The following is a 115,343-nucleotide window of genomic DNA, read 5'->3' as shown; positions in this document are numbered from 1 at the left end:
CCATTTCATTGCGCTTGGAGCCGAGGGATTTGCGCATTTTGCCGCACAGGTTCACGCCATTAATCAGCTGTACCTTACCCTTGCGTTCAGCGGCTTTTTTGTTCGACAGCACCCACACATAAGTGGAAATGCCGGTGTTGTAGAACATGTCGGTGGGCAGCGCGACTATGGCTTCGAGCAAATCGGCTTCGAGAATGTAGCGGCGGATCTCCGACTCGCCAGAACCAGCCCCGCCAGTAAACAACGGCGAGCCATTGAGGATGATGCCAATCCGCCCGCCTCCCTGGGAGCCGTCGCGCAGCTTGCTAATCAGGTGCAGCAGGAACAATAAGGAGCCATCGCTAACCCGTGGCAACCCCGCGCCGAAACGGCCGTTGAAGCCTTTTTCAGTGTGTTCGGTGATGATCTCTTGCTCGATCTTCTTCCAGTCCACGCCAAACGGCGGGTTGGAGAGCATGTAGTCAAACTCGGTGGCGTACAGCTGGTCGTTGGACAGGGTGTTGCCGAGCTTGATATTGCTGACGTCCTGACCCTTGATCAGCATGTCGGCTTTGCAGATGGCGAAACTCTCGGGGTTGAGCTCCTGACCATAGGCGCGCATCACGGCCTGCGGGTTGAGCTCGTGCACGTATTCCATGCCCGAGGAGAGAAAGCCACCGGTGCCGGCCGTGGGGTCGTAAATGGTGCGGATGATGCCGGGTTTGGTCAGGGCATCATCGTCTTCCATAAACACCAGGGAGGTGGTGAGCCGCACAATGTCACGCGGGGTGAAGTGCTCGCCGGCGGTTTCATTCGAGCCTTCAGCAAAGCGACGAATCAACTCTTCAAACACCAGACCCATGTCGTGGTTGGACACTGCGGCAGGGCTTAGGTCGGTCTGCCGCACTCGCTGCACAAACTTGTAGAGCAGGTTGGCATCGTTGAGTTGGCCGAGGAATTCGGTGAACTTGAAGTGCTCGAAAATCTCCCGCGCATCCTTGGAGAAACTCTGTAAATAGGACTCCAGGTTGGCCTTGATGCCGGCCTCACCGAGCTTGGACATGTCCATTTTCGAGGTATTGAAAAACGACAAGCCCTCAGCTTGGCCGGGCAGTTTGGTGGCGCGCAGCAGCAGTTTCTCTTGGGCCTCCTCAGACACGCCAAGCTGCTGGATTTTGTCGTACTCAGCCAACACCGCCGCCTTGCTGGCCTCTAACACGCACTCCAAGCGCCGCAACAGGGTAAACGGCAAAATGATCCGCCCGTATTGGCTCTGCTTAAAATCACCACGCAGAAGATCGGCCAAAGACCAGATATAGGCGGCCAGGTTGTTGGAAGTTTGCGACATGAGTGGAAATCCCTTTGGTGCGGGGTGCTGATATTGGCACCCGCACGCTGATGAAAAAACTTGGATGCATTATGCGGCAATGGTGAAGGGCTACCATGGCTGAACACACGATTTCTTACACCCCAATTATCCAACGTCACGCAGAACCGACTGAGCGGAGTTTCGGCTGCAAGTCGTTACATCCTTGTCAATGCAGTAAAAAATAGCTCTAACAACAGATAGTGCGAAATTGCGCTCCACTTGACCACCCGTTTGCATTCGACCTGACCGGTCACTTGCATTCGTTCTGACCAGCGATTGCATCGGATTTGACCAACACGCGTTGTAACCTTGATCGGCAGAGAACGGCCAAGAGCTCACGCTTCAAGGTATATGAAGCACATAGGCCGCCAAAAAAGGGGCCTCTCAAATATTCGCGAGTAAAAATCCATGACTACACCTGTAACCCTGTATCCAATCGAAAAACACAAACACCTCTATGCTAAGTGGTGCGCCGCCGCCGCGTATGGCCGCGGCCTGGCCGGCGGGGGTAATTCCTTGGCTTTCCAGCTGATAGAGGCAAGCGGCCTAGGCCAGGTAACCGGGCCAGAGCAAATTGGCCAGAACGTCGATAAATGGCAGATGAGCTTTATGAAGAAGATCGAAGCCGAGGCTGCACGCGAGGGTGTGACCGATTTCTCCTTCGGCCGTGCCCAGAAGCTAGTCAACATTTACTTGAAAACGGTGCTCGTCTGCGGTGGCCACCACCAACACCCGAGCGTTGCCTTGCTCCATCCGCCGCTGGACTCTGAACTGTTCAAAGGGTTGCGCAGTTTTCTATCGAAGAACCGTGCCGCGATGGGTAAGGCGCGCTCAGCATTCATCGCCGCGCAAAAGCGTAATCCGCGATGGACTAAGTTCTCTGAGGCTGATTACGTGGCGCACATAGATGTCATCAAGTTGCTGATGGTCGGCAAGCCGCTCTACCAGGTCGAGGAGCATTGGATGCTCTGAGCAGGTAAGGGGCTGTAGCGAGTTATAGCCAACTTGGAACGGCAGCTGTGGGTCGATTTTTCCTGTCGCCACCGGCAGCAATAAGTCGGTTGGAGCCCTTCGCGACTGTCCGCTTTGGGTCGATTCTGTTGAAAAAGTCGCTCATCCAAAACTGCCTCATGATTAACCGGTGAAAACGTCTTTTTTGCACGCTGCTGCGTGAAATCTGTGTCTGGAAAACCTCAGCCGAAAGTAAAGATTTCAATCTCCGACGCGTACTTTTCAGCGGCGGAAACCATGGCCGACTTTTTCAACAGAATCGGTCGGTTGCAGTCCTTGAGTGCTTGGCTGACACACTCGCGCTGAGTGGCACCCGCTGACACCCGTCAACTGCAAACGGCTGGTCAGCGCGAATGCAAATGACTGGTCAGTGGCAATGCAATTAGGTGGTCAAGTGAGATGCAATTACGCAGAGCCCATGCGAGTGGGAATGCGGAGCCTTCCCGCCCGCATGGACTTAGTCGAAAAGGCCCCAAGAGCAAGGCTTGCAACGGCGACAGTCGCCACTTCTGTCGCCATGTTGCAGGCCAGGTATTACGCGAGTTGTCGCCGGTGTCGCCGCTGTCGCCAAATCAACCATCACTCCATCTGGGGAGTCATTTTCCGTCACCGGCGGCGTCCGGTGAGCGCTCACCGTATCGGCACGACGTTGTGGTCCCTGGTTTGATTGATCGCAGATGCCGAAAGGTTGCCAGTGGCCGCTTTTTGGATGTGCTGACTCCACCAAGCCATCATCGGACGCCGGCGTTCGATGTAATCCGCCCGGTTGTAGGCGCTCCGAACTTCGTCTTTATCGACATGCGCCAGCGCGACTTCGATCAGCTCCGGATCCCACCCATGCTCGTTCAGGATGGTGCTGGCCATAGAGCGCATGCCGTGGCTGACCAAGCGGTTCTGGAAGCCCATGCGTTTCAACGCCATGTTGGCAGTCTGGCTGTTGGCGTGGGTGCGCGGATTTCTATCTGCCGGGAACACGTATTCCCTGTGGCCGCTGTGGGGCTTGAGCGTCTCCAGTAACGCGAGTGCCTGTTCGGTCAGCGGGATGGTGTGCGGACGACGCTTTTTCATGCGCTCCGGCGGGATGGTCCAGATGCGTTTGTCGAAGTCGATGTCTGCCCATCGGGTGGTGGCCGCTTCGGCAGGACGGGTCATGGTGTGCAGTTGCCATTCGATCAGGCAGCGGGTGATCCGCTTGATGCTGGCGTTCGCGATTTCGATCATGAGCTCGGAAAGCTCATCGGGTCGTAGCGCGGCCATGTTCTCTTTCTTGGGCTTCTTGAAGACCGCCCGAATGCCACTGAGAGGGTTAGAGAAAATCAGCCCGGAGTTTACCCCGTAGGTCATGATCTCGTTGAGCCGTTGGCTCAGTCGCTTCACCGTCTCGAGGCTGCCTTTGGCCTCGATTGGGCGAAGCAGTTCGATGACCATCGGTGCGGTAATTTTCGAGAGCGGCGTTGTTTTCAGGTCTGGAAATACATGCAGCGTGAGCGATCGCCAGATGTCTTCGGCGTACGCGGGTGTGACCGAATCTTTCTTCAATTCGAACCAGGCGGTGGCGACGTTCTCGAACGTGTGTTCGGTCTCCGCTCGTTTGGCTTCGTTCTGAGTGTTGCGTTGCACCTTGGGATCAATGCCTTGTGCAAGTAGCTCCCGTGCCTCAACGACTTTCTTTCGGGCGTTCGCCAGTGAGAGCTCTGGGTACGTGCCCAGCCCCATATTGATACGGTTTTTGGTTACCGGCTCGCGGTAGTTGAAGTTCCACAGCATCGAGCCGTTGCTCCTGACTCGGAGCTGAAGGCCGTCACCATCGCTGAGGACGTAATCCTTGTCTTTTGCCTTGACTGCCTTGAGCTGGCGGTCGGAAAGGCGAAGGGCTGGAGCAGGCATGAGAGCTTCCTCTGACACCGTTTTGGTATTCCAAAAAATAGCACTGGATGGCCTGGAATACCATTTGGAATACCCAAACGGCTGGAACTCAAAAAACCTCTGCGGAGCCAGGTAGCCCTTAAACCCTTGATTTCACTGGATTTCAGGCACAAAAAAAGACGTCCGTGGACGTCTTTAGATGATGAAATGGTGGAGCCGGGGGGATTTGAACCCCCGTCCGCCAGTACTCCGCTGTCGGTACTACATGCGTAGCCGTGTCTATTAAGTTAACCCTCAGCGACCCGACGGGCAGGGTGCTTTGGGCGAGTTGTGTAAGTTTTAGCCGCTTCGTCCACAACGTACTGCACGGCGATTCTGTTCTATATGACAATCACTTTGGGTTTACAGACATCCCCTGATGATTGCTGGACCCGAAGGTACCAGGAGGGAAGGGCTAAGGCTGCTTACGCAGCGAGAGCGTATTCCCCGTAGGTTTCGTCATTGGCAACTATAGAAAGTTGCAACAGTGGATTTACGAGTTCTGTTACCAACTCGGCATGCACCTAAAGTTTCGCAACCGGCGTCGAATCCTAAACGGCCCCGAGCCTGTTGCTCTGTGAATCAAAGTGAGCAACAAGCCTGCGCAGTGTACGCCAACACACGTCAGAAGGCCAACCCGAAGGTGGCCGCGAGTGATCATGGGTTGGGTTCGTTGCTCAGTGTGTTAGCGCCAATGCCTGGATGGCCTCGGTGGCGCATTTCTTGTCGTCCCCGGAGGCTTTTGAAGTTTTGGCGCTGGCCAGCAGTCTTTTGATCTCCGGTGCGTTGGTGGAGGTCGCTGGTAACGAATTCACTTTGGCCTCGAGCTCCTGCAGTTTGCTCGTACAAAGGTCGTTGTCCGCTGCAAACACGGGAGAGGCCAACATTGCAGCAGACATGAACAAACCAGCGAGTGCGGTACGTTTCATGGATATCTCCTAGTACTGATGGTCTCGGTGCTGCCGTATGAGCGGGCGGTTCGGCCGAGTCGAAAAACAAGCCACGATGGATGAGGCCTACTCAAAAGACCACGGCGCTGCGCAGGAATTCGGTTTTTGGGGAGCAATTTCACCAGCAACGCATACGGATCGCGTTATGGCTTAAATGTGCAGCTCCAAGCGCACGCCAACAAGGCCAACCCGAAGGTTGGCCTTGAGCCGGGTTACTTCCCGCCTTTGTTAGCGTTCTTGATTTGCTGGATGGTTTGTTCGGTCTCGGCGATGCAGTCGTCAGTCCCTTCCTTGGTGCCTTTTGCCTGATCTGCCTTGGCTTTCGTGACGCTTTCCATGACCTGATCAGCCATCTCCGGAGGAGTCTGTGCCTTGGCATTTTCGATGGTTTTCAAGTTGACCGCACAGAGGTCTTCAGCGGCAAACGAGGTGGACGCCATCAGTGAGGCAGTAACGAACAGACCTAACAGTACAGAACGTTTCATATGTAACTCCTTGAACTGAGGGTCCAGGCATCGCTGGCCGTCAGGACGGGCTGCCGAGTATGGGTAAAGCCCGGTAACGTCCGGGCTTATTCTGTGGACTATGGCAGCGCATCAGGGTTCTATTTTTCTTGCATGACCCTCGCCTGCGTTACCCGATCCACCAAATAGACTAGCCCGTGGTAATCAATTCCACCGTGTTGCGTCAGACCTATCTCACACGTGCGGCTGGTCGAAATCCCCTCGCTGCACTGCTGAACCGCATCCTTGAGCGTGCGCAGCGAATGTGCGTTCAGTTCCGGCGTAGTAAAACCCTTATCCCCCGCAAAACCGCAGCAGTGAATGCCTTCGGGAATAACCACGTTTTTGCTGCATTTACGCGCCAGATCAATCAAAGCCTGGCTTTCACCAAGGTGCTGCGTGCTGCAAGTGACGTGCACGGCAATCGACGCTTCCTGCGGCGTGAAATCCAGACGATCCATCAAATGCGTACGAATGAAACGCACCGGGTCGTACAGGTCCAGGCGCACATCGCCCAGGTCCTGAACCAGCCGTAACGTACACGGACTGGTGTCGCAGTAGATCGGGTCGAGCCCGCCGCGGCTGGCGTGCAGCAAGGCGCCGATCAGTTCCTGGCGTTTGTGTTCGGCCTGTTCGGCGTAGCCCTTGGAAGCGAACGGTTGCCCGCAACAGAGATTGTCCAGATTGTCCGGGAAGACTACTTGATAACCGGCCTTTTCCAGCAGTCCTCGGGTTTTGTCGTACAGCGACATTTGCTCTTTATCACCCGCCGCCGGGCCCATTGCCCGCGACACGCAGGCCGCGAGGTACACCACTCGAGGGCGTTCGTCCGACACGGTCGGGCTGAAGCGAATGGCTTTTTCCGGTTGCGGCATGGCGTTGGTCCACTGTGGGACCTGACCTTTGGACAGGCGCGTCAACGTCGCAGACAGTTTTGCCAATCGTGGCGCCCCCAGCAGCATTCGCGCACCGTTGGCCACGTGCAGGGTGAAACGAGCACCTTGCAGCGCAGTGGCGAAATTGCTTTCCAGCCAATTGGCGGTTTTTGTATGAGTTGCCTTCCGGCTGCGGAGCTTTTTCACAAGCTCGCCGGTATTGATTCCTACAGGGCAACGTTGTGCGCAGAGGCCGGTGGCAGCGCAGGTGTCGATGCCTTGGTATTCGTAAGCGGCTTCGAGTTCGGTGGTGTCCACGCCAGCGCGTTTCTTTGCCTGAATGTCACGCCAGATCACGATGCGCTGGCGCGGGCTCAGGGTCAGGCCTTTCGACGGGCAGACCGGTTCACAGAAACCGCACTCGATGCACTTGTCCACAATCTCATCGGCGGCCGGCAACGGCTTCAGGTGCTTGAGGTGGATCTGCGGATCCTCGCTGAGCACCACGTCCGGGTTGAGGATGCCGTTGGGATCGAGCAGGCGTTTAAGCTGCCACATCAACTGGTAGGCATCGCTGCCCCATTCCAGTTCGACAAAGGGCGCCATGTTGCGTCCGGTGCCGTGTTCCGCTTTCAGCGAGCCGCCGAACTCCACCGCTACCAGTTGCGCCACGTCGTCCATGAACGCCTGATAGCGTGCGACTTCTTCCGGGTTGTTGAAGCCTTGGGTGAAGACGAAGTGCAGATTGCCTTCCAGCGCGTGTCCGAAAAGGATCGCTTCGTCGTAGTGATGTTTGTCGAACAGCTCGATCAGGCGGTTTACGCCGATGGCCAGTTGTTCAACCGGGAAGGTCACGTCTTCGATGATCACCGTGGTGCCGGTTTTGCGCACGGCGCCTACGGCAGGGAAGGTGTCTTTGCGGATCGCCCAAAGCCGGGCGTTTTCCACCGGGTCTTCGGTGAAGTCGACCTGTTTTTCTACCGGGAACGAGGACAACGACGCCATGATGTGCGCCAGTTGTTCCTGTAGCAAAGTGGACGATGCGGCGCGGGATTCGATCAGCAGCGCGCAGGCATTGTTCGACAGCTGTTGTACGAAAGCGGGCATGCCGGGTTTGTCTTGCACTGAACGCAGACTGCGCCGGTCCAGCAGTTCGACGGCCGACACCGGCTGGCTTTTCAGCACCGTCACGGCATTGCAGCAGGTTTCCACATCCGGGAACACGATCAGTGCCGAGGCCTTGTTCGGGTGGTCGATCACTGTGTCGTAAGTCACCGCGCTGATGAAACCGAGGGTGCCTTCGGAGCCCACCAACAAGTGGCTCAAGATATCCACAGGCTCGTCGAAATCCACCAACGCATTGAGTGACAGCCCGGTGGTATTTTTCAGACGGTATTTGTGGCGAATTCTCGCCGCCAGTTCAGCATTGGCGCGGGTCTCGCGGCCCAACGTTGCCAGGCGTTCAAGCAGCGAAGCGTGGCTCTCCCGAAACGCCGCAACACTCGCCGCATCTTCAGTATCGAGACGGCTGCCGTCCGCCAGTACCAGACGAATGCCAGCCAACGTGTGATAGGTGTTTTGCGCCGTGCCGCAACACATGCCACTGGCATTGTTGGCGACGATGCCGCCGATTTTGCAGGCATTGATCGACGCTGGATCCGGACCGATCTTGCGCCCGAACGGCGCCAGCCACGCGTTGGCCTGCGCGCCGATCACGCCCGGTTGCAAACGGATTTGCGTACCTTGCCCACGGATCTCGCGACCATTCCAGTTATCCCCCAGCACGATCAACACCGAGTCGCTGATGGCTTGGCCGGACAAGCTGGTGCCGGCGGCGCGGAAGGTCACCGGGACCAGATCCCTTTGCGCGAGTTTGAGCAGCGCCACGACCTCATCTTCAGACTCGACACGAATCACCAGTTTCGGAATCAGCCGGTAGAAACTGGCGTCAGTGCCAAAGGCCAACGTCGACAGCGGGTCGTCGAAACGTCGCTCCTGAGGAATCAGTTGCTGCGCATCTCGCAGGAAAGCCGCGGGTAGATTCATTGGTCCTCCAGGATCATGACCACGAGGTCTTTCGGACCGTGAGCTCCGTAAGCCAGAACTTGCTCGATGTCAGCGGTTTTCGACGGGCCGGACACCAGCAGGGCGTTGGTCGGCATGCCTTGGGCCCAATCGAATTCCTGCTGCACTTGATAGAAGTTGTTGCGGATTTCACTGGCCTTGAGCAGGGCGAAATGCACGGGCGGCACCAGGCTCATCAGGCGCGGTTCTTCCCGCGTCGGCCAGAGAATCAGACTACCTGTGGCGGCGATTGCGCCGAGGGTGCCGGTCAGGCTGGCCGGCGTGTCGTTGAACAACTCGGCTTTCCATTCTTCAACCGGACGGTCGTAGGATTTGAGCGTTGGCAGATCAGGATTTTTCGCCCAGTGCTGAGTGACGCGTTGCCCGTGAGGCGTAGTCGGTGCAATCAACAAACTCGGCAACTGACGGTCCAGCAACAACTGAGCAAGCAACGAAGGCCAGCCTTCGCCTGACGTCAGATGGATTTCGGTGTGCACCGCTTCCATCTGTTTGCGCAGCTGTGGGATGCGTTGCTCGGCGGTGTAGGTGTAGGGCGCTGTCACCAGTTCGACGTCAAAATCGTCAGGCACTGGTGTGGTGCCCGTCAGACTGTTCCGCAACTTGGCGAGGATATTTTGCTTGGCGCTCATCAGCGATCTCCCTGTTTGGCCAGATGTTCGCGGGCCATGTCATGCAGTGAGCGGGCAGCGGGTTTCGGTGCGCTGTGGTTTTGCGTCCAGGGGCCGACGTTTTTCGGTGCCAGCGTGCGCAAGCGAGTGGCGAAGAAGCCGAACAGTCGATAAAGCGTGGGAGAACTGTTGAGCTTCGCCCAGGCATTCCAGATAAACCGTTCTTTACGCGAGTACTTGCTGCCCTGGCCGCGCATCACTTGATGAGGGCTGTCCGGGGCTTTGACGTTCTCTTCCCGCAGACGACGCAGCAGCGCCGGAATCGGAATTTTTACCGGGCAGACTTCACCGCAGGCGCCACACAACGACGAGGCACTCGGGTGGTCCGGGACTTTCGCCAGGCCGACCATGTGCGGAGTGATGATTTTTCCGATAGGCCCAGGGTAAACCTCCCCATAGGCGTGACCGCCGATTCGGGTGTAGACCGGGCAATGATTCATACAGGCGCCGCAGCGGATGCAGTTCAGGGTCTGGCGCAGTTCGCTGTCGGCGAAGGCCTGGCTTCGACCGTTGTCGAGCAATACCAGGTGCACTTCCTGGGGGCCGTCGAGTTCATGTTGCTTGCGCGGGCCGGAGATCATGTTGACGTAGGTGGTGATCGGCTGGCCGAGGGCTGAACGGGTCAGCAGTGACAGCAGCGGCACCACATCGCGCAGGTTTTCCACGACTTTTTCGATGCCAGTGACGGCGATGTGAACCGGCGGCACGGTGGTGGTCATGCGCCCGTTGCCTTCGTTTTCCACCAGCAGCAAGGTGCCGGTTTCGGCCACGGCGAAGTTGACGCCGGAGACGCCGATGTCCGCTTCGAAGAATTTCTGCCGCAAGACCTTGCGACCGATCTGAATGAGTTGGTCAACGTCCTTGGTGTATTCCACGCCAAGTTTGTCGTGGAACAAGGACGCGACCTGACCGGCGTTCTTGTGGATCGCCGGCATAATAATGTGTGAAGGCTTCTCGTGGTCGAGCTGGACGATGTACTCGCCCATGTCCGATTCCAGGCATTCAATGCCCTGTTCAGCGAGGAAGTGATTCATTTCCATCTCTTCGCTGACCATCGATTTGCCCTTGATCACTTGCCGCCCCTCGTGAGCGCGGATGATCGAGAGGACGATGCCATTGGCCTCGTCCACCGTTTCCGCCCAGTGCACTGTCACACCGTTGCGGGTCAGGTTCTGTTCAAGTTGCTCGAGCAGGTCGGGCAACTTGGATAACGCGCGGGCGCGGACAGCATTGCCCAGCGCTCGCAAATGTTCTCTTTCGTGGGCATCGCTGAAGGACGCTGCCCGTTTTGTCATCAGCGAATCCATCGCCGTGCGAAAGTTGTTTCGCAGTTGCTTGTCATCCAGCGCCTTGTGAGCCCGGATGCGAAAATCTTCTTCCACGGCAACCGTAGGAATAATCGCGGAAGCGTTCATAGAACACCTCCGGTTCGCTGCCAAAGGAAGCTGGCCAGGTGTTGGCCGCGCAATGCTTCCTGCTGTTTCTCCAGCGAGCCGTTGATGTTCATCAGACAACCGCAGTCGGCACTGAGTACCTGGTGCGCGCCGGATTCCTTCAACGAGCGGGTCTTGTCAGCCACCATCGCGCCGGAAATGTCTGGCATACGGACGCTGAAAGTCCCACCGAAGCCACAGCATTCACTTTCATGGCTGTGGTCGACTCGCTCCACGTTACGCAGCTGCGCCAACAACTCGCGGCCATGCAAGTGGGTGTTCATCTCACGGCGTGCCGAGCACGACGTGTGCAACGCTACTTTGACGGGCTCGCCACTGTCCTTGAGCTGCACCTTGCAGACGAACAACAGAAACTCGGCCAGTTCATAAGTCCGGGCCGCCAGCGCCTGAACCTGTTTCAGCATGTCCGGCTCGTCCTTGAACAAGTCGGCGTAGTGTTCGCGCAACATCCCGGCACACGACCCCGACGGCACCACCACCGGATAGTCCCCGGCAAACAGCGCCAGTTGCGAGCGTGCCACGGTCCGCGCCTGCTCGGTGTAACCCGAGGTGTAGGCCGGTTGTCCGCAGCAACTTTGCCCCTGCGGATACTCGACACGAATGCCTTCGCGTTCCAGCAAGTGAATCGCGTCCATCCCGGCTTCGGGGTAGAACAAATCCACCACGCAGGTTCCGAACAGGTAGACCCGTGACGGTTTCTCGCTGGGGTATTGCCGAGGCTGGGGCAGTGGCGGGGCGACGCGGGTCGCGTTCGGCACAGCGTTGTAAAAAAGCTCGCTCATCAGGCGTGTCTCCGGGTGGTCCCGGTTATCCGTCTGTCGAGGCTGCTGAAATATAAAGAGGCAAGCTTTCAGCAGCCTTACAGACCGGGTTGTGAATAGCTGACGCCGGAATCGTGGTCCGGCGTCGGTTTTTGCTTTTTATCGTGTAGTACTTAGTGCACCAGCATGCCGGTCAACCAGTAGGCCTGGATGTAGGTAATCAAGCCCACGATCGTTGCAAAGAACAGGCTGTGCTTGAGGGTGAAACGGAACAGATCTGATTCCTTGCCCACCAGACCGGTCGCGGCGCAGGCCACGGCGATCGATTGTGGCGAGATCATCTTGCCGGTCACGCCACCGCTGGTGTTCGCCGCTACCAGCAACACGTCGCTGACGCCGATCTGGTGCGCAGTGGTCGCTTGCAGCGAACTGAACAGGGCGTTGGACGAGGTATCGGAACCGGTCAGGAACACACCCAGCCAGCCGAGGAACGGTGAGAAGAACGGGAATGCTGCGCCAGTGCCTGCCAGAACCAGCGCCATGGTCGAGGACATGCCCGAGTAGTTAGTGACGAAGGCAAAGGCGAGCACCATACCGATGGACAGAATCGGCCAGCGCAGCTCGTAGAAGGTCTCTTTCAAAGTGGTCAGACCAGTTTTGACATTGATCTTCAGCACCAGCATCGAGATCAGCGCGGAGAAGAAAATCGCCGTGCCGGTCGCGGAAATCGGGTCGAGTTTGAACACTGCCGGGATAGCGGTCGGGGCGGTCACGATCGGCGCAACCTTGATCACCAATTGATCGAGGTGCGGGATGGCGATGTTAAATACCCAGCTGTACATCGAACCGCCAGCAGCGAACATCGCCTTGAACGGTTTCAGTGTCCAGATGGTGACCAGTACGGTGAGGATCAGGAACGGTGACCAGGCTTTGAGAATTTCACCAAAGCTGTAGGGCGAAGCCACAGTGCTGCGCGGCAGGCCGAAACCGCCAGCGCTGGCACCCACCACGGAAGCCGAGACGGCACCGACGATGTGTTGCCCTGCGGCGCGTTTCGGCTGCCAGACTTTCAGGAACAGCGTCAGGGAAACCAGGCTGGCCAGGGCCGAGGTGATGTCCGGCAGTTCCGGGCCGATGAAGTTCGACGTGAAATATTGGGTGATGGCAAAGCTCAAGCCGGCTACCAGTGCTGCCGGCCAGGTTTCGCGAACGCCGCGCAGGCCGTCCATCATGAACACCAGCCAGAACGGCACGAACAGCGACAGCAGCGGCAGTTGGCGGCCTGTCATGGCGCCAATCTTGAAGGCGTCGATACCGGTGACCTGCCCGGCAACGATGATCGGAATCCCCAGGGCGCCGAAGGCCACCGGTGCGGTGTTGGCGATCAGGCACAGGCCGGCGGCGTACAACGGGTTGAAGCCCAGTCCGACCAACAGTGCGGCGGTAATCGCGACCGGTGCACCGAAACCGGCGGCACCTTCCAGGAAGGCGCCGAAGCAGAAACCGATCAGCAGCACTTGCAGGCGCTGGTCGTCGGTGATCGATAGCACCGAGCTGCGGATCACTTCGAACTGACCACTCTTGACCGTCAGTTTGTAGAGGAATACCGCCGCCACGATGATCCAGGCAATCGGCCACAGGCCATAGGCGAAACCATAGCCGGCGGCGGCGAAAGCCATGTCGACCGGCATCTGGAAGGCGAAGATCGCAACGGCAATGGACAAGGCCAGCGTGATGCTGCCGGCCACGTGTCCTTTGAGTCGGAACACGGCCAATGCCAGGAAGAAAAACACGATGGGGATAACGGCCGCGAGCGCGGACACGCCGAGACTGCCGAGCGGAGAATAGAGCTGTTGCCAGGTTTGCATATGGGGTGGCCCCTAATTGTTGTTGGTCAGGCACTGGTCAGCGTTCTTGGATAATTGGTAATACCAATTTACAATCGCTGTTGGCTAGGGTAAAAGCGTTGTAGGCGGCGTGTCAATTTGCCGCTCTAAAACTTTTGTCGAATACGCGGTGCGCAAGCCATCTGGTCCGCTCGACCAAATGCTGTCTGGCAGGTGCTGAAGCAGCCCTGATAGGCCAGAATAGACACCCCGGCGAGCCGTCGGGATCGTGGAGAATTGAGTTATGGGGTTTGATCAAATTCGTCAGCGCCGTTTGTCTGACGATATTGTCGAGCAGCTCGAGGGGATGATTCTCGAGGGCACGCTGAAGGCGGGTGAGCGTTTGCCGGCCGAGCGTGCGCTGGCCGAGCAGTTCGGCGTGTCACGCCCTTCGTTGCGCGAAGCGATTCAGAAACTGGCGGCCAAAGGCTTGCTGGTCAGTCGCCAGGGCGGTGGCAATTATGTGGTGGAGTCGCTGGGGACAACGTTCAGCGATCCGCTGCTGCATCTGCTGGAAAGCAACCCTGAGGCGCAGCGCGATCTGCTGGAATTTCGTCACACGCTGGAAGCCTCCTGTGCCTATTACGCAGCCATGCGTGCTACGGACGTTGATCGCGAGCGATTGACCGCGGCTTTCAATGAATTGCAGGACTGCTATACGCGTCACGACGAGGTAAGTCGGGCGGAAGAGGGCGCGGCGGATGCGAAATTCCACCTGGCTATTGCTGAGGCCAGTCACAACGCGGTGTTGCTGCACACCATTCGCGGATTGTTCGATCTGCTCAAACGTAACGTGGTGACCAACATCGGCGGGATGTACAAGCAACGCACGGAAACCCGCGACATGCTGATCACCCAGCACCGGGAGTTGTACCTGGCAATTATTGAAGGAAGGGCCGAGCAGGCGCGGGAAGTCTCCAGCCGACACATTTTGTATGTGCAGGAAGTGCTGGAAGAAGTGCGTCAGGAAGTACAGCGCATGGCTCGAGCGGAGCGGCGCAAGGGGATGTAGTGATAAGGGGATGATTGTGGCGAGGGAGCTTGCACCCGCTCGACTGCGCAGCAGTTGCCGGCAGTCGTCAAGCGAGGGCTGCTTCGCACCCCAGCGGGAGCAAGCTCCCTCGCCACAGGGCAGGAAGATTAATCTTCCTTGCCCTTGTTGCGCACCGCGCGCTGCAACTCGCGACCGGCGTCGCGCTCGCGTTCGGTATCACGCTTGTCGTATTCCTTCTTGCCCTTGCCCAGAGCGATCTCGCACTTGACCATGTGCTTGCTCCAGTACCAGGACAGGCATACGCAGGCGTAACCTTTTTGCTGCACGGCCGTGGCCAGTTTTTCCAGCTCGCGCCGGTTGAGCAGCAATTTGCGGGTGCGGGTCGGATCAGCGATGACGTGGGTGCTGGCGGTCATCAGTGGCGTAATGTGGCTGCCGAGCAGCCAGGCTTCGCCATCCTTGAGCAATACGTAACTGTCAACCAGTTGCAGCTTGCTTGCCCGCAGACTTTTTACTTCCCAGCCGGCCAGGACCAGACCAGCCTCGAACTTATGCTCGATGAAGTAATCGTGTCGCGCCTTTTTATTTTGCGCGATGGTCCCTGTTGGGTGTTTCTTCTGTTTAGCCATAGGGGCGGCATTATAGGGAGTTGCACGCGAGTCGGCTACGGTATCGCTACGTGCTTGAGCAGGTTGATTGAATCCCGGACAATGCGGCCTCTTTTTTGAACGCTTGGGCGTGATAACGATGTCGACAGACAAGGTTTCTGTCCACGGCAGTTGGGCTAGCCGCTGGGTCTTCATACTCGCCGCGACCGGTTCGGCCGTGGGCCTGGGTAGTATCTGGAAATTCCCGTACATGGTCGGTGTCTATGGCGGCGGCGCCTTCGTGCTGATGTTCCTGGCCTGTATCGCGCTGATCGGTGTGCCGGTCATGCTGGCCGAAACCCTGATCGGCCGTCGTGCACGTCAAAGCCCGGCCAACGCCTTGAAGGTATTGGCGCTGGAAGCCGGGCATTCGGGCAAATGGTCCTGGGGCGCATTCGCCGGGATGATCACGGCGTTGCTGATCCTGTCTTTCTATAGTGTGGTGGGCGGCTGGTCGCTGGATTACATCATCGACATGGGCCGTGGCGACTTCCAGGGTGCAACACCTGATGAGGTCGGCGCTTATTTCGGCAATGTGATCGCTGATCCGTGGCGCCTGACACTTTGGCACACGATTTTCATGCTGCTATCGGCCGTAGTGATCGCCAAAGGCGTGGTCGCGGGGCTGGAACGCAGCTTGCGAATCATGATGCCGCTGCTGTTTGTGATGGTGCTTGTTCTGCTGGGCTACAGCATGACTACCGGGCATTTCATGGAAGGCGTGCATTTCATGTTCGACTTCCACCCGGAAAAAGTACTCGACGGTTTGCTGCCAGCCATGGGGCACGCGTTCTTTTCACTGAGCGTGGGCGTCGGTTCGATCATGATCTACGGCGCGTATATGCCAAAGAATTCATCGATTTCCGGCACCATTGTCGGCGTGGCACTGCTCGATACCTTCGTTTCCCTGGTGGCCGGTCTGGCGTTGTTTCCGATTGTGTTCGCTGGCGGCCTGAACCCAAGCGAAGGTCCTGGCTTGATGTTCGTCAGCCTGCCCTTTGCGTTTGGTAACGTAGCGTTCGGCCAGTTGATGGGCGTAGTGTTCTTCGTGCTCGTAGCGATTGCAGCCTGGAGCTCCGCAATTTCCCTGCTTGAGCCGATGGTGGCTTACCTGGTTGAGCGCACGAAAGTCAGCCGCGCATGGGTTACTTTTTGGCTGGCCTTCATTTGTTGGTTTGTCGGTCTGGGCACGGTGTTTTCCTTCAATATCTGGAAGGAAGCCAAGTTTTTCGTGAACGAAGGCGGGATGTTCCACCTCTATCAATGGGGCGCGGCCGGTGGCCTGGACTTCTTTGGTGTGATCGATTTCTTCACCTCGCGAATCATGTTGCCACTCGGTGGTTTGTGTTTCGTGGTGTTTGCAGGCTGGGTGATGGGCCGTGAAGCGGTACGCGACGAATTGTCGATCCGCAACCCTGCGCTGTTCGCCCTGTCCCTGTTCTTGATGCGCTATGTGGCGCCCATCGGCATTCTCGTAGTATTTGCCGCCCAGCTGTGGAAGTGACGCTGACATGACGACACACATTCAACGTTCGGCCCTGCTGCCGTATCCGGCGCAAGCGCTGTATGACCTGGTCAACGACGTGGCGCGTTACCCGGAATTTCTGCCGTGGTGCTCATCGGCCGAAGTCCTGGAGAGTTCTCCCGAGCATATGCGCGCTAGCGTCGGCGTGGCCAAGGGTGGTCTCAGCCAGCATTTCGTAACGCGCAACACGCTGGTGCCTGGGCATTCGATCGAGATGAACCTCGAGGAAGGGCCGTTCAATCAATTGCATGGCGTCTGGGTGTTCAAGCCCTTGGGCGAGAAAGCCTGCAAGATCAGCCTGGACCTGTCGTTCGATTACGCCGGGCCGATTGTGCGCGCGACCTTGGGGCCGTTGTTCAATCAGGCGGCCAATACGCTGGTGGATGCTTTCTGCCAGCGCGCCAAACAGATGCATGGTTGAGTCGATGATTGAGGTTGAAGTGGTGTATGCCGCCGTTGATCGTCAAGTGCTCATGTCGGTAACTGTGCCGGCAGGAACGACTGTGCGGGCGGCTTTGCTCAAGTCAGGCATCGGCGAGGCGTTTTCCGAGCTGGATCTGGCCAGCTGTCCGGTGGGGATCTTCGGTAAAGTCATTGCTGATCCGGACAAACATCTTGTCCAGGCTGGAGATCGCATCGAAATATACCGGCCATTGCAGGCTGATCCGAAAGAAGTTCGTCGGTTGCGCGCAGCCAAAGCTGCTGAGGCCAAAACCCGGAATCAATGATTCGCTTAAATGCTGGACAATAAAAAACCCGGACATGCCGGGTTTTTTATTGCGTCGCAAATTATTGCGGCGAGGTTTCCAGAGGTTCTGGAGTCGGGACTGGAACGGTTTCTACACCGTCGACATCCTTCTGGATCTGGTCCAGCAACGAACCTGGCTTGACCGGTTTCTCCGGTTTCGGCGTCTCGACGTTTTCTGCTGGTGCAGCAACTGTAGTGCCGCTGTCCTTGCCGAGAATGGCTTCGTCGCGGCTCACGCCTGGCATGAAATCGCCAGAGAGGCTGACAAGTTGGTCATTTGGGTTGAAGATAACGCTAATGCGTTCCTGTTGGCGTTCACCGCCACCCGGTTGCAGGCTGTACAGATAATCCCAGCGATCGGCATGGAACGTGTCGGTCAACAGAGGGTTGCCCATGATAAACCGTACTTGCTTGCGGGTCATTCCCGGGCGTAACTGGTCTATCATGTCCTGCGTGACGACATTGCCCTGCTGGATGTCGATTTTGTAAACCCCGGGGAATGAACAACCGGCGAGTGCGAGCAGTCCCACAAAGGTGAAACTGGTTAGCAAGAGCTTGGTGTTTTGCATCGGTGGGCGACTTCCACTATCTTGGCTGGGACAACGTAAACGCCGATCATACCCGCATTAAGAGAAGCTGCGAAGCAGCATCGCGAGAAAGCTGACCATGGTTGAAAATAGCGAACTACGCAAAGCCGGCCTCAAAGTGACCCTTCCACGGGTCAAAATTCTGCAAATGCTCGATTCCGCCGAGCAACGCCACATGAGTGCCGAGGACGTCTACAAGGCGCTGATGGAGGCTGGTGAGGACGTCGGTCTGGCCACGGTTTACCGTGTCCTGACCCAGTTCGAGGCAGCTGGCCTTGTGGTGCGACACAACTTCGACGGGGGCCATGCGGTCTTCGAGCTGGACGACGGCAAGCATCACGACCATATGGTCAACGTCGAGACCAGTGAAGTGATCGAATTCTTCGACGAAGAAATCGAGCGACTGCAGAAAGCAATCGTCGACAAGTATGGCTTCGAGATGGTGGATCACAATCTCGTACTGTACGTACGCAAGAAAAAGTAAGCATGTCGCGCGAACTTAAGGTTCGCGAAACGAGCGAAGGCGACCCCAGGGTCGCCTTCGTGCTTTCTATCGATCTTAAATTTTTGCGGTGACGACCATTTTCCTGGCGTGAGCCAGAGATTCCTTTGTAAGGTCGATGCCTCCCAGCATTCGCGCGACTTCTTCGACACGATCGTTCTTGCTCAACTTGGCGACGGCTGTGTGAGTGGCATCTTCGCCGCGCACTTTGTGTACGAATAGATGTTGATGTCCCTGTGCAGCTACTTGCGGTAAGTGAGTGACTGTCAATACCTGCCCGCGCTCCCCAAGTCGACGCAACAACTGGCCTACGATTTCGGCGGTTGGACCGCCGATGCCCACGTCTACTTCATCGAACACCAGGGTCGGTACCCGGGAGGTTTGCGCGGTGATCACTTGAATTGCCAGGCTGATCCGTGACAGTTCGCCGCCGGATGCCACTTTTGCCAGCGCTTTCAAAGGTTGGCCCGGGTTAGCGCTCACCAGCAGCTCTACCTGCTCAAGACCATTGGGTAGCAGTTCATCGCTACTGTTGGGGCGCAGCTCGATAGTGAAGCGCCCACCAGGCATGCCCAGTCGCTGGATTTCATGCTCCACGGCGCTGGCAAGGCTGCTTGAGGCCTGATGACGCAAATCGCTGAGCTCGCGAGCCTTTTCCTGATAATGACGGGCATAGGAGGCCAGTTCATCGCTCAGTCGCTCGATGGATTCGTCATTGGCGTTCAGGGTTTCGATTTCATCCAGCAAGCGCTGCTGCATCTCGGCCACTTCGGTCGGCCGGATGCGGTGTTTGCGTGCCATGGTATAGATCGCATCAAGGCGTTCCTCCAGGTACTGAAGACGCGCTGGATCGGCATCGAAGTTATCAAGGAAGCGGTTCAGTTCTCCCACGGCTTCTTCGACCTGGATCTGTGCGCTGGTCAGCAGGCTGCTGGCTTCGCCCAGGGCGCCAATCGAATTATTGACGCTCGAAAGGCGATTGAGGCTGGCAGTAAGGGCGTTCAGCACATTCCCGGAGTCACTTTCGCTGCATTGTTCGACCACTTGCCGACAAATGCCCAGCAGGGTTTCGGCGTTAGTCAGGTTCTTGTGTTCCTGTTCCAGCTGCTCCAGCTCATTTTCGCCGAGGCCGAGGTTTTCCAGTTCCTCGAGTTGATAGCTGAGCAATTGATGGCGGGCGCGCTGCTCATCGCCGGAATTGGAAAGACGTTCCAGCTCCTGGCGGGTCTGGCGCCAGCGTTGGGCGGCCAGATGTACCTGACGGGCAAGGTCTGTTGCACTCGCGTATTCATCGAGCAGGCGGCGGTGCGTGTCGGTCTTGAGCAGGGATTGATGTTCATGCTGGCTGTGGATATCAATCAGCAGTTCACCCAGGGCCTTGAGGTCGCCGAGGGGGCAAGGCGTGCCGTTGATATAGCCGCGTGAGCGTCCTTCGGCGGTGATCACCCGGCGCAGAATGCACGGGCCGTCGCTCTCCAGGTCGCGCTCGGCCAGCCAGGCACTCGCTTCTGGAATATCGACCAGATCGAAGGTTGCCAGGATATCGGCCTTGTCGGCACCGGGACGGACCACGCCGCTGTCGGCCCGATCGCCCAGGGTCAGGCCGAGGGCGTCGAGCATGATCGACTTACCGGCGCCGGTTTCCCCAGTGATCACGCTCATCCCGCGATCAAGTTCGAGATCGAGATGTTCAACGATGGCGTAGTTATGTACGGAAAGGTGCACCAGCATGAAGGCCGCTCCCAGGGTTTAGGTCTGGTTATTTATACAGTGTTTTGTTTCTGGCTGACAATGCCCTCCCTTAGCTCGATTTGCTTGGCCCGACGAAATCCTTAGTGCACCCAGGAATGACAATGCAGCTGTTTTTTGTAGGGTTAATAAATAAGCGCCCCTTGAAGCTGGATTTTGCGGCCCCATATAGCTGGGCAGAAGCGTGAGTTGAGCTCGCGGACGATATTGAAAGGAGAAATCTATGGCTGACGAACAGACAGTGGATACGCAAAATCTAGACGCAGATCAGGCTGCCCAGGATTCGGGTGATGAGCTGGCGGCTCGTATTCAAGTGCTCGAAGAGCAATTGGCTGGTGCTCATGATCAGGCTTTGCGTGTAGCGGCTGATCTGCAGAACGTCCGCCGTCGCGCCGAGCAGGATGTGGAAAAGGCTCACAAGTTCGCCCTGGAGAAATTCGCCGGTGACTTGTTGCCGATCATCGACAGCCTGGAGCGTGGTCTGGAATTGTCCAGCCCGGACGACGAAAGCATTCGTCCAATGCGCGAAGGCATCGAGCTGACCCTGAAAATGTTCCAGGACACCCTGAAGCGTTATCAGCTGGAAGCGATCGATCCGCATGGCGAACCGTTCAACGCCGTTCAGCATCAGGCAATGGCCATGCAGGAAAGCGCCGACGTCGAGCCGAACAGCGTGCTCAAGGTGTTCCAGAAGGGCTATCAGCTCAACGGTCGCCTGTTGCGCCCGGCCATGGTCGTGGTCAGCAAGGCGCCGGCACCGGTTTCGCCTTCGATTGACGAGCAGGCTTGAAATTAGCCGCAAGGCCCCCATTTAGAAGTCAAGCGTTTAAGTGCTACCGCAGTTAGCCACCACTGCTGCGGCAACCAAATCCAAAGTTTCGGGAGAGTTAACATGGGCAAAATTATCGGTATCGACCTGGGGACTACCAACTCCTGCGTCTCCGTGCTTGAAAACGGCGTAGCCAAAGTTATTGAAAACGCTGAAGGCACGCGTACCACGCCGTCGATCATCGCTTATGCCAACGATGGTGAAATCCTCGTTGGTCAATCGGCCAAGCGTCAGGCTGTGACCAATCCGCACAACACCCTGTATGCGGTGAAGCGTCTGATCGGTCGTAAGTTCGACGAAGAAGTCGTACAGAAAGACATCAAGATGGTCCCGTACAAAATCGCCAAGGCTGATAACGGCGATGCGTGGGTTGAAGTGAACGGCCAGAAAATGTCGCCGCCACAAATCTCGGCTGAAATTCTGAAGAAAATGAAGAAGACCGCCGAAGATTACCTCGGCGAGCCAGTGACCGAAGCGGTAATCACCGTTCCGGCCTACTTCAACGACAGCCAGCGTCAAGCCACCAAAGACGCCGGCCGCATCGCGGGCCTGGACGTAAAACGTATCATCAACGAACCAACCGCAGCTGCTCTGGCTTACGGTATGGACAAGGCGAAGGGCGATCACACCGTGATCGTTTACGACTTGGGCGGCGGTACTTTCGACGTTTCCGTGATCGAAATCGCTGAAGTCGATGGCGAGCACCAGTTCGAAGTTCTGGCCACCAACGGTGACACGTTCCTGGGCGGTGAAGACTTTGACATTCGCCTGATCGACTACCTCGTTGACGAATTCAAGAAAGAAAGCGGCATGAACCTTAAAGGTGACCCGCTGGCCATGCAGCGCCTGAAAGAAGCCGCTGAAAAAGCCAAGATCGAGCTGTCTTCGAGCAATTCGACCGACGTGAACCTGCCGTACATCACTGCAGACGCCACCGGTCCTAAGCACTTGAACGTGAAAATCTCCCGCGCCAAGCTCGAAGCGCTGGTAGAAGACCTGGTTCAACGCACCATCGACCCTTGCCGCATCGCTCTGAAAGACTCCGGCATCGACATTGGCGCCATCAACGACGTGATCCTGGTCGGCGGTCAGACCCGTATGCCACTGGTTCAGAAGCTGGTGACCGAGTTCTTCGGTAAAGAAGCGCGTAAAGATGTGAACCCGGACGAAGCCGTTGCCATGGGTGCTGCTATCCAGGGCGCAGTATTGGCCGGTGACGTGAAAGACGTTCTGCTGCTGGACGTTAGCCCGCTGACCCTGGGTATCGAAACCATGGGTGGCGTGATGACCGCGCTGATCGAGAAAAACACCACGATTCCTACCAAGAAATCGCAAGTGTTCTCGACTGCCGACGACAACCAGGGCGCTGTGACCATTCACGTGCTGCAAGGTGAGCGTAAGCAAGCCGCACAGAACAAGTCCTTGGGCAAGTTCGACCTGGCCGAGATTCCACCAGCACCACGTGGCGTGCCACAAATTGAAGTGACCTTCGACATCGACGCCAACGGCATTCTGCACGTAGGCGCCAAAGACAAGGCTACCGGCAAGACTCAGTCGATCGTGATCAAGGCCAACTCCGGTCTGTCCGAGGAAGAGATTCAGCAGATGATTCGCGATGCTGAAGCCAACGTCGACGCAGATCGCCAGTTCGAAGAGCTGGCAACCGCTCGCAACCAGGGCGATGCGCTGGTTCACTCGACGCGCAAAATGGTTGCAGACGCTGGCGATAAAGTGACTGCTGAAGAGAAGACTGCAATCGAAGCCGCTGTGGTTGCGCTGGAAGCCGCTGTCAAAGGCGACGACAAGGCCGCGATCGAAGCCAAGGTTGAAGAGTTGTCGAAAGTCTCCGCTCCAGTAGCGCAGAAGATGTACGCCGAGCAGGCTCAACCTGCTGAAGGTGCTGCACCGCAAGGCGAATCGGCCGAGAAGGCTGACGACGTCGTCGACGCTGAGTTCGAAGAAGTCAAAGACCACAAGTAAGTTGTTGGTCGGCCGGTTGACTGCCTTTAGGCGGTGACTGGTAGGATGTCGCCGCGCGGGGGCTTGCTCCCGCGTTGGCGTGTCTGGAGTTAGCGAATTTTTACAGCGTGCGACAAGGCTCGTGTGTTGGCGGTATGGCCGGAAATGCTCCTGCTTTTCGAGCCGAAAGTACCGCAATGAATCAAAGACCAGGATCGTTGAATTGACGTGAGTTGGGTCCGGGCCTGTATTGGGGCTCAACGAGTTTGGCAAGGCTCAGGAGGGGTTTGCCGAACGTCCTTAAGAGTGCAAAGACTTATGGCAAAGCGTGACTATTACGAAGTGTTGGGTGTTGAGCGTGGCTCTAGCGAAGCAGACCTGAAAAAGGCCTACCGTCGCCTGGCGATGAAGCACCACCCGGACCGTAATCCTGATGACAAAGCGTCGGAAGATATGTTCAAGGAGGCCAACGAGGCCTACGAAGTCCTGTCCGATTCCAGCAAGCGCGCGGCGTACGACCAGTACGGTCATGCCGGTGTCGACCCAAGCATGGGTGGCGGCGGTGCCGGGTTTGGCGGTCAGAACTTCTCCGACATCTTTGGTGATGTCTTTAGCGACTTCTTTGGTGGCGGTCGCGGCGGTTCTCGTGGCGGCGCTCAGCGCGGTAGCGACCTGCGTTACACCCTGGAACTGAATCTGGAAGAAGCGGTGCGCGGTACAACCGTGAATATCCGTGTTCCGACATTGGTCAACTGCAAGCCGTGCGACGGTTCGGGTGCCAAGAAAGGCTCCTCGCCGATCACTTGCCCGACCTGTGGCGGTATCGGTCAAGTCCGTATGCAGCAGGGCTTTTTCTCGGTGCAGCAGACATGCCCGCGCTGCCATGGCCAGGGCAAGATCATTTCCGATCCGTGCGACTCGTGCGACGGTCAAGGTCGTGTCGAAGAGTACAAAACCCTCTCGGTGAAAGTGCCGGCCGGCGTCGATACCGGTGACCGCATTCGTCTGTCCGGCGAAGGCGAGGCGGGGGCTCAGGGTGGTCCGACTGGCGACCTGTACGTGGTGATCAACGTGCGTGAGCACGCGATCTTCCAGCGCGACGGCAAGCACCTGTTCTGCGAAGTGCCTATCAGCTTTGTCGATGCTGCGCTGGGTGGTGAGCTGGAGATTCCGACCCTTGATGGTCGAGTCAAACTGAAAATCCCTGAAGGGACTCAGACCGGCAAGCAGTTCCGTGTTCGCGGCAAGGGCGTTGCGCCAGTGCGCGGCGGCGGTGCTGGTGACTTGATGTGTCGTGTGGCGGTCGAAACCCCGGTCAACCTGGGTCGTCGTCAGCGCGAGTTGCTGGAAGAGTTCCGCAGTTCGCTGGCGGAAAACAACAGCCATTCGCCTAAAACCACGGGTTGGTTCGAAGGTGTGAAGCGCTTCTTCGGCGATTTGTAAGGAGTCGGCATGCGACGTATAGCTGTGATGGGCGCTGCCGGGCGCATGGGCAAGATTCTGGTCGAGGCGGTGCAGCAACGCGCGCCGCTGACCGGGCTGACGGCAGCCATCGTTCGCCCCGGCAGTACGCTGATTGGCGTGGACGCCGGTGAACTGGCCTCGCTGGGGCGTATCGGTGTTCCGTTGTCCGGCAATCTGGACGCGGTGGCTGATGAGTTCGACGTGCTGATCGACTTCACCCTTCCGGAAGTCATGCTGAAAAACCTCGCGTTCTGCCGTAAGGCGGGCAAGGCCATGGTGATCGGCACGACAGGGCTGGACGTCGCGCAGAAGCAGCTGCTGGCCGAGGCCGGCAAGGATATCCCGATCGTGTTCGCAGCCAATTTCAGTGTCGGTGTAAACCTGTCACTGAAGCTGCTCGACATGGCTGCTCGTGTGCTGGGTGATGACGCGGATATCGAGATCATCGAGGCTCATCATCGGCACAAGATCGATGCGCCTTCAGGTACTGCTCTGCGTATGGGTGAAGTCATCGCAAGTGCCCTGGATCGTGATCTGCAGAAGGTTGCGGTGTATGGCCGTGAAGGTCATACCGGTGTTCGCGAACGTGAAACGATTGGCTTTGCCACTGTTCGCGGTGGTGATGTGGTCGGCGACCATACGGTGCTGTTCGCCTGTGAGGGTGAAAGGCTGGAGATCACGCATAAAGCGTCCAGTCGCATGACCTTCGCCAAGGGCGCGGTACGTGCCGCGTTGTGGTTGGACGGTCGTGAGCCAGGTCTTTATGACATGCAAGACGTCCTCGATCTGCGTTAAGATGCGCCCCGAAATCGGGTTCAAAGAGAGTGTTTGAGCCCGGTTTTACTCCGCCAAGCGACGTCCTGTCGCATTCCTCGGCCTTTAAGGCTCATTGGCGGTAGACCAAAAAAGCCTTTTTCTGTAAGCTACAGCTTTAGTGTGTCCACTAAAAGCGCGCAGAATAATTCGGTGAAGAAGCGGGGTGACGTGTCCATACGTCACTCCGCTTTTTTACAACCTGCGATCGCCCTTTCAGGCTTTATTTACGGGAGGTCTTCTTGACTAAGCCAGCCATACTCGCCCTTGCTGATGGCAGCATTTTTCGCGGCGAAGCCATTGGAGCCGACGGTCAAACCGTTGGTGAGGTGGTGTTCAACACCGCCATGACCGGCTATCAGGAAATCCTTACCGATCCTTCCTACGCCCAACAGATCGTTACCCTGACTTACCCGCACATCGGCAACACCGGCACCACGCCGGAAGACGCCGAGTCCGACCGCGTCTGGTCCGCGGGCCTGGTTATCCGTGACCTGCCACTGGTTGCGAGTAACTGGCGTAACACGATGTCTCTGTCTGACTACCTGAAAGCCAACAACGTTGTGGCAATCGCCGGTATCGACACTCGCCGCCTGACGCGCATCCTGCGTGAAAAAGGCGCGCAGAACGGCTGCATCATGGCCGGTGACAACATTTCAGAAGAGGCCGCCATCGCCGCCGCCCAGGGTTTCCCTGGCCTCAAAGGCATGGACCTGGCGAAAGTCGTCAGCACCAAAGAGAAGTACGAGTGGCGCTCGACTGTCTGGGATTTGAAAACCGACAGCCACGCGACCATCGAAGCCTCCGAGCTGCCGTACCACGTGGTGGCCTACGACTACGGCGTCAAGCTGAACATCCTGCGCATGCTGGTCGAGCGCGGTTGCCGCGTGACCGTAGTGCCTGCACAGACGCCGGCTGCTGAAGCGCTGGCCTTGAAGCCGGACGGCGTGTTCCTGTCCAACGGCCCTGGTGACCCGGAACCTTGCGACTACGCGATCCAGGCGATCAAGGATGTGCTGGAAACCGAAATTCCGGTCTTCGGTATCTGCCTTGGTCACCAACTGCTGGCCCTGGCCTCCGGTGCCAAGACCCTGAAAATGGGGCACGGCCACCACGGTGCCAACCACCCGGTCCAGGACCTGGATACCGGTGTGGTGATGATCACCAGCCAAAACCACGGTTTTGCGGTAGATGAAACGACCTTGCCAGCCAACGTTCGCGCGATCCACAAATCGCTGTTCGACGGCACCCTGCAAGGCATCGAGCGTACCGACAAGAGCGCCTTCAGCTTCCAGGGTCACCCTGAAGCCAGCCCTGGCCCGAACGACGTAGCACCCCTGTTCGATCGCTTCATCAATGAAATGGCCAAGCGACGCTAATCGCTTGCCGTGATGTAGCAAAGCTTGAGGGCGGTCCCGACACCGGTGGCCCCCTCAAGACTTCAAAGATTGAACAAGACGGCTTGCCGACTGACCTGCGGATTTGAGTGACAAACCCATGCCAAAACGTACAGACATTAAAAGCATCCTGATTCTCGGCGCTGGCCCGATCGTGATCGGCCAGGCCTGCGAATTCGACTACTCCGGCGCCCAGGCCTGTAAAGCCCTGCGCGAGGAGGGTTACCGCGTCATCCTGGTGAACTCCAACCCAGCGACCATCATGACCGACCCGGACATGGCCGACGCGACCTACATCGAGCCGATCAAGTGGCAGACCGTTGCCAAGATCATCGAGAAAGAGCGTCCGGACGCGCTGCTGCCAACCATGGGTGGCCAGACCGCTCTGAACTGCGCACTGGATCTGGAGCGCGAAGGCGTTCTGGAGAAGTTCGGCGTAGAGATGATCGGCGCAAACGCTGACACCATCGACAAGGCCGAAGACCGTTCGCGCTTCGACAAGGCGATGAAATCCATCGGCCTGGACTGCCCGCGTTCGGGTATCGCCCACAGCATGGAAGAGGCCAACGCGGTCCTCGAGAAGCTCGGCTTCCCGTGCATCATCCGTCCGTCCTTCACCATGGGCGGCACCGGTGGCGGTATCGCTTACAACCGTGAAGAGTTCGAAGAAATCTGCGCCCGTGGTCTGGATCTGTCGCCGACCAAAGAGCTGCTGATCGACGAATCCCTGATCGGCTGGAAAGAATACGAAATGGAGGTTGTCCGCGATAAGAAGGACAACTGCATCATCGTTTGCTCGATCGAAAACTTTGACCCGATGGGCGTGCACACCGGTGACTCGATCACCGTTGCTCCGGCACAGACCCTGACGGACAAGGAATACCAGATCATGCGTAACGCCTCGTTGGCGGTACTGCGTGAGATCGGCGTGGAAACCGGCGGCTCCAACGTCCAGTTCGGCATCTGCCCGGACACTGGTCGTATGGTCGTGATCGAGATGAACCCGCGTGTATCCCGCTCCTCGGCACTGGCCTCGAAAGCCACTGGTTTCCCGATTGCGCGCATCGCCGCCAAGCTGGCGATCGGCTACACCCTGGACGAGCTGCAGAACGAAATCACCGGCGGCGCTACTCCTGCATCCTTCGAGCCGTCCATCGACTACGTCGTGACCAAGCTGCCACGCTTCGCCTTCGAAAAATTCCCGAAAGCCGACGCACGCCTGACCACTCAAATGAAGTCGGTCGGTGAAGTCATGGCCATCGGCCGGACCTTCCAGGAATCCCTGCAGAAAGCCCTGCGCGGCCTGGAAGTGGGCGTTTGCGGCCTGGACGAGAAGCTCGACCTGAGCAACCCGGAAAGCATGAGCATCCTCAAGCGCGAACTGACCGTGCCGGGTGCCGAGCGTATCTGGTACGTGGCTGATGCCTTCCGCGCCGGCCTGTCGGTCGAAGACATCTTCGGCATGAACATGATCGACCCGTGGTTCCTGGTGCAGATCGAAGATCTGATCAAGGAAGAAGAGAAGGTCAAGACCCTTGGTCTGGCCAGCATCGACCGCGACTTGATGTTCCGCCTAAAGCGCAAAGGCTTCTCCGACATGCGTCTGGCCAAGCTGCTGGGCGTGACCGAGAAGGCGCTGCGTCGCCACCGTCACAAGCTGGAGATCTTCCCGGTCTACAAGCGCGTTGACACCTGCGCGGCCGAGTTCGCCACCGACACCGCCTACATGTACTCGACTTACGAGGAAGAGTGCGAAGCTGTACCGTCGGGCCGCGACAAGATCATGATCCTCGGCGGCGGTCCAAACCGTATTGGCCAGGGCATCGAGTTCGACTACTGCTGCGTACACGCGGCACTGGCCCTGCGCGAAGACGGTTACGAGACCATCATGGTCAACTGCAACCCGGAAACCGTTTCCACCGACTACGACACCTCTGATCGCCTGTACTTCGAGCCAGTGACCCTGGAAGACGTGCTGGAAATCTGCCGCGTCGAGAAGCCGAAGGGCGTGATCGTCCAGTACGGCGGCCAAACCCCGCTGAAACTGGCTCGCGCCCTGGAAGAAGCTGGCGTACCGATCATCGGCACCAGCCCTGATGCTATCGACCGTGCCGAAGACCGTGAGCGCTTCCAGCAAATGGTTGAGCGCCTGAACCTGCGTCAGCCGCCAAACGCCACCGTGCGCAGCGAAGACGAAGCAATTCGTGCCGCTGCCAAGATCGGTTACCCGCTGGTGGTTCGCCCGTCCTACGTACTGGGCGGCCGTGCGATGGAAATCGTCTACGAAGAAGAAGAGCTCAAGCGCTACCTGCGCGATGCGGTGAAAGTGTCCAACGACAGCCCGGTGCTGCTCGACCACTTCCTCAATTGCGCCATCGAAATGGACGTGGATGCGGTCTGCGACGGCACCGACGTGGTGATCGGCGCGATCATGCAGCACATCGAGCAGGCTGGCGTTCACTCCGGTGACTCCGCATGCTCCCTGCCGCCGTACTCGCTGCCTGCACACATCCAGGACGAGATGCGCGAACAGGTCAAGAAAATGGCCCTGGAACTGGGTGTTGTCGGCCTGATGAACGTTCAGTTGGCGCTGCAAGGCGAAGACATCTACGTCATCGAAGTCAACCCGCGCGCCTCCCGTACCGTACCGTTCGTGTCCAAGTGCATCGGTGTTTCCCTGGCAATGATCGCGGCTCGCGTGATGGCCGGTAAAACCCTGAAGGAAATCGGCTTCACCAAAGAAATCATTCCGAACTTCTACAGCGTGAAAGAGGCGGTGTTCCCATTCGCCAAATTCCCTGGCGTGGACCCGATCCTGGGCCCAGAGATGAAGTCCACCGGTGAAGTGATGGGCGTGGGCGACACCTTCGGCGAAGCGTTCGCCAAGGCCCAGATGGGTGCCAGCGAAGTGCTGCCGACCGGCGGAACTGCGTTCATCAGCGTGCGTGATGACGACAAGCCACTGGTTGCAGGCGTGGCGCGTGATCTGATCAACTTGGGTTTCGAAGTGGTCGCCACTGCCGGTACTGCCAAGCTGATCGAAGCCGCAGGCCTGAAAGTGCGTCGTGTGAACAAGGTGACCGAGGGTCGTCCGCACGTGGTCGACATGATCAAGAACGACGAAGTCACTCTGATCATCAACACCACCGAAGGCCGTCAGTCGATCGCTGACTCCTATTCCATTCGTCGTAATGCCTTGCAGCACAAGATTTACTGCACCACAACTATTGCTGCTGGCGAAGCTATCTGCGAAGCGCTGAAGTTCGGTCCCGAGAAGACCGTGCGCCGCTTGCAGGATCTACACGCAGGATTGAAGGCATGATCAAGTATCCAATGACCGTCAAGGGCGCGAAGGCCCTGGAAGAAGAACACGCTCACCTGACCAAGGTCGTCCGTCCGAAGCTCAGCCAGGACATCGGTACGGCCCGCGAGTTGGGTGACTTGAAAGAAAACGCCGAATACCACGCTGCTCGCGAGCAGCAAGGTATGGTTGAGGCGCGGATTCGTGACATTGAAGGCCGGATTCAGAATCAGGTCATCATTGATGTCACGACCATTCCTCACACCGGGAAAGTGATTTTCGGCACCACCGTTGAAATCGCCAATGTCGAGACTGACGAGCGCGTCACTTACCACATCGTGGGTGAGGATGAGGCTGACTTCAAACTCGGCAAGATTTCGGTCGGCTCGCCACTGGCTCGCGCCTTGATTGCCAAGGAAGAGGGTGATGTGGTTGCCGTGAAAACGCCTGGCGGCGTTATCGAGTACGAGATTGTCGAAGTTCGCCACATCTAAACGCAGGCGCCCGCTACGTGCGGGCGCCATGCTTTGGCAGCTCGCTCAGATGTTGTGGGTGGGTGGTCTGTGGCTGTTGCATATCGGTCTGCTGCCGGTGCTGGGCAAAATTGGCCTGGCGCCGCTGCTGATCGACGAAATTGCAGGCATGTTTGATGCGCTGATGGTGGGGTTCGCCGCAGCGTGTGTGATCTTTCAGGCTTTGGTGCTGGTTCAGGCCGAGGGCCTTGCCAGTCTATGGCGGGATATTCGCGGGCAACTGCTGCTGATGGCGCTGTATGCGTGTGCGATGTATGTCGCGGTGCGTATTGGCTGGCCGGATGCCGTGCGTTGGCAGGTGTTCAGCTATCTTGTCCTGGGTTTTTCCGGACTGGTGCTGGTGTTGCAGCCGGTGCCAGGGTGGGGTGCCAGGGTGCGCGAAGCACACCCTTGACCCTTGTCATCACTTGAAGCGATGAACGTTCGACAGCTGCTTGTTGACGCTGAAGTTCTTGCGGTAAATCAGTGCCATCTTGCCGATGACCTGAACCAGGTCCGCTTTGCCGACCTTGCACAGTTCTGCAATGTTCGCCAGGCGCGACTCGCGATCGAGGATGTTGAGCTTGATTTTAATCAGCTCGTGATCCGCCAACGCGCGTTCAAGTTCGGCTAACACACCTTCAGTCAAGCCGTTGTCAGCCACAGTCAAAACTGGTTTCAGATGGTGGCCAATGGATTTGTACTGTTTCTTCTGCTCTTGAGTGAGCGGCATAATCTGACCCCTGCGTCTGATCTTGTAAAAAGCGGCGGCCAGTTTACCCGAGCGAGTCCGGGACCGCCCAATTAATCACGACCCGTTTTATTTTCGAGGTGGCCTGTGGCCCGTTCCAAGACAAGCCTTAAGTGGCTGCAAAGACATGTCAATGATCCCTATGTGAAGCAGGCGCAGAAGGATGGTTACCGCTCGCGTGCGAGTTACAAGCTTCTGGAGGTCCAGGAGAAATACAAGCTGATCCGTCCGGGTATGAGCGTTGTCGACCTGGGTGCGGCGCCCGGCGGCTGGTCGCAGGTCACTAGTCGGCTGATCGGTGGTCAGGGGCGTCTGATCGCCTCGGACATCCTGGAAATGGACAGCATTCCGGACGTGACTTTCATCCAGGGTGACTTCACCCAGGACGAAGTGCTCGCTCAGATCCTTGAAGCCGTGGGTAATTCGCAGGTGGACCTTGTGATTTCCGATATGGCCCCCAATATGAGTGGTACGCCTGAGGTGGACATGCCAAAAGCCATGTTTCTATGTGAGCTGGCTCTTGATCTGGCGGCTCGGATACTCAAGCCGGGTGGTAATTTCGTGATCAAGGTGTTTCAGGGCGAAGGGTTTGATGCTTACGTGAAGGACGCTCGTCAGAAATTCGACAAGGTTCAGATGATCAAGCCGGACTCTTCCCGTGGCAGTTCCCGCGAGCAATACATGCTGGCTTGGGGCTATCGCGGCCGTAGTGAGTAAATCGAGGTTTTTTTGCGGGTCGATAGGTTTTTCGTATTTCGCCCCGTGAGCATTAGCGAATACTGTGTAGAAAGTGTTTCACAAAGGGTTACAGACGGCGCCTGCCAGAGCCGTAGGTAATGTAGTAAGTTAGGCCGGTGAATATCATGCGAAGCGCGCGCCATTAGCGGAGCTTGCTTCAGAGGGTAGTTAATTGAACGATATGGCAAAGAATCTGATCCTGTGGTTGATCATCGCGGCTGTCCTGGTGACAGTGATGAACAACTTCTCCAGCCCTAACGAGCCGCAGACCCTCAACTATTCCGATTTCATCCAGCAGGTCAAGGATGGAAAGGTCGAGCGCGTAGCGGTTGATGGCTACGTGATTACCGGCAAACGCAACGATGGCGACAGCTTCAAGACGATTCGTCCGGCAATCCAGGACAACGGTCTGATTGGCGACCTCGTGGACAACCATGTCGTAGTCGAAGGCAAGCAGCCTGAACAGCAAAGCATCTGGACTCAACTCCTGGTCGCTAGCTTCCCGATCCTGGTGATCATCGCCGTGTTCATGTTCTTCATGCGGCAGATGCAGGGCGGCGCCGGTGGCAAGGGCGGGCCAATGAGCTTCGGCAAGAGCAAGGCACGCCTGCTCTCCGAAGATCAGGTGAAAACCACCTTGGGCGACGTTGCCGGTTGTGACGAAGCCAAGGAAGAGGTTGGTGAGCTGGTCGAGTTCCTGCGTGATCCGGGCAAATTCCAGCGTCTGGGCGGTCGCATTCCTCGCGGTGTGCTGATGGTGGGTCCTCCTGGTACCGGTAAAACCTTGCTCGCCAAGGCGATTGCCGGCGAAGCCAAAGTGCCGTTCTTCACCATTTCCGGTTCCGACTTCGTTGAAATGTTCGTCGGTGTCGGCGCGAGCCGTGTTCGAGACATGTTTGAACAGGCCAAGAAACACGCGCCATGCATCATCTTCATCGATGAAATCGACGCCGTCGGTCGCCACCGTGGCGCCGGCATGGGTGGCGGTCACGACGAGCGCGAGCAGACTCTCAACCAGTTGCTGGTAGAGATGGACGGCTTTGAAATGAATGACGGCATTATCGTCATCGCTGCAACCAACCGTCCGGACGTACTGGACCCTGCGCTGCTGCGTCCGGGCCGTTTCGACCGTCAGGTCGTCGTCGGTCTGCCGGATATCCGTGGTCGCGAGCAGATTCTCAAGGTTCACATGCGCAAAGTGCCAATGGGTGACGACGTCGCTCCGGCTGTGATCGCTCGTGGTACCCCAGGTTTCTCTGGTGCTGACCTGGCTAACCTGGTGAACGAGGCGTCGTTGTTCGCGGCCCGGGCTGGCAAGCGCATCGTCGAAATGAAAGAGTTCGAATTGGCCAAGGACAAGATCATGATGGGCGCCGAGCGCAAATCCATGGTTATGTCCGAGAAAGAGAAGCAGAACACCGCTTACCACGAGGCTGGCCACGCAATTGTTGGTCGTGTCGTGCCTGAGCATGATCCGGTCTACAAGGTGTCGATCATCCCGCGCGGACGTGCGCTGGGTGTGACCATGTTCCTGCCGGAAGAAGATCGCTACAGCCTGTCCAAGCGTGCATTGATCAGTCAGATCTGCTCGTTGTACGGCGGCCGTATTGCTGAAGAAATGACCTTGGGCTTCGACGGCGTCACCACCGGTGCGTCCAACGACATCATGCGTGCCAGCCAGATTGCACGGAACATGGTCACCAAGTGGGGCTTGTCGGAAAAACTCGGCCCGTTGATGTACGCAGAAGAAGAGGGCGAGGTTTTTCTCGGTCGCGGCGGTGGCGGTCAGGGTGCAAGCTTCTCCGGTGAGACAGCCAAGTTGATCGACTCCGAAGTACGCAGCATCATTGATCAGTGCTACGGCACGGCCAAGCAGATCCTCACCGATAACCGTGACAAGCTCGATGCCATGGCTGATGCCTTGATGAAGTACGAAACGATCGACGCTGATCAGATCGACGACATCATGGCGGGTCGTACGCCTCGTGAGCCTCGCGACTGGTCAGGCGGCGGCGCCGGTAGCTCCGGAACGCCTCCGGTGGCACAGGATCCGCGTCCGGAAACACCGATCGGCGGTCCGGCTGCTGACGTTTAAGGTTTGAAATGACTTCTGTTCAGTCCTCGACCCGGTTGCCTTGCGGCAATCGGGTTCTTGATTTAGCCCTGACGCATGTCATGGGTATTCTCAATGTCACTCCCGATTCCTTCTCTGATGGCGGCCAATATAGCCAGCTCGATGCGGCCTTGCGTCATGCCGAGGCTATGGTGGCGGCTGGCGCGACGTTGATTGATGTTGGTGGCGAATCGACCCGGCCAGGTGCCAGGGTGGTTTCACCGCTGGAAGAGCTTGAGCGCGTAGCTCCGGTCGTCGAGCGAATTCACCGGGAGCTGGATGTCATTATCTCGGTCGACACTTCGACGCCAGCTGTGATGCGCGAAGCTGCACGACTTGGCGCAGGGTTGATCAATGACGTGCGTTCTCTGCGGCGCGATGGCGCTCTGGATGCGGCTGCGGCCACTGGCCTGCCAGTCTGTCTGATGCATATGCTTGGTGAGCCGGGCGACATGCAGGATAATCCGCAGTATCGGGATGTCACGAAAGAGGTGGGCGAGTTTCTCGCCGAGCGCATGGCCCAGTGTGCGTCGGTAGGAATTACAGCGGACCGGATCATCCTTGATCCGGGCTTTGGCTTCGCAAAAACCTTGCAACACAATTTAAGCTTGTTCAAACATATGGAAGCCTTGCATGCATTGGGGCGGCCCCTGTTGGTCGGGGTTTCGCGAAAGAGCATGATCGGTCAGGCTTTGAATCGCCCGATTGGCGAGCGTCTATATGGCGGTCTGGCGCTGGCAGCGCTGGCTTCGGTTAAGGGGGCGCGTATATTGCGCGTCCATGATGTGGCCGAAACTGTCGATGTGGTGCAAATGATCGCTGCAGTAGAATCAGCCGAATAAGAATGATGGAGTACTTATGACTAAGAAATACTTTGGTACCGACGGCATTCGTGGTCGGGTGGGCGAGTATCCGATTACTCCTGACTTCATGCTCAAGCTCGGCTGGGCTGCGGGCATGGCGTTCCGCAAAATGGGCGCCTGTAAGGTGTTGGTGGGCAAGGACACCCGGATTTCCGGATATATGTTCGAGTCTGCGCTCGAGGCCGGACTTACTTCAGCGGGTGCCGATGTCATGCTCTTGGGGCCGATGCCTACACCGGCCATCGCCTACTTGACGCGTACCTTCCAGGCCGAAGCGGGTATCGTCATCAGTGCCTCGCACAACCCTCACGATGACAATGGCATCAAGTTTTTCTCCGGGAAAGGCACCAAGCTTCCTGATGAAGTCGAACATATGATCGAAGAGTTGCTCGACACGCCGATGACCGTGGTCGAGTCGAGCAAGATCGGCAAGGTATCGCGCATCAACGATGCTTCAGGTCGCTATATCGAATTCTGCAAAAGTAGCGTCCCTACAGGCACCAGTTTCGCGGGCTTGAAGATCGTGATCGACTGCGCTCACGGCGCGACCTACAAGGTGGCTCCGAGTGTATTCCGTGAGCTGGGAGCCGAAGTCGTTGTACTTTCTGCTCATCCTAATGGCCTGAACATCAACGAAAACTGCGGTTCGACCCATATGGAGCCGCTGCAAGCTGCCGTCTTGGCCGAGCATGCTGATTTGGGTATCGCCTTTGACGGTGATGGCGACCGCGTTCAGATGGTTGACCATACCGGTGCTGTCGTCGACGGTGATGAGTTGCTGTTCATCATTGCTCGCGACCTGCATGTGCAGGGCAAGTTGCAGGGCGGCGTGGTCGGTACGCTGATGAGTAACCTGGGGTTGGAATTGGCCCTGGCGGATCTGGCAATTCCTTTTGTGCGGGCCAATGTTGGCGACCGGTACGTAATCTCCGAGTTGCTGGAGCGCAATTGGCTGGTGGGTGGTGAAAACTCGGGGCACATTGTCTGCTTCAACCACACCACCACCGGTGACGCGATCATTGCTGCATTGCAGGTATTGATGGCGCTGAAGACTCGCTCCGAGGGGCTTGCGCAATCGCGTCAGGCGCTGCGCAAGTGTCCTCAGGTGCTGATCAATGTTCGATTCGGCGGCGGTGCGAGCCCTCTTGATCACCCGTTCGTCACAGAGGCAAGCGAGCGCGTTACCCAGGCCATGGCTGGTCGTGGGCGCGTGCTGCTGCGCAAGTCCGGGACGGAACCGCTGGTGCGGGTCATGGTCGAAGGCGAGGACGAAAAACAGGTTCGCGGCTATGCCGAAGAGCTGGCAAAACTGGTTACTGAAGTTTCTGCCTGATTTCGGCTTGCCAGCCATGATTGTGTTGGGTAACATCTGCGCCCACTTTGACCGACGAGGTACAGCATGCGTCGCCCTATGGTAGCTGGTAACTGGAAGATGCACGGTACCCGCGCCAGCGTCGCTGAGCTGATCAATGGCCTTCGTCATCTGGCCTTGCCGAGCGATGTTGATGTTGCGGTATTCCCGCCTTTCTTGCATATCAATCAAGTGATTGATGGCCTGGAAGGAAAGTCGATTTCGGTCGGCGCGCAGAATTCTGCGGTGGAATCCATGCAAGGTGCATTGACTGGTGAGATTTCGCCGAGTCAGTTGGTGGATGCAGGTTGTTCCCTGGTGCTTGTCGGGCACTCCGAGCGCCGCCAGATAATGGGCGAGCAGGACGGAATGCTGATTCGCAAGTTCGCAGCGGCACAGGCATGTGGCTTGATTCCAGTGTTGTGCGTAGGGGAAACCCTTGAAGAGCGCGAAGCTGGAAAAACTCTTGAGGTTGTCGGGCGTCAGCTAGGCAGTATCATTGAGGAGCTCGGTGTTGGTGCTTTTGCAAAGGCAGTAATCGCTTACGAGCCGGTCTGGGCCATTGGCACCGGACTGACTGCTTCGCCGCAACAAGCGCAGGATGTGCATGCAGCCATTCGCGCTCAGTTGGCGGCAGAGAATTCTGAGGTCGCACAAGGTGTGCGGCTTCTATACGGCGGCAGCGTGAAGGCGGCCAATGCGGTCGAACTGTTCGGCATGCCGGATATCGATGGGGGGCTCATTGGTGGGGCTTCCCTGAATGCAGATGAGTTCGGTGCGATTTGTCGCGCCGCGGGAAACTGAAAAAATGCTGGAAACAGTCGTAGTCGTTTTTCATCTGCTGGGTGCGTTGGGCGTAGTTGCTCTGGTATTGCTTCAGCAGGGTAAAGGTGCGGATGCTGGCGCGTCTTTCGGAGCAGGTGCTTCAAATACTGTGTTCGGAAGCCAAGGTTCCTCTACCTTTCTTAGTAAGTTTACTGCTATACTTGCCGCCGGTTTCTTCATAACCAGCTTAGGGTTAGGTTACTTTGCTAAAGAGAAGGCTCATGAGCTGACTCAAGTAGGTTTGCCAAATCCAGCAGTGTTGGAAGTTCCAAAGCAACAACCGGCTTCTGATGATGTACCGGTGCTTCAAGAGCAAAAGTCGGCTACTCCAGCGACTGACGTGCCTCCAGCTCAAGAGCAAAAGTAAGAAGAGTTTCAAACGTAGTATTGCCGAGGTGGTGGAATTGGTAGACACGCAACCTTGAGGTGGTTGTGCCCATAGGGTGTAGGGGTTCGAGTCCCCTTCTCGGTACCAATTATCAGGAGAGCCCGCAGTAGCGGGCTTTCTTGTAGGTGGAAGGTTACATTGACCCTGTCAGGGATCGGTCGTATACTTCCGCCCCAGCTTTGTCGCGGGGTGGAGCAGTCTGGTAGCTCGTCGGGCTCATAACCCGAAGGTCGTCGGTTCAAATCCGGCCCCCGCAACCAGTTTAAGGAGCCCCTTTTAAGGGGCTTTTTGTTAGCTGGACACTTTCAACGCCGCTGTTCGACGGCGTTTCAAGGATGGGCGTTTCGCCCATTTTTTTATTTTGCACAGCATGCACATACATGCACGAGGGGGTTCAGGTGTCGAGCAAGCTAGAAGAGTTGCAGGCCTTGCTGGCCCCGGTGGTCGTGGCCCTAGGCTATGAATGCTGGGGTATTGAGTTTTCGGCTCAAGGTCGCCACTCAATGTTGCGCGTTTATATCGATAAAGAGGGCGGTGTGCTGGTGGACGATTGTGCCATTGTCAGCCGTCAGATCAGTGGTGTTCTGGATGTTGAAGATCCAATCGCCGTTGAATACACCCTTGAAGTTTCCTCGCCTGGCATGGAACGCCCGCTGTTCACTATTGAGCAGTTTGCAAAATTTGCCGGTGAACAAGTGAAGATCAAGCTGCGCTCGCCTTTTGAAGGCCGACGCAACTTTCAGGGCCTTCTGCGCGGTGTAGAAGAGCAGGACGTCGTGGTGCAGGTAGAAGACCATGAGTTCCTGTTGCCGATCGATATGATCGACAAGGCCAACATTATTCCCAGTTTTGACTGAGACGCGGATCCCGCGGATCCAATGGCTTGCGAAAGGCGAGGCGTACGATGAGCAAAGAAGTACTGCTGGTTGTTGAGTCGGTATCCAATGAAAAGGGCGTACCGGCAAACGTAATTTTTGAAGCGTTGGAGCTGGCTCTGGCCACTGCTACCAAAAAACGTTTCGAGGACGAAGTCGATCTGCGTGTGGAAATCAATCGCCACACCGGTGCTTACGAGACATTCCGTCGCTGGACGGTCGTCGAGGAAGCAGACCTGGACGATCCGGCCATCGAAACCTGGCCGAGCAAGGTTGCCGAAACGCATCCTGGTGCTCAGGTTGGTGATGTAGTCGAAGAAAAGATCGAGTCCATTGAGTTCGGTCGCATCGCTGCGCAGACTGCCAAGCAAGTCATCGTGCAGAAAGTTCGCGAAGCCGAGCGCGCTCAAGTCGTTGATGCCTATCGCGAGCGCCTGGGGGAGATCATCTCCGGCACCGTGAAGAAAGTGACCCGCGACAACGTGATCGTCGACCTGGGTAACAACGCCGAAGCGTTGCTGGCTCGTGAAGACATCATTTCTCGCGAAACCTTCCGGGTTGGCGTGCGCCTGCGTGCGCTGCTCAAGGAAATCCGCACCGAGAACCGCGGCCCGCAGCTGATCCTGTCGCGTACCGCGCCGGAAATGCTGATCGAGTTGTTTCGCATCGAAGTGCCGGAAATCGCTGAAGGCCTGATCGAAGTAATGGCAGCATCCCGTGACCCGGGTTCGCGCGCCAAGATCGCGGTCCGTTCCAAGGACAAACGCATCGACCCGCAAGGCGCTTGCATCGGTATGCGCGGTTCGCGCGTCCAGGCAGTGTCGGGTGAGTTGGGCGGTGAGCGTGTGGACATCGTCCTGTGGGACGACAACCCGGCTCAGTTTGTAATCAATGCAATGTCGCCGGCTGAAGTGGCGGCAATTATCGTTGACGAAGATGCCCATGCAATGGACATCGCCGTTGGCGCAGACAATCTGGCTCAGGCCATTGGTCGAGGTGGTCAGAACGTGCGTCTGGCTAGCCAGTTGACTGGCTGGACCCTGAACGTGATGACCGAATCGGACATCCAGGCTAAGCAGCAAGCAGAAACCGGCGACATCCTGCGCAACTTCATCGACGAGCTGGAAGTCGACGAAGACCTGGCACAGGTGCTGGTAGATGAAGGTTTCACCAGCCTGGAAGAGATTGCCTACGTACCGTTGGAAGAAATGCTCAACATCGACGGCTTTGACGAAGAAACCGTCAACGAGCTTCGCGCTCGCGCCAAGGATCGTTTGTTGACCAAAGCCATCGCTACTGAGGAAAAGCTGGCAGACGCCCATCCGGCCGAAGACCTGCTCTCGCTTGAGGGTATGGACAAGGATTTGGCGATGGAACTGGCGGTGCGCGGCGTAATTACCCGCGAAGACCTGGCCGAGCAGTCTATTGACGACCTGCTCGACATCGACGGCATTGACGATGATCGTGCCGGCAAGTTGATCATGGCCGCCCGAGCCCACTGGTTCGAGTAATTAGGCGCGGCCTGAGGAGAGAAGTGCATGACGCAAGTCACGGTGAAACAACTGGCCGATGAGGTCAAAACACCGGTAGAGCGCCTGTTGCAGCAGATGCGTGAGGCAGGTCTGCCGCACACCGCCGCCGAAGAACATGTGACTGACAGTGAGAAGCAATCTTTGCTGACTCACTTGAAAAGCAGCCACAAGGCGAAAGTGGAAGAACCACGCAAGATCACACTGCAGCGTAAAACCACCAGCACATTGCGTGTTGCTGGCAGCAAAAGCATCAGTGTTGAAGTACGTAAAAAGAAAGTTTTCGTACAGCGCAGCCCGGAAGAAATCGAAGCCGAGCGCAAACGCGAACTGGAAGAACGTCGCGCAGTAGAAAATGCTGCACGTCAGAAGGCTGAAGAAGAAGCCAAGCGTCGCGCCGAAGAAGAAGCACGTCGCCAGCCTGCTGCTGCGCAATCCGCTACTAACGACGCCGTTGCAGCGCCTGCTGCAGTTGCCGAGCCAGTACGTGAAAGCGCGCCGGTTGTGGCGGCTGCACCAGCACCGTCTGCCGACGTTCGTAACAAGCAGAACGAACAGCGCCGTCCGGACAAACCACGTGCCGACGATAACAGTCGTCGTGGCAGTGGCGATGGTGAGCGCAAAAACGCTCCGCATCGTGCTTCGGTCAAAGAGAAAGCGCCTGCTCCACGCGTTGCTCCACGTACTACCGACGAAGAAAGCGATGGCTTCCGTCGTGGTGGTCGCGGCAAGGCCAAGCTGAAGAAACGCAACGCTCACGGTTTCCAGAGCCCAACCGGCCCTGTAGTGCGCGAAGTGAAGATCGGCGAGACCATCACTGTTGGCGATCTTGCCCAGCAGATGTCGGTCAAGGCTGCTGAAATCATCAAGTTCATGTTCAAACTGGGTACTCCAGCGACCATCAACCAGGTACTGGATCAGGAAACTGCCCAACTGGTTGCCGAAGAGCTGGGCCACAAAGTGACCCTGGTCAGCGACACCGCCCTGGAAGATTCCCTGGCCGAGTCCCTGAAGTTTGAAGGTGAAGCGTTCTCCCGTGCACCGGTTGTGACCGTAATGGGCCACGTCGACCACGGTAAGACCTCGCTGCTCGACTATATCCGTCGTGCCAAGGTAGCTGCTGGCGAAGCCGGTGGTATCACCCAGCACATCGGTGCGTACCACGTTGAAACCGAACGCGGCATGGTCACCTTCCTCGACACCCCTGGTCACGCCGCGTTTACCGCCATGCGTGCCCGTGGTGCCAAGGCGACCGACATCGTGATCCTGGTGGTTGCAGCGGACGACGGCGTAATGCCGCAGACCGTTGAAGCCGTTCAGCACGCCAAGGCCGCTGGTGTTCCACTGGTTGTTGCGGTGAACAAAATCGACAAGCCGGGCGCTGATCTCGATCGCATCCGTAGCGAACTGTCGGTTCACGGCGTGACTTCGGAAGAGTGGGGCGGCGACACCCCGTTCGTATCGGTTTCGGCGAAAGTCGGTACCGGCGTGGACGAGTTGCTCGAAGCTGTTCTGCTGCAAGCTGAAGTTCTGGAACTGAAAGCGACTCCTTCGGCTCCTGGCCGTGGCGTCGTGGTTGAATCGCGTCTCGACAAAGGTCGTGGCCCGGTTGCTACCGTTCTGGTTCAAGACGGTACCCTGCGCCAAGGCGACATGGTGCTGGTCGGTTCGAACTATGGCCGCGTTCGCGCCATGCTCGACGAGAACGGCAAGCCAATCAAGGAAGCCGGTCCTTCCATCCCTGTCGAGATTCTCGGCCTGGACGGTACCCCGGACGCTGGCGACGAGATGAGCGTAGTTGCTGACGAGAAGAAAGCCCGTGAAGTGGCTCTGTTCCGTCAAGGCAAGTTCCGCGAAGTCAAACTGGCCCGTGCTCACGCTGGCAAGCTTGAAAACATCTTCGAGAACATGGGTCAGGAAGAGAAGAAGACGCTCAACATCGTCCTCAAATCCGACGTCCGTGGTTCGCTGGAAGCGTTGAACGGTGCCTTGAACGGCCTGGGTAACGACGAAGTGCAAGTGCGTGTTGTCGGTGGCGGTGTCGGTGGTATCACCGAATCCGACGCCAACCTGGCACTGGCCTCCAACGCTGTACTGTTCGGCTTCAACGTGCGTGCCGATGCTGGCGCTCGCAAGATCGTCGAGCAGGAAGGTCTGGATATGCGTTACTACAACGTGATCTACGACATCATCGAAGACGTCAAGAAAGCCCTCACCGGTATGCTGGGCAGCGATGTTCGCGAGAACATCCTGGGTACCGCTGAAGTGCGTGACGTGTTCCGTTCGCCGAAGTTTGGCGCGATCGCCGGTTGCATGGTTATCGAAGGTGTTGTTCACCGTAACCGTCCAATCCGTGTACTGCGTGAAGACATCGTTATCTTCGAAGGCGAGCTGGAATCCCTGCGCCGCTTCAAGGATGACGCTTCCGAAGTACGTGCCGGCATGGAATGCGGTATCGGCGTGAAGAGCTACAACGACGTCAAAGTCGGTGACAAGATCGAAGTCTTCGAGAAGGTTCAGGTTGCTCGCAGCCTCTAACTCGCGCACTTCAAGGGCCACGATGAGCCGCCGCATGCAGATGCACGGCGCATCGTCAGGACTCTAAACGCAACGCCCGGTCTGGCTTTTGTCAGGCCGGGCGTTTGCCGCTTTCAGACCCTTCGGGTTTCACCGTGGGGCAGTAACAGGTAACAAGACATGGCAAAAGAATACAGCCGTACCCAACGTATCGGCGATCAGATGCAGCGTGAGCTGGCACAGCTGATCCGTCGTGAAGTCAAAGACCCGCGCGTCGGCCTGGTCACCATTACCGCTGTTGAAGTCAGCCGTGACGTCGGTCACGCCAAGATCTTCATCACGGTGATGGGGCAGGACAACGCCGAAGACATCGCGCAAAGCATCAAGGTGCTCAACTCCGCCGCCGGTTTCCTGCGCATGCAGTTGGCTCGCGAAATGAAGTTGCGCAGCGTTCCGCAGTTGCACTTCCACTACGACGAAAGCGTCGTGCGTGGTGCTCATCTGTCGGCATTGATCGAACGTGCGGTCGCTGAAGACAATCAGCATCCGGTTGCGGCAGAAGCCGAAGACACCAAGGAGTAATCGGTGGCTCAGGTCAAACGTATCCGTCGTAACGTCAGCGGCATTATCCTGCTCGACAAGCCTTTGGGGTTCACCTCCAATGCGGCGTTGCAGAAGGTTCGCTGGCTGCTGAACGCCGAGAAGGCCGGGCACACTGGCAGTCTCGACCCGCTGGCCACCGGCGTGTTGCCGTTGTGCTTCGGTGAGGCCACCAAGTTTTCGCAATACCTGCTCGATTCCGACAAGGGTTACGAAACCCTGGCGCAACTGGGCAAGACCACCACCACGGCCGATGCCGAAGGTGAAGTTTTGCTGGAGCGCCCGGTGACCGTTGGTCGCGCCGATGTCGAAGCGGTACTGCCGAAATTTCGTGGGCAAATCAGCCAGATACCGCCCATGTACTCGGCGCTCAAGCGTGATGGCCAGCCGTTGTACAAGCTGGCCCGGGCAGGTGAAGTAGTGGAGCGTGAACCGCGTTCTGTTACTATTACGCGCTTGGAATTACTGGCCTTTGAAGGTGATACTGCGCGGCTTGCAGTGGATTGCACCAAAGGCACCTATATCCGCACCCTGGTGGAGGATATCGGTGAGCAACTCGGTTGTGGCGCATACGTTGCAGAACTGCGACGTACCCAGGCCGGGCCTTTCACGCTGGCACAGACAGTCACGCTGGAAGAGTTGGAAGCGGTACATGCCGAAGGCGGCAACGAAGCGGTCGACCGCTTTTTGATGCCCTCGGACAGCGGCCTGCTGGATTGGCCACTGTTGCAGTTCTCGGAGCACAGCTCGTTCTACTGGCTTAACGGCCAACCGGTACGAGCCCCGGATGCACCGAAGTTCGGCATGGTGCGGGTACAGGATCACAATGGCCGCTTCATCGGTATCGGTGAAGTGAGCGAAGACGGGCGCATCGCGCCACGTCGACTGATTCGGTCAGAATGACCGGACGAGGGTGGCTGTTAACAGGCACGGTCACTACTCATTTTTAGATACAGGGATTTGTCCCTGGCCTGTTGAAACTGTTTCTTTGAAACAGTTTCCTGATAAAAGGATTGCCTCATGGCTCTCGACGTTCAAGAAAAAGCTCAAATCGTAGCTGACTACCAGCAAGCTGTTGGTGACACTGGTTCGCCAGAAGTGCAAGTTGCACTGCTGACCCACAACATCAACAAGCTGCAAGGTCACTTCAAGGCCAACGGTAAAGATCACCACTCCCGTCGTGGTCTGATCCGCATGGTAAACCAGCGTCGTAAGCTGCTGGACTACCTGAAAGGCAAGGATCTGGGCCGTTACCAGGCTCTGATCGGTCGCCTGGGTCTGCGTCGCTAATAAGCGATTGCGCTAGAGGTTGGTTGTCTGTCGTACGTCAGTGGGTTTCCCGCTGGCGCATGGCAGGCTCCCAGCCTCAAGTTTTATCTGGATACCTGCTTTACCTGGACAATGACAGTCGGGCCGATACCCGGCGTTGCCCAAGAATTTCGCAAGAAGACAAGTTCCCCAAGAGCCACAAAAGAAGGTAGGACACCGTGAACCCGGTAATCAAAAAATTCCAGTTCGGTCAGTCGACCGTTACCCTCGAGACTGGCCGTATCGCCCGTCAGGCCTCCGGCGCAGTATTGGTCACCGTTGACGACGACGTCAGCGTGTTGGTGACTGTGGTCGGCGCCAAGCAAGCCGATCCAGGCAAGGGCTTCTTCCCTCTGTCTGTTCACTACCAGGAAAAAACTTACGCTGCCGGTAAGATCCCTGGCGGTTTCTTCAAGCGTGAAGGCCGTCCTTCCGAGAAAGAAACCCTGACTTCCCGACTGATCGACCGTCCGATCCGTCCGCTGTTCCCAGAAGGCTTCATGAACGAAGTGCAGGTTGTCTGCACCGTCGTTTCCACCAGCAAGAAGACCGATCCGGACATCGCTGCGATGATCGGTACCTCGGCTGCGCTGGCCATCTCCGGCATTCCTTTCGATGGCCCGATCGGCGCTGCCCGCGTTGCGTTCCACGAAAGCACCGGCTACCTGCTGAACCCGACTTACGAACAACTGAAAGCTTCGAGCCTGGACATGGTCGTTGCCGGTACTTCGGAAGCCGTGTTGATGGTTGAATCGGAAGCCAAAGAGCTGACCGAAGACCAGATGCTGGGCGCGGTACTGTTTGCTCACGACGAGTTCCAGGTGGTGATCAACGCCGTTAAAGAACTGGCCGCTGAAGCTGCCAAGCCGACCTGGACCTGGGCTCCACAGCCAGAAGCCACTGCTCTGCTGGGCGCTATCCGTGCCGAGTTCGGCGACGCGATCTCCCAGGCCTACACCATCACCATCAAGGCCGACCGTTACGCTCGTCTGGGCGAACTGAAAGACCAGGTGGTTGCCAAGCTGTCCGGCGAAGAAGGCCAACCGACTTCCGCTGAAGTCAAAGCGGCTTTCGGCGAAATCGAATACCGCACCGTTCGCGAAAACATCGTTAACGGCAAGCCACGTATCGACGGTCGCGACACCAAGACCGTACGTCCGCTGAACATCGAAGTCGGCGTTCTGCCGAAGACCCACGGTTCGGCTCTGTTCACCCGTGGCGAAACCCAGGCTCTGGTAGTTGCAACACTGGGCACCGCCCGTGACGCACAACTGCTGGATACCCTGGAAGGCGAGAAGAAAGACCCGTTCATGCTGCACTACAACTTCCCTCCGTTCTCGGTAGGTGAGTGTGGTCGCATGGGTGGCGCTGGTCGTCGCGAAATCGGTCACGGCCGTCTGGCTCGTCGTTCGGTTCAGGCCATGCTGCCTGCTGCCGACGTGTTCCCGTACACCATCCGTGTTGTGTCGGAAATCACCGAGTCCAACGGTTCGAGCTCCATGGCTTCGGTCTGCGGCGCTTCCCTGGCTCTGATGGATGCCGGCGTTCCGATGAAGGCACCGGTTGCCGGTATCGCCATGGGTCTGGTTAAAGAAGGCGAGAAATTCGCCGTCCTGACCGACATCCTGGGTGATGAAGACCACTTGGGCGACATGGACTTCAAAGTAGCCGGTACCGCCAAAGGCGTGACCGCGTTGCAGATGGACATCAAGATCAAGGGCATCACCGAAGAAATCATGGAGATCGCTCTGGGCCAAGCCCTGGAAGCGCGCCTGAACATCCTCGGTCAGATGAACCAGATCATTGGCCAGTCGCGTACCGAGCTGTCGGAAAACGCTCCGACCATGATCGCGATGAAAATCGACACCGACAAAATCCGTGATGTCATCGGTAAAGGCGGCGCGACCATTCGTGCGATCTGTGAAGAAACCAAGGCTTCGATCGATATCGAAGACGACGGTTCGATCAAGATCTTCGGCGAAACCAAGGAAGCTGCAGAAGCTGCGCGTCAGCGCGTTCTGGGCATCACCGCTGAAGCCGAGATCGGCAAGATCTACGTCGGTAAGGTTGAGCGCATCGTCGACTTCGGCGCATTCGTCAACATCCTGCCGGGCAAGGACGGTCTGGTTCACATCTCGATGCTGAGCGATGCTCGCGTAGAAAAAGTGACCGACATCCTCAAAGAAGGCCAGGAAGTGGAAGTACTGGTACTGGACGTGGACAACCGCGGCCGTATCAAGCTGTCCATCAAAGACGTAGCAGCAGCCAAGGCTTCGGGCGTTTAATCACTCCCCACGCCTGACCGCTTCAACGTTGTAAAAAATGCCCTGCAGTGAAAGCTGCGGGGCATTTTTTTGCCTGCAAAAAAATGAGACGAGCCATGAAGTTGCCTGACCCCAAAGTCAGTGCTAGGTTTAGCCCACTGCCCGTGTAGCTCAGTTGGTAGAGCAGCGCACTCGTAACGCGAAGGTCGCAGGTTCGATTCCTGTCTCGGGCACGAGCGACACGTTGTTTTCAGATGATCCCGAATGGTTCTGAAGGCCAGACAAACCGGGCTTCAAACGGTTTTTTTGCGTCAGAGAGATCCTTGATGATCCAGATCCATCTTCCATTCCTCAGATCAAAGAGAACGCCATGACCGTTAAAGAATTGACCCAAGAAGCCAGACACGAAAAAGCGCTGGAGAAGTATTTGGCGGAGTCGCCTCAGCTAGCCGAAGAGATCAAGGACTTGCCCGCTGACGATCAGAAAGACCAGATCCAGTGGGCGTTCGAGGATGAGGCAGAGTCCCAGGGCTTGCAGCCGTGGGAGCTGACGCTCAAGTACACCTCAACCCCTGAAGAGTTCGAGGCTGCGCGCCTTGTTCTGCACAAGGAGGCTGCCGAGGTGTTGGGTGTCGAGTGGGAAGAGTACTGCGAGATGAATAATCTGGTGGTCTGACAAAAACGCCAGCCTCACGAGGCTGGCGTTTTTCATTCACACAGGCGTTATCAAAGGCTCAGGCGCATCGACAGATCGACAGCTTTCACATCCTTGGTCATCGCACCAATCGAGATGTAATCCACCCCGGTTTCGGCGATCGGTAGCAGCGTGCTTTCGTTGATGCCGCCGCTGGCCTCCAGTTTCGCCTGGCCTGCGTTCAGACGCACGGCTTCGCGCATGTCATCCAGACTCAGTTCATCGAGCATGATGATGTCGGCACCAGCCGCCAGGGCTTCCTTCAGCTCTTCCAGGCTTTCCACTTCGATCTCCACCGGTTTGCCCGGGGCAATCTTGTGCGCGGCCTTGATGGCCTCCGGGATGCCACCGCAGGCGGCAATATGGTTTTCCTTGATCAGGAAGGCGTCGTACAGGCCGATGCGGTGGTTGTGGCACCCGCCGCAGGTCACGGCGTATTTCTGCGCCAGACGCAGCCCCGGCAAGGTTTTGCGCGTGTCGAGCAACTTCACTTGAGTCTCGGCAACGTAATCCGCCAGGTACTGCGCGCGTGTGGCCACGCCAGACAGCAACTGCAGGAAGTTCAGTGCACTGCGTTCGCCCGTCAATAGCGAACGCGCCGGGCCCTCCAGGTGGAACAGCACCTGATTGGGTTTCACCCGCTCGCCATCACGCACCTGCCAGTGCACCGCAACACGTGGGTCCAGCTGCCGAAACACGGCATCAACCCAGGCTGTGCCGCAGATGACGGCAGCGTCGCGGGTGATGATCGTGGCTTTGGCCAGGCGTTCGGCCGGGATCAGCTGTGCGGTGATGTCGCCGCTGCCGATGTCTTCGAGCAACGCACGGCGCACGTTGGCTTCGATTTCGGCGGTCAAATCGGCGAGACGTAGATTCGGCATAACGGACTCCACAAACAAAGTGGCCCGATTATAGGGCCATGGTGCTGGGCAACCCAAGGCATCAGAGGCGTTCCCATCGCTCTGAAACCTGCATTTGGTCGATTCGCCTGAGCAATCGGTACTAAGTCAGCGTCTGCCGCGAGCGTCTATTTCAAAAGGAAACGCAGAGTCTGCTGGTAGAGAAGACATCTTTTGCAAGATAATCCGCCTTGCTTTTGACGTCATGGCTTTGACGTGATTGACGACTTTGAAGACTCACCGTTTCAGGAGGGCTGAATGCACAACGACGGGAATGTAGTGCCTTTGCACAAGGTCGCTACCGACCAGGCGACTCACTCGCCGCTCGCCCGCCTGCCTGTGATTCTGCTTCAGGTTCGCGACAAGGCCGCGCAACAGCTCAGGCATGGTTTGCAGGAACTGTTCGATAACGCCGACGACACGCTGTTCGAAATGGCCGACCGGGCCCGCGATGACGTCGAACAGAACCTGTTCTTCGAAGCCATGCGCGACTTGCGCCTTAAACGCAAAAACATCGAACGCGGCTTTCTCGAACAATTCTTCGAAGCTTTTGTCAGCCTCACCCGGTACGACAGCACTCAATCTGCCTTGCCCCAGTCGCTGGCCTTCGATGCCTCGGTGGCACTGCCCGATGACGACGTGGAGCGCAGGGTGGCAGTGGAGGCAATGGTCAGCAAAGTGCTGAGCCGCGACGGTTTCGCCCTGGGCCAATTGACCGCCCGCTTCAGCGCACTGTTGGGGAGGGAGTTGCTCGATCAGCACAATCCCATGGCGCCGTCGATGCTCTGCGAGTACTTTTTGCAGGCCGGGCGCAACCTGGGAGTGGAGATCAAGGTCAAGCTGATCATCCTCAAACTGTTCGACCGCTATGTGCTCAGGGATGCCAATCAGCTTTACGCCGAAGCCAATCAGTTGCTGCTCGCCACCGGTGTTCTGCCTGAGCTCAAGCCTGCGCCTGCGCGCCGGGTCAAGGAGCGTGCGGCAGCCGACGTTGATACTGAACCGGCTCACGCCAACACTCGCGCCAGTGGCCCGCCGACCGACGACAGCGTGCAGGAAGTCTTCGCGGCGTTGCAGGAGTTGCTGCTTAACGTGCGTGGCAGTGTCGCGCCCACGCTTGAAGCCAGCGCCCAGACACAGCCGATTACCACCCGTGACCTGATGCGCCTGCTCTCGCACCTGCAGCAATACGTGCCGGCGCCGGAAGCCCAGGACGACTTCGATCTGCGAAACCAGCTCGAAGAGCTGCTGACCCGGGTCAGCGTCAAAAGTGGCAAGTCACGCGTGGTCGGGGTGGCCGACGAAGACGTGATCAACCTGATTGCCATGCTTTTCGAATGCATCCTTGATGACCGCAACCTGCCGGATTCGCTCAAGGCGTTGATCGGCCGTTTGCAGATTCCGATGCTGAAAGTGGCGGTGCTCGACAAGAGCTTCTTCAGCCGCAGCAGTCACCCGGCCCGACGCCTGCTCAATGAAATCGCCACCGCCGCCATGGGTTGGGCGGAGTGCGATGACCATGAGCGCGACAGCCTGTATCTGCGCATCGAACAGGTGGTGCAATGCTTGCTCAACGATTTTGTCGATGATCCGGCGGTCTTCTCCGAATTGCTCGCGGATTTTCTCGCCTTCACCAGCGATGAACGCCGTCGCAGTGAGCTGCTAGAGCAACGCACCCGCGACGCCGAAGAGGGCCGCGCCAGGACTGAACTGGCCCGCCAGCGCGTCGAACAGGTGCTGAATCAGGCCTTGTTGGGCCAAGTATTGCCGCAGCGGGTGGTGGCGTTTGTCCAGGAAGCGTGGAGCCAGGTGTTGCTGCTGACGTGCCTCAAGCACGGCGATCAGGCGGCCGAATGGCACGCCGATGTGCAGACCATGGAGCAATTGATCTGGAGCGTGCAGCGTCATGATGAGCCCGATGCGAGCCAGCGCTTGTTGGCGCTGGTGCCTGGCTTGCTCAAGTCGTTGCGCGACGGGTTGAGCCGTTCGGCCTTCGATCCGTTCGCCACCAGCGAATTTTTCAGTGAGCTGGAAGCCTTGCACGTTCAGCTGTTCGAACGTCCAGGGCCAAAGCTTGCACAGTCTGTCGATACGCCGGTAATGGTCGAAGTGCAGCAGGAAGTTGTCCTGCGAACCGCCGACGAAGGGCCGGTCGATACGGCGTCAGTGCGCTTGCCGGAAGACGATGCCGGCCTGCTTCAGGTCGATCAACTGCGGTTGGGGGGCTGGGTCGAGTTTCAGGAAGACGAGGAAAACACCCTTCGCTGCAAACTGGCGGCGATCATTGAAGCCACCGGCAAATACATTTTCGTCAACCGCACCGGGATGAAAGTGCTGGAACGCAGCCGCACCGGCCTGGCGCTGGAATTCCGTCGTGGCGCGGTGCGCACACTGGACGACACTTTGCTGTTCGACCGGGCGCTGGAGTCGGTGATTGGCAACCTGCGGCGCCTCAATCGCGGCAAGTGATCGCGCCCGGAGGGTCTATCGCGGCATACTGGGCGCCAACACAGTCGTCGTTGAAGGAACCTGTATGCAGTTGGACCCCGCGAGCGGTTGGTGTCAGGGCGTAGATATTTGCCCATCGCCCAACTTCAATGCGCGCCCCTCGGATGAAATTTCCCTGCTGGTGATCCACAACATCAGTCTGCCGCCTGCGCAATTCGCCACCGGCAAGGTGCAGGCGTTTTTCCAGAATCGTCTGGATGTCACGGAACATCCCTACTTTGAAGGGATCGCCGACCTGCGTGTATCTGCGCACTTTCTGATCGAACGTGACGGCACCGTCACTCAGTTTGTCTCTTGTCTTGAGCGAGCCTGGCATGCCGGCGTCTCGAGTTTCGAAGGACGGGAAACCTGTAACGATTTTTCCGTGGGCATTGAACTTGAAGGCACGGATGATCTGCCGTTCACCGATGCCCAGTATCAAGCGTTGACGACCCTGACCCGGCAGTTGCAAAGCACGTTCACGGCCATCACCGCAGAGCGCATTTGCGGGCATAGCGACATTGCACCGGGGCGTAAAACCGATCCCGGGCCTGCATTCGACTGGGCACGCTATCGCGCCGCCCTGGCAAAAGAGGAACAACAATGAGTTTTTTGGTGTTGCTGTTGGCGGTCTGGATCGAGAAATTCTCGGCCCTGCGTCATCGGATTCAGCGCGATGGTGGATGGGTTCGCGAGCTGAACAAGCTTGAGGTCAGTCCGCGTCTGGCGAAAAGTCCGTGGCTGATCCTGGTGATACTGGTGTTGTTGCCAGTGGCATTGCTGGGTTTGCTGCTACTGGTACTGGACCCGGTGGCTTACGGTCTGCTGGCGTTGCCGGTGCACCTGCTGGTGGTGATTTACAGTCTGGGCCGCGGTGATCTGCTGGCCGGTCTGGGGCCGTTTCGCGATGCCTGGCGCCGGGAAGACCTGCAAGCGGCCGCTCATGTAGCGGACCGTGATGTGGGTATCTGCGCCGATAGCGGCGAACAATTGCTGGAACGGGTCGAAGGGCATTTGCTGTGGGAGGCTTATCAGGGCTTTTTCGCGGTGATTTTCTGGTACTTCCTGCTGGGGCCGGTCGCAGCCCTGAGCTATCGACTGCTGGCCCTGGCCGAAGAACACGGGCAGACCCCGGCCGTGGTCGAGCGCGCCGCAAAACTGCGTCATGCGTTCGACTGGGTGCCGGTGCGTCTGTTGGCGGCGAGTTTTGCGTTGGTCGGCAACTTTGTCGCGGTCGGCCGGGTTATGTTGAACGAGCTGCTGAACTGGAACATCAGCGCCGCCCAATTGATCGAGAAGGTGGGCTTGGTGGCCGGTGAAATTCCGGCGCCAATGGTCGGGCCTGACGGCATCAACAGCCTCGACCGGATCTGGGAACTTCTGCTGCGCGCGGCAGTGCTCTGGTACGCCGGTTTCGCGCTGTGGACCGTTCTTGCTTAGTTCTGGAGTGGACTCCGTTGTGGTGAGGGGGCTTGCCCCCGTTGGGTCGCGAAGCGGCCCCTAGCATTTTTCCAGTCAAACTGTGCAATCAGGTTCTGCGACTGCTTCGCAGCCGAACGGGGGCAAGCCCCCTCGCCACAGGGGTATCTATCGTCCTAAGTGTGCATCTCGCCGTTAACCTTAAGTTACAAAACCTCCCGCCGATTTAAGCTATACAGAGACAGCGCCGAATAGTGGCTATCTGCTCTCGACCTGCGCCTGCCAATAAAAATAAGAAATCGAAGGGAGACTTCATAGTGAAGAGCTTGCTCTATCCCGCCGTCGCGCTGATGAACCGCCTGAGCTTTGGCATGAAGTTCAGCCTGATCAGCGTGCTGTTCCTTGTGCCGATGCTGGTGACCAACTTCTATCTGGTGCGCGATTCTTATCGAGAATTCCAGGGCACCCGGGTCGAGCTGCAGAGCCTTGACCTGTTGGGCAGCAGCCTGACGTTGCGGCGCGATCTGGAAACCCTGAACAACCTGGTGCAGATCAACGTCACCCTTGGTCAGTCCGGCAAGGCCGGCAATGTCGAGTCGCAGATCAGTACCCTGGGGCAAAATGTGCTGACCCGTTTGCAAGGGCTGACGGCGATGACCACGGACCCCGAGCAGATCACGGTTTTCGATGGCAAACGCGATGAGATGATCGCCGCGTTCAAGGCCCAGCAAGCGGAAAGCTCCCTGCAAAGCAAAAGTGCGATGATCGGCAAGTTGCTCGGCAACGCCCAAATTTTCAGCCAGGTCATCGCCAGTCAGGCCGGCCTCAGCCGCGACACCCAGAGCGACATGCGCCAGCTCAGCGAACTCATTACCAATGTCACCCCGCCCGTGACCCAGCTTCTGGGCGAAGGCCGGGCGATGGGCTCTTTTTCGCTGGGGCAGGGTTTTCTCAACTCGGCATCGAGTACCCGTTTTGATGAGTTGCTGGCGCAGATCGAAAAACTGCAGGCCGAATATGCCCTGAAGTTGCAGGACGCGCTGGGCTCCAGCAAAGCGGCACGCGAAACCCTGGCGGCTCAGGCCGAAAACAGCAAGGCATCGCTGAAAAAGGCCAGTGAACTGTTCGAAGAACAGGTCGTGATGGCCGACACGCTGGATGCGCCGTGGCAGGGTTTTTACGACCAGGTCACGGGCCTGATGGACCAGACCTACCAACTCAATGAAGCGACCCTGAAGTTTCTTGGCACCCAGCTGCAGCAGCGACTGGAGCAGAACCGCACTCACATGGTCTTGCAGGCCTTGGCGCTGTCGGTGGTGTTCGTGTTGATTTTTTACCTCTATGGCGGCTTCTACGCCTCGACCCGCACCACCCTCAAGCGTCTTGGCGCGGTGATGGACAAGGTCGCGGCCGGCGACATGACAGTGACCTTCAGCGCCAACAGCCGCGATGAACTGGGCGAGCTGGGCGAGGTGTTCAACGGCACCGTGAAGAAAATTCATGACCTGATCGAGCGGGTTGGCCAGACCGTCAGTGAGGTCGAGCGCCAGGCCGGGCAGGTGGAGAACGTTTCCGCCCGGAGCAACCAGGCGGTGGCGGGACAGCGCACGCAGATCGAGCAGGTCGCCACGGCCATGAACCAGATGTCCGCCACCTCCCTGGAGGTTGCACGCAGTGCCGCGGCAGCGGTCAGCAGCGCTCATAGCGTCAACGATGAGACCATCAGCGGGCGTGGGCTGGTGGAGTCCCAGCAGGGCAGCATCGCGGCACTGGCCAGCGAGATCGACCAGTCGGTGCTGGTGATCAATCAACTGGCCAGCGACAGCCAGTCCATCAGCCGTGTGCTGGAGGTGATCAAGAGCATCGCCGAACAGACCAACCTCTTGGCGCTCAACGCGGCCATCGAAGCCGCTCGGGCCGGTGAGCAAGGTCGTGGTTTTGCGGTGGTGGCGGACGAGGTCCGGACCCTGGCCAAGCGCACCCAGCAATCGACCGAGGAAATCGAGCAGATGATCGCCAAGCTGCACAGCGGAGTCGGCGCTGCGGTGAAGGCGATGGGGACCAGTCATCAGATGGCCAACGGCACGGTGGGGCAGTCGGAAAAGGTTCAGCAAGCGCTGGAAAACATCCTCGGTGCGGTCGGCATGATCGTCGATCAGAACCAACAGATCGCCGCCGCGGTAGAGCAGCAGACCGCCGTGGCCCATGACATCGACCAGAATATTGTCGAAATCAACCGCGCCGGTGAGCGTACTGCCGAAGGTGCGCACCAGACTGAGGATGCCAGTCGTGCGTTGTCGGCTCAGGTGGTGGAATTGAAGCAGCTGATCAGCGCGTTCCTGGTTTAAGCAGGATCGTTCCCACGCTCTGCGTGGGAATGCAGCCCGGGACGCTCCGCGTCCCAAAAGTCGTGACGCAGAGCGTCACAGGAGGCGTTACCACGCAGAGCGTGGGAACGATCGGTGACTAACGCCAGTTGAACAGTTCACAGGCATTTGCAGTGCTGGCGACGGCCAGTTGTTCAGGCGTGATCGCCATGATCCCCGCCAGCGCCGTACAGATCGCCGGCAGATGCGCCGGACTATTCCGTTGACCGGGGAACATGGCGGGCGCCATGTCCGGCGAGTCGGTTTCCAGGACCACTGATTCAAGCGGCAGTTCGGCCAGCACACGATGCATGCGCAAGGCCTGAGGCCAGGTCGCGGCACCACCCAAACCCAGTTTGAAACCAAGCTTGATGTACTCGCGGGCCTCTTCCTTGCTGCCGGCGAAGGCATGAATGATCCCCGCGCGTTTCAAGCGAAACCGCTTGAGCGTGGCAATCACCGCCGCGTGGCTGCGTCGCACATGAATCAGCGCGGGAAGATTGAAGTCCGCCGCCAGTTGCAGCTGCGCATCGAACAGCACCTGTTGGCGTTCACGATCCAGGGTTTCGATAAAGTAATCCAGGCCAATCTCGCCCACCGCGCACAACTGTCGATGACCCGCCAACCGAGTCAGCCAATCACCCAGTTCGTGTAAGTCTTCAGGGCGATGATCATCCAGATACACCGGATGCAAACCGAACGCCGCATACAGGTCGGGATCGCTTTGCACCAGGTCCCAGACCCGCTGCCAATTGCCCTGATAAACCCCCAGCACCACCATCCGCCGCACTCCGAGGGCGCGGCTCTCGGCCAACACCGCCGCGCGATCCTCGTCGAAGTCCGGAAAGTCCAGATGAGTGTGGCTGTCGATCAGCTCCACGGTTCAGTCCTGGCGAATACGCTGCTTGAAGGTCCGCGCGATGGCCTGCACGCCGGGTTGGTAATCCGATTGCTCGATGGCGGCCAGGGCCAGTTCCAGCGCCTTGTCGGCGATGAGCTGATGTTGCTGGGCCATGGCGTTGACCGGCAGCGGCAGGAAATCCAGCAACTGCGTGTCGCCGAAGGTGCCGAGGCGCAACGGGCGGGTTTTGAGCGGGAAGTCGTGCAAGGCATCGAACACGCCCTGAAGCAGCACGTAGGACGTGGTCACCAGCGCATCCGGCAAATGGCCCAGACGCTGTAGCAGTTCTTCCATCAACTGTTTGCCGCACTCACGGCTGAACGACTCGCCGTGCTCGATCAGCACCTCGCCTTTGAACCCGTTCAACGCTCCTTTGAAACCGGCCGCCCGCTCCTGGCTGATGCTCAGTTCGGGGCGTGCGCCGATCAGTGCGATCTGCTTGGGCAACGGGGCCAGTAGACTGCGGGTCAGTTGCAGGCTGGCCTCGCGGTCATCACTGATCACTGAGCAGAAATGCTCAGGCTCCATGACCCGGTCGATCGCGATGATCGGAATGCCCTTGGCCTGCAACTGGCGGTAGCTGTCATCGCCGGCCGGCAGGCAACTGGCAACGATCAATGCATCGCAGCGCCGGGCCCGGAACAGCTTCAGCAATTGTCGTTCGCTGTCCGGTGCATCGTCGGAACTGGCGATCAGCAGCTGATAGCCGCGAGCCCGGGCGCCTTGTTCCAGCAGTTTGGCGATGCGCGCGTAACTGGGGTTTTCCAGGTCCGGCAGAATGAAACCCAAGGTGCGGGTGTGCCGACTGCGCAACCCGGCGGCCTGCGGATTGGGCGTAAAGCCATGTTCTTCAACGACCGCGCGTACGCGCTCGACGGTGGCACTGCTGATACGTTGTTGTTCTGCCTTGCCATTGATGACGTAGCTGGCGGTGGTTACGGACACACCGGCCAACTGGGCGATATCACTGAGTTTCAACCCGGTTTTTCCTTGTTTTTTCGAGCTTGCCTCGACATTTTCGCCAATCCTACCCGATTAAGGCAGACGACCATCGTCGCGACGCATCCGACAATTGGACTTCAAGGATGAGACATAATCGAGTAACGTGCCAATCATTCTAGATTAAACGTTTCAGCAAGCGTATTTTCTACGTTATGGGCTTCTTTGCCGGTTCTGCCGCGAAACCGCCAAAAGTGATGACCAAGAGCCTAAGCTGAATCATTCAAAACAATACCTGGCGTCACAAGACGCCAAAAAGGAGAAAGCATGCTCGAGCTCACTATAGAGCAGATATCCATGGGCCAATCGGCCGTGGATAAGTCCGCAGCGTTGCACCTGCTGGCGCAGCATCTGGTCACCGATGGTCTGGTGGCCGAGGGTTACCTCGCCGGGTTGCAGGCGCGCGAGGCCCAGGGCTCGACCTTTCTCGGTCAAGGTATTGCCATCCCTCACGGTACGCCGGAAACCCGCGATCTGGTGTTTTCCACCGGCGTGCGGCTGATGCAGTTCCCTGAAGGCGTGGACTGGGGCGACGGTCAGATCGTCTACCTGGCGATTGGTATTGCGGCCAAATCCGATGAACACCTGCGCTTGCTGCAACTGCTGACCCGCGCCCTCGGCGAAACCGACCTGGGCCAGGCGCTACGCCGCGCCAGTTCCGCCGAAGCCTTGTTGAAACTGCTGCAAGGCGCGCCGCAAGAACTGGCGCTGGATGCCCAGATGATCGGCCTCGGTGTGTCCGCCGACGACTTCGAAGAGCTGGTCTGGCGCGGTGCACGTTTGCTGCGTCAGGCCGATTGTGTGAGCAACGGTTTCTCCGCCGTGTTGCAGCAGGTCGACGCGCTGCCGCTGGGCGATGGGCTGTGGTGGTTGCACAGCGAGCAAACGGTCAAGCGTCCGGGCCTGGCCTTCGTCACGCCGGACAAACCGATGCGTTACCTTGGTCAGCCGCTCAGCGGTCTGTTCTGCCTGGCCAGCCTCGGTGAAGCTCACCAAGCCTTGCTCGAACGCCTTTGTGCGTTGCTGATCGAAGGTCGCGGCCACGAACTGGGCCGCGCCACCAGCAGCCGTAAAGTCCTTGAAGTCCTGGGCGGTGAACTGCCAGCCGATTGGCCGAGCGCTCGCATCGCCCTGGCCAACGCCCACGGCTTGCACGCGCGTCCGGCGAAGATCCTCGCGCAACTGGCGAAAAGCTTTGAAGGTGAAATCCGCGTACGCATCGTCGATGGCCAGGACAGCGCGGTGTCGGTGAAGAGCTTGAGCAAACTGCTCAGCCTCGGCGCCCGTCGCGGTCAGGTGCTGGAATTTGTTGCCGAGCCGAGCATCGCCGCCGATGCCTTGCCAGCCTTGCTGGCCGCCATCGAAGAAGGCCTCGGTGAAGAAGTCGAGCCGTTGCCAGCCGTCAGCCAGCAGCGCGAAGTGATCGCCGATATAGCCGAGGTAATCCTCGCGCCAGCCTCCGGCAGCCTGATCCAGGCCATCGCCGCCGCACCGGGCATCGCCATCGGCCCGGCGCACATTCAAGTGCTGCAAACCATTGATTACCCGCTGCGTGGCGAGTCTGCTGCGATTGAGCGCGAGCGTCTCCAGCAGGCGTTGGCGGACGTACGTCGCGACATCGAAGGGCTGATCGAACGCAGCAAATCCAAGGCCATTCGCGAGATTTTCATCACCCACCAGGAAATGCTCGACGACCCGGAATTGACCGATGAAGTCGACACCCGTCTCAAGCAGGGCGAAAGCGCTGAAGCAGCGTGGATGGCGGTGATTGAAGCAGCGGCCAAACAACAGGAATCGCTGCAGGACGCCTTGCTCGCCGAACGCGCCGCCGACTTGCGTGATATCGGCCGTCGAGTGCTCGCGCAACTGAGTGGCGTCGAAACCCCGAGCGAACCTGAGCAACCGTACATTCTGGTGATGGATGAAGTCGGCCCGTCCGATGTCGCCCGCCTTGATCCGGCCCGTGTCGCCGGCATCCTCACCGCCCGTGGCGGTGCTACCGCGCACAGTGCGATTGTCGCCCGAGCCCTCGGTATTCCGGCGCTGGTCGGCGCCGGCCCGGCCGTGTTGCTGCTGGCGCCGGGCACGCCGTTACTGATTGATGGTCAACGCGGTCGCCTGCACGTGGACGCCGACGCGGCGACCTTGCAGCGCGCCACCGAAGAGCGCGACACCCGCGAGCAACGTTTGAAAGCGGCCGCCGAACAACGTCATCAACCGGCACTGACCACTGATGGGCATGCGGTCGAAGTGTTCGCCAACATCGGCGAAAGCGCGGGCGTTACCAGCGCGGTGGAGCAGGGCGCCGAAGGCATTGGCCTGCTGCGCACCGAATTGATTTTCATGGCTCACTCACAGGCGCCGGACGAGGCGACCCAGGAAGTCGAATACCGTCGCGTGCTCGATGGCCTGGCCGGTCGGCCGCTGGTGGTCCGCACTCTCGACGTTGGCGGTGACAAACCGCTGCCGTATTGGCCGATTGCCAAAGAAGAAAACCCGTTCCTCGGCGTGCGCGGTATTCGCCTGACCCTGCAACGTCCGCAGATCATGGAAGCGCAATTGCGCGCGTTGCTCCGTGCGGCGGACAACCGTCCACTGCGGATCATGTTCCCCATGGTCGGCAGCGTCGACGAATGGCGCCAGGCCCGGGACATGACCGAACGTCTGCGTCTGGAAATTCCGGTTGCCGACCTGCAACTGGGGATCATGATTGAAGTGCCGTCGGCTGCCTTGCTGGCGCCGGTGCTGGCCAAAGAGGTCGACTTCTTCAGCGTCGGCACCAATGACCTGACCCAATACACCCTGGCCATCGACCGTGGTCATCCGACCTTGTCGGCCCAGGCTGACGGCTTGCACCCGGCGGTGCTGCAACTGATCGACATCACCGTGCGCGCGGCCCATGCCCACGGCAAGTGGGTCGGCGTGTGCGGCGAGTTGGCGGCCGATCCGCTGGCGGTGCCAGTGCTGGTCGGCCTAGGCGTGGACGAACTCAGCGTGTCGGGTCGCAGCATCGCCGAGGTCAAGGCGCGGGTTCGCGAGCTCAGCCTGGCCCAGACTCAAATTCTTGCCCAACAGGCCCTGGCCGTGGGCAGCGCCAATGAAGTGCGCGCACTAGTGGAGGCCCTGTAAATGGCCAAGATCCTGACCTTGACCCTCAACCCGGCGCTGGACCTCACGGTCCAGTTGCCGCTGCTTACTCCCGGCCAAGTCAACCGTAGCGACGAGATGCACACACATGCCGCCGGCAAAGGCGTGAACGTGGCACAGGTGCTGGCGGACCTTGGGCATCAGCTCACGGTCAGCGGTTTCCTCGGGGAGGACAACCTTCAAGCGTTCGAAACCCTGTTCGTCAAACGTGGTTTTGTCGACGCGTTCATCCGTGTTCCGGGTGAGACGCGCAGCAATATCAAACTGGCGGAAAGCGATGGGCGCATCACCGACATCAACGGTCCCGGCCCCTTGGTCAGTGAAGCCGCGCAACAGGCGTTGCTTGATCGACTTGATCAGATTGCACCCGATCATGACGCGGTCGTCGTTGCCGGCAGCCTGCCACAAGGCATCAGCCCGCAGTGGTTGCAGGCGTTGATTGTGCGTTTGAAAAATCTCGGTCTGAACGTGGCGCTGGACAGCAGTGGCGAAGCCTTGCGGGCCGCGCTCAATGCCGCTCCGTGGTTGATAAAACCGAACACCGAAGAGCTGGCCGACGTGATGGGCTGCGAGATGGTTTCGGTCGCGGCACAGGCTGAAGCCGCGAGCCGCTTGCATGCTCAAGGCATCGAGCACGTGGTGATCTCCGACGGTGCCGATGGCGTGAACTGGTTCAGTATCGGCTCGGCGATGCATGCCACGCCGCCCAAGGTCAGTGTCGTCAGCACCGTGGGCGCGGGCGATTCGTTACTGGCCGGCATGCTCCACGGTTTGCTCAGCGCCGATACGCCTGAGCAGACGTTGCGCACCGCCACGGCGATTGCCGCGATGGCGGTCACCCAGATCGGTTTCGGTATTGGCGACGCCACGCAGTTGGCGCGGCTCGAACAGGGTGTGCGCGTGCGCCCCCTGACAGAACAATAAGAGGGTTTGTCATGAAGTTAGCCATTGTTACGGCCTGCCCGAACGGCATGGTTACCAGTGTGCTGTGCGCCCGCTTGCTCGACGCGGCGGCCCAGCGTCAGGGCTGGAGCACCAGCGTCGAAGTCAACGATGCCGCGCACCCTGAACGCCAATTGTCGGCGGCCACGATCGAGGCGGCCGAGTGGGTATTGCTGGTGACCAGCACACCGGTGGATATGTCGCGATTCGTCGGCAAGCGGGTGTTCCAGAGTACCCCGGCGCAAGCCCTGCAAGATGTTGAAGCGGTGCTGCGTCGCGGTGCTGAAGAGGCTCAGGTTTACGTCGCCCCCGAAGCCGTGGCCGAACCTGCTGCCGTCGTTAAAAACGCTCCGCGTCTGGTCGCGATTACCGCGTGTCCGACCGGCGTCGCTCACACCTTCATGGCCGCTGAAGCCTTGCAGCAAGCGGCCAAGCGTCTGGGCTACGACCTGCAAGTGGAAACCCAGGGCTCGGTCGGTGCGCGCAATCCGTTGAGCTCCGCGGCAATTGCCGATGCGGACGTGGTGCTGCTGGCCTGCGATATCGAAGTCGCCACCGAGCGTTTTGCCGGCAAGAAGATTTACCGTTGCGGCACCGGCATCGCCCTCAAACAAGCCGAAGCGACGCTGAATAAAGCGCTGGCCGAAGGCACGCAGGAAACCGCTGCAAGCGGTGCCAAAGGCCCGGCCAAGCAAGAGAAAACCGGCGTCTACAAACACCTGCTGACCGGCGTGTCGTTCATGCTGCCGATGGTGGTGGCGGGCGGTCTGATGATCGCCTTGTCGTTTGTGTTCGGCATCACCGCATTCAAGGAGCAAGGCACCCTCGCAGCGGCGCTGATGCAGATCGGCGGCGAGACCGCGTTCAAGCTGATGGTGCCGCTGCTGGCGGGTTACATCGCCTACTCGATCGCCGACCGTCCGGGCCTGGCGCCGGGGATGATTGGCGGCATGCTGGCAAGCACCCTGGGCGCCGGTTTTATCGGCGGGATCATTGCCGGTTTCATCGCCGGTTACGCGGCGCAGGCGATCAACCGTTATGCGCGCTTGCCGCAAAGTCTTGAGGCGCTCAAACCAATCCTGATCATCCCGTTGCTGGCGAGTCTGTTCACCGGCCTGGTGATGATCTACGTGGTCGGCAAACCGGTGGCCGGGATGCTCGAAGGCCTCACGCACTTCCTCGACAGCATGGGCACCACCAATGCGATTCTGCTCGGTGTGCTGCTGGGCGCGATGATGTGCGTCGACCTGGGCGGGCCGATCAACAAAGCCGCGTATGCATTCTCGGTGGGGCTGCTGGCGTCGCAAAGTTATGCACCGATGGCCGCGACCATGGCGGCTGGCATGGTGCCGCCAATTGGCCTGGGCATCGCTACGTTTATTGCGCGGCGCAAGTTCGCCCAGACCGAACGCGAAGCCGGTAAAGCGGCGTTGGTGTTGGGGCTGTGCTTCATCTCCGAAGGCGCGATTCCGTTTGCCGCGAAAGACCCACTGCGGGTGATCCCGGCGAGCATCGCCGGTGGTGCGCTGACCGGTGCGTTGTCGATGTATTTCGGCTGCAAACTGATGGCGCCGCACGGCGGGTTGTTCGTACTGGCGATCCCGAATGCGATCAACCATGCGCTGCTGTATTTGCTGGCGATTGTGGCCGGGAGTTTGCTGACGGCGGTGGTTTATGCGGTGGTCAAGCGGCCGGAGGTCGTTGGGCTGGCGATAGAGCCCGTCAGCGCCTGATACTCCACCGCACTCCCACAGGGTAGAGCGGTGTCACACCGGTTTCATGGGCATGTGCTTAAGTTTTCCTTTTCAGGGAGAACACCATGAGCGAATTCGACCTTGGCCGCCGGCGTGTCATGCAAGCCGTGGGGGCCGGGCTGTTGTTGCCGGGCCTGGCGCCGGCCGTCATTGCCTCGGTCAAGGATCGGCCGCAACTCACCGATGGCGTGCAGTCCGGCGACGTGCTGGGTGACCGGGCGATGATCTGGAGCCGCTGCGATCGCCCTGCGCGCATGGTGGTGGAATGGGACACCCGCAGCCTGTTCAGCAATCCCCGTCGTTTTGTCTCGCCGTTGGCCGTGTCCGATACCGATTTCACGGCCCGTGTCGAACTCACCGGCCTGCCCGCGGGCCAGGCGATTTTCTACCGCGTGCACTTCGAAGACGCCCAGAGCGGCGTCGCCAGCGAACCGTGGTTCGGCCATCTGCGCAGCGTGCCGCAAACCCGTCGCGACCTCCGTTTCGTCTGGAGCGGCGACACCGCCGGCCAGGGCTTCGGCATTAACCCGGACATCGGCGGCATGCGCATCTACGAAGCCATGCGTTTGCGCCTGCCAGACTTCTTTATCCACAGCGGCGACACCATCTACGCCGACGGCCCGATACCTGCGCAGCTCACCACAGAGAGCGGCCGCGTGTGGCGCAACATCACCACTGAAGCCAAGAGCAAAGTCGCGGAAACCCTCGACGATTATCGCGGCAATTACCGTTACAACCTGATGGACGAAAACATCCGCCGCTTCAATGCCGAGGTTCCGCAGATCTGGCAGTGGGACGACCATGAAGTGGTCAACAACTGGTCGCCGGGCAAGCAACTGGATGAGCGCTACAAGAGTAAAGATATCCACAGCCTGGTCGGTCGCGCGCGTCAGGCCTGGCTCGAATATGCACCGATGCGGTTGCAGAGCGCCGATGGCGGTGGGCGGATTTATCGCAAGCTCGGTTACGGTCCGTTGCTCGATGTGTTCGTGCTCGACATGCGCAGTTATCGCGGGGCCAATGACGACAATCTGGGCGCCGCCAAACCGTTCCTGGGTCGTGAACAACTGGACTGGCTCAAACGTGAGTTGAAGGCCTCCAAGGCCCAGTGGAAAGTCATCGCTGCTGATATGCCGATTGGCCTCGGCGTACCGGACGGTGAAGTCAGCCCTGGCGTGACGCGTTGGGAAGCCGTGGCCAATGGCGAGCCGGGACCGGCCCAGGGGCGTGAAATGGAAATCGCCGAATTGCTCGGTTTTCTGAGGGCGCAGCAGGTGCGCAATTTTGTCTGGCTGACGGCGGATGTGCATTACTGCGCCGCGCACCATTACCACCCGGATCGAGCGGCATTTCAGGATTTCGAACCGTTCTGGGAGTTTGTCGCCGGGCCTTTGAATGCGGGGAGTTTCGGGCCTGATTCGCTGGATAAGACCTTTGGTCCGCAGGTGGTGTTCGAGAAAGCACCACCGGCACAGAACACCTCGCCGTTTGCCGGGTTTCAGTTTTTTGGTGAGGTGAATATTGATGGGCAGACGGGGGAGATGAGTGTGGTGTTGCGGGATCTGGATGGGGTTGGGGTGTTTGAGCAACGATTGCAACCAGTCTGACAGACCCACCCCTCACCCCAGCCCTCTCCCCACGGGGGAGAGGGGGCCGACCGCGGTGTCTTGCGCTATACATCGACCTGAATGTTCGAGTTGATTATGGATTCAACGAAGCTGTTTCAGGTCGCAGAATTTCTCAAGAAACCTACGGTCAGTCCCCTCTCCCTCTGGGAGAGGGCTAGGGTGAGGGGGCGATGTTCGATTCGCCGCAATCTTCAGGATCTGCTCAAGCACTTCACTCATCCGCTCAATTACCTCTAGATTGCTAAACCGCACAACCTCAATACCTTGCTGCTTAAGGTAAAGCGTTCGACGCTGGTCATGTATTTTTGCCGCCGTCTCGTAATGCTGACCACCATCCAGTTCGATGGCCAACTTCAGTTCCACGCAATAAAAATCCAGGAAGTACGGCGGGCATGGAAACTGCCGACGAAATTTCAGATTGGCGATTTGCCGGGCGCGGAGTCTTTGCCAGAGGAGGAGTTCGCAGTCGGTTTGGTTGGCGCGCAGATGGCGGGCGAATTGGCGTTGGTTGGAGGAGGGGCGGATAGGCATGCTTCACGTCCGTGTGAAGGGGGATGGAGGTTTTACTGTAGCCGAGGTTTTGTCGTTTGCCTGTAGAACCACCCCTCACCCCAGCCCTCTCCCCACGGGGGAGAGGGGGAAAGGGAGCCGATCTTCAGCGTATCCAAACCTGAGTTCGACTCGATTTTTCAGGTCGATGTATTACGTGAGACACCTCGGTCAGTCCCCTCTCCCTCTGGGAGAGGGCTAGGGTGAGGGGCTCTTTCAGTAGACGTCGCGGCGATACCGACCTTGCTCAATCAACCGGTCGACCTCTGCAATTCCGAGTATTTCGTTGAGTACGTGATCCACGCCTGAAGCCATCCCTTGCAGGCTGCCGCAGATGTAGATGACCGCACCCTCGGCCAGCCATTTTTTCAGCTCGCCCGCCGACTCGCGCAGTCGATCCTGCACGTAGATCTTCTCGGCCTGATCCCGCGAGAACGCCAGGTCCAGCCGCTCCAGATCCCCCGAAATCAACCACTCCTCAAGCTCATCGCGACACAGGTAGTCATGCTCGCGATTGCGTTCGCCGAACAACAGCCAATGACGTTGCTGGCCATCGGCGATCCGCGCCTTGAGCAAACTGCGCAGCCCGGCCAGGCCGGTGCCATTGCCCAGCAGGATCATCGGCACCGGTTCGACCGGCAGGTGGAAACCGCTATTGCGCCGCACACGCAAACTGATGGTGCCGCCCACCGGGGCGTGTTCGGTCAGCCAGCCGGAGCCGACGCCCACGCTGCCGTCGGGGTGCAGTTCCTGGCGCACGATCAGTTCGAGGATGCCATCGGCGGCGATCGAGGCGATGGAATATTCGCGCATGGCCAGGGGCACCAGCGCGTCCACCAGCGCCTGCGCATGCAGGCCGACCAGATGAGCCCTGTTTTCCGGCAGTTGTCGACTGGCGAGGGCTTGTTCCAGCGATTGCGACAGGCCATCGAGCGCAACCATCGCCCGACCGTCAATGCCCAGGCCATCGAGGAAATGTTCGATCGCCCACGGACAATTGCGCGGCAACACTTCCACCAGGTCACCGGCCAGCCAGCTGCTGGTGCTGGGGGCGGTGAGACCCAGCAGGTAAACGCCCGAACCGCTGCTGTCAGGGTTGAGCAATTCACGGCGGGTCAGGGTCCAGTTGTCATAGCTTGGCGCTTGCCAGGTGTCCACGGGCGCCTGCCCGGTCAGCAAGCCCAGTTGCTGCTGCCAGTGACGCAAGGCGTAAGGGTCGCCGCTGTCGACCTCCACCGGTGCGAACAGAGTCTTGCCGCCGTGCTCGCCAAGCCAAGAGTGCAAGCGTCGGGCGAATCCGCAGAAGTGCTGATACTGCCGATCACCGAGGCCGAGCACGGCGTAGTTCAGGCTTTCCAGACTCAACGTCCGCCCCAGCACTTTGCGCTCGAACCCTCGGGCGCTGTCCGGCGCTTCGCCGTCGCCGAAGGTGCTGACGACGAACAACGCATTGCTGGAATCACGCAAGTCTTGCTCGCTGACGTCCGCCAGCGGCTGCACCTTCACCGGCAGGCCCGCAGCCTGCAATTGCCCGGCGGTCTGCCATGCCAGTTGCTCGGCAAAGCCGCTCTGGCTGGCGAAGCCGATCAGCCATGCCGGCGTGTCGCTACCCGGTTGCGCGAGGCCGTTGCGGGCATCCTTGATCTGCTTTTTCTTGCGCCGGCGATCGAGGTACAACAACCAGCCCGTGATGAAAAACAGCGGCATCGTCAGCGAGCTGATCGTCAGGATGATCCGCCCGATGATTCCGAAATAGCTGCCGACGTGCAGCGCGTAAATGCTGGTCAGCAGTTGCGCCTTGAGGCTCTTGTCACTGTAGCGATCATGCCGCGCGACGATACCGGTCGCCGGGTCCATCGTGATCTGGTTCAGCGCGCGATCGTGGGGCGAGCTGTTCAACAGATAGAACACGGTGGCGGGTTTTCCGGCCACGGGCGGCATGCGGATGTTGTAGGCGCTTAGTGCCGGGCCGGCAGCGCTGTAGATGCTGCTCCACATCGCGGCGTAATCGGCGGTAGGCGCCGGGCCGCTTGGCGCAGGACCGCGACCGCTGCGGGCGCGCTCGTTCTGCGGCGAGTCGGAAAGCAGTCGGGTCAGACCCTTGTTGTACCACTCATAGGACCAGGACAAACCGGTGAGTGCGGCCAGGAGGTAAAACACCAGGCACCAGGTACCGGCCACCGAGTGCAGATCCCAGTTGAAGCTGCGGCCTTTTTTCTTCCAGTCGAGGGTCAGCCAGGCACGCCAGCTTTTCCACTGCCGCGGCCAGCGCAGGTACAGACCGGACAGGCAGAAGAACACGAGAATCAGCGTGCATGCGCCGGTGATTTGCCGACCGGTATCGCCCATGGCGAGGAAGCGGTGCAGTTGCAGCATCAGGCCGAAGAAATCCTGGCCAGTGGCGTCGCCCATGAACTCGGCGGTGTACGGGTCGAAGTAGCGCATCTGCCCACGTCGTTCGCCCGGTGGCGGGGTAAAGATCACGCGCGCGGCGTTGCCGCTGTCGGTCTCGACCCAGAGCATCGAGACTTTCTTGCCCGAGGCGCCTTCGATTTTTTCCACCAGTTCGGCGGGCGGCAGGACGCCGGCGACCTGCTTTTCGACCTGCAACACAGAAGGGTTCAGCGCGCGCAGGATTTCATCCTGAAACGATACCGTCGCCCCGGTGATGCCCATCAGGGCCAGGACCAGTCCGGCGCTGATGCCGAAAAACCAGTGCAACTGGAACAGGGTTTTCTTCAACACGTCACTCGCCTTGTTCGTTCGAAAATATGATCACGGCGCGCATTATGCCGTGGGTTGTCGAGAAAGATTCTTTCTTGCGCACAAAAGCCCCGTTCACCTGGATGAACGGGGCCTTCCCTGATTTCAGCTTCCATCCGCACGCATGTAGGAGCACAGCTTGCTCGCGATGGCGGTGCGTCAGCCAACATCAATGTTGAATGTGCCGGCGTCATCGCGAGCAGGCTCGCTCCCACAGGATCAGAAGTGGAAGTTGGCGCTCAGCAGGGCAGTGCGACCCGCCGCCACGTGGGCGTAGTGCGTCTGGAACACTTGGTCGAAGTAACGTTTGTCGGTCAGGTTCTGCACGTTGAGTTGCAGGTCGACGTTCTTGGTCAGCGCATAGCTGGCCATTGCGTCGTAGCGCCAGTAGGACGGGATCTCCACCGAGTTGGCGATGTTGCCGAACTGCGAGTCGACGAACGTGGCGCCAGCGCCGACGGTCAACTTGTCCGGCACCAGGTCGTAGGTCGACCAGAACGTGAAGTTGTTCCGTGGGGTGCTTGGCATGTGGTTGCCTTCATCGGCGGCGAGGGTGGTTTTGACCACTTCGCTTTCCATGTAGGTGTAGCCGCCGAAGACTCTCCAGTTACGGGTCAGTTTGCCGCTGTAGCTCAGCTCCACGCCATTTACCCGCTGCTCGCCGTCCAGCACTTGCGTGGTGGCGCCATCCGGATCGTTCATCCGCGCATTGGTTTTCTCGGTGCGGAACAGTGCGGCGGTCAGCGACAGGTCGTCACCAAAGAAGTCCCACTTGGTACCGATCTCGTAGTTGCGGTTCTTTTCCGGGTCCAGATCACTGTTGTTCGCCGCCAGTTCCAGGCCACCGTTGCCGCTGGTTTCACCGGACGGGTTGCTGGAGGTGGAGTAGGCCGCGTAGATGCTGCCGTTAGGCAACGGGTTGTAGACCACGCCGATCTGGTAGTTGACCAGGTCGCTGGTGTTCTCACGGGAGAAATCGTTCGCTGGCACGGTGCTGCTGGCGTTGGCGTGGCCGCTGGATTTGACCTGATAGTTGTCGTAACGCAGGCCCAGGTTCAGGGACCATTGTTCGTTGAACTTCAGCGTGTCGAACACGTAGGCCGCAGCGGTTTTGGTGTCGGTGTCGGTGAACGCGGCGCTGTCGGTGATCGAGCCGTTCCAGTGATCCCCTGGCGTCGGGTTCTGCAGGCTGGTGCAGTCGCCGGAGTTGAACAGGGCACGGTTGCAGCGGGTGCCGCTGGCGGTCGAGGTCAGGATGTACGGGCGGTTGTGGGTGTCCTGATAGGAAAACTCAAGGCCGGTCACCAGACTGTGCTCGATGGCGCCGGTGTTGAATTTTGCACTCAGGTCGGTCTGGTTGATCCAGCCGCTGGACGTCGAGTTACGACTTTTCGCGCCGCGATACACGCTGCCCAGTGCCGCGTTGCCCTTGCTGTCGTCCGGGTTGGTGACGATGTAATCGAGCGTGGAACGGGACATGCGGAAGCTGTTCGACACGGTCAGGTTATCGTTCAGATCGTGTTCGATCTCGATGGTGCCGCTGTCATTGCTGGTCTGGCGATAGTCGCGCCCGGTGAGGCCGTAGAAGTTGTCGCGATCGACATGCACAGGTTTATCGACGTTGTACTTGCTGCGGTTGGGGCTCAAGGTCAACGGCAGGCCGTAGTCGGGCATGTCGTCGGTTTCGACGTGGTAGTAACCGACGGTCAGGCGGGTGTCGGTACCCAGGCCGAACGCGAAGGACGGTGCCACGCCCCAACGGCTGACGTCCACGGCATCACGGCCGGCGACGTTGGCTTCGTGTTTCATCAGGTTCAGACGAAAGGCCGAGGTGTCGGTCAACTGCTGGTTCAGGTCGAGGGTGGTGCGCTTGGTCTGGTCCGAGCCCCAGGTGAAGCCGCCGTTGTAGGCATTACCGAGCTTGGCGGTCTTGCTCACCAGGTTCAGGCTGCCACCGGTGGAACCGGCGCCGGTGAAGGCTGATCCCGGACCTTTGCTGACTTCGATCGATTCAACGTTGAAGATCTCGCGGCTCTGGGAGGCCGGGTCGCGCATGCCGTCGATGAACACATCGCTTTCTGCGTTGAAGCCGCGAATGATCGGGCGATCGCCGGCCGGGTTGCCGCCTTCACCGGCACCGAACGTGATACCCGGTGTGGTACGCAGCGCATCGACCAGACTGGTGGCGCCCGTGTCGCGAATCACTTGCTGCGGAATCACTGTGACGGTTTTCGGCGTTTCACGCAGCGGCGCGGTGTATTTCTTGTTGGCCGAGGTATCGGTCTTGTAGGAGGTCTCGTCCTGGGCTTCACCGTTGATAGCGGTAGCGCCCAGGGAAATCACGTTGCCCGGTGCTTTTTCGTCAGTCTTTTCAGCCGCGAAAGCCATATGGCCCGCAGAGCCGGCAGTGATCGCCACGCCAATTGCAGACGCGAGCAAACGCGGTGAACTGACCGGTAATTGTGATTGTTGGCGTGACATGAGAATTCCCCTCCCCAAGGATTTGAGGCCGCGGAATATAGGGTAAACAGTTATTTGTATCAATTGCGAAACGTTACTATTCGCGACAAATTTACATTCTTTACAATTTACCCTTACGGTTTTTGCTGTCTCGTTCGTCACGGTGTTTTACACGGGCAATAAGAATCAATACCATTGGCACCCCTTTGCCTTCAGGTGTCATCCCATGCTGCTGCACATTCCCGGCGTGTTCGCGAAAGAAGAAGTGCAGCGCATTCGCGAGGCTCTGGAACAGGCAGATTGGGCCGACGGCAAAATCACCGCCGGCTACCAGTCGGCCAAGGCCAAGCACAATCTGCAATTGCCGGAAGGTCATCCGCTGGCCAAGGAAATCGGCGCGGCGATGCTGGAACGGCTGTGGAAAAATCCGCTGTTCATGTCCGCCGCGTTACCGCACAAGGTCTTTCCTCCGTTGCTGAACTGTTACACGGCGGGCGGCAGTTTCGACTTTCACATCGACAATGCCGTGCGCCAGCCCAAGGGCAGCATCGAGCGGGTGCGCACCGATTTGTCGGCCACCCTGTTCTTCAGCGAACCGGACGACTACGACGGCGGCGAACTGGAAATCCAGGACACCTACGGCACCCAACGGGTGAAGTTGCCGGCCGGCGACATGGTTCTGTACCCCGGCACCAGCCTGCACAAAGTCAACGCCGTGACACGCGGCACTCGCTACGCTTCGTTCTTCTGGACCCAAAGCCTGATCCGCGAAGACAGCCAGCGTGCCTTGCTGTTCGAGATGGATGGGGCGATCCAGCAACTGACCCAAGACATGCCCGACCACCCTTCGCTGATTCGCCTCACCGGCACGTATCACAACCTGTTGCGTCGCTGGGTCGAGGTATGAGTTATCAACTGCGCCGCGAGGAAGTCCTCGACGGTGACCGTCTTAAAGCCATGCTCGAGGAAAGCCCGGCGCGCGCGGCACAGGCGATTCTGATCGCCGCCCGCGAAGGTGTACTCGATGCCCAGGCCTTGCTCGGGCAGATTCTTCTGGATGGGCAGGGCATCGAGCAGGATCAGCCGCTGGCCTTGCGCTGGTTCGAGATCGCCGCCCAGGGCGGGCACTTGATGGCGCGCAACATGCTCGGGCGTTGTCATGAGCATGGTTGGGGTTGCGTGGCCGATGCTTCGATTGCTGCGGGGCATTATCGCCAGGCTGCCGAAGCAGGGCTGGATTGGGCGATGTACAACTACGCCAATCTGCTGGCGACCGGGCGGGGGGTTATCGAGGATCAGTTGCAAGCGCTGAGTCTGTATCGGCAAGCAGCTGAATTGGGCCATGCGAAATCGATGAACCTGCTGGGACGATATCTGGAGCAAGGCCATTATTGTCCTGCTGATCCTGTGGCGGCGTTTGATTGGTATCGACGTTCGGCGCTGGGCGGTGATTTTCGTGGGCAGTTCAGTTACGGCACTTGCCTGACAGAACGAGGGCAGTTGGATAGCGGATTGGCTTGGTTGCATGAAGCCATGTATTCGGGGCACTGCAACTTCCTGCACACGGCGGCGAAAATCTTGTATGAAGCAGGAATGTCCTCCCTTGGGGATGCTTATTTACAGCAAGCTGAAAAACTAACAGCATGAAGTAGCGGGTCTGAGTAATGACCGGTAGTTTTGATCTTTTATTGTTGATCGATTGCTCTTGAAGCGAAAGCGACAAGGCTTCTTGCATTTTTATGAAGTGTTGTAAGGGCATGTTGTTATTGTTTTTTAATACACGGATTTGTATTTTTTTTGACAGTTTGGCAGCGGTGCATCTAGTCTAGGTTCTGCCTGGCTAAGTTAGGCATTAATGATCCCGTCTCGGCAATGAAGCTGGGTGCGAAATACTACTCAATGGAATGAATTATGAATAATGGAAAGTTGTGGGAAGAGGCACTGGTGGGTGCGAGTTATGAACAGTTGGCAGAATTTGCGGCTGAAGTTCCGAGGCTGTTGCTAGTGTCTTCGGTTGCAGGCTCGGATAGCGTAGTGCGCAGTACCGGTCTTGTGCTGACAAAAAACGAAATCATCAGTATAAAAAAATACGTATCAATCGCGTTTAGTTTTCCAACTACGCTCCCCACTGTTACTGATTACCTACGCTATGGGGTTGGAGAAGATGGTGGTACAGGTCTAAGGCCTAATGATTTTTTAAGCACTTTTCAGATGATTCGTGATCACGCAGAAACATGGAGCGATCTACGTGAGAAAATTATGATGACTTCTACCGATCTTGAAATGTTTGGTGCTGTGATGCGTATCTGGGGTCGTCAGATGGAGCGCTTCTATGACAGCGACGAAGCCACCGATCTGATAAAGAAGTATAAGATCAAGACGTATGAAGATCTAAAGCAAGTCGAATATGAATGGGAAGGGGTGTTTCCTGGTATTAAGTTGGACCCTGATACTGTGCTTAATCTTCAGTCTGTACTTCACACCATTACTGATGATATTGGTCAATATCTGGAGAGAACCAGCGAGATAAAAACGAAACTTGATACCTTCGGCAATACTCTCGAAAACAAAGTGATCCCGGCAATCGGCCGTCGTCTAGAGTTTATAAATAACAATAAATACCCTGGGGAGATTGATGCGCTTAACAAGCGAATCACTGACCGTGCAGCCGATATCGAGCGAATGAATCTCGAGTACAAGGCGTTAGTGGAGAAGTCGCTCGGGTCTGCTGCGGCGATGAATATTTTTGGTCTCGGGATGGCAATCTATCTGGGCGTAGAGGCCGAAAATATCCGAGCGGAAAGAAATCGACTGAATAAACTTCAGGAGCAGGATATTCAGACCCTGAATAGCAAAAACGTAACCCTTGGATCGTTGAAGCGAGTCGAGCATGATTTGCAGAACTGCAAAGTGGCAGCTCTCGATGCTGAGGTGGCGACGAATAACTTACGTTACAACTGGAATGTAATTGCTGACTATGTCAAAAAATCTGCTTCTAATGTAGGAGCCATCACTGATGCGCTGAAGTTGTATGAATTCATGGTTAAGTTTCAGCTAGTCGTTGCATCGTGGGTAAAAATTGAAGAGCGTGCCGGTGAATTGGCCCGAGTCTTTTCGGAAGCAGACAGGGAGTATCAAGGCGAAGCCGTAAGCTCGCGTATGGCAACGCGGAGCATGGTTTTTTCAATCTATCCGTCGTTGGATCTTGGCGCGATGTCATCCGCCAGAAAGCTGATGCGAGCGGGCAGCGCTCTTGCGGTTACGTTGTCCGAGCAATTTGACTATCTCCCTGATCTCGTTGACCAATTCGCTCGGCGAGTGGACGACGTGTTCAATGCTTCTCGGGAGTTGCAAGGTTCTTCTGATTCAGCCTTGCGCCGGCTCAACGACACTTTTGATGAAATGGTCTTGCTCGATAAAATGCTTGCGAGGGAAACCGCTCGCGGGAATGAAGATGCCATTGAATCTATCAATGCTAACCGTATGAAACTACTGACAGATACTGCAGATCAGGTAAAAAGCGCACAGTATGATATTCAGCGTTCTCTAAATAATATCAATGTTTTCTTTGACAAGACGCAAACAACTGGGTTTGGCATAAAGCTCGAAGCAGATATCGAATATGCCAAGGCTCGGGAATCTGACTTCATGTTGCAGATGAGCGAGTTGCAGGAGATTCAAAACGGCGTAGATAAAGCTGTCAAGCTGATCGAAAGTAAAGGCATTGAGCTTATTGGCAATGATGTTAATTTGACAATCGATAAACTTAAGTCTATCAACATGACCATGCCAGAAATTGAGCTCGTCATGATGGCAATCGATCAACTGAAGAAAACAATTGAGGGTATTGTGAAGGATGTTTCCTTTTTGTTTCTGCTGGCGCAAAGTAAGTTGTTACGCGAGAAAATCGATGTCTTGCGGGCTTCCATTGCAGAGCAAGTAAAACTGGTCACACAGTGTGAGGGTAAAATCAAGCTTATTGGTGCGATCCATAACATCGATGGGCACTGCGTCGTTTACAGGACTCACTACGAGCCGGCTGTCGATGCTTTTGCACTGTTTGGTTCTAGCATTGGGCATGGGTCTACAGTAGTGCCAGTTGATACGTTTTTTGCAGAAGCCGATAAGTTTATTGAGTTTCTCAAGCCGTTATCTATTCCCCTCAAATAATTTTTACCCGAACAGATCTAGATTCTATTTGTGTGAATTAATGATGCCGGTGGACAACTCCGTCGGTATCATTGAAATTACTAAGGTGCTTGCAAATGCACGGTTATTTGTTAGACGAGAAAAACTTCATAGCATTGAAGAGCTATATCAATTTCTTAAGCAGTCTGCCGGTAACACTGACGGAGATTCAGCGTTTTTCCGAGTCATTCCAGCGGCAAGGGCACCGTATGATTACACCGCCAAATGCCGTCATGCTTGCGCAAGCGGCTAGGACTAACGATTTGGCATGGCAATCTTTAAAGGTGGCCGTTCCTTCTTTGGGTCAGTCGTGTGCCAAGGCTTTGGCGGATGCACAGGGATTTATCGACGAGTTTCGAGACACGACCAAACTGATAAATGGACGGGCGTTGGTTAGCGGTATTGATCCCGCACGCTTCAGTATTTTCAAGTCTCTTTCGTGGAGTAACGTTCCGGCAGTCGATGTGATTAGTTTGCTGCGAGAGTTGGACCGACGGCTTTCTCAATGTGCGGCTGGAATAGCCCAATTCAAACAGGCTGTGAATACAGTCGGCGGAACATTGCACAGCATTTTTGTCCGATTTATTGAATCCTTGAGTATTGATTTGTGTAGTTGTGATGGGCCTGTTTCCAAAATAGAAGCGTACTACACTTTGGGGCGAATCGGCTTGCCAGGTATGCAATACAATCCTGGGGGAAGTTACTCCCATGAGCAGCGTGTGGAATATGCTCGGACTCATCTGAGTAACTTGCGGAGCATGAGAAGGAATACTGCCGGCGCTGTGGACAATCTGAACGACTTTTGCTATCGACTTGTACAGTTGATTGAGCACGCACGACGTCAGTTACAAGCGAATCATCCTCGCTCCTCAGTGGATCGCTGTCACGGGTTATTCAGTATTGCCGAAGTAGGTCTCTCTGAAGTCAGAGACATGTCTGAAGATTTAATACTGATTTCCGGTAAACTCAACCCATAAAAAATGCCCATGCTGTTGAAGCATGGGCATTCTTTTTTTTCGTCAGGCGCTTACACGTAAAACGACTTCAGCGGCGGGAAGCCATTGAATTCAACTGCGCTATAACTGGTGGTGTACGCACCCGTCGACAACCAGTACAAACGATCACCAATCGCCAGGTTCAGCGGCAAGCCGTACTTGTAGTTCTCGTACATGATGTCGGCGCTGTCGCAGGTCGGGCCGGCGATGACCACTTCTTCCATCTCGCCTTTCTTTTCGGTCCAGATCGGGAACTTGATGGCTTCGTCCATGGTTTCGATCAGGCCGGAGAATTTGCCCACATCCGTGTACACCCATCGCTCTACCGCGGTACGGGATTTACGCGCGACCAGCACCACTTCGCTGACCAGGATACCGGCGTTGGCGATCAACGAACGGCCCGGCTCCAGGATGATTTCCGGCAGGTCGTCACCGAAGTCTTCCTTGAGGAAACGGATGATTTCTTCCGCGTAGGTTTCCAGGCTGTTGGTGCGGGTGATGTAGTTGGCCGGGAAGCCACCGCCCATGTTGATCAGCTTGAGAACGATGCCGTCTTCTTCTTTCAAACGCTCGAAGATCACTTTGACCTTGGCGATCGCGGCGTCCCAGACGCTGATGTCGCGCTGTTGCGAGCCGACGTGGAACGAGATGCCGTAAGGCACCAGGCCCAGGTCACGAGCGAGGATCAGCAGGTCCATGGCCATGTCGGTCTGGCAGCCGAATTTGCGCGACAGAGGCCAGTCAGCGGTGGTCGAGCCTTCGGTGAGGATGCGCACGTAGACTTTCGAACCCGGTGCAGCCTTGGCGATGTTGCGCAGGTCGGCTTCGGAGTCGGTGGCATACAGACGCACGCCCTTCTCGTAGAAGTAGCGGATGTCTTTGGATTTCTTGATGGTGTTGCCGTAGCTGATGCGATCCGGGCCGACGCCCTGGTTCATCACTTTATCGAGCTCGTAGATCGAGGCGATGTCGAAGTTCGAGCCTTTCTCCTTGAGCAGGTCGATGATTTCGACGGCCGGGTTGGCCTTGACCGCGTAGTAGACCTTGGCGAATTCGAAACCGGCGCGCAGGTCGTCATAGGCCTGGCTGATCATCGCGGTATCGATCACCACGAACGGGGTTTCTTGTTTGTCGGCGAAGGCCTTCATTTTGTTGAAGGTATCGCGCGCGAAATAGTCTTCGACGTTGATCGACATGCTGGGAACTCCTACTGGCAAACTGAAATTAACAATGGGTGCAAATGAACGTCCTCCGTATCCCCACTTTGGTTCGCCTACTTCCCAAGGCATGTCGCCGAAAGCAAAAAGGCCATGGGAAGCGGTGCTTTCCCTTGGCCTTGCTGTCTCGTCGTCAGTACTTGAGCCGGATGGATCGTTTCCAGCATGGACGTTCGGCGCGAACTTTAGGGCGTGAGGGGCTTGAGATCAACAAAAAATGTCGCGTTTTTGCACGCTTCCGTCGTGCGGTCCCGCACAGCTACTGATGTAACCGACCTGCATGACAGTGTGATGTTCCCTGAATGAGGAATTTTGGAGGGATTTACATTGCCTTTGTGGCGAGGGGGCTTGCCCCCGTTCGGCTGCGCAGCAGTCGTTGAACCAAAGTACTCGGTATATCAGAACAATTACGTTCTCTGGTTTCAGGGCCGCTTCGCGGCCCAACGGGGGCAAGCCCCCTCGCCACAGGGTCAGATCAGGCGACAGCCGCCTCGGCCGGCGAAACAATGCTGGTCTTGCCGCCACGGGATTTACCGGAGCTCAAGTACTCGGCAATCGATTCCTGAGTCACTTCCCCGAGGAACACCCGCTCGGCATCCATCACCGGCAACCACGAGCGGTTGAACTCGTACATGCGCGACAGCAGGATGCGCAAATGTTCGTCGAACGCGGCGGTGGCGTTGAATTCGCGCAAGTACTGCGCGCAAGTACCGGTCTGACGGTGCAGGTCGCGACGTCGTACATAACCCAGCGCCTTGTTCCCACTATCGGTGACTACCACGTAACGACGGTCAAGTTCGTCCATCAGCTCCAGGGTTTCAGCCACCGGCGTTTCCGGGCTCACCGACGGCGCGTTGTCCGCCGCGTCTTCGGCTTTCACCAGCAACAGGCGCTTCAGGGTGCTGTCCTGGCCGACGAAGTTACTGACAAAGTCATCAGCAGGATGCGCCAGCAGCGTATCCGGGTGATCGATTTGCAGCAGTTTGCCGGCGCGGAAGATTGCGATCTTGTCGCCCAGCTTGATTGCTTCATCGATGTCGTGGCTGACCATGATCACGGTCTTGTTCAGCGCACGCTGCATTTCGAAGAATTCGTTCTGGATCATCTCGCGGTTGATCGGGTCGACCGCGCCGAACGGTTCGTCCATCAACAACAGCGGCGCATCCGCTGCCAAGGCACGAATCACGCCGATCCGCTGCTGCTGGCCACCGGACAATTCACGCGGGTAGCGATTCAGGTACTGCTTGGGTTCGAGCTTGATCATGCTCATCAACTCGCGGGCGCGGTCGTGGCATTTCTGTTTGTCCCAGCCCAGCAGGCGCGGAACGATGGTGATGTTTTCCTCGATGGTCATGTTCGGGAACAGACCGATCTGCTGGATCACATAACCGATGTTGCGACGCAAGGTCACGGCGTCGAGGTCAGTGGTGTCTTCGCCGTTGATCAGGATCTTGCCCGAGGTCGGCTTGATCAGGCGATTGATCATTTTCAGCGTGGTGCTTTTGCCGCAACCCGATGGCCCGAGGAACACACAGATCTCGCCTTCATTGACGGTCAGGCTTACCGAGTCCACGGCTTTCACATCTTTGCCGTTGCTTTGGAAGGTCTTGCTGAGGTTTTGAAGTTCGATCATTTGAGCAGTCCTTTTGGAGTCAGCGTGCGTTGCAGCCATTGCAGAAGCAGGTCGGCGAAGATGGCCAGGAGACTGACCAGCACGGCGCCGACGATCAGCATCGACATGTCGCTGCGGCTGATTGAAGCGAGGATAAGTACACCGAGGCCACCGGCACCGATGGTCGCGGCGATGGTCATCACACCGATGTTCATGACCACGGCGGTGCGCACACCGGCGAGGATCACCGGCACCGCAATCGGCAGTTCGACCATGCGCAGGCGCTGGCCGAAGGTCATGCCGATGCCGCGGGCGGCTTCGCGAATGCCGGGGTCGACGCCGGTCAGGGCGAGGTAGGTGTTACGCATGATCGGCAGCAGCGAGTACAAAAATACTGCGGTGATCGCCGGCATCGGGCCCAGGCCCTGACCGAATTTGGAGTAGAACGGCAGCAACAGGCCGAACAGGGCAATCGACGGAACCGTCAGCAGCACCGTGGCGCTGGCCTGCAAGGGGCCGGCGAGGGTCGGGAAGCGCGTCATCAGGATGCCGAGCGGCACGCCGACCAGAATCGCGAGGGTCACGGCGATGCCGACGAGGGTGATGTGCTGCCCGGTCAATTGCAGGACCAACGGCCAGTCGAGATGGGAAAAGGCGTTCAGAAATTCCATGTCTTTTCCTCCTTAGTTGAGCGGATGTTGGCGCAGGAAATCTGCAGCAACGGATGAAGGGCTTTCGTGATCGACATCGACCCGCGCGTTGAGCTGACGCATGGTGGCGTCGTCGAACAGTTCGGCCAGCGGCTTGAGCTCTTCGGCGAGTTTCGGATGGGCGTCGAGGTAGACCTGGCGTACCACCGGCGCAGCGGTGTAGTCCGGGAAGTAATGCTTGTCGTCTTCCAGCAGTTTCAGCTTGAAGGCGTTCAAGCGACCGTCCGTGGTGTAGACCAGACCGGCAAACACCTGACCGTTGCGCAGGGCGGTGTAGACCAGCCCGGCGTCCATCTGCCGGATGTTTTTGCGGGTCAGGTTCATGCTGTAGAGGTCGACCATGCCGTCCAGACCGTCGGAACGGTTGGCGAACTCGGTGTCGAGGGCGACGAGGTGATTGGTCTTCGCCTCAGCCTGCAGCACCGTGTTCAGCTCGCTGATGGTGTTGATCTGCGGGTAAGCCTTCGCGGTGTTTTCCGGCAGGGCCAGGGCGTAGGTGTTGCTGAACTTCGACGGGGTGAGCCAGACCAGGCCTTTTTTCGCGTCGAGTTCTTTCACCCGGGCGTAGGACTGAGCGCTGTCGAGCTTGTCGGTGACATGGTTGTAAGCCACCAGCGACACGCCGGTGTATTCCCACATCAGATCCAGCTGACCACTTTCGTGGGCGCTGCGGGCCAGGTTGCTGCCCAGACCGCCAGTCACCTGGGTGTCGTAACCCTTGGTGCGCAGGTACTGGGAGGTGATTTCTGCCAGCAGGGTTTGTTCGGTGAACACCCGGGCGCCGATGCGGATCACCGGTTTTTCAGCGGCTTGGGCAAACCCTGCGAACAGCAGGACGCAGCCTAGTATTAAGCTTGTTTTTTTCATGTGGATTCCTTTGCCGAGGCTTAAGACGGGCGCAAGCCGCGTTCGAGCCAGAGGCGGCTGGCGAGTGTCACCAGGCCGTCGAGCAGCAAGGCCAGCAGGGCGGTGCAGGCCGCGCCGAGCAGCAGTTGCGGCTGATTATTCAGGGCGATGCCAGGGAAAATCAGGCTGCCCAGACTGTTGGCGCCAATCAGGAACGCCAGCGGTGCGGTACCGACGTTGATCGCCAGCGCCACACGCACGCCACCGATGATGATCGGCACGGCGTTCGGCAGTTCGACCCGCCATAGCACCTGAGTCGGTGTCATGCCGATACCGACGGCTGCTTCCTTGAGCGAACCCTGAACGTTTTTCAAGCCTTCATAGGTGTTGCGCACAATCGGCAACAGCGAGGCGAGGAACAGGGCGAAAATCGCAGGGCCGCTGCCGATGCCGAGAATGCCCAGGGCGATGGCCAGTACGGCGAGAGGCGGCACGGTGTTGCCGATGTTGAAGATCTGCATGAAGCGTTCAGCGCGGCCCACCATGGTCGGGCGGCTGAGGAAGATGCCAGCGGGTATGCCCACAACAAGGGCGGCCAGCATGGACGCGAGGACGAGAATCAAATGGGCTTGCAGGTAAAACAACAAATCGTCGCGGTACTGTTCGATCGTGTTGATGCCAATCCAGTGGACCAGCAGGGCCAGGAGGGCGACGACAACCGCACCTCCTATCAGCCCCTTGCCATAGCGAATAGCCACAGGCGGACTCCTTTTTTTCAGTCGGCGGACGCAGTCCCGTGTGGCAATGCCATTCCTGGCTGCCGGGAAAACAACGTTCGCGAGAAGCAGCTCTTCATGCTGATAAAACCGCATGAGATCGAGCCATAAGCGCAGCCTCGTCAGGCCAACTTGCTGATTTTTCAGCCCCTGGTACGAGTGCCGTAACAGGGGAGTGGACGTCTGCACCTTTTAAAAGGTTCCATATTTAGCAGCAATTAGCCACCCATGATCTCCCTTCCGGCCCATCGCTCGCCATTGGCGACAGGGCGAACGGTGGTCCGTAGAGGTCGGTTTGCGCTATACTCGCCGCCCTTTTTTGAATCACCTGCCAGGCGATTTCCCATGACCAAACAGGCCGCCGAAGTCGCGAAACGCCGCACTTTCGCCATTATTTCCCACCCCGATGCCGGTAAAACCACCATCACCGAGAAGCTCTTGCTGATGGGCAAGGCGATTGCGATTGCGGGCACGGTGAAATCTCGAAAATCCGACCGCCATGCCACCTCCGACTGGATGGAAATGGAAAAACAACGGGGTATTTCCATTACCACGTCGGTCATGCAGTTCCCGTATCGCGACCACATGATCAACCTGCTCGACACCCCGGGCCACGAAGACTTCTCCGAAGACACCTACCGCACCCTGACAGCGGTTGACTCGGCATTGATGGTCCTCGATGGCGGTAAGGGTGTAGAGCCACGCACCATCGCGCTGATGGACGTCTGCCGTCTGCGTGACACGCCGATCGTCAGCTTCATCAACAAACTCGACCGTGACATCCGCGACCCGATCGAACTGCTCGACGAAATCGAAGCGGTCCTGAAGATCAAGGCCGCGCCGATCACCTGGCCGATCGGTTGCTACCGCGACTTCAAGGGCGTCTATCACCTCGCCGACGACTACATCATCGTGTACACCGCCGGGCACGGCCACGAGCGCACCGATGTGAAAATCATCGAAAAGCTCGACTCCGATGAGGCTCGCGCGCACTTGGGCGACGAGTACGATCGCTTCGTCGATCAGCTGGAACTGGTGCAGGGCGCCTGTCACGAATTCAATCAACAGGAATTCCTCGACGGCCAACTGACCCCGGTGTTCTTCGGGACTGCATTGGGCAACTTCGGTGTCGATCACGTGCTCGACGCCGTGGTCAACTGGGCGCCGAAACCGCTGGCCCGTGTCGCCAACGAGCGAACTGTTGAGCCAGTCGAAGAAAAATTCGCCGGCTTCGTGTTCAAGATCCAGGCGAACATGGACCCGAAACACCGCGACCGTATCGCCTTCATGCGGATCTGCTCCGGCAAGTACGAAAAAGGCATGAAGATGCGCCACGTGCGCACCGGCAAAGACGTGCGGATCGGCGACGCGCTGACCTTCTTCTCCTCCGAGCGTGAGCAACTGGAAGAAGCGTTTGCCGGCGACATCATCGGTTTGCACAACCACGGCACCATCCAGATCGGCGACACCTTCACCGAAGGCGAAGTCCTGGGCTTCACCGGTATCCCGCACTTCGCCCCGGAACTGTTCCGTCGCGTACGTCTGCGTGATCCGCTGAAATCCAAGCAACTGCGTCAGGGCCTGCAGCAATTGGCAGAAGAGGGCGCCACTCAGGTGTTCTTCCCGACGCGCAGCAACGACATCATCCTCGGCGCCGTCGGTGTGCTGCAGTTCGATGTGGTCGCCAGCCGCTTGAAAGAGGAATACAAGGTCGAGTGCTCTTACGAGCCGATCACTGTGTATTCCGCGCGCTGGATCGATTGCGACGATAAGAAGAAGCTCGAAGAGTTCAGCGTCAAGGCTGTGGAAAACCTTGCCATCGACGGCGGCGGTCACCTGACCTACCTGGCTCCGACGCGGGTCAACCTGGCGTTGATGGAAGAGCGCTGGCCGGACGTGAAATTCCGTGCGACGCGTGAGCATCACTAAGCGCTGATGGTGATATCCAAAACCCCGTTGCGAAAGCTGCGGGGTTTTTTATTGCCCCGATTTCGAGCTCGAACCCCAGATTAATCTGGCACTGATGACGGATGTTGGCTGGGCGTGAAACTCCTTGCGGTGCGTAAACATCACTCAGCGAAGAGATGTCACCCGAAACTCACGGAGGGCCCGTTTTTATCTCTGGTCCGGCCCGAGACGACGCACGTGGGATGTTTCTGTAAGCGTTTTCGCTGAGGTTTGTAGCTTGGGTCTGCTTTTCAGTTATCAAGGTTTTGACCAGAGACAAGGGCATCCTTGACGTCTAGCGTTCGAAAGACATTCGCAAGTAGCGAATATCCACGAACAGGAGCGCTGGACAAATGGATGTGATGAAAAGCGGTACAGGTGCACTGGTAACCCGGAGACCTCAGGAGCCCATTCCGGTTATCGAGCGCTACTACGATCTGATCGTCGCCAGTGCTCCCGGCTTCGAAGTCAGCAGCAGCGACGATGCTTTCGAACCCTCATAGAGGTTGCCTGAGCTGGATCCTCGTATGCAGGCCTTCCTGTCGGTCGCCACAGCGCAGTTTTTTGAAATGGGCCGCTACCGGGATGTGCCGTTGCGTCTGCTCGACCTGAGGCAGAACGCAAATACTCAAACAACAAAGACCTTTGCCTCGACACTAATCGTTGCACGTGCCATCCGGCATATTCAGGAAACCGGTGAAAGCATCCTGTTGTTTTCGCCATCCTCCGGTAACAAGGCGATTGCACTGCGTGATGCAGTTCTGCGTGCATTGAAGACCAAGTTGGCACATCCCGAGCAATTGCGGATTGTCACGCTGACGCCTGCCCAGACGACCGGGAAATTGCGTAGAACCGAACTTTATGACGACCCTCGGTTGCGTGCACTCAACCCTGTATTTGTGCTTGATACCGAGTCGCCGGAAGCGGTGAAGGTTGTCGGACAGCAATTCAAGGCTCTTTTCAATCGCCGTCCATTAGGTGATTCGAAGTTGTGGCATTCCCTGCGGCTTGAGAATTACCGGTTTTCTGACCAGGTCCGGGCGTTTTTTGACTGTGAATATGGCGACGCCTGGGACACCGATCGCAGGACCGTACATGTGCATGCGGTCTCTAGCGCATACGGTCTTTTGGGATATTGCTCAGGTGTGGAGGTATTGAAACGTCAAAGGACCCCAATTTCCATGCCTTCGTTTTTACTGGTTCAACATCTAGCTACCAGCGATATGGTGCTGCACTTACTTGACGGAAACTTCGAGGGTGCTTCTGCACCCAGCTATACCCAAGCTCCAAACGGGTTGTGGGTGCAGACAGTGTCTGCGCATTTTCCTGCTGCGACCTGGAGTCCCGATGAGGTTCTAGAGCCCACTTTTTATACTCACTTGCCGCCTACTGCAGAAGAAATGACTGGGCACGTCAGGGCCAATGGCGGCTCAGGAATAATCGTTTCGCTTTATGAGTGCATGCAGCGTTACAGCGAATGCGTTCAGTTGCTCGCCGATACGCCAGTCAGTTTGCCAGCCGATCCACGGGACCTGAAAGAGTGGTCATTGGTTATGGCGATGACAGGTTGCATGAATGCGATTGATCGACAGTTACTAGAGGGTATGGACGGTTGCACCATTCATGCTTCGGGCTCCTACTGTCGGGAGGACTACGAAGCGATTCCAGCCGAGGGATTGTCATTCATCAGCAGCGCTGAAGAGATGATGGAGATCCTCAGCAGGTGCTCTAAGTCATGAGTGCGAGACCTTCCATGCCTGGCGAAGCGCTCTGCCACTTCCGTGTTTACAGGGGACATTCCAGAGCTGGAAGACCTGCAAGTCTTGTTTATGTCGGAGTAGCAGAAGGGCTGCTCTACATCGCTCCTTTCGTGGATCAATGTTTTTTCGAGTCTTCCTCTGTAGAGCGGGAAGGGACTCTGGAGTGGAATCAACTTGAGATATTCATAAAGAGGAACCGAACCACTATGTGCGTGTTGATGGCTCCCGAAGAGGTTGTTCATCTATGCCAGCAGCAGGGCGATATTGTGGGCGTAAGCCGGATTCACCAGAAAGTCGACGTTTCTGCTGGTTGGGAGCATGTTCTGAGTCAGATCTCCCATCGAGAAAGCAAACGTCGTATTCAGGCTGTCAGGCAAGGGTTTGATTTCGACGTATCGCTTGAAGATGAAGATTTTTTCGCCTTCTACCGCTCCATGCATATCCCGACAATGAGTGCTCGCTACGGTTCATTTGCTCGGAGTGTGCCGGAGGATGCGGCTTATCTGGATTTGTTCAAACGAGGAGTATTGTTTCGGGTTCATTTGAATGATGATTGGGTAGCGGGCAGTGTTTCCCAGATTGATAAATCGGTGCGTACCTTGAATGCACGGTTGATCGGGGTAAAGGGTGGTGCCGCGGTTTGCCGGGAAAATGGGGCGCAGAACTTTGTTTATCACGCGATTCTGGAATGGGCATCCAATCAACCCTTCATTGATTCTGTCGACTTTCAGGGCTGTGAGCCATTTTTGAGTAAGGGAACATTCCAGTACAAAAAACGCTTTGGGGCTCAGGCCTTTGTTCCGGATAACGCGTTTGGCCAATGGCGGATATTGATTCGAACGCCAACGCTTTGTGCTTCAACCCGACAATTCCTGATCAACAACCCCCTGATTGGTCTGGATGCTGAGGGTCGGCTCCAAGCGCAGTATTTTTACGATGCAAATCATAAGATTCGCTCGGACATTTCTTTCGTTTCAAAAGGCATTCACAGCCATGTGAGTCTTAATCTGGACCAATGGCATGATTAGTCGGTTCACCCACATGACTCGGCTGGTTGGATACTTCTGTTCAATGGCCTGGGTCCTTGCCACGTTGATCTTTATCAATCGCTTGAGTGCCATGGTCAAACTGTTCATGGCGCTGTACCTGCGTCAGGAACTGGGGTTTTCGATTGAGACGGTTGGCTGGTTGTTATCCGGTTACGGGGCCGGCTTGCTGATAGGGTCAATGGTCGGCGGACTGCTCAGTGATCATTTCTCCACGACGCGGCTCACGGCCGCGTTGTTTTTTGTTTCTGCATGGATACTGGTCTTGTTGGGGCTGGTGACTGATGTGACTTTGCTTGGCGGATTGTTGCTACTCAGTGGTGCTCTCGACGGGGCGATTCGTACGCTTCATCAACGTTTGCTTATGGAGCATTGCGAAGTTAAGCAACGCGCTCGCGCGCAGTCGTTGAGCCGCGTCGCGAGCAACCTGGGGATGGCGGTAGCCGGGGTGGCGGGTGGTGTCCTGGCGCAGACTGATTTTCGCTGGGTGTTTTTTGTCAGTGCGGCGATGACGGTGCTGGCCTTGGTCTGGTTTGTACGGTCGACATTTCATCGCGAAGCTTTTTTGATGGAGGAGGGCACGGATACAGTTTCGGGATTATGCACACCGTATCGGGACAAGCCTTTCCTTTGGTTGTTGGCGGCTTCTGTGCTGCTGGGCCTGGCCTTTGAACCGGTCTACAGCATGTTGGGTAACTATCTACTTGATTACTATCGGTTGGGTACTGAGTTCATCGGGTGGCAATTCGCACTCAATGCGATGCTCGTTGTGACGCTGCAAATTCCGTTTTCTCACTGGGGGGAGCGATGGGGGGCTCGACGGCAACTGCTGGCTGGCAGTCTTTTGTTGGCTTGCGGACTTGGAATGCTGCCTCTGGGGACCGGAGTGTTGTTTGTCTGCCTGTCGACGGTGATTTGGACGCTTGGTGAAATTCTTTTCATGCCGACCCTCAATGTCCTGGTCATGCAGCGTGCACAGGCGGGAAAGAGCGGGCAGTACTTTGGGCTTTTTGCCATGTGCTGGAGCACGAGCGTGCTGCTTTCGCCGACGCTTGGAGGCCAGCTCTATGGTTATTTTGGCGGGCATAGTGTCTGGATCGCTAGCGCGGCTCTGGCGTTGCTGGCCTTACCGCTGATTTATCAGGCGACTCGTTTTATCGGGGCCTCGAAGGGTTCTTCCCTCAGCGCGCGGCGAGCCTGCTTCAATTAGCTGATCTGGTTATAGGCATTGTTCACAACCCATCTCCCCACCAAGGAGCATTCCGTCCCTTCGTTAGCGTCCTATCTGGAGAACCGAATCAATCGGAACTGGATTTTATTCAGCGCCAGATTGTCGAGTAAGGTTTTTCTGTAGGTCTTTTTTCCTGATTTCGTAGCTTGTCTCTGTTTTTCTGTTCTCGGTACTTTTACCCGCGACAACCAAATCGCTGACGTCTAACGTACAGGGCACACTTCACAAGCAGCACTTTCCACGAGCAGGAGCACAAGGGATCAATGGAATGACCAGTCGGCTTACTCACCTGCTGCGGCTGGACGGCTATTTCTGCGTAATGGCCTGGGTGCTGGCGGCGCTGTTGTTCATCAATCGCTTGAGCACCATGGTCAAGCTGTTCATGGCGTTGTACCTGCGCCAGGAACTGGGGCTCGCGATTGAAACCGTTGGCTGGTTGTTGTCCGGGTACGGTGCCGGTTTGCTGATTGGGTCAATGGTCGGCGGACTACTGAGTGATCATTTCTCCACGGCGCGCCTCACTGCGGCGCTGTTTTTTGTCTCGGCATGGGTGTTGGTCTTGCTGGGGCTGGTTACTGACGTGCCTTTGCTGGCTGGGTTGCTGCTGTTCAGCGGTGTACTCGATGGGGCGATTCGGACCCTTCATCAGCGGTTGATCATGGAGTATTGCCAGGTTGCGCAGCGTGTTCGTGCGCAGTCATTGAGTCGCGTTGCCAGAAACCTGGGGATGGCTGTCGCCGGAGTGGTGGGTGGGATCCTGGCGCAGACTGACTTTCGCTGGGTGTTTTTTGTCAGTGCGGCCCTGACGCTGGTGGCGTTTTTGTGGTTTGTCCGGACGACGTTTCATCGACCGGTCTTGATACCGGATGAGGTGCCTGAAATTGCTTCAGGTTCATGCGTACCGTATCGAAACAAACCGTTCCTGTGGTTGTTGGCGGCTGCTGTCGTGCTTGGCCTGGCCTTTGACCCGGTCTACAGCATGTTGGGCAATTATTTACTCGAGTATTACCGGTTGAGCACCGAGGTCATTGGGTGGCAATTTGCACTCAATGCGATGCTGGTGGTGCTGCTACAAATACCGTTATCACATTGGAGTGAGCAATGGGGCGTACGTCGGCAACTGGTGGCGGGGAGCCTGTTATTGGCCTGCGGGCTCGGGATGTTGCCCTTGGGTTCCGGGGTGCTTTATGTCTGCCTGTCGACGGTGATCTGGACGCTGGGCGAAGCTCTTTTCATGCCGCCCCTGAACGTGCTGGTCATGCAGCATGCGCAAGGAGGGAAAAGCGGGCATTACTTTGGTCTTTTCTTCATGTGCTGGAGTGCGAGTGCACTGCTTTCGCCTGCGCTTGGAGGGCAGCTCTATGGTCACTTCGGTGGGCATAGCGTCTGGCTGGCCAGTGCGGCTCTGGCGGTCCTGTCCATACCGCTGATTTATCAAGCGACCCGCTTGTCAGGGGCGCCAAAGGTTCGTCCAGCATTACGCGGCGAGCCTGCTGCACTTAGCTGATCTGGTTATAGGCGTTATTCACAACCAATCTCCCCGGCAACGGGTATTCCGTCCATTAGTTAGCGTCCACGGAATCAATCGGAACTAGATTTGACTCAGCGCCAGAGAGGCACCGCGGTTTCACCTGTAAATGGATGGATTCGGCTATGAACAGATTGCTACGCGTTGTATTGATGTTGAAAGTATTGGTAATGCTGGCCCTCGGCAGTTCGGCGGTCTGGGCCGAGTGCGAGAAACACGACGCCCAGGCTTCGAGTGGGCAGGTCGGGCAGGGTGAGTTGATGCTCGCCAAGTCCGAATCCGAGCCGGGGGATCAGGGGCAGGGCGGCAGCGCGGACGATGACGACTCGACCACTGACGAGCCGGACAGCGATGAGGCTGAAGGGGCTTGAGTGACAGACAAAAGAAAACCCCTGCTACCCGACTGACGCGCAGCCGAGGAAGAAGGGGTTTGTGAACAGCTCACCTATCCCGGTGGGAGCCGGCTCGCTCGTACAGTTTTTTATGCCGCGCCGTCGAGGAACTGCTCGGCGTAGTGGCAAGCTACCTGGCGGCCATCGAGCAGGCGCAGGGCCGGCTCTTCAGTGCTGCAACGCTCGGTCGCGTACGGGCAGCGCTTGTGGAAAGCACAGCCGGACGGCGGGTTCAACGGATTAGGCAACTCGCCGACGATCTTGATTTTCGGCTTGTTCGGGTCCGGGTGAATGGTCGGGGTGGCCGACAGCAGCGCCTGGGTGTACGGGTGCAGAGGACGCTCGTAGATGTCGTTTTTCGGGCCCATTTCCACCGGGCGACCGAGGTACATCACCATCACGTCATCGGCGACGTGCTGCACCACCGCCAGGTTGTGGGAGATGAACACGTAGGCGGTGTTGAACTCTTGCTGCAAGTCCATGAACAGGTTCAGCACCTGTGCCTGAATGGACACGTCCAGCGCCGAGGTCGGTTCATCCGCGACCAGCACTTTGGGTTGCAGCATCATCGCGCGGGCCAGGGCGATCCGCTGGCGCTGACCGCCGGAGAACATGTGCGGATAACGCTGGTAGTGCTCAGGTCGCAAGCCCACCTGCTTCATCATCGCCTGCACTTTCTCGCGACGTTCGGCGGCGCTCAGGTTGGTGTTGATAAGCAATGGCTCGGCCAGTTGGTCACCGACCTTTTGCCGTGGGTTCAGCGACGCGTACGGGCTCTGGAACACCATCTGCACGTCTTTGCGCAGTTGTTTGCGTTGAGCCTTGTCAGCGCCGGCGACTTCCTGCCCGGCGATTTTCAAGGAGCCGGAGGATGGCTCTTCGATCAGCGTCAGGGCGCGGGCGAGAGTGGATTTGCCACAGCCCGATTCGCCGACGACAGCGAGGGTCTTGCCGGCTTCCAGCTCAAACGACACACCGTTCAAGGCGCGTACGGTTGCATGGCCTTTGAACAGGCCGCGGGACACTTCGTAGTGACGGGTCAGGTCGCGGGCGGTAAGTACGACGGCCATTACGCCACCTCCTGATTCAGCGGGTAGAAGCAGCGGGCGAGGCTGTTGCTTTTCGGGTCAAGGGTTGGACGTTGCTGGCGGCAGTTGTCTTGCACGTACGGGCAACGAGGCGACAGCAGGCAACCTTGCGGGCGGTCGTAACGACCGGGAACGATGCCCGGCAACGTTGCCAGGCGGGTGGCGCCCAGGCTGTGTTCCGGAATCGCCTTCAGCAGCGCTTCGCTGTACGGGTGCGCCGGAATGTCGAACAGCTCAGGCACCTGACCCACTTCGACCGCTTGGCCGGCGTACATCACGCACACGCGCTGAGCGGTTTCGGCCACGACCGCGAGGTCGTGGGTGATCAGCACCAGGCCCATGTTCTGTTCTTTCTGCAACGCCAGCAGCAGGTCCATGATCTGCGCCTGAATCGTTACGTCCAGCGCGGTGGTCGGTTCGTCGGCGATCAGCAGTTTCGGTTCGCCGGCAATCGCCATGGCGATGGCAACACGTTGGCTCATACCACCGGACAGTTGATGCGGGTAGGCGTCCATACGGCTGGCGGCGCCCGGGATCTCCACTTTTTCCAGCAGTTCGATGGCGCGCTTGCGGGCGTCCTTGCGGGACATTTTCAGGTGCAGGCGCAGCACTTCTTCGATCTGGAAACCGACGGTGTAGCTCGGATTCAGCGCGGTCATCGGGTCCTGGAAAACCATTGCCAGGTCTTTGCCGACGATTTGCCGACGCTGACGGTTGCTCAGCTTAAGCATGTTCTTGCCGTCGAAATTCAGGGCGTCGGCGGTGACGATCCCCGGATGTTCGATCAGGCCCATCAGCGCCATCATGGTCACGGACTTGCCGGAACCCGATTCGCCAACGATGGCCAGCACTTCGCCCTTGTCCACGGTGATGTCGAGGCCGTCGACCACCGGAACGGCGTTGGCGTCGCCGAAGCGAACGTTGAGATTCTTGATTTCTAACAGTGACATTTGAATCTCCTCAGGCGGCGTTCTTGAGTTTCGGGTCCAGCGCATCGCGCAGGCCGTCGCCCATCAAGTTGATTGCCAGCACGCTGAGCAAAATGGTCAAACCAGGCAGACTGACGACCCACCAGGCGCGTTCAATGTAGTCGCGAGCCGAAGCCAGCATGGTGCCCCACTCAGGGGTTGGCGGTTGTACGCCAAGGCCGAGGAAGCCCAGTGCCGCGGCATCGAGAATTGCCGAAGAAAAACTCAAGGTAGCCTGAACGATCAGCGGCGCCATGCAGTTGGGCAGCACGGTGACGAACATCAGGCGTGGCAGACCGGCACCGGCCAGGCGCGCGGCGGTTACGTAGTCGCGGTTCAATTCGCCCATCACCGCGGCGCGGGTCAAGCGAACATAGGACGGCAACGAAACCACGGCGATGGCAATAATGGTGTTGATCAGGCCAGGGCCGAGGATGGCGACAATCGCCACGGCCAGCAGCAGGGACGGCAGGGCCAGCATGATGTCCATCAGACGCATGATGGTCGGGCCGAGCAAGCGCGGGAAGAACCCGGCGAACAGACCCAAGAGGATGCCCGGAATCAGCGACATCACCACCGACGACAAGCCGATCAGCAGGGACAGGCGCGAACCGTTGATCAGCCGCGACAGCAGGTCGCGACCCAGTTCGTCGGTGCCGAGCAGGAACTGGATTTGCCCGCCTTCCAGCCAGGACGGCGGGGTCAGCAGGAAGTCGCGGTATTGCTCGCTCGGGTCATGCGGTGCAACCCACGGCGCGAAGATCGCGCAGAAGATCACCAGCAGCATGAACATCAGGCCGGCGACGGCGCCTTTGTTCCTGGAGAACGCGTGCCAGAATTCTTTGTAGGGCGACGGATACAGCAGGCTTTGATCGACTGCTACCGGTGTAGTGAGAGTGGTCATGGTCTTGATCTCAGCGCTGATGACGGATGCGTGGGTTGGCAAAGCCGTAGAGGATGTCCACCACGAAGTTGACCAGAATCACCAGGCAGGCGATTAACAGGATGCCGTTCTGCACCACGGGATAGTCCCGTGCGCCAATGGCTTCGATCAGCCATTTGCCGATGCCGGGCCAGGAGAAAATGGTTTCGGTCAGGACCGCACCGGCCAGCAATGTGCCGACTTGCAGGCCGACCACGGTCAGCACCGGAATCAGCGCGTTACGCAAACCGTGAACGAATACCACGCGCGATGGCGACAGGCCTTTGGCGCGGGCGGTACGGATGTAGTCTTCACGCAGCACTTCGAGCATCGAAGAACGGGTCATCCGCGCGATCACTGCCAGCGGGATGGTGCCGAGCACGATGGCCGGGAGGATCAGGTGATGCAGGGCATCGAAGAACGCCCCGACGTCATCGGCCAGCAGCGTATCGATCAGCATGAAACCGGTGCGCGGCTCGATGTCGTAGAGCAGGTCGATCCGCCCGGAAACCGGGGTCCAGCCCAGGGACACCGAGAAGAACATGATCAGGATCAGGCCCCACCAGAAGATCGGCATCGAGTATCCCGCCAGGGAGATGCCCATCACCCCATGGTCGAACAGGGATCCTCGCTTGAGTGCCGCAATCACCCCGGCCAGAAGGCCCAGGATGCCGGCGAACAACAGCGCGGCCATGGACAGTTCCAGGGTCGCGGGGAATAGAGAGCTGAACTCGGTCCAGACGCTTTCGCGAGTACGCAGGGATTCGCCAAGGTCGCCGTGGGCCAACTTGCCGATGTAGTCCAGGTATTGGGCATACAGCGGTTTGTTCAGACCAAGGCGTTCCATTGCCTGGGCATGCATTTCGGGGTCGACCCGACGTTCGCCCATCATCACTTCTACGGGGTCGCCTGGAATCATGCGAATCAACGCGAAAGTCAGCAAGGTGATGCCGAAGAACGTGGGGATCAATAACCCCAGTCGGCGGGCAATAAAACTAAACATCGTGTGGTGTACCTCATCAGCCGGTTAGGCGTGCCTGGCGCCCCTGGGATCAGGGGCGCCGGGAGTTTTCTTATCTACTTCACCTGGGTGGTGGCGAAGTTATTAGTGGTGAGCGGGCTAATGTGATAGCCCTCTACGTTGTTACGCATTGCGGTGAACATACGGGTGTGCGCCATGCTGATCCATGGCTGGTCCTGATTGAAAATCACCTGGGCTTGCTCATAGAGCGCTGCGCGTTCGGCCGGGTTTACTTTAGCCCTGGCTTCATCGATCAGCGCCTGGAACTTCTCGTTACACCAGCGTGCGTAGTTTTCGCCGTTTTTGGCGGCCTCGCAACTGAGCATAGGCGTCAGGAAGTTATCCGGGTCGCCGTTATCACCCGCCCATCCGGCAGACACCATGTCATGTTCGCCATTTTTGGCGCGCTTGAGCATTTCGCCCCACTCCATGACGCGAATATCAATCTTGATCCCGACCTTGGCCAGGTCGGCCTGCATCATCTGCGCGCCGAGCATCGGGTTCGGGTTGGTTGGACCGCCGCCGTTACGGGTGAACAGGGTAAACGTAGTGCCATCCGGCACGCCGGCTTCCTTGAGCAAGGCGCGGGCCTTGTCCAGATCACGCGGTGGGTTCTTCAGGTCGTGGTTGTAGCCCAGCAGGGTGTCCGGGTACGGATTGACCGCCACGGTCGCATTGCCTTTGCCGAACAGCGCGTTGACGTAGGCGGCCTTGTCGAAGGCGATGTCGATAGCTTTGCGTACGCGCACATCGCTCATGTATTTGTGCGAGGTGTTCATGGCGATGTACGAGACGGTCATCGCGTTCAGTTCATCGACACTCAGTTTGGCGTCTTTCTTGATGCTCGGAATGTCATCTGGCTTGGGGTACAGCGCAATCTGGCATTCGTTGGCTTTCAGTTTTTGCAGGCGCACGTTGTTGTCGGTGGCGATGGCCAGGATCAGCGAATCAGCCGGTGGCTTGCCACGGAAGTAGTCCGCGTTGGCCTTGAAGCGGACTTGAGCGTCCTTGGCGTAACGCTGGAAAACGAACGGGCCGGTGCCGACAGGCTTGTTGTTCAGGTCGCCGGTCTTGTTGGCCTTGAGCAACTGGTCGGCGTATTCGGCGGAGTAGATCGAGGAGAAGGCCATGGCGATGTCGGCCAGGAACGGCGCTTCGCGGCGGGTCAGGGTGAAGGTGACCGTGTTGTCGTCGATCTTCTCGACACTTTTGAGCAGTTCCTTGAAGCCCATGCTTTCAAAGTACGGGAAGCCCACGCTCGACAGTTTGTGCCACGGGTGATTCGGGTCCAGCTGACGCTGGAAGCTCCAGACCACGTCGTCGGCGTTCATGTCGCGGGTCGGCTTGAAGTAGTCGGTGGTGTGGAACTTGACGCCTTTGCGCAGGTGAAACGTGTAGGTCAGACCGTCTTCACTGATGTCCCAGGAATCGGCCAGTGCTGGAATCACTTCTGTGGTGCCGGGCTTGAAGTCCGCCAGACGATTGAAGATGGTTTCGGCCACCGCATCGGCGGTGACTGCAGTCGTGTACTGGACCATGTCGAAGCCTTCCGGGCTGGCTTCGGTGCAGACCACCAGGGGTTTGGCCGAGACGCCGACGGCGACACTCAGCAACGCGGCTGCAATGGCCGCACGTAGGGGAAGCATTTTCATCAAAGAACCCTCTGCAATCGGTTAAAAGGACAAAGCCAAACGGCCGATTCGTCACTGAATCAGCCGTTTGGCAGGTGCATTTACAGAATGTTGAACGGGATGGTGGTCACGAGACGGAACTCGTTGATGCTGCCATCAGACTGGTTTTCGCTGGCGCGGTGAGCGGTGTAGGTCGCGCGCACAGTAGTGGCCTTGAGTGGGCCGCTTTGAATGGCGTACGAACTACCGATGCCGTACTCGTAATGGTGTTCGCCATCCATCGTCTGCACGCTGGCGTAAGCGCCGCCTTTGTTGTGAGTGCCGTCGATGCCCCAGCCGCGAGCCTGGTAAATGTTGAATTTCAAGCCTGGTACGCCGTATTCAGCCATGTTCAGGCCGTAGGCGATCTGGAAGGACTTCTCGTTCGGGCCGTTGAAGTCCGACAGCAGGGAGTTGGCCAGGTAGATGCCGTTGGTTTCGTGCAGGTAGTCGAAGTACTCGTTACCGTTCACTTCCTGGTAGGAGAAGGTCAGGCTGTGGGCCTGGTGAGTCAGGCCGAGCGACAGGGAGTAGGTGTCGTTGTCGATCTCGCCCAGTACGGCTTTGCCTTCGTCGACGGTCTTGTAGTAGTTCAGGCCAGTGGTCAGGCTCAGAACCGAGCTGTCGCCCAGTACATGGCTGGCGCCGAAGTAGTACTGGTTCCACATGTCTTCGGCCTGGGTGCCCCACAGGCTGGTGGTCAGACTGGCGAATGGCTGGTAAGTGATACCAGCGGTGTTCACGTGATCGATTTCAATGATTTCGTCAGCGTATTCGGAGCGAAATTTACGCTGGCTTTGTTCAGTTCGTGGAGAGTTGCGGTCGAAGGTGGCCAAGTCAAAAGTCAGGTTTTCCAGCTCTTCGCTGTGCAGGGAAACACCCTGGAAGCTCGAAGGCAGTGGACGGTTACCGATGACGTCCACTTGCGGGCTGCTGAAGTTCTGACGACCGGCGGTCAGGGTGGTGTTGGAGAAACGGGCCTTGACGTTGGCCAGGCCCAGTTTGCTCCACTGGCCAACGGCGTCGCCACCTTCTTTAGTCAGAGTACGGTTATAGCCAGGCTTTGCACGGTCACCCGGTACACCACCGAAACGCGAGGCCAAGTCTTCGCGATCACGATCCAGGGCGATGGCATTGTAAGCCGCGACTTCGGTGTTGAAACCGACAGTGCCTTGTGTAAAGCCCGAGTTGTACTTGACGATTGTGCCCTGGACCCAGTTGATGCGGCGGTCGGTGTCGACCAATGCACCGTTTTTGTTGTAGCTGAACTTGCTACCACGCTTCAGTTGCTCGTTCGCATACCAGTTACGCGTGCTCCCGGTGATCGATTGCCCTTCAACGAAGCCAGTGGCTTCACTCTGGGCACTTTTCTCTTTCACGGTAACCGGGGTGAACGCCTGGCTTTGGGTTTCTGCGTACGCCGTGGCGGTTACGCTGCTGATGGCCAAGGCCAGTAACGCGGTGCTGCTCAGTTTCATGGGTGAAGCTCCTTTTCTTTTTTTGATGCCGATCTTTTTTTGGTGATGCGGCTATTTGGTTTGGAACTCATTCAAGGCATCGCAAACGTTTGCTGTAGGCCGAATTGACGAATTACGGCAATGCGCTTGCGTGAGGGCGGAATCCGCCCCCAGCGTTTCTGGCTAATCGGTTACTTTTCTATGCTGACGCCCGAGAACACGTTACGACCGAACGGACTCACCTTGAATCCTTCGATTTTGGCGCTCAACGGCTGGTTGACCGTCGAGTGGGCGACTGGCGTAATCGGCACCTGCTGCTTGAGGTACTGCTGCGCTTGTTTGTAGAGCACGGTGCGCTGGTCGCGGTCGGTGACGACCTTGGCCTGCTTGATCAGCTTGTCGTAAGCCGGATCACACCACATGGAGTAGTTGTTGCCGCCAATGGCGTCGCAGCTGTAAAGCGTGCCGAGCCAGTTGTCCGGGTCCCCGTTGTCACCGGTCCAGCCGATCAGGCTGACGTCGTGCTCGCCATTCTTGGTGCGCTTGATGTACTCGCCCCATTCGTAGCTGACGATCTTCACTTTGAGTCCGATCTTCGCCCAGTCAGCCTGGAGCATTTCGGCCATCAATTTGGCGTTCGGGTTGTAAGGGCGCTGAACGGGCATCGCCCATAAAGTGATTTCCGTGCCTTCCTTCACGCCGGCAGCCTTGAGCAGTTCCTTGGCTTTTTCCGGGTTGTAGGCGGCGTCTTTAATGGTCTCGTCGTAGGACCATTGGGTTGGTGGCATGGCGTTGACCGCCAGTTGACCGGCACCTTGATAGACGGCGTTGAGAATCCCTTGCTTGTTCACCGCCATGTCCAGCGCCTGGCGCACTTCGAGCTGGTCGAAAGGTTTGTGGCGCACGTTGTAGGCGATGTAACCGAGGTTGAAACCGGGCTTCTCGATGAGCTTGAGTGCCGGGTCGTTCTTCAGCGCAGTCACGTCGGCAGGGCGCGGGTGCAGGGTGATCTGGCACTCGTTGGCCTTGAGCTTCTGCACCCGCACCGAGGCGTCGGTGTTGATGGCGAAAATCAGGTTTTCGAGTTTGACCCGGCTCGGGTCCCAGTACTGCTTGTTGCCGGTGTAACGGATGTTGGAATCTTTCTGGTAGCTCTTGAACACGAACGGCCCGGTGCCGATCGGCTTCTGGTTGATGTCGCTCGGCTTGCCGTCGGCCAGCAGTTTGTCGGCGTATTCGGCGGACAGGATGGCGGCGAAGCTCATGGCGATGTTCTGGATGAACGCGGCGTCCACGCTGTTGAGCGTCATGACCACGGTCAGCGGCCCGGTCTTCTCGACCTTGGCGATGTTCTTGTTCAGGCTCATTCCGTTGAAATACGGGAACTCGGTCGGATAAGCCTTACGGAAAGGTTGCTGCGGATCGAGCATGCGATTGAACGTGAACAGCACGTCGTCGGCGTTGAAATCACGGGTCGGCGTGAAGTATTTGGTTGTATGAAACTTCACCCCTTCGCGCAGGTGAAAAGTGTACTTGAGGCCGTCCTCGGAAATATCCCAGCGGGTGGCCAGGCCAGGTACGACGTTGGTGGCGCCTTTTTCGAACTCTGCCAGTCGGTTGTACAACGGTTCGGCGGCGTCGTTATCGGTCGCGGTCGTGTACTGCGCAGTGTCGAAGCCAGCGGGGCTGCCTTCGGAGCAGAACACCAGGCTGTTATTGGCGGCCTGGCTGATGGAAGTGACGGCCAGCAGGCCGGTGCCCAGCAATGCGGATAAAACCAAGGTATGGCGCATGACGCTCCCTTTTCTCTTTCGCTAAGTGTTTTCAATGGTCCGCCGCCTCGTCCAGGGAGGTGGAGGTATCACTGATCTCAAGCCATGACATCCAGCAATAACCGAGAGGCCACGCATGAACTGGTCAGAGCCCGACGGTATGAGCCGCGGGTCTGGCAGTAAATGCGTAGAGTCCTAAAGACTCGTAGGAAATGGCGACGCGTCCGACTCCGCTGCTGTAATACTCAGCGGAATTGGATGTAGGTTGTTTCCTACTTTCTCGGCAGATAAAACAACGGCGACGTCAAAAACGTCGCCGTTGCAAATCCTTATTTGCTGATGCTGACGCCGTAGAAGGAGTTCAAGCCAAACGGGCTGATCTTGAAGTCCTGCACGTTGTCGCGCATGGGTTGGAACACCGTCGAGTGAGCGATAGGTGTCATTGGAACAGCATCTTTGAGGACGTGTTGCGCCTGTTTGTACAGTTCGGTGCGCTTGGACTGATCGGTCGTGCGCTTGGCTTCTTTCACGATGCCGTCGAACTTCTTGTCGCACCACTTGGAGAAGTTGTTGCCTTGCAGCGAATCGCAGCCGAACAGCACGTTCAGCCAGTTGTCCGGATCACCATTGTCACCGCTCCAGCCGATCAGCATCGCCTGGTTCTCACCGCCCTTGGAACGCTTGATGTACTCGCCCCATTCGTAGCTGACGATGTTGACCTTGAGGCCGATCTTCGCCCAGTCGGATTGCAGCATTTCAGCCATCAATTTAGCGTTCGGGTTGTATGGACGCTGAACCGGCATGGCCCACAGAGTGATCTGGGTACCTTCCTTGACGCCCGCTTCCTTGAGCAGCTCCTTGGCTTTCTCAGGATCGTACTTGGCGTCCTTGATGGTGGTGTCGTAGGACCACTGGGTCGGTGGCATGGCGTTGACCGCCAGTTGACCTGCACCCTGGTAAACCGAGTCGATGATCTGCTGCTTGTTCACTGCCATGTCCAGCGCCTGACGAACCTTCAGCTCGGCCAGCGGGTTGGCGTCGGTGCGGCCCTTGAGCACTGGCATCACGTTGTAGGCGATGTAACCCAGGTTGAAACCAGCCTGGTTAGGCACTTTCAGAGTCTTGTCTTCCTGAAGAGCCTTCAGGTCGGCCGGACGTGGGAACAGAGTGATCTGGCACTCGTTCTTTTTCAGCTTCTGGATGCGTACCGACGGGTCGGTGGTGATGGCGAAGATCAGGTTGTCAATCTTGACGTCGTCAGGCAGCCAGTAGTCCTTGTTCCCGGTGTAGCGGATGTTGGAGTCTTTCTGGTAGCTCTTGAACACGAACGGACCCGTGCCGACCGGTTTCTGGTTGATGTCCGCGGCTTTGCCTTCTTTCAGCAGTTGGGCGGCATATTCGGCGGACTGGACGGACGCGAAACTCATGGCCATGTTCTGGATGAACGCGGCGTCGACTTCCTTCAGGGTGAACTTGACAGTTTTGTCGTCGACTTTATCGATCTTGGCGATGTTGGTGTCCATCCCCATGTCGGTGAAGTACGGGAATTCGGTTGGGTACGCCTTACGGAACGGATCATCCTTGTTAATCATGCGATTAAAGGTGAACAGCACGTCGTCGGCGTTGAACTCACGAGTCGGCTTGAAATACGGGGTGGTGTGGAACTTGACGCCTTCACGCAGGTGGAAGGTGTAAGTCAGGCCATCATCGGAGATGTCCCATTTGGTCGCCAGACCAGGAATAACGGCGGTGCCGCCGCGCTCGAACTGAGTCAGACGGTTGAACATGGTTTCTGCAGAGGCGTCGAAGTCGGTTCCGGTGGTGTACTGACCAGGATCAAAACCGGCCGGGCTCCCTTCGGAGCAAAACACCAGGTTAGTCGCCGCTTGGGCGAAAGGTGCGCTGGCTAATAAGCTTGCGCCGACTAAAAACGGAATGACCGCGTGTTTAAGCATGGTGGCCTCATGATTTGTTGTCATTTTTGGAATTAGAGGACGACCTCGTGAGTCGTGCCTGCGGATACTTATGCAGGGGCCATACCCAATGCAAGATCCAGAGCGGCCACGGGCCTTAAACAGTGGCACGAACGTACCTTAATGTCGCATTTGTATAAATTCACGCGCATTTGACCGTTTGCGCAGGTTTTTTACGGTGCATATGGCGCACCTGGGCGGGGCGCCGTGGCTGTCTTGCGCACTCGATTGGAGCGCGGTGTTACTTATTTATACCCATTACGACGGGTGCGAATGACGCGAATGGGATTGAGTTCTTGTTTGGTGGCCAAGTGTTTGTTGTTTAAAGGAGTGTTGTGTCTGTGGGGGCAGATTGTTCCGTTACTGTTTGCCAGTGGACATCTGTGGGTGGTGCCCTGGCTTTTTGGTCCTGCATAAAAAAAGGCGATCACTTCGGTGATCGCCGTTTTTGTGTGCGGGGTTTAGCTGATCAAGGCATCAACACTTCAATCGAACCATCCGCCGTCATGCTGACCTGGCTGGTGCCCGCCTCAACCTCAGGCGTCACTGGTGCCGAATCCATGCTCGCCGCCTTCATCATCATCGGCCCACGCATGTACGGTTGTGGATAACCGTTGCTGTTCAGGTTCAGGTTGACGATTTTGTAACCGCTGCCGCCCAACGCGTCGGTCGCCAATTGAGCGCGGGCCTTGAAGGCTGTCACGGCTTCTTTAAGCAGCGCATCTTCGCTGGCTTTGCGGGTTGGGGTGGCGATGGCGAAGTCCATGCCACCCATTTTCAGGTCGGTGAGCAATTCGCCGGTCAGTTTCGACAGCGCAGCGAAGTCGGAGCTTTCCAGGCGCAGTTCGGCGCGTTCGCGCCAACCGGTGATTTTCTGGCCCTTGGTATCGTAGATCGGGTAGCTGTTGCGGCTGCCCTGGCGCAGGGTGATGTCTTTGACCTGCTTGGCCTGGGCCAGTGCTTTGTTCATGGTGGTGCTGACGTCAGCGGCGAGTTTGGCCGGGTCGGTGTTTTGTTCTTCGGTGTAGAGCGTCACGATCATCAGGTCGCGGGCCACTTCCTGGCTGACTTCGGCGCGCAGGGCGATCTGGTTGTAGTGCAGCTCGTCGGCGGCGAGGGCCGGCAGGCTGGCGAGAGTGCCAGCGCTAAGGGCAAGAAGGGCGGCGCTGCGGCGGAATGTGTGCATGAAAGCTCCTTGGGCGATGCGCAGGGGTAATGTCCGGGCCTGCGTGAAACCATCAGACTCTAGCTTTTATGATCCGGTTCGCACAGTTACAACTTCTATACAGATCGATCGCAGGGGACTGCTTCGCAGCCAATCGCGAGCAGGCTCGCTCCCACAAGGGGACGCATTTCAATGTGGGCGAGCCTGCTCGCGATAGCGGTCTTATAGACGCCACAACTCTTTCTGCCATGTGGCCGTTTGCCGCACTTTTGCCTGCCAGCCCCCGTGCTTGGTTATACTCCGTGCGATCCGCCTGGAGCGCTCATCAGGAGAGCTCATGCTCGCCCCCGTTCAAATCACTTCCGCAACTCGCCAGAACCTTTGGCGGCTGACGTTCATCCGCACATTGGTGTTGGCCGCTCAGGCCGGTTCCGTGGGCCTGGCCTACTGGCTCGACTTGCTGCCGCTGCCCTGGTTCCAACTGGCTGCGACCCTCGGCTGTTCGATGCTGCTGTGTGCATTCACGGCCATTCGCCTGCGCACCTCATGGCCGGTTACCGAACTCGAATACGCCGTGCAACTGGCCTGCGACCTGTTTATCCACAGTGCCTTGCTGTACTTCTCCGGCGGCTCGACCAACCCCTTCGTCTCTTATTACCTGGTGCCGCTGACCATTGCCGCGGTGACGTTGCCGTGGCGTTATTCGGTGATTCTGTCCGGCATCGCGTTGACGATGTACACCCTGCTGCTGGCGCGCTTCTATCCGCTGCAAACCTTCCCGATCGCTCGGGAAAACCTGCAGGTTTACGGGATGTGGCTGAGTTTCGCCCTGGCCGCGGCGGTCATCACTTTCTTCGCCGCACGCATGGCTGAAGAGCTGCGTCGTCAGGAAGAATTGCGCGCCATCCGTCGCGAGGAAGGCCTGCGCGATCAGCAATTGCTGGCCGTCGCGACCCAGGCTGCGGGTGCCGCCCATGAATTGGGCACGCCGTTGGCGACCATGAGTGTATTGCTCAAGGAAATGCGCCAGGACCATCACGACCCGATGTTGCAGGAGGACCTGAGCGTGCTCCAGGATCAGGTCAAACTCTGCAAGGAAACCTTGCAGCAATTGGTGCGCGCCGCCGAAGCCAATCGTCGATTGGCCGTGGAGATGCAGGACGTCACCGATTGGCTCGACGAAGCCCTGAACCGCTGGCACCTGATGCGCCCGGAAGCCAGTTATCGCTTCCAGCGCCAGGGCCAAGGCCCCGTGCCGCGCATGGCGCCGCCGCCGGACCTGACCCAGGCGCTGCTGAATTTGCTCAACAATGCCGCCGACGCTTGCCCCGAAGGGCTGCAAGTGACGCTGGACTGGAATGCCGAAGACCTGACCATCAGCATCCGCGACCACGGTGCCGGTGTGCCGCTGGCTATCGCCGAGCAGATCGGCAAGCCGTTTTTTACCACCAAGGGCAAAGGTTTCGGCCTGGGCCTGTTTTTGAGCAAGGCCAGCGTGACACGCGCCGGCGGCTCAGTGAAACTCTACAGTCATGAGGAAGGCGGCACGCTCACCGAGCTGCGCCTGCCCCGTGTCGCCCGAGGAGACGAACATGAGTGACGAGATCCAAGTCGAAGGCGAAGGCGAAGAACTGCCGCATTTGCTGCTGGTAGACGACGACGCAACTTTTACCCGGGTGATGGCCCGTGCCATGGCCCGCCGCGGCTTTCGCGTCAGCACCGCCGGTTCCGCCGAAGAAGGCCTGACCATCGCTCAGGCCGACCTGCCGGACTACGCCGCGCTGGACCTGAAAATGGACGGCGATTCTGGCCTGGTGCTGTTGCCCAAGCTGCTTGAGCTGGACCCGGAAATGCGCGTGGTGATCCTCACCGGTTACTCGAGCATCGCCACCGCCGTCGAGGCGATCAAGCGCGGCGCCTGCAATTACCTGTGCAAACCGGCGGACGCCGATGACGTGCTGGCCGCGCTGCTTTCCGAACATGCCGACCTCGACACGCTGGTGCCGGAAAACCCGATGTCGGTGGATCGCCTGCAGTGGGAACACATCCAGCGCGTGCTGACCGAACACGAAGGCAACATCTCCGCCACTGCCCGGGCCCTGGGCATGCACCGCCGCACGCTGCAGCGCAAACTGCAGAAGCGTCCCGTTCGTCGCTGAACCTGCGCTGAACGAATGCGGGCCGCACCTCGCGACAAACCGAACCGATCCTCTATGATCGGTTCGTGTGTGTTCTTTTCTTTATCGAGCCTTATCCATGAATCAGAACGCTGAATATTCCGCGGTCAATGATGCTGTGCGCGGGCAGTTTTTTCGCAAAGTCTGGGCAATGACTACGCCTTACTGGCGCAGCGAAGAGAAGGGCAAGGCCTGGACGTTGCTGATCGCGGTGATCGCGCTGTCGTTGTTCAGCGTGGCGATCTCGGTGTGGGTCAACAGCTGGTACAAGGATTTTTACAATGCCCTGCAGAGGAAGGACGATGCCGCGTTCTGGCAGTTGATCCTGTATTTCTGCGGCATTGCGGCGGTTGCGGTTCTTGGCGCGGTGTATCGGCTCTATCTGACCCAGATGCTGACCATCCGCTGGCGGGCCTGGCTCACCGAGAAGCACTTCACCCGCTGGCTCGACAACAAGAATTACTACCAGCTGGAGCAGGGTGGTTACACCGATAACCCGGACCAGCGCATTTCCGAAGACCTCAATAAATTCACCACCAACACCTTGCTCCTGGGCCTCGGTTTGATCCGCAACATCGTCAGCCTCGTCTCGTTCTCGATCATTCTGTGGGGCGTGTCCGGCAGTATCGAAGTATTTGGTTTCACGATTCCCGGTTACATGTTCTGGTGCGCGCTGGTCTACGCCGCCGTCGCCAGTTGGCTGGCGCATTTGATTGGCCGCCGCCTGATCGGCCTCAACAATAACCAGCAACGCTTCGAAGCCGACCTGCGTTTCTCCATGGTGCGGGTTCGCGAGAATGCCGAAAGCATTGCGCTGTACAACGGCGAGCGGAATGAAAATCGTCGCTTGAGCAGCCGTTTTGGAATGGTCTGGCACAACTTCTGGGACATCATGAAGGTGTCCAAGCGCCTGACCTTCTTTACTTCCGGTTATGAGCAGATCGCCGTCATCTTCCCGTTCATGGTCGCCTCGCCGCGTTACTTCGCTGGCAAGATCGAGCTGGGTGAGCTGATGCAAATCAACTCGGCGTTCGCTAACGTCCAGGACAACTTCAGCTGGTTCATTACGGCGTACCAGGACCTCGCCGAATGGCGGGCTACCTGTGATCGTCTGCTGAGTTTCCGCCAGGCCATGACTGACAACGAAAATCGCGCACCGACGATTGATGTGCAGAATTCGGGTTCGGCTTTGAAGGTGCACAACCTCGGCCTCGATCTGGCGGATGGTCGTCACCTGCTGACCAACGCCGAGATGACCGTGGAGGAGGGCGAGCGGGTCATGCTCAGTGGCCGTTCCGGCAGCGGCAAGTCGACCTTGCTGCGGGCGATGGGGCATCTGTGGCCGGCTGGCCATGGCAGCATTCGTCTGCCGACGGGGCGTTATCTGTTCCTGCCGCAAAAACCGTATCTGCCGATTGGCACGCTGCGCGAGGCGTTGAGTTACCCACAGGCTGGCGATACGTATCCGCAGGAACGCTACGTTCATGTGCTGGAGGCCTGCCGTTTGCCGCACCTCGTTGCCCGTCTGGACGAAGCCAATCACTGGCAGCGCATGTTGTCGCCGGGTGAGCAGCAACGTCTGGCCTTCGCTCGTGCGCTGCTTTACGCGCCGCAATGGCTGTACATGGACGAAGCGACCTCGGCGATGGACGAGGAGGACGAAGCGTCGCTGTATCAGACCTTGATCGATGAGATTCCGGGATTGAGCATCGTCAGCGTCGGGCACCGCAGCAGCCTGAAGCGGTTCCATCCACGTCATGTGCGTATCGAGAATGGCCATCTGGTGGACCAGACCGTGACCGCATAAACCACCGCCTTCCTTTTGGATGGAGCCTTTGTGGCGAGGGGGCTTGCCCCCGTTGGGTCGCGAAGCAGCCCCAAATCTCGCATGCTTACAAGATTTTGCCAGTGCTGCGCACTGGAACGGGGGCAAGCCCCCTCGCCACAGAAGCCCACTCCCACAGGGATAGTGTTTGCCGACGGTGATCGTACAACCGCGTTGAGCTATGATGCGGTTTCAGCCGCAACTTCGAGAAAGACGTTCACCATGGAAAACCCGATCGACGCACCCCGCCTCCCTCGCAAGCGCCGCAGCCTCGCTCAGGAGCTGGTGACGGTGCTGTCCGAGCAGATCCGCGACGGTCACCTCAAGCGTGGCGACAAGTTGCCCACCGAGTCGGCGATCATGGATGCCCATGGCGTCAGCCGCACCGTGGTGCGCGAAGCGATTTCCCGTTTGCAGGCGGCCGGCCAGGTTGAAACCCGCCACGGCATCGGCACTTTCGTGCTCGACACCCCAAGCCCGAGCGGTTTCCGTATCGACCCGGCGACCGTGGTCACGCTACGGGATGTACTGGCGATTCTGGAACTGCGCATCAGCCTTGAAGTGGAATCCGCCGGCCTCGCCGCACAACGCCGCAGCCCCGAGCAGTTGGCCTTGATGCGTGCTGCGCTGGACGCTTTGAATGAAAGTGTTTCCCATGCCAGCGATGCCGTGGCGTCCGACTTCCAGTTCCACCTGCAAATCGCCCTGGCGACGGGCAACCGCTATTTCACCGACATCATGACCCACCTGGGCACCAGCATCATTCCGCGTACACGCCTGAACTCGGCGCGCCTGGCCCATGACGATCAGCAGCACTACATGAATCGCCTGAGTCGTGAGCACGAAGAGATTTACGACGCGATTGCGCGTCAGGATTCGGATGCGGCGCGGGCGGCGATGCGGTTGCACCTGACGAACAGTCGCGAGCGGCTGCGCCATGCGCATGAAGAGGCAGAAGCTCAGCGCGGGTAGGAAGTTATAGATCGTTCCCACGCAGAGCGTGGGAACGATCAGGTACGGGGAATCAGTCGGTCCTGAGAATTGAGCGATCCACCCTCACGGCCCACTCAGAAACCCCAGCCTTGGCATCGAACGCCACATGGCCATGCTCATCCACCACCGCCCGAGCAATCGGCACTCCCATTGCCAACAACTCCAACGGCGCCCCCTTCAGCGATTGCCCCGAAGCCAGTTCCAGTTTCAATTTGATAGTCATCATCGATCTCCTTATCAGGCAACGTTGCCAGTGGGTTGGTAATCCTTGAGCAGCAAGTAAGTGCTCCAGCCCCACCAGTCATCCACGGTGGCGGTGTCGTTCAGGTTGTTGACGTCCTTGCGTCGCAGCACCTTGTTGCCCTCGACCCTGAACAGCGGCGAGAAGTTGGACGCCAGGTTCAGGACGGCTTGCAGATCAGGCAGCTTTTTCAAGGCGCCGAAATTGGCGGCCGACGGAGCGATTCCACTGAGATACGCCGCGAACACTTCATCCGCAGACACCTGAACCGCCTGATTCACCTGGGCGCGATTGACGCTGTCGATCGCGTCGAAGTAGCGCTTGTCCCCATACGCGTGCCATTGATCGCCGTTGCCATTGCGCACGTTGAGGCCGAATTTGCTGTCTTCGTCGTGCATGAATCGCGTGATCAACGAACCCAGATCGCTCGGTGTGACCACCGCCGCCAATTGTTTGCGCGGCACGCGCAGGTGGCCGGCGGAAAACAGGTCGGTCAGGTAGTGATCGGCAAAAGCGTTCATCGCATAGGCCAGTTCCAGCTGCTTTTCATCGCCGCTGGCGTGGGCCCGCACCGCTTGTTGCACCGCTGCGGTGTGCCCGGCGATGTAGGCCGCCAATGCCCATTCGGCAAAGTGGTCAGCATTGTTGGCGGCCAGTTTCAGATAACGCCCCAACGGGAACAGCGCCGAGACAAAACTGCCGCCGCCGGTGATCTTGTTCCACTCTTCCGACAACGTATCACCGAGGGCGTCATAGGCCTCGTGGGGTTGTTTTCCGTCCTTGATCGCTTGCTTGATCGCGGCGATTTCCTTTTGCATCACGCCGAGGATCAGTTTGGCCTCGGCGTTAGAAGCAGGCAGCACTGCCAGCGACTCAAAGGCGTTGGTAAATCGCTGGATTCGGTCGGCGGCCGTCGCGCCTTCGCTGATCGGTTGATCGGGAATGCCATAGAAATCACCCCCCAGCGCAATGACCTGGCCATAGGTCAGCGCCAGCCCATTGGGTAGATGCAGCTCCACCTGCGAAGCGGGAATCGCCGGTGCGTCCTTGATGAAACGCAGCAGCGTACTGTCGCCGATGGCGGTGTGTTCGCCACCCTCGAACCTCAGCTGTGGCCTGCCTTTCAGGGCATTGCCGGAGGCTGTGGGCAGAGGTGCGGGAAGGGCAGGCGCAGAGTTTTGATGATCAGCAATCTGCAAGACCAGGTGCTGGTTATCCCCGATGAGAGAGATGCCATGCTCGGTAAAAAGATCATCCAGTTCGGCAATGACCTGTTTCGGTTTTTCTTTCTGTTGTGCGTGTAGACCTGACATTTCTATCTCCTTGATATGTCGTCGGTACGATCAAAAAATGACTGTATGCATATACAGTCATCTGGATCATAGGTGAGAAATTTCCTACGTCAAGAAAATACCTTTCCGACTCAAATTTTGTGGTTGGCGATGAAATGCAGTTGACGGTAATTATTTAAGTTGTACGATGACCTACAACTTCGGCGAAGGCTGAACGGTTTTCTCACACATACGTCGCTATCCAGGGTGTTCGAATAATGAATCCACAAGAACTGAAGTCCATCCTCTCTTCCGGTCTGCTGTCTTTCCCGGTTACCGATTTCAATGCTCAGGGCGACTTCCATCGCGCGGGCTACATCAAACGTCTCGAATGGCTGGCCCCATACGGCGCCTCGGCATTGTTCGCCGCGGGCGGCACCGGTGAGTTCTTCTCTCTGGCGGCCAGCGAGTATTCGGAAATCATCAAGACTGCCGTCGACACCTGCGAAACCAGCGTGCCGATTCTGGCCGGCGTTGGCGGTTCGACTCGTCAAGCCATCGAATACGCACAGGAAGCCGAGCGTCTGGGCGCCAAAGGCCTGTTGCTGCTGCCGCACTACCTGACCGAAGCCAGCCAGGACGGCGTTGCCGCCCACGTTGAAGCCGTGTGCAAGTCGGTGAAAATCGGTGTGGTGGTTTACAACCGTAACGTCTGCCGCCTGACCGCGCCGTTGCTGGAACGTCTGGCCGAGCGCTGCCCGAACCTGATCGGCTACAAGGATGGCCTGGGCGATATCGAGTTGATGGTGTCGATCCGTCGCCGCCTCGGTGATCGCTTCAGCTACCTGGGCGGTTTGCCGACCGCCGAAGTCTACGCCGCCGCCTACAAGGCATTGGGCGTACCGGTTTACTCCTCGGCGGTGTTCAACTTCATCCCGAAAACCGCGATGGATTTCTACCACGCCATCGCCCGCGAAGATCACGCCACCGTCGGCAAGATCATCGACGACTTCTTCCTGCCGTACCTGGACATCCGTAACCGCAAAGCCGGCTACGCGGTGAGCATCGTCAAGGCCGGGGCAAAAATTGCCGGCTATGACGCAGGTCCTGTGCGTGCGCCGCTGACCGATCTGCTGCCAGACGAGTACGAAGCTCTGGCTGCGCTGATCGACAAGCAAGGTGCGCAGTAACACATCCGATTAAACAAGGCCGCTGAGTGATCAGCGGCCTTTTGCGTGAGGAGATTCTCTGTGGCTGATTCAAAGCGTTTTGATAACTACATCAACGGTGAATGGGTTGCGGGTAGCGAATACTGCAACAACATCAACCCGTCCGAATTGACCGACACCATCGGCGAATACGCCAAGGCTGATCTGGCTCAGGTTCACGCTGCCATCGACGCCGCTCGCGCCGCGTTCCCGGCGTGGTCGACTTCCGGAATTCAGGCACGTCACGATTCCCTGGATAAAGTCGGCAGCGAAATCCTCGCCCGCCGCGAAGAACTCGGCACCTTGCTGGCTCGGGAAGAGGGCAAAACCCTGCCCGAAGCCATCGGCGAAGTGACTCGCGCCGGCAACATCTTCAAGTTCTTCGCCGGCGAATGCCTGCGCCTGTCCGGCGACTATCTGCCATCGGTGCGTCCGGGCGTGAACGTTGAAGTGACTCGCGAAGCGCTGGGCGTGGTCGGTCTGATCACGCCATGGAACTTCCCGATCGCGATCCCTGCGTGGAAAATCGCCCCGGCCCTGGCCTACGGCAACTGCGTCGTGCTGAAACCGGCGGATCTGGTGCCGGGTTGCGCCTGGGCGCTGGCCGAAATCATCTCCCGCGCAGGCTTCCCGGCCGGCGTGTTCAACCTGGTGATGGGCAGCGGTCGTGTGGTGGGCGATGCGCTGGTGCAGAGCCCGAAAGTCGACGGCATCAGCTTCACCGGTTCCGTGGGCGTTGGTCGTCAGATTGCGGTCAGCTGCGTGTCGCGCCAGGCCAAGGTTCAGTTGGAAATGGGCGGCAAGAACCCGCAGATCATTCTCGACGACGCCGATCTCAAGCAAGCGGTCGAGCTGTCGGTACAGAGCGCGTTCTACTCCACCGGCCAGCGTTGCACTGCTTCGAGCCGCTTCATCGTCACCGCCGGGATTCACGACAAGTTCGTTGAAGCTGTGGCCGAGTGTATGAAGTCGATCAAGGTCGGTCACGCGTTGAAAACCGGCACCGACATCGGTCCGGTGGTCTCGCAAGCGCAGCTTGAACAAGACATGAAGTACATCGACATCGGCCAGTCCGAGGGTGCGCGTCTGGTCAGCGGCGGTGGTCTGGTGACCTGCGACACCGAAGGCTACTACCTTGCGCCAACCCTTTTTGCCGACAGCACAGCGGCGATGCGTATCAGCCGCGAAGAGATCTTCGGCCCGGTGGCCAACGTGGTTCGCGTAGCGGATTACGAGGCCGCGCTGGCCATGGCCAACGACACCGAGTTCGGTCTGTCGGCGGGCATCGCCACCACGTCGTTGAAGTACGCCAACCACTTCAAGCGCCACTCCCAGGCCGGGATGGTGATGGTCAACCTGCCGACCGCGGGCGTGGATTACCACGTTCCATTCGGTGGGCGTAAAGGTTCATCCTATGGATCACGTGAGCAAGGTCGCTATGCGCAAGAGTTCTACACCGTGGTGAAGACCTCTTATATCGGTTCCTGATACACCGCGGTGTCCGGCTCAACCGAACACCGCAACTCCCTGTAGCAGCTGTCGAGTGAAACGAGGCTGCAAGCTTTTGATCTTTAAAAGCAAAGATCGCAGCCTCGTTTCACTCGACAGCTGCTACAGGGATCAACAGTTTCACCCGCGCATAAAAATAATCAGTGGGAGTACATCTACAATGCAATCGACCAAGCCGACTCACGTCCGCTATTTGATCCTGCTCATGCTGTTTCTGGTGACCACGATCAACTATGCCGACCGGGCTACCATCGCCATCGCAGGCTCCAGCCTGCAAAAAGACCTCGGCATCGACGCGGTCACTCTCGGTTACATCTTCTCCGCATTCGGTTGGGCCTACGTGGCCGGGCAAATTCCCGGTGGCTGGCTGCTGGACCGTTTCGGCTCGAAAAAAATCTACGCGCTCAGCATCTTCACCTGGTCGCTGTTCACTGTGCTGCAGGGTTATGTCGGTGAGTTCGGCATGTCCACCGCGGTGGTTGCGCTGTTCATGCTGCGCTTCCTGGTGGGCCTGGCCGAAGCGCCATCCTTCCCCGGTAACGCACGCATCGTGGCGGCCTGGTTTCCAACCGCTGAACGCGGTACGGCGTCGGCGATTTTCAACTCGGCGCAATACTTCGCCACCGTGTTGTTTGCGCCGTTGATGGGCTGGATCGTCTACAGCTTCGGCTGGCAGCACGTGTTCATCGTCATGGGCGTGATCGGCATCATCTTCTCGGGGATCTGGCTGAAGGTGATCTACAGCCCGCGTCAGCACCCGATGATCAACGACGCCGAGTTCAAGCACATCGCCGACAACGGCGGCATGGTTGACATGGACCAGGACAAAGGCAAAGGCAAAAAAGGCGACGGTCCGAAGTGGGACTATATCCGCCAGTTGCTGACCAACCGCATGATGCTCGGCGTCTATCTGGGCCAGTACTGCATCAACGGCATCACCTACTTCTTCCTGACCTGGTTCCCGGTGTACCTGGTGCAGGAACGCGGCATGACCATCCTCAAGGCCGGTTTCATTGCCTCGTTGCCGGCGATCTGCGGCTTCATCGGTGGTGTGCTTGGCGGGGTGATTTCCGATTACCTGCTGCGCAAAGGTCACTCGCTGACGTTTGCCCGCAAGGCGCCGATCATTGCTGGCTTGCTGGTCTCCAGCAGCATCGTGGCCTGTAACTACGTTGACGTGGAATGGATGGTCGTCGGCTTCATGGCCCTGGCGTTCTTCGGCAAAGGTGTGGGCGCGCTGGGTTGGGCCGTGGTCTCCGACACCTCGCCAAAACAGATCGCCGGTCTCAGCGGTGGCTTGTTCAACACCTTCGGCAACATCGCGTCGATCACCACCCCGATCGTCATCGGCTACATCATCAGCTCCACCGGTTCGTTCAAATGGGCGCTGGTGTTTGTCGGTTGCAACGCCCTGGTCGCGGTGTTCAGTTACCTGGTGATCGTTGGTCCGATCAAACGTGTGGTGTTGAAAGAACCGCCCGTCAGCGGTCCTGAAACCAACAGCAAATTATCTGAAGCGCATTCCTGAGGAGCGGCGTCATGCAGTTGATTGAACATTCCGACTCGCCGCGCTACATCCGCCTGCACGAGCGGGACAACGTCGTGATCGTGGTCAATGACCAAGGCGTGCCGGCCGGCACCGAATTTCCGGACGGCCTGGTCACCGTGGATTTCGTGCCACAGAGCCACAAGGTCACCCTGGAAGATATTCCCGAGGACGGCCAGGTGATTCGTTACGGGCAAACCATCGGTTACGCCTTGCAGCCGATTCCGCGCGGCAGCTGGGTCAAGGAAGATCAACTGCGCATGCCCACCGCGCCACCGCTGGACAGCTTGCCGCTGTCCACCGAAGTGCCGGCGGCGCAGGCACCGCTGGAAGGCTTCACGTTCGAGGGTTACCGCAACGCCGACGGCACGGTCGGCACGCGCAATATTCTCGGGATCACCACCACGGTTCAGTGCGTCACCGGCGTGCTGGACCATGCGGTCAAGCGCATCAAGGACGAGTTGCTGCCCAAGTATCCGCACGTCGATGACGTGGTCGCGCTGACCCACAGTTACGGTTGTGGCGTGGCGATTACCGCGACTGACGCGTACATCCCGATCCGTACCGTGCGCAACCTGGCGCGCAACCCGAACCTGGGTGGCGAAGCCTTGGTCATCAGCCTGGGCTGCGAGAAATTGCAGGCCGGGCAGGTGATGCACGAGAACGACAGCTCAGTGGATTTGAGTGATCCGTGGTTGTACCGCTTGCAGGATTCCAGTCACGGTTTCACCGAGATGATCGAGCAGATCATGGCGCTGGCCGAGACCCGTTTGAAGAAGCTCGATCAACGTCGCCGGGAAACCGTGCCGGCGTCCGAGCTGATCCTCGGCATGCAGTGTGGTGGCAGCGATGCGTTTTCCGGGATCACCGCCAACCCGGCGTTGGGTTATGCCTCGGACCTGTTGTTGCGGGCCGGTGCGACGGTGATGTTTTCCGAAGTCACCGAGGTTCGCGACGCGATTTACTTGCTGACGTCCCGCGCCGAAACCGAGGAAGTCGCCAAGGAGCTGGTGCGCGAGATGGACTGGTACGACCGTTACCTGGCCAAGGGCGAAGCGGACCGCAGCGCCAACACCACGCCGGGGAACAAGAAGGGCGGGTTGTCGAACATTGTCGAGAAGTCGTTGGGCTCGATCGTCAAATCCGGCAGCAGCGCGATCAACGGGGTGCTGGGCCCTGGCGAGCGGTTCAAGCGCAAAGGGCTGATTTTCTGCGCGACCCCGGCCAGTGATTTTGTCTGCGGGACGTTGCAATTGGCGGCGGGGATGAACCTGCATGTGTTCACCACCGGGCGTGGCACGCCGTATGGTTTGGCGATGGCGCCGGTGGTGAAGGTGTCGACCCGCACGGAACTGGCGCAGCGTTGGCCAGATCTGATCGACATCGATGCCGGGCGGATTGCCACCGGGCGGGCCTCGATTGCGGACCTGGGCTGGGAGTTGTTCCACTACTACCTGGATGTGGCCAGCGGCAAGAAACAAACCTGGGCGGAGCACCATAAGCTGCACAACGACATAACCTTGTTCAATCCTGCGCCGATCACGTAATGATCGTTCCCACGCTCTGCGTGGGAATGCAGCCCGGGACGCTCTGCGTCCCAAAAGCGTGACGCAGAGCGTCACAAGAGGCGTTCCCACGCAGAGCGTGGGAACGATCCGGGTGAAAGTGGCTTATCATTAGCCCCCTAACGACGCTCACCCAAGGTTATCCCCGGCATGCTGGCTATCTTCCTCGAAACCCTGAACATCACCGCGCCGGTGTTTGCCATGCTGTTTCTGGGGGTGTTGCTCAAGCGCATCGACTGGATCAACGACAACTTCATCCACACTGCGTCGGCCCTGGTGTTCAACGTCACCATGCCGGCGTTGCTGTTTCTGGGCATCCTGCATGCCGACCTGCACGCCGCGCTGCAACCGGCGCTGCTGATCTATTTCTCGCTCGCCACTCTGGCGTGTTTCGCCATCGCCTGGGGCTGGGCGATCTGGAAGTGCCCGCGCGAAGACCGAGGCATCTACACCCAAGGCGCGTTTCGCGGTAACAACGGGGTCATCGGGCTCGCGTTGGCCGCGAGCATGTACGGCGACTACGGGATTTCCCTCGGGGCGATTCTCGCGGCGTTGGTGATCCTGTTTTACAACACGCTCTCGACCATTGTGCTGGCGGTGTACAGCCCGGTGATCAAGTCTGACCCCTGGAGCATCTGCAAAAGCGTGATGGTCAACCCGCTGATCATCAGCGTGTTTGCCGCGGCGCCGTTTGCCTATTTCGAAATCGGTTTGCCGGGATGGCTGGAAAAGTCCGGCCAGTACCTGGCGCAAACCACCTTGCCGTTGGCGTTGATCTGCATCGGCGGCACGCTGTCGCTGGCAGCTCTGCGCAAAAGCGGCAACATGGCGCTGAGCTCAAGCCTGGTGAAGATGATCGGCCTGCCGATTCTGGCGACGCTGGGGGCGTGGCTCTGGGGCTTTCGTGGTGCGGAGTTGGGGATTCTGTTCCTGTACTTCGGCAGTCCGACCGCCGCGGCCAGTTTTGTCATGGCCCGTCAGGCCAATGGCAATCATGAACTGGCGGCAGCGATCATCGTGATCACCACGTTGATGGCGGCGGTCACCACCAACGTCGGGATCTTTTTGTTGCAGTGGGGTGGGTGGATTTAGCCCCGGGATTTGCGGTGTTCTTCAGGGCCTCATCGCGGGCAAGCCCGCTCCCACAGTGATCTTTGGTGTTCACACAATTTGTGCAACAAAGGAGATCCCCTGTGGGAGCGGGCTTGCCCGCGATGGCGATAGTCCTGCCAGCACAAATGTCTGCTTGTTACTCCGGCTTCTGGTAGCTATCAATTACTTCCTGCGCCGCGCGAAACGCATCGATCGCCGCCGGCACACCGGCATACACCGCGCAATGCAGCAGCGCTTCGCGAATCTCTTCCACCGTGCAGCCATTGTTCAGCGCGCCGCGCACGTGACCTTTCAATTCCTGCGGGCACTTCAGCGCGGTCAGCGCGGCGAGGGTGATCAGGCTGCGGGTTTTCAACGGCAGACCTTCACGGTTCCAGACCCCGCCCCAGGCGTGCTCGTTGACGAAATCCTGCAGCGGCTGGGTGAACTCGGTGGCGTTGCCCAAGGCGCGGTCGACGAAGGCGTCGCCCATCACTTGGCGTCGGACTTCAATCCCAGGCTTTTTATCAGTGCTCATGGCAATTCCCTCTTGTGGTGTTGGCGACGCCAGGCGCGCAGCGAGGTGAACAGCAAAAACGCCCCCAGCGCCGGCAGGACGAAAAACAGCATCAGGTGTTCAAGCTTGCCGGCCAGCGGCATGCCGGTGGTGAACGACACCACGTGCAGCCCATAGGCCAGGTACAAACCCAAAAACAGCAGACCTTCGGCGCGAGTCACCCGATAACCGGAATAGAACACCGGCAGGCACAGCACCGCGACGCCAAGCATCACCGGCAAGTCGAAATCCAGGGCGTTGGGCGATACCGACAGCGGCGACGGCGCGATCAACGCGGTAAGCCCGAGCACGCCCAAGAGATTGAACAGGTTGCTGCCGATCACGTTGCCCACGGCGATGTCGCGCTCACCACGCAAGGCGGCGATCAACGAGGTCGCCAGTTCCGGCAGGGAGGTGCTGACGGCGACGATGGTCAGGCCGATGATCCGCTCCGACAACCCCAGATCAGTCGCAACCGAAACCGCTGCGCCCAACAGCAAGTGCCCGGCATAGACCAGCATCGCCAATCCCGCGACGATCATCAGCAGACTGCTGATCCATGGTGCTTGCGGGACTTCGTGGCGGGTCGATTGCGGACGGGTCGAATGCCGCGACTGGCGCAACAACAGGCCTAGATACAGCGCCATCGCCGCCAGCAGCATCACGCCATCGGCGCGGGTCAGTTCTTCGTTCCACGCCAATACGAACACCAAAAGACTGGCGCCGATCATCAGCGGAATATCCAGGCGCACCAGCTGCCGTGAAACCCGTAGCGGGATGATCAGCGCCGAGAGCCCGAGTGTGACGAGGATGTTGAAGATGCTACTGCCGATCACGCTGCCGACGGCGATGTCAGCGTTCTGCGCCAGGGTCGCTTGCAGGCTGACAGCCATTTGCGGCGCGCTGCTGCCGAGGGCGACGATGGTCAGGCCGATAATCAGCGGTCGTACATGCAAACGTGCGGCGAGGCGCACAGCGGCGCGCACCATCAGCTCGGCGCCGGCGATCAGCAACAGCAAGCCGCTGAGCAATTCAATCACGCTGATCAGGGGTATATCGGCAAGTCCGAAAATGGTCAGCGCTCCGTCTATCAGTCGTCGAGGGCTTGCACGCGAACCTTCGCGGTGCCACTGCGCAACATGCCCAACTGTTCGGCCGCTTCGCGTGAAACATCGATCAGGCGCCCACGTGAGTATGGCCCGCGGTCGTTGACGCGCACCACGCAGGATCTGTCGTTATTGAGGTTGGTAATCTTCACCCGGGTGCCGAACGGCAACTGGCGATGAGCGGCGGTCAGGCCGTGCTGGTTGAAACGCTCGCCGCTGGCGGTGCGTTTGCCATGGTGTTTGGCGCCGTAATACGAAGCTACGCCGGTCTTGTCGTAGCCGTGTGGATCAACAATATCCGTGCTGGCGCAACCGGCCAGCAGAGAGAGCAGGGCGCAGGCACTGAGCAGACGCTTCATAAACTGTA

General features: G+C 58.2%; 94 protein-coding genes, 3 tRNA genes and 1 other RNA gene (1 of these 98 running past the window's edge). 59 read left to right on the top strand and 39 right to left on the bottom strand.

The window, feature by feature from the left end:
- Positions 1–1,327, bottom strand: the 5' portion of a protein-coding gene (locus ACQ4OB_RS14690; protein ID WP_430955927.1) for a type I restriction-modification system subunit M. The gene continues 1,025 nt to the left of window position 1, outside the view; the window shows 1,327 of its 2,352 coding nt (coding positions 1–1,327); the start codon lies at positions 1,325–1,327; its stop codon lies beyond the left edge, outside the window.
- A 429-nt stretch (positions 1,328–1,756) separates the two neighbouring features.
- Here ACQ4OB_RS14690 and ACQ4OB_RS14685 point away from each other — a divergent pair, with 429 nt between their 5' ends.
- Positions 1,757–2,320 (top strand): hypothetical protein, encoded by a 564-nt coding sequence (locus tag ACQ4OB_RS14685; RefSeq protein ID WP_430955926.1) that lies wholly within the window; start codon positions 1,757–1,759, stop codon positions 2,318–2,320.
- A gap of 669 nt (positions 2,321–2,989) precedes the next feature.
- On the opposite strand, the gene ACQ4OB_RS14680 is transcribed toward ACQ4OB_RS14685, so the two are convergent.
- From ACQ4OB_RS14680 to ACQ4OB_RS14640, 9 genes are all read right to left on the bottom strand, one after another.
- The gene (locus tag ACQ4OB_RS14680) at positions 2,990–4,246 is read right to left on the bottom strand and encodes an integrase domain-containing protein (protein ID WP_430955925.1); all 1,257 of its coding nucleotides are present in this window, start codon (positions 4,244–4,246) and stop codon (positions 2,990–2,992) included.
- 187 nt (positions 4,247–4,433) lie between these two features.
- Positions 4,434–4,827, bottom strand: a transfer-messenger RNA (tmRNA) gene (gene ssrA / locus ACQ4OB_RS14675).
- A 114-nt stretch (positions 4,828–4,941) separates the two neighbouring features.
- Positions 4,942–5,193: a hypothetical protein gene (locus ACQ4OB_RS14670; protein ID WP_430955924.1), complete on the bottom strand. Its 252-nt coding sequence runs from the start codon at positions 5,191–5,193 to the stop codon at positions 4,942–4,944.
- Between the two features lie 233 nt (positions 5,194–5,426).
- Positions 5,427–5,699: a hypothetical protein gene (locus ACQ4OB_RS14665; RefSeq protein ID WP_076028711.1), complete on the bottom strand. Its 273-nt coding sequence runs from the start codon at positions 5,697–5,699 to the stop codon at positions 5,427–5,429.
- A gap of 119 nt (positions 5,700–5,818) precedes the next feature.
- Positions 5,819–8,638 (bottom strand): FAD-binding and (Fe-S)-binding domain-containing protein, encoded by a 2,820-nt coding sequence (locus ACQ4OB_RS14660; protein WP_430955923.1) that lies wholly within the window; start codon positions 8,636–8,638, stop codon positions 5,819–5,821.
- Positions 8,635–9,306 carry a LutC/YkgG family protein gene (locus ACQ4OB_RS14655; RefSeq protein ID WP_074873635.1) on the bottom strand — a complete coding sequence of 224 codons (672 nt, stop codon included), beginning with the start codon at positions 9,304–9,306 and terminating at the stop codon, positions 8,635–8,637. Before ACQ4OB_RS14655 ends, ACQ4OB_RS14660 begins: the two co-directional genes overlap by 4 nt.
- Entirely contained in the window at positions 9,306–10,760 is a 1,455-nt protein-coding gene (locus tag ACQ4OB_RS14650; RefSeq protein WP_074873638.1) for a LutB/LldF family L-lactate oxidation iron-sulfur protein, read from the bottom strand. The genes ACQ4OB_RS14655 and ACQ4OB_RS14650 overlap by 1 nt, the downstream gene beginning before the upstream one ends.
- The gene (locus tag ACQ4OB_RS14645; protein WP_430955922.1) at positions 10,757–11,581 is read right to left on the bottom strand and encodes a (Fe-S)-binding protein; all 825 of its coding nucleotides are present in this window, start codon (positions 11,579–11,581) and stop codon (positions 10,757–10,759) included. Before ACQ4OB_RS14645 ends, ACQ4OB_RS14650 begins: the two co-directional genes overlap by 4 nt.
- Positions 11,582–11,733: 152 nt before the next feature.
- Complete coding sequence (locus ACQ4OB_RS14640) at positions 11,734–13,428, bottom strand: lactate permease LctP family transporter (RefSeq protein ID WP_074873641.1); 1,695 nt, start codon at positions 13,426–13,428, stop codon at positions 11,734–11,736.
- A 262-nt stretch (positions 13,429–13,690) separates the two neighbouring features.
- On the opposite strand from ACQ4OB_RS14640, the gene ACQ4OB_RS14635 reads away from it, so the two are divergent.
- The gene (locus ACQ4OB_RS14635; protein ID WP_074873644.1) at positions 13,691–14,458 is read left to right on the top strand and encodes a GntR family transcriptional regulator; all 768 of its coding nucleotides are present in this window, start codon (positions 13,691–13,693) and stop codon (positions 14,456–14,458) included.
- A 128-nt stretch (positions 14,459–14,586) separates the two neighbouring features.
- Here ACQ4OB_RS14635 and smpB read toward each other — a convergent pair whose 3' ends face one another.
- Positions 14,587–15,069 carry an SsrA-binding protein SmpB gene (gene smpB / locus ACQ4OB_RS14630; RefSeq protein WP_008149046.1) on the bottom strand — a complete coding sequence of 161 codons (483 nt, stop codon included), beginning with the start codon at positions 15,067–15,069 and terminating at the stop codon, positions 14,587–14,589.
- 118 nt (positions 15,070–15,187) lie between these two features.
- On the opposite strand from smpB, the gene ACQ4OB_RS14625 reads away from it, so the two are divergent.
- Genes ACQ4OB_RS14625 through ACQ4OB_RS14615 form a run of 3 tightly spaced genes read left to right on the top strand, consistent with a single transcriptional unit; the run spans position 15,188 to position 17,340 of the window.
- The gene (locus ACQ4OB_RS14625) at positions 15,188–16,591 is read left to right on the top strand and encodes a sodium-dependent transporter (protein WP_074873646.1); all 1,404 of its coding nucleotides are present in this window, start codon (positions 15,188–15,190) and stop codon (positions 16,589–16,591) included.
- Positions 16,592–16,598: 7 nt separating this feature from the next.
- Positions 16,599–17,033: a type II toxin-antitoxin system RatA family toxin gene (locus tag ACQ4OB_RS14620; RefSeq protein ID WP_033058141.1), complete on the top strand. Its 435-nt coding sequence runs from the start codon at positions 16,599–16,601 to the stop codon at positions 17,031–17,033.
- Positions 17,026–17,340, top strand: coding sequence for an RnfH family protein (locus ACQ4OB_RS14615; protein ID WP_102616064.1), 315 nt, complete (start codon positions 17,026–17,028; stop codon positions 17,338–17,340). Before ACQ4OB_RS14620 ends, ACQ4OB_RS14615 begins: the two co-directional genes overlap by 8 nt.
- A gap of 61 nt (positions 17,341–17,401) precedes the next feature.
- Here ACQ4OB_RS14615 and ACQ4OB_RS14610 read toward each other — a convergent pair whose 3' ends face one another.
- Positions 17,402–17,929, bottom strand: a complete 528-nt coding sequence (locus ACQ4OB_RS14610; protein WP_074873650.1) for an outer membrane protein assembly factor BamE — start codon at positions 17,927–17,929, stop codon at positions 17,402–17,404.
- A 97-nt stretch (positions 17,930–18,026) separates the two neighbouring features.
- On the opposite strand from ACQ4OB_RS14610, the gene fur reads away from it, so the two are divergent.
- Positions 18,027–18,431: a ferric iron uptake transcriptional regulator gene (gene fur, locus ACQ4OB_RS14605; RefSeq protein WP_003197684.1), complete on the top strand. Its 405-nt coding sequence runs from the start codon at positions 18,027–18,029 to the stop codon at positions 18,429–18,431.
- Positions 18,432–18,506: 75 nt separating this feature from the next.
- Here fur and recN read toward each other — a convergent pair whose 3' ends face one another.
- Entirely contained in the window at positions 18,507–20,180 is a 1,674-nt protein-coding gene (gene recN, locus ACQ4OB_RS14600; protein ID WP_430955921.1) for a DNA repair protein RecN, read from the bottom strand.
- A 241-nt stretch (positions 20,181–20,421) separates the two neighbouring features.
- On the opposite strand from recN, the gene grpE reads away from it, so the two are divergent.
- From grpE to ACQ4OB_RS14560, 8 genes are all read left to right on the top strand, one after another.
- The gene (grpE, locus tag ACQ4OB_RS14595) at positions 20,422–20,988 is read left to right on the top strand and encodes a nucleotide exchange factor GrpE (RefSeq protein ID WP_074873654.1); all 567 of its coding nucleotides are present in this window, start codon (positions 20,422–20,424) and stop codon (positions 20,986–20,988) included.
- A gap of 102 nt (positions 20,989–21,090) precedes the next feature.
- Entirely contained in the window at positions 21,091–23,007 is a 1,917-nt protein-coding gene (gene dnaK, locus ACQ4OB_RS14590; protein ID WP_074873656.1) for a molecular chaperone DnaK, read from the top strand.
- 297 nt (positions 23,008–23,304) lie between these two features.
- Entirely contained in the window at positions 23,305–24,429 is a 1,125-nt protein-coding gene (gene dnaJ / locus ACQ4OB_RS14585) for a molecular chaperone DnaJ (protein ID WP_074873658.1), read from the top strand.
- A gap of 9 nt (positions 24,430–24,438) precedes the next feature.
- On the top strand, positions 24,439–25,245 hold the full coding sequence (gene dapB / locus ACQ4OB_RS14580; protein ID WP_074873660.1) for a 4-hydroxy-tetrahydrodipicolinate reductase: 807 nt from the start codon (positions 24,439–24,441) through the stop codon (positions 25,243–25,245).
- 260 nt (positions 25,246–25,505) lie between these two features.
- Positions 25,506–26,642, top strand: coding sequence for a glutamine-hydrolyzing carbamoyl-phosphate synthase small subunit (carA, locus tag ACQ4OB_RS14575; RefSeq protein ID WP_046045784.1), 1,137 nt, complete (start codon positions 25,506–25,508; stop codon positions 26,640–26,642).
- 118 nt (positions 26,643–26,760) lie between these two features.
- A complete protein-coding gene (carB, locus tag ACQ4OB_RS14570) occupies positions 26,761–29,982 on the top strand; it encodes a carbamoyl-phosphate synthase large subunit (RefSeq protein WP_430955920.1) in 3,222 nt (1,073 codons plus the stop codon).
- A complete protein-coding gene (gene greA, locus ACQ4OB_RS14565; protein ID WP_019651075.1) occupies positions 29,979–30,455 on the top strand; it encodes a transcription elongation factor GreA in 477 nt (158 codons plus the stop codon). Before carB ends, greA begins: the two co-directional genes overlap by 4 nt.
- A gap of 28 nt (positions 30,456–30,483) precedes the next feature.
- A complete protein-coding gene (locus ACQ4OB_RS14560; protein ID WP_074873667.1) occupies positions 30,484–30,888 on the top strand; it encodes an MFS transporter in 405 nt (134 codons plus the stop codon).
- A gap of 9 nt (positions 30,889–30,897) precedes the next feature.
- Here ACQ4OB_RS14560 and ACQ4OB_RS14555 read toward each other — a convergent pair whose 3' ends face one another.
- Positions 30,898–31,206 carry a YhbY family RNA-binding protein gene (locus tag ACQ4OB_RS14555; protein WP_008005472.1) on the bottom strand — a complete coding sequence of 103 codons (309 nt, stop codon included), beginning with the start codon at positions 31,204–31,206 and terminating at the stop codon, positions 30,898–30,900.
- 105 nt (positions 31,207–31,311) lie between these two features.
- Here ACQ4OB_RS14555 and rlmE point away from each other — a divergent pair, with 105 nt between their 5' ends.
- The 17 genes from rlmE (at position 31,312) to ACQ4OB_RS14470 (ending at position 47,271) form a co-directional block, all read left to right on the top strand.
- The gene (gene rlmE / locus ACQ4OB_RS14550) at positions 31,312–31,941 is read left to right on the top strand and encodes a 23S rRNA (uridine(2552)-2'-O)-methyltransferase RlmE (RefSeq protein WP_008005470.1); all 630 of its coding nucleotides are present in this window, start codon (positions 31,312–31,314) and stop codon (positions 31,939–31,941) included.
- Positions 31,942–32,143: 202 nt separating this feature from the next.
- Positions 32,144–34,057, top strand: coding sequence for an ATP-dependent zinc metalloprotease FtsH (gene ftsH, locus ACQ4OB_RS14545; RefSeq protein WP_076028695.1), 1,914 nt, complete (start codon positions 32,144–32,146; stop codon positions 34,055–34,057).
- 8 nt (positions 34,058–34,065) lie between these two features.
- The gene (gene folP, locus ACQ4OB_RS14540) at positions 34,066–34,917 is read left to right on the top strand and encodes a dihydropteroate synthase (RefSeq protein WP_102616059.1); all 852 of its coding nucleotides are present in this window, start codon (positions 34,066–34,068) and stop codon (positions 34,915–34,917) included.
- Between the two features lie 16 nt (positions 34,918–34,933).
- On the top strand, positions 34,934–36,271 hold the full coding sequence (glmM, locus tag ACQ4OB_RS14535; protein WP_076028694.1) for a phosphoglucosamine mutase: 1,338 nt from the start codon (positions 34,934–34,936) through the stop codon (positions 36,269–36,271).
- Between the two features lie 66 nt (positions 36,272–36,337).
- Complete coding sequence (gene tpiA, locus ACQ4OB_RS14530; protein WP_074873676.1) at positions 36,338–37,093, top strand: triose-phosphate isomerase; 756 nt, start codon at positions 36,338–36,340, stop codon at positions 37,091–37,093.
- Positions 37,094–37,097: 4 nt separating this feature from the next.
- A complete protein-coding gene (gene secG / locus ACQ4OB_RS14525) occupies positions 37,098–37,481 on the top strand; it encodes a preprotein translocase subunit SecG (protein WP_030128079.1) in 384 nt (127 codons plus the stop codon).
- Positions 37,482–37,503: 22 nt separating this feature from the next.
- Positions 37,504–37,589, top strand: a tRNA-Leu gene (locus tag ACQ4OB_RS14520).
- 96 nt (positions 37,590–37,685) lie between these two features.
- Positions 37,686–37,762 (top strand) — tRNA-Met (locus ACQ4OB_RS14515).
- Positions 37,763–37,900: 138 nt separating this feature from the next.
- The gene (gene rimP, locus ACQ4OB_RS14510) at positions 37,901–38,359 is read left to right on the top strand and encodes a ribosome maturation factor RimP (protein ID WP_010463487.1); all 459 of its coding nucleotides are present in this window, start codon (positions 37,901–37,903) and stop codon (positions 38,357–38,359) included.
- A gap of 47 nt (positions 38,360–38,406) precedes the next feature.
- Positions 38,407–39,888 carry a transcription termination factor NusA gene (gene nusA, locus ACQ4OB_RS14505; protein ID WP_008024459.1) on the top strand — a complete coding sequence of 494 codons (1,482 nt, stop codon included), beginning with the start codon at positions 38,407–38,409 and terminating at the stop codon, positions 39,886–39,888.
- Between the two features lie 27 nt (positions 39,889–39,915).
- On the top strand, positions 39,916–42,444 hold the full coding sequence (gene infB / locus ACQ4OB_RS14500) for a translation initiation factor IF-2 (protein WP_033058116.1): 2,529 nt from the start codon (positions 39,916–39,918) through the stop codon (positions 42,442–42,444).
- Positions 42,445–42,603: 159 nt separating this feature from the next.
- Positions 42,604–43,005: a 30S ribosome-binding factor RbfA gene (gene rbfA, locus ACQ4OB_RS14495; protein ID WP_008149016.1), complete on the top strand. Its 402-nt coding sequence runs from the start codon at positions 42,604–42,606 to the stop codon at positions 43,003–43,005.
- A gap of 3 nt (positions 43,006–43,008) precedes the next feature.
- Positions 43,009–43,926 carry a tRNA pseudouridine(55) synthase TruB gene (gene truB / locus ACQ4OB_RS14490; protein WP_074873678.1) on the top strand — a complete coding sequence of 306 codons (918 nt, stop codon included), beginning with the start codon at positions 43,009–43,011 and terminating at the stop codon, positions 43,924–43,926.
- Positions 43,927–44,043: 117 nt separating this feature from the next.
- Positions 44,044–44,313, top strand: coding sequence for a 30S ribosomal protein S15 (rpsO, locus tag ACQ4OB_RS14485; RefSeq protein ID WP_003176135.1), 270 nt, complete (start codon positions 44,044–44,046; stop codon positions 44,311–44,313).
- A gap of 197 nt (positions 44,314–44,510) precedes the next feature.
- Positions 44,511–46,616 carry a polyribonucleotide nucleotidyltransferase gene (gene pnp / locus ACQ4OB_RS14480; RefSeq protein ID WP_008005453.1) on the top strand — a complete coding sequence of 702 codons (2,106 nt, stop codon included), beginning with the start codon at positions 44,511–44,513 and terminating at the stop codon, positions 46,614–46,616.
- A gap of 139 nt (positions 46,617–46,755) precedes the next feature.
- Positions 46,756–46,828, top strand: a tRNA-Thr gene (locus ACQ4OB_RS14475).
- A 137-nt stretch (positions 46,829–46,965) separates the two neighbouring features.
- Positions 46,966–47,271, top strand: a complete 306-nt coding sequence (locus tag ACQ4OB_RS14470; RefSeq protein WP_074873679.1) for a DUF6388 family protein — start codon at positions 46,966–46,968, stop codon at positions 47,269–47,271.
- Positions 47,272–47,321: 50 nt separating this feature from the next.
- On the opposite strand, the gene nadC is transcribed toward ACQ4OB_RS14470, so the two are convergent.
- Positions 47,322–48,170, bottom strand: a complete 849-nt coding sequence (gene nadC / locus ACQ4OB_RS14465; protein ID WP_140681635.1) for a carboxylating nicotinate-nucleotide diphosphorylase — start codon at positions 48,168–48,170, stop codon at positions 47,322–47,324.
- Between the two features lie 276 nt (positions 48,171–48,446).
- Between nadC and ACQ4OB_RS14460 the strand changes: the two genes are divergently transcribed.
- From ACQ4OB_RS14460 to ACQ4OB_RS14445, 4 genes are all read left to right on the top strand, one after another.
- Positions 48,447–50,657: a DUF1631 domain-containing protein gene (locus tag ACQ4OB_RS14460; RefSeq protein WP_430955919.1), complete on the top strand. Its 2,211-nt coding sequence runs from the start codon at positions 48,447–48,449 to the stop codon at positions 50,655–50,657.
- A 64-nt stretch (positions 50,658–50,721) separates the two neighbouring features.
- Positions 50,722–51,282, top strand: a complete 561-nt coding sequence (gene ampD / locus ACQ4OB_RS14455; RefSeq protein WP_074873686.1) for a 1,6-anhydro-N-acetylmuramyl-L-alanine amidase AmpD — start codon at positions 50,722–50,724, stop codon at positions 51,280–51,282.
- The gene (gene ampE / locus ACQ4OB_RS14450) at positions 51,279–52,115 is read left to right on the top strand and encodes a regulatory signaling modulator protein AmpE (protein ID WP_074873688.1); all 837 of its coding nucleotides are present in this window, start codon (positions 51,279–51,281) and stop codon (positions 52,113–52,115) included. The genes ampD and ampE overlap by 4 nt, the downstream gene beginning before the upstream one ends.
- A gap of 296 nt (positions 52,116–52,411) precedes the next feature.
- Entirely contained in the window at positions 52,412–54,442 is a 2,031-nt protein-coding gene (locus ACQ4OB_RS14445; protein WP_430955918.1) for a methyl-accepting chemotaxis protein, read from the top strand.
- Between the two features lie 118 nt (positions 54,443–54,560).
- On the opposite strand, the gene ACQ4OB_RS14440 is transcribed toward ACQ4OB_RS14445, so the two are convergent.
- On the bottom strand, positions 54,561–55,340 hold the full coding sequence (locus ACQ4OB_RS14440; protein WP_074873693.1) for a TatD family hydrolase: 780 nt from the start codon (positions 55,338–55,340) through the stop codon (positions 54,561–54,563).
- 3 nt (positions 55,341–55,343) lie between these two features.
- A complete protein-coding gene (gene cra, locus ACQ4OB_RS14435; protein WP_074873694.1) occupies positions 55,344–56,339 on the bottom strand; it encodes a catabolite repressor/activator in 996 nt (331 codons plus the stop codon).
- Between the two features lie 288 nt (positions 56,340–56,627).
- Between cra and ptsP the strand changes: the two genes are divergently transcribed.
- The 4 genes from ptsP to ACQ4OB_RS14415 all read left to right on the top strand — a co-directional run bounded on the left by ptsP (position 56,628) and on the right by ACQ4OB_RS14415 (position 63,810).
- On the top strand, positions 56,628–59,489 hold the full coding sequence (ptsP, locus tag ACQ4OB_RS14430) for a phosphoenolpyruvate--protein phosphotransferase (RefSeq protein ID WP_074873696.1): 2,862 nt from the start codon (positions 56,628–56,630) through the stop codon (positions 59,487–59,489).
- The gene (gene pfkB / locus ACQ4OB_RS14425) at positions 59,490–60,431 is read left to right on the top strand and encodes a 1-phosphofructokinase (protein WP_430955917.1); all 942 of its coding nucleotides are present in this window, start codon (positions 59,490–59,492) and stop codon (positions 60,429–60,431) included.
- An 11-nt stretch (positions 60,432–60,442) separates the two neighbouring features.
- Positions 60,443–62,182, top strand: a complete 1,740-nt coding sequence (locus ACQ4OB_RS14420; protein ID WP_430955916.1) for a PTS fructose-like transporter subunit IIB — start codon at positions 60,443–60,445, stop codon at positions 62,180–62,182.
- Between the two features lie 86 nt (positions 62,183–62,268).
- Positions 62,269–63,810 carry an alkaline phosphatase D family protein gene (locus ACQ4OB_RS14415; RefSeq protein WP_430955915.1) on the top strand — a complete coding sequence of 514 codons (1,542 nt, stop codon included), beginning with the start codon at positions 62,269–62,271 and terminating at the stop codon, positions 63,808–63,810.
- Between the two features lie 102 nt (positions 63,811–63,912).
- Here ACQ4OB_RS14415 and ACQ4OB_RS14410 read toward each other — a convergent pair whose 3' ends face one another.
- The 3 genes from ACQ4OB_RS14410 to ACQ4OB_RS14400 form a co-directional block, all read right to left on the bottom strand.
- Positions 63,913–64,362, bottom strand: a complete 450-nt coding sequence (locus ACQ4OB_RS14410; RefSeq protein ID WP_430955914.1) for an endonuclease domain-containing protein — start codon at positions 64,360–64,362, stop codon at positions 63,913–63,915.
- A gap of 234 nt (positions 64,363–64,596) precedes the next feature.
- A complete protein-coding gene (locus ACQ4OB_RS14405; RefSeq protein ID WP_430955913.1) occupies positions 64,597–67,125 on the bottom strand; it encodes a PepSY domain-containing protein in 2,529 nt (842 codons plus the stop codon).
- A gap of 237 nt (positions 67,126–67,362) precedes the next feature.
- A complete protein-coding gene (locus tag ACQ4OB_RS14400) occupies positions 67,363–69,624 on the bottom strand; it encodes a TonB-dependent receptor (RefSeq protein ID WP_430955912.1) in 2,262 nt (753 codons plus the stop codon).
- Between the two features lie 205 nt (positions 69,625–69,829).
- Here ACQ4OB_RS14400 and ACQ4OB_RS14395 point away from each other — a divergent pair, with 205 nt between their 5' ends.
- The 4 genes from ACQ4OB_RS14395 to ACQ4OB_RS14380 all read left to right on the top strand — a co-directional run bounded on the left by ACQ4OB_RS14395 (position 69,830) and on the right by ACQ4OB_RS14380 (position 74,768).
- Positions 69,830–70,510 (top strand): Fe2+-dependent dioxygenase, encoded by a 681-nt coding sequence (locus ACQ4OB_RS14395; RefSeq protein WP_074873711.1) that lies wholly within the window; start codon positions 69,830–69,832, stop codon positions 70,508–70,510.
- On the top strand, positions 70,507–71,250 hold the full coding sequence (locus ACQ4OB_RS14390) for a tetratricopeptide repeat protein (RefSeq protein WP_102616280.1): 744 nt from the start codon (positions 70,507–70,509) through the stop codon (positions 71,248–71,250). Before ACQ4OB_RS14395 ends, ACQ4OB_RS14390 begins: the two co-directional genes overlap by 4 nt.
- Before the next feature lie 264 nt (positions 71,251–71,514).
- The gene (locus ACQ4OB_RS14385; RefSeq protein ID WP_430955911.1) at positions 71,515–73,773 is read left to right on the top strand and encodes an alpha-xenorhabdolysin family binary toxin subunit A; all 2,259 of its coding nucleotides are present in this window, start codon (positions 71,515–71,517) and stop codon (positions 73,771–73,773) included.
- A gap of 95 nt (positions 73,774–73,868) precedes the next feature.
- Positions 73,869–74,768 carry a hypothetical protein gene (locus tag ACQ4OB_RS14380; protein ID WP_430955910.1) on the top strand — a complete coding sequence of 300 codons (900 nt, stop codon included), beginning with the start codon at positions 73,869–73,871 and terminating at the stop codon, positions 74,766–74,768.
- Between the two features lie 50 nt (positions 74,769–74,818).
- On the opposite strand, the gene ACQ4OB_RS14375 is transcribed toward ACQ4OB_RS14380, so the two are convergent.
- The 5 genes from ACQ4OB_RS14375 to ACQ4OB_RS14355 all read right to left on the bottom strand — a co-directional run bounded on the left by ACQ4OB_RS14375 (position 74,819) and on the right by ACQ4OB_RS14355 (position 79,929).
- Entirely contained in the window at positions 74,819–75,982 is a 1,164-nt protein-coding gene (locus tag ACQ4OB_RS14375; RefSeq protein ID WP_076028674.1) for a type III PLP-dependent enzyme, read from the bottom strand.
- Positions 75,983–76,478: 496 nt separating this feature from the next.
- On the bottom strand, positions 76,479–77,636 hold the full coding sequence (locus tag ACQ4OB_RS14370; protein WP_430955909.1) for a betaine/proline/choline family ABC transporter ATP-binding protein: 1,158 nt from the start codon (positions 77,634–77,636) through the stop codon (positions 76,479–76,481).
- Positions 77,633–78,286, bottom strand: coding sequence for an ABC transporter permease (locus ACQ4OB_RS14365; protein ID WP_008148960.1), 654 nt, complete (start codon positions 78,284–78,286; stop codon positions 77,633–77,635). The genes ACQ4OB_RS14370 and ACQ4OB_RS14365 overlap by 4 nt, the downstream gene beginning before the upstream one ends.
- A 12-nt stretch (positions 78,287–78,298) precedes the next feature.
- Positions 78,299–79,192, bottom strand: a complete 894-nt coding sequence (locus ACQ4OB_RS14360) for a glycine betaine ABC transporter substrate-binding protein (protein WP_102616283.1) — start codon at positions 79,190–79,192, stop codon at positions 78,299–78,301.
- A gap of 20 nt (positions 79,193–79,212) precedes the next feature.
- Positions 79,213–79,929, bottom strand: coding sequence for an ABC transporter permease (locus tag ACQ4OB_RS14355; RefSeq protein WP_074873724.1), 717 nt, complete (start codon positions 79,927–79,929; stop codon positions 79,213–79,215).
- Between the two features lie 363 nt (positions 79,930–80,292).
- On the opposite strand from ACQ4OB_RS14355, the gene ACQ4OB_RS14350 reads away from it, so the two are divergent.
- From ACQ4OB_RS14350 to ACQ4OB_RS14320, 7 genes are all read left to right on the top strand, one after another.
- Positions 80,293–81,876 carry a peptide chain release factor 3 gene (locus ACQ4OB_RS14350; protein WP_074873726.1) on the top strand — a complete coding sequence of 528 codons (1,584 nt, stop codon included), beginning with the start codon at positions 80,293–80,295 and terminating at the stop codon, positions 81,874–81,876.
- Positions 81,877–82,247: 371 nt separating this feature from the next.
- Positions 82,248–82,397 carry a hypothetical protein gene (locus ACQ4OB_RS14345; protein WP_430955908.1) on the top strand — a complete coding sequence of 50 codons (150 nt, stop codon included), beginning with the start codon at positions 82,248–82,250 and terminating at the stop codon, positions 82,395–82,397.
- Between the two features lie 3 nt (positions 82,398–82,400).
- On the top strand, positions 82,401–83,633 hold the full coding sequence (locus ACQ4OB_RS14340; RefSeq protein WP_430955907.1) for a DUF6002 family protein: 1,233 nt from the start codon (positions 82,401–82,403) through the stop codon (positions 83,631–83,633).
- Complete coding sequence (locus ACQ4OB_RS14335) at positions 83,630–84,682, top strand: hypothetical protein (protein ID WP_430955906.1); 1,053 nt, start codon at positions 83,630–83,632, stop codon at positions 84,680–84,682. The genes ACQ4OB_RS14340 and ACQ4OB_RS14335 overlap by 4 nt, the downstream gene beginning before the upstream one ends.
- The gene (locus ACQ4OB_RS14330) at positions 84,675–85,910 is read left to right on the top strand and encodes an MFS transporter (RefSeq protein ID WP_074873729.1); all 1,236 of its coding nucleotides are present in this window, start codon (positions 84,675–84,677) and stop codon (positions 85,908–85,910) included. Before ACQ4OB_RS14335 ends, ACQ4OB_RS14330 begins: the two co-directional genes overlap by 8 nt.
- A gap of 289 nt (positions 85,911–86,199) precedes the next feature.
- The gene (locus tag ACQ4OB_RS14325) at positions 86,200–87,438 is read left to right on the top strand and encodes an MFS transporter (protein ID WP_074873731.1); all 1,239 of its coding nucleotides are present in this window, start codon (positions 86,200–86,202) and stop codon (positions 87,436–87,438) included.
- 146 nt (positions 87,439–87,584) lie between these two features.
- Positions 87,585–87,830, top strand: coding sequence for a hypothetical protein (locus ACQ4OB_RS14320; protein WP_074873734.1), 246 nt, complete (start codon positions 87,585–87,587; stop codon positions 87,828–87,830).
- A gap of 110 nt (positions 87,831–87,940) precedes the next feature.
- Here the strand turns inward: ACQ4OB_RS14320 and ACQ4OB_RS14315 are convergent, their stop codons facing one another.
- The 9 genes from ACQ4OB_RS14315 to ACQ4OB_RS14275 all read right to left on the bottom strand — a co-directional run bounded on the left by ACQ4OB_RS14315 (position 87,941) and on the right by ACQ4OB_RS14275 (position 99,908).
- Positions 87,941–88,921, bottom strand: a complete 981-nt coding sequence (locus ACQ4OB_RS14315; protein ID WP_074873737.1) for a peptide ABC transporter ATP-binding protein — start codon at positions 88,919–88,921, stop codon at positions 87,941–87,943.
- Positions 88,921–89,889, bottom strand: a complete 969-nt coding sequence (locus ACQ4OB_RS14310; protein WP_074873741.1) for an ABC transporter ATP-binding protein — start codon at positions 89,887–89,889, stop codon at positions 88,921–88,923. Before ACQ4OB_RS14310 ends, ACQ4OB_RS14315 begins: the two co-directional genes overlap by 1 nt.
- Positions 89,890–89,899: 10 nt before the next feature.
- Positions 89,900–90,811 carry an ABC transporter permease subunit gene (locus ACQ4OB_RS14305; protein ID WP_074873742.1) on the bottom strand — a complete coding sequence of 304 codons (912 nt, stop codon included), beginning with the start codon at positions 90,809–90,811 and terminating at the stop codon, positions 89,900–89,902.
- 10 nt (positions 90,812–90,821) lie between these two features.
- Positions 90,822–91,832: an ABC transporter permease subunit gene (locus ACQ4OB_RS14300; RefSeq protein ID WP_007900379.1), complete on the bottom strand. Its 1,011-nt coding sequence runs from the start codon at positions 91,830–91,832 to the stop codon at positions 90,822–90,824.
- Between the two features lie 74 nt (positions 91,833–91,906).
- The gene (locus tag ACQ4OB_RS14295) at positions 91,907–93,502 is read right to left on the bottom strand and encodes an ABC transporter substrate-binding protein (protein ID WP_074873743.1); all 1,596 of its coding nucleotides are present in this window, start codon (positions 93,500–93,502) and stop codon (positions 91,907–91,909) included.
- An 80-nt stretch (positions 93,503–93,582) separates the two neighbouring features.
- Entirely contained in the window at positions 93,583–94,998 is a 1,416-nt protein-coding gene (locus ACQ4OB_RS14290; protein WP_074873744.1) for an OprD family porin, read from the bottom strand.
- 170 nt (positions 94,999–95,168) lie between these two features.
- The gene (locus ACQ4OB_RS14285; protein WP_074873745.1) at positions 95,169–96,770 is read right to left on the bottom strand and encodes an ABC transporter substrate-binding protein; all 1,602 of its coding nucleotides are present in this window, start codon (positions 96,768–96,770) and stop codon (positions 95,169–95,171) included.
- 308 nt (positions 96,771–97,078) lie between these two features.
- The gene (locus tag ACQ4OB_RS14280; protein WP_074873746.1) at positions 97,079–98,704 is read right to left on the bottom strand and encodes an ABC transporter substrate-binding protein; all 1,626 of its coding nucleotides are present in this window, start codon (positions 98,702–98,704) and stop codon (positions 97,079–97,081) included.
- A gap of 487 nt (positions 98,705–99,191) precedes the next feature.
- Positions 99,192–99,908: an SIMPL domain-containing protein gene (locus ACQ4OB_RS14275; RefSeq protein ID WP_074873748.1), complete on the bottom strand. Its 717-nt coding sequence runs from the start codon at positions 99,906–99,908 to the stop codon at positions 99,192–99,194.
- A 316-nt stretch (positions 99,909–100,224) separates the two neighbouring features.
- On the opposite strand from ACQ4OB_RS14275, the gene ACQ4OB_RS14270 reads away from it, so the two are divergent.
- The 4 genes from ACQ4OB_RS14270 to ACQ4OB_RS14255 all read left to right on the top strand — a co-directional run bounded on the left by ACQ4OB_RS14270 (position 100,225) and on the right by ACQ4OB_RS14255 (position 104,861).
- On the top strand, positions 100,225–101,487 hold the full coding sequence (locus ACQ4OB_RS14270) for an ATP-binding protein (RefSeq protein ID WP_430955905.1): 1,263 nt from the start codon (positions 100,225–100,227) through the stop codon (positions 101,485–101,487).
- A complete protein-coding gene (locus ACQ4OB_RS14265; RefSeq protein ID WP_008148925.1) occupies positions 101,480–102,046 on the top strand; it encodes a response regulator transcription factor in 567 nt (188 codons plus the stop codon). Before ACQ4OB_RS14270 ends, ACQ4OB_RS14265 begins: the two co-directional genes overlap by 8 nt.
- 97 nt (positions 102,047–102,143) lie before the next feature.
- Entirely contained in the window at positions 102,144–103,871 is a 1,728-nt protein-coding gene (locus ACQ4OB_RS14260; protein ID WP_430955904.1) for an ABC transporter ATP-binding protein/permease, read from the top strand.
- Between the two features lie 240 nt (positions 103,872–104,111).
- Complete coding sequence (locus ACQ4OB_RS14255; protein ID WP_046045828.1) at positions 104,112–104,861, top strand: FadR/GntR family transcriptional regulator; 750 nt, start codon at positions 104,112–104,114, stop codon at positions 104,859–104,861.
- A 52-nt stretch (positions 104,862–104,913) separates the two neighbouring features.
- Here ACQ4OB_RS14255 and ACQ4OB_RS14250 read toward each other — a convergent pair whose 3' ends face one another.
- The gene (locus ACQ4OB_RS14250; protein ID WP_074873753.1) at positions 104,914–105,105 is read right to left on the bottom strand and encodes a hypothetical protein; all 192 of its coding nucleotides are present in this window, start codon (positions 105,103–105,105) and stop codon (positions 104,914–104,916) included.
- Between the two features lie 14 nt (positions 105,106–105,119).
- Positions 105,120–106,436, bottom strand: coding sequence for a phospholipase (locus tag ACQ4OB_RS14245; protein WP_430955903.1), 1,317 nt, complete (start codon positions 106,434–106,436; stop codon positions 105,120–105,122).
- A gap of 236 nt (positions 106,437–106,672) precedes the next feature.
- Here ACQ4OB_RS14245 and kdgD point away from each other — a divergent pair, with 236 nt between their 5' ends.
- From kdgD to ACQ4OB_RS14220, 5 genes are all read left to right on the top strand, one after another.
- Positions 106,673–107,584: a 5-dehydro-4-deoxyglucarate dehydratase gene (gene kdgD, locus ACQ4OB_RS14240; protein WP_074873756.1), complete on the top strand. Its 912-nt coding sequence runs from the start codon at positions 106,673–106,675 to the stop codon at positions 107,582–107,584.
- Between the two features lie 60 nt (positions 107,585–107,644).
- A complete protein-coding gene (locus ACQ4OB_RS14235) occupies positions 107,645–109,090 on the top strand; it encodes an aldehyde dehydrogenase family protein (protein WP_430955902.1) in 1,446 nt (481 codons plus the stop codon).
- A 181-nt stretch (positions 109,091–109,271) separates the two neighbouring features.
- Entirely contained in the window at positions 109,272–110,639 is a 1,368-nt protein-coding gene (locus tag ACQ4OB_RS14230) for an MFS transporter (protein WP_008067299.1), read from the top strand.
- A gap of 11 nt (positions 110,640–110,650) precedes the next feature.
- On the top strand, positions 110,651–112,204 hold the full coding sequence (gene garD / locus ACQ4OB_RS14225) for a galactarate dehydratase (RefSeq protein WP_430955901.1): 1,554 nt from the start codon (positions 110,651–110,653) through the stop codon (positions 112,202–112,204).
- A 168-nt stretch (positions 112,205–112,372) separates the two neighbouring features.
- On the top strand, positions 112,373–113,314 hold the full coding sequence (locus tag ACQ4OB_RS14220; protein ID WP_074873763.1) for an AEC family transporter: 942 nt from the start codon (positions 112,373–112,375) through the stop codon (positions 113,312–113,314).
- Between the two features lie 157 nt (positions 113,315–113,471).
- Here ACQ4OB_RS14220 and ACQ4OB_RS14215 read toward each other — a convergent pair whose 3' ends face one another.
- Genes ACQ4OB_RS14215 through ACQ4OB_RS14205 form a run of 3 tightly spaced genes read right to left on the bottom strand, consistent with a single transcriptional unit; the run spans position 113,472 to position 115,335 of the window.
- Positions 113,472–113,852 carry a carboxymuconolactone decarboxylase family protein gene (locus ACQ4OB_RS14215; RefSeq protein WP_074873766.1) on the bottom strand — a complete coding sequence of 127 codons (381 nt, stop codon included), beginning with the start codon at positions 113,850–113,852 and terminating at the stop codon, positions 113,472–113,474.
- Positions 113,849–114,910, bottom strand: coding sequence for a calcium/sodium antiporter (locus ACQ4OB_RS14210; RefSeq protein WP_074873767.1), 1,062 nt, complete (start codon positions 114,908–114,910; stop codon positions 113,849–113,851). Before ACQ4OB_RS14210 ends, ACQ4OB_RS14215 begins: the two co-directional genes overlap by 4 nt.
- Positions 114,911–114,960: 50 nt before the next feature.
- The gene (locus tag ACQ4OB_RS14205; protein WP_038978953.1) at positions 114,961–115,335 is read right to left on the bottom strand and encodes a septal ring lytic transglycosylase RlpA family protein; all 375 of its coding nucleotides are present in this window, start codon (positions 115,333–115,335) and stop codon (positions 114,961–114,963) included.
- Between the last annotated feature and the right edge of the window lie 8 nt (positions 115,336–115,343).

This window comes from Pseudomonas sp. ES4, from assembly GCF_050586665.1.
GTDB lineage: Bacteria > Pseudomonadota > Gammaproteobacteria > Pseudomonadales > Pseudomonadaceae > Aquipseudomonas > Aquipseudomonas frederiksbergensis.
Note: the sequence above shows the minus strand (reverse complement) of the source record. Positions and strands in the feature narration are given on the sequence as shown.

Coding starts and splice junctions, on each gene's coding strand:
- ACQ4OB_RS14685 (WP_430955926.1), top strand. CDS start 1,757: ATGACTACACCTGTAACCCTGTATCCAATCGAAAAACACAAACACCTC.
- ACQ4OB_RS14680 (WP_430955925.1), bottom strand. CDS start 4,246: ATGCCTGCTCCAGCCCTTCGCCTTTCCGACCGCCAGCTCAAGGCAGTC.
- ACQ4OB_RS14670 (WP_430955924.1), bottom strand. CDS start 5,193: ATGAAACGTACCGCACTCGCTGGTTTGTTCATGTCTGCTGCAATGTTG.
- ACQ4OB_RS14665 (WP_076028711.1), bottom strand. CDS start 5,699: ATGAAACGTTCTGTACTGTTAGGTCTGTTCGTTACTGCCTCACTGATG.
- ACQ4OB_RS14660 (WP_430955923.1), bottom strand. CDS start 8,638: ATGAATCTACCCGCGGCTTTCCTGCGAGATGCGCAGCAACTGATTCCT.
- ACQ4OB_RS14655 (WP_074873635.1), bottom strand. CDS start 9,306: ATGAGCGCCAAGCAAAATATCCTCGCCAAGTTGCGGAACAGTCTGACG.
- ACQ4OB_RS14650 (WP_074873638.1), bottom strand. CDS start 10,760: ATGAACGCTTCCGCGATTATTCCTACGGTTGCCGTGGAAGAAGATTTT.
- ACQ4OB_RS14645 (WP_430955922.1), bottom strand. CDS start 11,581: ATGAGCGAGCTTTTTTACAACGCTGTGCCGAACGCGACCCGCGTCGCC.
- ACQ4OB_RS14640 (WP_074873641.1), bottom strand. CDS start 13,428: ATGCAAACCTGGCAACAGCTCTATTCTCCGCTCGGCAGTCTCGGCGTG.
- ACQ4OB_RS14635 (WP_074873644.1), top strand. CDS start 13,691: ATGGGGTTTGATCAAATTCGTCAGCGCCGTTTGTCTGACGATATTGTC.
- smpB (WP_008149046.1), bottom strand. CDS start 15,069: ATGGCTAAACAGAAGAAACACCCAACAGGGACCATCGCGCAAAATAAA.
- ACQ4OB_RS14625 (WP_074873646.1), top strand. CDS start 15,188: ATGTCGACAGACAAGGTTTCTGTCCACGGCAGTTGGGCTAGCCGCTGG.
- ACQ4OB_RS14620 (WP_033058141.1), top strand. CDS start 16,599: ATGACGACACACATTCAACGTTCGGCCCTGCTGCCGTATCCGGCGCAA.
- ACQ4OB_RS14615 (WP_102616064.1), top strand. CDS start 17,026: ATGGTTGAGTCGATGATTGAGGTTGAAGTGGTGTATGCCGCCGTTGAT.
- ACQ4OB_RS14610 (WP_074873650.1), bottom strand. CDS start 17,929: ATGCAAAACACCAAGCTCTTGCTAACCAGTTTCACCTTTGTGGGACTG.
- fur (WP_003197684.1), top strand. CDS start 18,027: ATGGTTGAAAATAGCGAACTACGCAAAGCCGGCCTCAAAGTGACCCTT.
- recN (WP_430955921.1), bottom strand. CDS start 20,180: ATGCTGGTGCACCTTTCCGTACATAACTACGCCATCGTTGAACATCTC.
- grpE (WP_074873654.1), top strand. CDS start 20,422: ATGGCTGACGAACAGACAGTGGATACGCAAAATCTAGACGCAGATCAG.
- dnaK (WP_074873656.1), top strand. CDS start 21,091: ATGGGCAAAATTATCGGTATCGACCTGGGGACTACCAACTCCTGCGTC.
- dnaJ (WP_074873658.1), top strand. CDS start 23,305: ATGGCAAAGCGTGACTATTACGAAGTGTTGGGTGTTGAGCGTGGCTCT.
- dapB (WP_074873660.1), top strand. CDS start 24,439: ATGCGACGTATAGCTGTGATGGGCGCTGCCGGGCGCATGGGCAAGATT.
- carB (WP_430955920.1), top strand. CDS start 26,761: ATGCCAAAACGTACAGACATTAAAAGCATCCTGATTCTCGGCGCTGGC.
- greA (WP_019651075.1), top strand. CDS start 29,979: ATGATCAAGTATCCAATGACCGTCAAGGGCGCGAAGGCCCTGGAAGAA.
- ACQ4OB_RS14560 (WP_074873667.1), top strand. CDS start 30,484: ATGCTTTGGCAGCTCGCTCAGATGTTGTGGGTGGGTGGTCTGTGGCTG.
- ACQ4OB_RS14555 (WP_008005472.1), bottom strand. CDS start 31,206: ATGCCGCTCACTCAAGAGCAGAAGAAACAGTACAAATCCATTGGCCAC.
- ftsH (WP_076028695.1), top strand. CDS start 32,144: ATGGCAAAGAATCTGATCCTGTGGTTGATCATCGCGGCTGTCCTGGTG.
- folP (WP_102616059.1), top strand. CDS start 34,066: ATGACTTCTGTTCAGTCCTCGACCCGGTTGCCTTGCGGCAATCGGGTT.
- glmM (WP_076028694.1), top strand. CDS start 34,934: ATGACTAAGAAATACTTTGGTACCGACGGCATTCGTGGTCGGGTGGGC.
- tpiA (WP_074873676.1), top strand. CDS start 36,338: ATGCGTCGCCCTATGGTAGCTGGTAACTGGAAGATGCACGGTACCCGC.
- secG (WP_030128079.1), top strand. CDS start 37,098: ATGCTGGAAACAGTCGTAGTCGTTTTTCATCTGCTGGGTGCGTTGGGC.
- nusA (WP_008024459.1), top strand. CDS start 38,407: ATGAGCAAAGAAGTACTGCTGGTTGTTGAGTCGGTATCCAATGAAAAG.
- infB (WP_033058116.1), top strand. CDS start 39,916: ATGACGCAAGTCACGGTGAAACAACTGGCCGATGAGGTCAAAACACCG.
- rbfA (WP_008149016.1), top strand. CDS start 42,604: ATGGCAAAAGAATACAGCCGTACCCAACGTATCGGCGATCAGATGCAG.
- rpsO (WP_003176135.1), top strand. CDS start 44,044: ATGGCTCTCGACGTTCAAGAAAAAGCTCAAATCGTAGCTGACTACCAG.
- ACQ4OB_RS14470 (WP_074873679.1), top strand. CDS start 46,966: ATGACCGTTAAAGAATTGACCCAAGAAGCCAGACACGAAAAAGCGCTG.
- nadC (WP_140681635.1), bottom strand. CDS start 48,170: ATGCCGAATCTACGTCTCGCCGATTTGACCGCCGAAATCGAAGCCAAC.
- ACQ4OB_RS14460 (WP_430955919.1), top strand. CDS start 48,447: ATGCACAACGACGGGAATGTAGTGCCTTTGCACAAGGTCGCTACCGAC.
- ampD (WP_074873686.1), top strand. CDS start 50,722: ATGCAGTTGGACCCCGCGAGCGGTTGGTGTCAGGGCGTAGATATTTGC.
- ampE (WP_074873688.1), top strand. CDS start 51,279: ATGAGTTTTTTGGTGTTGCTGTTGGCGGTCTGGATCGAGAAATTCTCG.
- ptsP (WP_074873696.1), top strand. CDS start 56,628: ATGCTCGAGCTCACTATAGAGCAGATATCCATGGGCCAATCGGCCGTG.
- pfkB (WP_430955917.1), top strand. CDS start 59,490: ATGGCCAAGATCCTGACCTTGACCCTCAACCCGGCGCTGGACCTCACG.
- ACQ4OB_RS14420 (WP_430955916.1), top strand. CDS start 60,443: ATGAAGTTAGCCATTGTTACGGCCTGCCCGAACGGCATGGTTACCAGT.
- ACQ4OB_RS14415 (WP_430955915.1), top strand. CDS start 62,269: ATGAGCGAATTCGACCTTGGCCGCCGGCGTGTCATGCAAGCCGTGGGG.
- ACQ4OB_RS14410 (WP_430955914.1), bottom strand. CDS start 64,362: ATGCCTATCCGCCCCTCCTCCAACCAACGCCAATTCGCCCGCCATCTG.
- ACQ4OB_RS14400 (WP_430955912.1), bottom strand. CDS start 69,624: ATGTCACGCCAACAATCACAATTACCGGTCAGTTCACCGCGTTTGCTC.
- ACQ4OB_RS14395 (WP_074873711.1), top strand. CDS start 69,830: ATGCTGCTGCACATTCCCGGCGTGTTCGCGAAAGAAGAAGTGCAGCGC.
- ACQ4OB_RS14390 (WP_102616280.1), top strand. CDS start 70,507: ATGAGTTATCAACTGCGCCGCGAGGAAGTCCTCGACGGTGACCGTCTT.
- ACQ4OB_RS14385 (WP_430955911.1), top strand. CDS start 71,515: ATGAATAATGGAAAGTTGTGGGAAGAGGCACTGGTGGGTGCGAGTTAT.
- ACQ4OB_RS14380 (WP_430955910.1), top strand. CDS start 73,869: ATGCACGGTTATTTGTTAGACGAGAAAAACTTCATAGCATTGAAGAGC.
- ACQ4OB_RS14375 (WP_076028674.1), bottom strand. CDS start 75,982: ATGTCGATCAACGTCGAAGACTATTTCGCGCGCGATACCTTCAACAAA.
- ACQ4OB_RS14370 (WP_430955909.1), bottom strand. CDS start 77,636: ATGATCGAACTTCAAAACCTCAGCAAGACCTTCCAAAGCAACGGCAAA.
- ACQ4OB_RS14365 (WP_008148960.1), bottom strand. CDS start 78,286: ATGGAATTTCTGAACGCCTTTTCCCATCTCGACTGGCCGTTGGTCCTG.
- ACQ4OB_RS14360 (WP_102616283.1), bottom strand. CDS start 79,192: ATGAAAAAAACAAGCTTAATACTAGGCTGCGTCCTGCTGTTCGCAGGG.
- ACQ4OB_RS14350 (WP_074873726.1), top strand. CDS start 80,293: ATGACCAAACAGGCCGCCGAAGTCGCGAAACGCCGCACTTTCGCCATT.
- ACQ4OB_RS14345 (WP_430955908.1), top strand. CDS start 82,248: ATGGATGTGATGAAAAGCGGTACAGGTGCACTGGTAACCCGGAGACCT.
- ACQ4OB_RS14335 (WP_430955906.1), top strand. CDS start 83,630: ATGAGTGCGAGACCTTCCATGCCTGGCGAAGCGCTCTGCCACTTCCGT.
- ACQ4OB_RS14330 (WP_074873729.1), top strand. CDS start 84,675: ATGATTAGTCGGTTCACCCACATGACTCGGCTGGTTGGATACTTCTGT.
- ACQ4OB_RS14325 (WP_074873731.1), top strand. CDS start 86,200: ATGACCAGTCGGCTTACTCACCTGCTGCGGCTGGACGGCTATTTCTGC.
- ACQ4OB_RS14320 (WP_074873734.1), top strand. CDS start 87,585: ATGAACAGATTGCTACGCGTTGTATTGATGTTGAAAGTATTGGTAATG.
- ACQ4OB_RS14315 (WP_074873737.1), bottom strand. CDS start 88,921: ATGGCCGTCGTACTTACCGCCCGCGACCTGACCCGTCACTACGAAGTG.
- ACQ4OB_RS14310 (WP_074873741.1), bottom strand. CDS start 89,889: ATGTCACTGTTAGAAATCAAGAATCTCAACGTTCGCTTCGGCGACGCC.
- ACQ4OB_RS14305 (WP_074873742.1), bottom strand. CDS start 90,811: ATGACCACTCTCACTACACCGGTAGCAGTCGATCAAAGCCTGCTGTAT.
- ACQ4OB_RS14300 (WP_007900379.1), bottom strand. CDS start 91,832: ATGTTTAGTTTTATTGCCCGCCGACTGGGGTTATTGATCCCCACGTTC.
- ACQ4OB_RS14295 (WP_074873743.1), bottom strand. CDS start 93,502: ATGAAAATGCTTCCCCTACGTGCGGCCATTGCAGCCGCGTTGCTGAGT.
- ACQ4OB_RS14290 (WP_074873744.1), bottom strand. CDS start 94,998: ATGAAACTGAGCAGCACCGCGTTACTGGCCTTGGCCATCAGCAGCGTA.
- ACQ4OB_RS14285 (WP_074873745.1), bottom strand. CDS start 96,770: ATGCGCCATACCTTGGTTTTATCCGCATTGCTGGGCACCGGCCTGCTG.
- ACQ4OB_RS14280 (WP_074873746.1), bottom strand. CDS start 98,704: ATGCTTAAACACGCGGTCATTCCGTTTTTAGTCGGCGCAAGCTTATTA.
- ACQ4OB_RS14275 (WP_074873748.1), bottom strand. CDS start 99,908: ATGCACACATTCCGCCGCAGCGCCGCCCTTCTTGCCCTTAGCGCTGGC.
- ACQ4OB_RS14270 (WP_430955905.1), top strand. CDS start 100,225: ATGCTCGCCCCCGTTCAAATCACTTCCGCAACTCGCCAGAACCTTTGG.
- ACQ4OB_RS14265 (WP_008148925.1), top strand. CDS start 101,480: ATGAGTGACGAGATCCAAGTCGAAGGCGAAGGCGAAGAACTGCCGCAT.
- ACQ4OB_RS14260 (WP_430955904.1), top strand. CDS start 102,144: ATGAATCAGAACGCTGAATATTCCGCGGTCAATGATGCTGTGCGCGGG.
- ACQ4OB_RS14255 (WP_046045828.1), top strand. CDS start 104,112: ATGGAAAACCCGATCGACGCACCCCGCCTCCCTCGCAAGCGCCGCAGC.
- ACQ4OB_RS14250 (WP_074873753.1), bottom strand. CDS start 105,105: ATGACTATCAAATTGAAACTGGAACTGGCTTCGGGGCAATCGCTGAAG.
- ACQ4OB_RS14245 (WP_430955903.1), bottom strand. CDS start 106,436: ATGTCAGGTCTACACGCACAACAGAAAGAAAAACCGAAACAGGTCATT.
- kdgD (WP_074873756.1), top strand. CDS start 106,673: ATGAATCCACAAGAACTGAAGTCCATCCTCTCTTCCGGTCTGCTGTCT.
- ACQ4OB_RS14230 (WP_008067299.1), top strand. CDS start 109,272: ATGCAATCGACCAAGCCGACTCACGTCCGCTATTTGATCCTGCTCATG.
- garD (WP_430955901.1), top strand. CDS start 110,651: ATGCAGTTGATTGAACATTCCGACTCGCCGCGCTACATCCGCCTGCAC.
- ACQ4OB_RS14220 (WP_074873763.1), top strand. CDS start 112,373: ATGCTGGCTATCTTCCTCGAAACCCTGAACATCACCGCGCCGGTGTTT.
- ACQ4OB_RS14215 (WP_074873766.1), bottom strand. CDS start 113,852: ATGAGCACTGATAAAAAGCCTGGGATTGAAGTCCGACGCCAAGTGATG.
- ACQ4OB_RS14205 (WP_038978953.1), bottom strand. CDS start 115,335: ATGAAGCGTCTGCTCAGTGCCTGCGCCCTGCTCTCTCTGCTGGCCGGT.